At 42.1% G+C, this 115,343-nt stretch carries 93 protein-coding genes, 1 tRNA gene and 3 riboswitches (2 of these 97 only partly in view); of the genes, 56 read left to right on the forward strand and 38 right to left on the reverse strand.

Annotated features, from left to right (window positions below):
- The 10 genes from apbC to gcvP form a co-directional block, all read left to right on the forward strand.
- Positions 1-635, forward strand: the 3' portion of a protein-coding gene (apbC, locus tag HKX39_RS02000) for an iron-sulfur cluster carrier protein ApbC (RefSeq protein ID WP_171679631.1). Its footprint begins 457 nt before the window's first position; 635 of the gene's 1,092 nt are visible here — the last part of the coding sequence; the start codon falls outside the window, past its left edge; the stop codon is at positions 633-635.
- 32 nt (positions 636-667) lie between these two features.
- On the forward strand, positions 668-2,482 hold the full coding sequence (locus HKX39_RS02005; RefSeq protein ID WP_171679632.1) for an autotransporter assembly complex protein TamA: 1,815 nt from the start codon (positions 668-670) through the stop codon (positions 2,480-2,482).
- Positions 2,483-7,141 (forward strand): translocation/assembly module TamB domain-containing protein, encoded by a 4,659-nt coding sequence (locus HKX39_RS02010; protein WP_171679633.1) that lies wholly within the window; start codon positions 2,483-2,485, stop codon positions 7,139-7,141.
- A gap of 81 nt (positions 7,142-7,222) precedes the next feature.
- Positions 7,223-7,786 (forward strand): dCTP deaminase, encoded by a 564-nt coding sequence (gene dcd / locus HKX39_RS02015; protein ID WP_171679634.1) that lies wholly within the window; start codon positions 7,223-7,225, stop codon positions 7,784-7,786.
- Between the two features lie 52 nt (positions 7,787-7,838).
- Positions 7,839-10,100 (forward strand): arginine/lysine/ornithine decarboxylase, encoded by a 2,262-nt coding sequence (locus HKX39_RS02020; protein ID WP_171679635.1) that lies wholly within the window; start codon positions 7,839-7,841, stop codon positions 10,098-10,100.
- A gap of 98 nt (positions 10,101-10,198) precedes the next feature.
- Positions 10,199-11,416 carry a BaiN/RdsA family NAD(P)/FAD-dependent oxidoreductase gene (locus tag HKX39_RS02025; RefSeq protein ID WP_171679636.1) on the forward strand — a complete coding sequence of 406 codons (1,218 nt, stop codon included), beginning with the start codon at positions 10,199-10,201 and terminating at the stop codon, positions 11,414-11,416.
- 120 nt (positions 11,417-11,536) lie between these two features.
- Positions 11,537-12,418, forward strand: a complete 882-nt coding sequence (locus tag HKX39_RS02030) for a hypothetical protein (protein WP_171679637.1) — start codon at positions 11,537-11,539, stop codon at positions 12,416-12,418.
- 129 nt (positions 12,419-12,547) lie between these two features.
- Positions 12,548-12,637: riboswitch (glycine riboswitch) on the forward strand.
- A 10-nt stretch (positions 12,638-12,647) separates the two neighbouring features.
- Positions 12,648-12,729, forward strand: a riboswitch (glycine riboswitch).
- Positions 12,730-12,772: 43 nt separating this feature from the next.
- Positions 12,773-13,870, forward strand: a complete 1,098-nt coding sequence (gene gcvT, locus HKX39_RS02035; RefSeq protein WP_171679638.1) for a glycine cleavage system aminomethyltransferase GcvT — start codon at positions 12,773-12,775, stop codon at positions 13,868-13,870.
- 67 nt (positions 13,871-13,937) lie between these two features.
- On the forward strand, positions 13,938-14,309 hold the full coding sequence (gene gcvH, locus HKX39_RS02040) for a glycine cleavage system protein GcvH (protein WP_171679639.1): 372 nt from the start codon (positions 13,938-13,940) through the stop codon (positions 14,307-14,309).
- 29 nt (positions 14,310-14,338) lie between these two features.
- A complete protein-coding gene (gene gcvP / locus HKX39_RS02045) occupies positions 14,339-17,212 on the forward strand; it encodes an aminomethyl-transferring glycine dehydrogenase (RefSeq protein WP_171679640.1) in 2,874 nt (957 codons plus the stop codon).
- 133 nt (positions 17,213-17,345) lie between these two features.
- Here gcvP and HKX39_RS02050 read toward each other — a convergent pair whose 3' ends face one another.
- Complete coding sequence (locus tag HKX39_RS02050; protein ID WP_171679641.1) at positions 17,346-18,890, reverse strand: UbiD family decarboxylase; 1,545 nt, start codon at positions 18,888-18,890, stop codon at positions 17,346-17,348.
- An 8-nt stretch (positions 18,891-18,898) separates the two neighbouring features.
- Complete coding sequence (locus tag HKX39_RS02055) at positions 18,899-20,065, reverse strand: pyridoxal phosphate-dependent aminotransferase (RefSeq protein WP_171679642.1); 1,167 nt, start codon at positions 20,063-20,065, stop codon at positions 18,899-18,901.
- Positions 20,066-20,219: 154 nt separating this feature from the next.
- On the opposite strand from HKX39_RS02055, the gene HKX39_RS02060 reads away from it, so the two are divergent.
- From HKX39_RS02060 to HKX39_RS02070, 3 genes are all read left to right on the forward strand, one after another.
- The gene (locus HKX39_RS02060) at positions 20,220-21,137 is read left to right on the forward strand and encodes a hypothetical protein (protein WP_171679643.1); all 918 of its coding nucleotides are present in this window, start codon (positions 20,220-20,222) and stop codon (positions 21,135-21,137) included.
- Positions 21,138-21,239: 102 nt separating this feature from the next.
- Positions 21,240-23,531 (forward strand): NADP-dependent malic enzyme, encoded by a 2,292-nt coding sequence (locus tag HKX39_RS02065; RefSeq protein WP_171679892.1) that lies wholly within the window; start codon positions 21,240-21,242, stop codon positions 23,529-23,531.
- Positions 23,532-23,721: 190 nt separating this feature from the next.
- Positions 23,722-24,186 carry a barstar family protein gene (locus HKX39_RS02070; protein ID WP_171679644.1) on the forward strand — a complete coding sequence of 155 codons (465 nt, stop codon included), beginning with the start codon at positions 23,722-23,724 and terminating at the stop codon, positions 24,184-24,186.
- Positions 24,187-24,227: 41 nt separating this feature from the next.
- Here the strand turns inward: HKX39_RS02070 and HKX39_RS02075 are convergent, their stop codons facing one another.
- Positions 24,228-24,962, reverse strand: coding sequence for a 16S rRNA (uracil(1498)-N(3))-methyltransferase (locus HKX39_RS02075; RefSeq protein ID WP_171679645.1), 735 nt, complete (start codon positions 24,960-24,962; stop codon positions 24,228-24,230).
- Positions 24,963-25,038: 76 nt separating this feature from the next.
- On the opposite strand from HKX39_RS02075, the gene tkt reads away from it, so the two are divergent.
- The 11 genes from tkt (at position 25,039) to HKX39_RS02130 (ending at position 43,251) form a co-directional block, all read left to right on the forward strand.
- Positions 25,039-27,090 carry a transketolase gene (tkt, locus tag HKX39_RS02080; protein ID WP_171679646.1) on the forward strand — a complete coding sequence of 684 codons (2,052 nt, stop codon included), beginning with the start codon at positions 25,039-25,041 and terminating at the stop codon, positions 27,088-27,090.
- A 21-nt stretch (positions 27,091-27,111) separates the two neighbouring features.
- Entirely contained in the window at positions 27,112-28,122 is a 1,011-nt protein-coding gene (gap, locus tag HKX39_RS02085; protein ID WP_171679647.1) for a type I glyceraldehyde-3-phosphate dehydrogenase, read from the forward strand.
- Positions 28,123-28,251: 129 nt separating this feature from the next.
- Positions 28,252-29,445 (forward strand): phosphoglycerate kinase, encoded by a 1,194-nt coding sequence (locus HKX39_RS02090; RefSeq protein ID WP_171679648.1) that lies wholly within the window; start codon positions 28,252-28,254, stop codon positions 29,443-29,445.
- A gap of 73 nt (positions 29,446-29,518) precedes the next feature.
- Positions 29,519-35,074: an alpha-2-macroglobulin family protein gene (locus HKX39_RS02095; protein ID WP_171679649.1), complete on the forward strand. Its 5,556-nt coding sequence runs from the start codon at positions 29,519-29,521 to the stop codon at positions 35,072-35,074.
- Positions 35,075-35,111: 37 nt separating this feature from the next.
- Positions 35,112-37,298, forward strand: coding sequence for a penicillin-binding protein 1C (pbpC, locus tag HKX39_RS02100; protein ID WP_171679650.1), 2,187 nt, complete (start codon positions 35,112-35,114; stop codon positions 37,296-37,298).
- A 91-nt stretch (positions 37,299-37,389) separates the two neighbouring features.
- Positions 37,390-38,196: a carbon-nitrogen hydrolase family protein gene (locus HKX39_RS02105; protein ID WP_171679651.1), complete on the forward strand. Its 807-nt coding sequence runs from the start codon at positions 37,390-37,392 to the stop codon at positions 38,194-38,196.
- A 156-nt stretch (positions 38,197-38,352) separates the two neighbouring features.
- A complete protein-coding gene (fba, locus tag HKX39_RS02110) occupies positions 38,353-39,417 on the forward strand; it encodes a class II fructose-bisphosphate aldolase (protein ID WP_171679652.1) in 1,065 nt (354 codons plus the stop codon).
- A gap of 206 nt (positions 39,418-39,623) precedes the next feature.
- Positions 39,624-40,508, forward strand: coding sequence for a phosphoribosylaminoimidazolesuccinocarboxamide synthase (locus HKX39_RS02115; RefSeq protein WP_171679893.1), 885 nt, complete (start codon positions 39,624-39,626; stop codon positions 40,506-40,508).
- A gap of 39 nt (positions 40,509-40,547) precedes the next feature.
- Positions 40,548-41,042, forward strand: a complete 495-nt coding sequence (gene purE / locus HKX39_RS02120) for a 5-(carboxyamino)imidazole ribonucleotide mutase (protein ID WP_171679653.1) — start codon at positions 40,548-40,550, stop codon at positions 41,040-41,042.
- A gap of 1 nt (position 41,043) precedes the next feature.
- Entirely contained in the window at positions 41,044-42,219 is a 1,176-nt protein-coding gene (locus HKX39_RS02125; RefSeq protein WP_171679654.1) for a 5-(carboxyamino)imidazole ribonucleotide synthase, read from the forward strand.
- A gap of 3 nt (positions 42,220-42,222) precedes the next feature.
- Positions 42,223-43,251, forward strand: a complete 1,029-nt coding sequence (locus HKX39_RS02130) for an L-threonylcarbamoyladenylate synthase (RefSeq protein WP_171679655.1) — start codon at positions 42,223-42,225, stop codon at positions 43,249-43,251.
- Here the strand turns inward: HKX39_RS02130 and HKX39_RS02135 are convergent.
- Both HKX39_RS02135 and HKX39_RS02140 read right to left on the reverse strand, forming a co-directional pair.
- Positions 43,248-43,610 (reverse strand): TIGR02328 family protein, encoded by a 363-nt coding sequence (locus HKX39_RS02135; protein WP_171679656.1) that lies wholly within the window; start codon positions 43,608-43,610, stop codon positions 43,248-43,250. The two genes, HKX39_RS02130 and HKX39_RS02135, sit on opposite strands and share 4 nt — an antisense overlap.
- 1 nt (position 43,611) lies before the next feature.
- On the reverse strand, positions 43,612-44,199 hold the full coding sequence (locus HKX39_RS02140) for a TMEM165/GDT1 family protein (RefSeq protein ID WP_171679657.1): 588 nt from the start codon (positions 44,197-44,199) through the stop codon (positions 43,612-43,614).
- A gap of 91 nt (positions 44,200-44,290) precedes the next feature.
- Positions 44,291-44,385, reverse strand: a riboswitch (yybP-ykoY riboswitch).
- Positions 44,386-44,608: 223 nt separating this feature from the next.
- Here HKX39_RS02140 and HKX39_RS02145 point away from each other — a divergent pair.
- Complete coding sequence (locus tag HKX39_RS02145; protein WP_171679658.1) at positions 44,609-45,631, forward strand: cytochrome-c peroxidase; 1,023 nt, start codon at positions 44,609-44,611, stop codon at positions 45,629-45,631.
- A gap of 139 nt (positions 45,632-45,770) precedes the next feature.
- Here the strand turns inward: HKX39_RS02145 and HKX39_RS02150 are convergent, their stop codons facing one another.
- Complete coding sequence (locus HKX39_RS02150) at positions 45,771-47,261, reverse strand: CoA-acylating methylmalonate-semialdehyde dehydrogenase (RefSeq protein WP_171679659.1); 1,491 nt, start codon at positions 47,259-47,261, stop codon at positions 45,771-45,773.
- A 161-nt stretch (positions 47,262-47,422) separates the two neighbouring features.
- On the opposite strand from HKX39_RS02150, the gene HKX39_RS02155 reads away from it, so the two are divergent.
- Positions 47,423-48,337 carry a LysR family transcriptional regulator gene (locus HKX39_RS02155; RefSeq protein ID WP_171679660.1) on the forward strand — a complete coding sequence of 305 codons (915 nt, stop codon included), beginning with the start codon at positions 47,423-47,425 and terminating at the stop codon, positions 48,335-48,337.
- A 60-nt stretch (positions 48,338-48,397) separates the two neighbouring features.
- On the opposite strand, the gene purU is transcribed toward HKX39_RS02155, so the two are convergent.
- From purU to HKX39_RS02180, 5 genes are all read right to left on the reverse strand, one after another.
- Positions 48,398-49,243 (reverse strand): formyltetrahydrofolate deformylase, encoded by an 846-nt coding sequence (gene purU / locus HKX39_RS02160; RefSeq protein WP_171679661.1) that lies wholly within the window; start codon positions 49,241-49,243, stop codon positions 48,398-48,400.
- Complete coding sequence (locus HKX39_RS02165; protein ID WP_171679662.1) at positions 49,233-50,357, reverse strand: NAD(P)/FAD-dependent oxidoreductase; 1,125 nt, start codon at positions 50,355-50,357, stop codon at positions 49,233-49,235. The genes purU and HKX39_RS02165 overlap by 11 nt, the downstream gene beginning before the upstream one ends.
- Positions 50,344-50,871: a flavin reductase family protein gene (locus HKX39_RS02170; RefSeq protein ID WP_171679663.1), complete on the reverse strand. Its 528-nt coding sequence runs from the start codon at positions 50,869-50,871 to the stop codon at positions 50,344-50,346. Before HKX39_RS02170 ends, HKX39_RS02165 begins: the two co-directional genes overlap by 14 nt.
- A gap of 12 nt (positions 50,872-50,883) precedes the next feature.
- Positions 50,884-51,516: a pyridoxamine 5'-phosphate oxidase gene (gene pdxH / locus HKX39_RS02175; protein WP_171679664.1), complete on the reverse strand. Its 633-nt coding sequence runs from the start codon at positions 51,514-51,516 to the stop codon at positions 50,884-50,886.
- A 71-nt stretch (positions 51,517-51,587) separates the two neighbouring features.
- The gene (locus HKX39_RS02180; protein WP_257050357.1) at positions 51,588-52,232 is read right to left on the reverse strand and encodes a gamma-glutamylcyclotransferase; all 645 of its coding nucleotides are present in this window, start codon (positions 52,230-52,232) and stop codon (positions 51,588-51,590) included.
- A gap of 115 nt (positions 52,233-52,347) precedes the next feature.
- Between HKX39_RS02180 and HKX39_RS02185 the strand changes: the two genes are divergently transcribed.
- Positions 52,348-53,145 carry a tRNA threonylcarbamoyladenosine dehydratase gene (locus tag HKX39_RS02185; RefSeq protein WP_373566500.1) on the forward strand — a complete coding sequence of 266 codons (798 nt, stop codon included), beginning with the start codon at positions 52,348-52,350 and terminating at the stop codon, positions 53,143-53,145.
- A 127-nt stretch (positions 53,146-53,272) separates the two neighbouring features.
- Complete coding sequence (locus tag HKX39_RS02190) at positions 53,273-54,679, forward strand: Na+/H+ antiporter NhaC family protein (RefSeq protein WP_216605015.1); 1,407 nt, start codon at positions 53,273-53,275, stop codon at positions 54,677-54,679.
- Positions 54,680-54,749: 70 nt separating this feature from the next.
- Here HKX39_RS02190 and HKX39_RS02195 read toward each other — a convergent pair whose 3' ends face one another.
- Both HKX39_RS02195 and uvrA read right to left on the reverse strand, forming a co-directional pair.
- On the reverse strand, positions 54,750-56,510 hold the full coding sequence (locus tag HKX39_RS02195) for an SLC13 family permease (RefSeq protein ID WP_171679666.1): 1,761 nt from the start codon (positions 56,508-56,510) through the stop codon (positions 54,750-54,752).
- Between the two features lie 37 nt (positions 56,511-56,547).
- Entirely contained in the window at positions 56,548-62,184 is a 5,637-nt protein-coding gene (uvrA, locus tag HKX39_RS02200; protein WP_171679667.1) for an excinuclease ABC subunit UvrA, read from the reverse strand.
- Positions 62,185-62,250: 66 nt separating this feature from the next.
- On the opposite strand from uvrA, the gene pdxA reads away from it, so the two are divergent.
- From pdxA to HKX39_RS02220, 5 genes are all read left to right on the forward strand, one after another.
- On the forward strand, positions 62,251-63,255 hold the full coding sequence (pdxA, locus tag HKX39_RS02205; protein ID WP_246225967.1) for a 4-hydroxythreonine-4-phosphate dehydrogenase PdxA: 1,005 nt from the start codon (positions 62,251-62,253) through the stop codon (positions 63,253-63,255).
- Positions 63,256-63,383: 128 nt separating this feature from the next.
- Positions 63,384-63,512: a hypothetical protein gene (locus HKX39_RS10715; protein ID WP_257051013.1), complete on the forward strand. Its 129-nt coding sequence runs from the start codon at positions 63,384-63,386 to the stop codon at positions 63,510-63,512.
- A 124-nt stretch (positions 63,513-63,636) separates the two neighbouring features.
- A complete protein-coding gene (locus HKX39_RS02210; RefSeq protein ID WP_171679668.1) occupies positions 63,637-64,536 on the forward strand; it encodes a glycosyltransferase family 2 protein in 900 nt (299 codons plus the stop codon).
- A gap of 204 nt (positions 64,537-64,740) precedes the next feature.
- Positions 64,741-65,016: a type II toxin-antitoxin system RelE/ParE family toxin gene (locus HKX39_RS02215; protein ID WP_171679669.1), complete on the forward strand. Its 276-nt coding sequence runs from the start codon at positions 64,741-64,743 to the stop codon at positions 65,014-65,016.
- A gap of 12 nt (positions 65,017-65,028) precedes the next feature.
- On the forward strand, positions 65,029-65,325 hold the full coding sequence (locus HKX39_RS02220; RefSeq protein WP_171679670.1) for a HigA family addiction module antitoxin: 297 nt from the start codon (positions 65,029-65,031) through the stop codon (positions 65,323-65,325).
- A gap of 28 nt (positions 65,326-65,353) precedes the next feature.
- Here HKX39_RS02220 and HKX39_RS02225 read toward each other — a convergent pair whose 3' ends face one another.
- Positions 65,354-65,869 carry a hypothetical protein gene (locus HKX39_RS02225; protein WP_171679671.1) on the reverse strand — a complete coding sequence of 172 codons (516 nt, stop codon included), beginning with the start codon at positions 65,867-65,869 and terminating at the stop codon, positions 65,354-65,356.
- A 148-nt stretch (positions 65,870-66,017) separates the two neighbouring features.
- Between HKX39_RS02225 and ettA the strand changes: the two genes are divergently transcribed.
- A complete protein-coding gene (gene ettA / locus HKX39_RS02230) occupies positions 66,018-67,691 on the forward strand; it encodes an energy-dependent translational throttle protein EttA (protein ID WP_171679672.1) in 1,674 nt (557 codons plus the stop codon).
- Positions 67,692-67,799: 108 nt separating this feature from the next.
- The gene (locus HKX39_RS02235; RefSeq protein WP_171679673.1) at positions 67,800-68,006 is read left to right on the forward strand and encodes a glycine zipper 2TM domain-containing protein; all 207 of its coding nucleotides are present in this window, start codon (positions 67,800-67,802) and stop codon (positions 68,004-68,006) included.
- Between the two features lie 74 nt (positions 68,007-68,080).
- Here the strand turns inward: HKX39_RS02235 and HKX39_RS02240 are convergent, their stop codons facing one another.
- The 13 genes from HKX39_RS02240 to HKX39_RS02300 form a co-directional block, all read right to left on the reverse strand.
- Positions 68,081-69,475: an efflux transporter outer membrane subunit gene (locus HKX39_RS02240; protein ID WP_171679674.1), complete on the reverse strand. Its 1,395-nt coding sequence runs from the start codon at positions 69,473-69,475 to the stop codon at positions 68,081-68,083.
- 7 nt (positions 69,476-69,482) lie between these two features.
- On the reverse strand, positions 69,483-70,610 hold the full coding sequence (locus HKX39_RS02245; RefSeq protein ID WP_171679675.1) for an ABC transporter permease: 1,128 nt from the start codon (positions 70,608-70,610) through the stop codon (positions 69,483-69,485).
- A gap of 1 nt (position 70,611) precedes the next feature.
- On the reverse strand, positions 70,612-73,332 hold the full coding sequence (rbbA, locus tag HKX39_RS02250) for a ribosome-associated ATPase/putative transporter RbbA (protein WP_171679676.1): 2,721 nt from the start codon (positions 73,330-73,332) through the stop codon (positions 70,612-70,614).
- A gap of 5 nt (positions 73,333-73,337) precedes the next feature.
- Entirely contained in the window at positions 73,338-74,309 is a 972-nt protein-coding gene (locus HKX39_RS02255) for an HlyD family secretion protein (RefSeq protein WP_171679677.1), read from the reverse strand.
- Between the two features lie 209 nt (positions 74,310-74,518).
- Positions 74,519-74,797, reverse strand: a complete 279-nt coding sequence (minE, locus tag HKX39_RS02260; RefSeq protein ID WP_171679678.1) for a cell division topological specificity factor MinE — start codon at positions 74,795-74,797, stop codon at positions 74,519-74,521.
- A 3-nt stretch (positions 74,798-74,800) separates the two neighbouring features.
- On the reverse strand, positions 74,801-75,613 hold the full coding sequence (gene minD / locus HKX39_RS02265) for a septum site-determining protein MinD (RefSeq protein ID WP_171679679.1): 813 nt from the start codon (positions 75,611-75,613) through the stop codon (positions 74,801-74,803).
- A gap of 98 nt (positions 75,614-75,711) precedes the next feature.
- On the reverse strand, positions 75,712-76,509 hold the full coding sequence (minC, locus tag HKX39_RS02270; RefSeq protein ID WP_171679680.1) for a septum site-determining protein MinC: 798 nt from the start codon (positions 76,507-76,509) through the stop codon (positions 75,712-75,714).
- Entirely contained in the window at positions 76,510-78,270 is a 1,761-nt protein-coding gene (locus tag HKX39_RS02275) for a glutamine--tRNA ligase/YqeY domain fusion protein (protein WP_171679681.1), read from the reverse strand. It lies immediately after the preceding gene.
- 84 nt (positions 78,271-78,354) lie between these two features.
- The gene (locus tag HKX39_RS02280) at positions 78,355-79,917 is read right to left on the reverse strand and encodes an ATP-binding protein (RefSeq protein ID WP_246225969.1); all 1,563 of its coding nucleotides are present in this window, start codon (positions 79,915-79,917) and stop codon (positions 78,355-78,357) included.
- A 3-nt stretch (positions 79,918-79,920) separates the two neighbouring features.
- On the reverse strand, positions 79,921-80,628 hold the full coding sequence (locus tag HKX39_RS02285) for a response regulator (RefSeq protein WP_171679682.1): 708 nt from the start codon (positions 80,626-80,628) through the stop codon (positions 79,921-79,923).
- Between the two features lie 78 nt (positions 80,629-80,706).
- A complete protein-coding gene (locus tag HKX39_RS02290; protein ID WP_171679683.1) occupies positions 80,707-81,492 on the reverse strand; it encodes a hypothetical protein in 786 nt (261 codons plus the stop codon).
- Between the two features lie 20 nt (positions 81,493-81,512).
- On the reverse strand, positions 81,513-82,193 hold the full coding sequence (murU, locus tag HKX39_RS02295) for an N-acetylmuramate alpha-1-phosphate uridylyltransferase MurU (RefSeq protein ID WP_171679898.1): 681 nt from the start codon (positions 82,191-82,193) through the stop codon (positions 81,513-81,515).
- Complete coding sequence (locus tag HKX39_RS02300) at positions 82,193-83,233, reverse strand: aminoglycoside phosphotransferase family protein (RefSeq protein WP_171679684.1); 1,041 nt, start codon at positions 83,231-83,233, stop codon at positions 82,193-82,195. The genes murU and HKX39_RS02300 overlap by 1 nt, the downstream gene beginning before the upstream one ends.
- 124 nt (positions 83,234-83,357) lie before the next feature.
- Between HKX39_RS02300 and HKX39_RS02305 the strand changes: the two genes are divergently transcribed.
- The 3 genes from HKX39_RS02305 to rsmA are packed head-to-tail and all read left to right on the forward strand — an operon-like array spanning position 83,358 to position 88,027.
- Positions 83,358-85,766, forward strand: coding sequence for an LPS-assembly protein LptD (locus tag HKX39_RS02305; protein ID WP_343043405.1), 2,409 nt, complete (start codon positions 83,358-83,360; stop codon positions 85,764-85,766).
- A 3-nt stretch (positions 85,767-85,769) separates the two neighbouring features.
- Complete coding sequence (locus HKX39_RS02310; protein ID WP_171679685.1) at positions 85,770-87,251, forward strand: peptidylprolyl isomerase; 1,482 nt, start codon at positions 85,770-85,772, stop codon at positions 87,249-87,251.
- A 2-nt stretch (positions 87,252-87,253) separates the two neighbouring features.
- Positions 87,254-88,027 carry a 16S rRNA (adenine(1518)-N(6)/adenine(1519)-N(6))-dimethyltransferase RsmA gene (gene rsmA / locus HKX39_RS02315; RefSeq protein WP_171679686.1) on the forward strand — a complete coding sequence of 258 codons (774 nt, stop codon included), beginning with the start codon at positions 87,254-87,256 and terminating at the stop codon, positions 88,025-88,027.
- A gap of 91 nt (positions 88,028-88,118) precedes the next feature.
- Here the strand turns inward: rsmA and HKX39_RS02320 are convergent, their stop codons facing one another.
- The 8 genes from HKX39_RS02320 to glyQ form a co-directional block, all read right to left on the reverse strand.
- Positions 88,119-89,474 carry a GntP family permease gene (locus HKX39_RS02320; RefSeq protein ID WP_171679687.1) on the reverse strand — a complete coding sequence of 452 codons (1,356 nt, stop codon included), beginning with the start codon at positions 89,472-89,474 and terminating at the stop codon, positions 88,119-88,121.
- A gap of 94 nt (positions 89,475-89,568) precedes the next feature.
- Entirely contained in the window at positions 89,569-90,705 is a 1,137-nt protein-coding gene (locus HKX39_RS02325) for a glycerate kinase family protein (RefSeq protein WP_171679688.1), read from the reverse strand.
- Positions 90,706-90,728: 23 nt separating this feature from the next.
- Entirely contained in the window at positions 90,729-91,145 is a 417-nt protein-coding gene (gene gloA / locus HKX39_RS02330; protein WP_171679689.1) for a lactoylglutathione lyase, read from the reverse strand.
- 20 nt (positions 91,146-91,165) lie between these two features.
- Positions 91,166-91,900 carry a M48 family metallopeptidase gene (locus tag HKX39_RS02335; protein WP_171679690.1) on the reverse strand — a complete coding sequence of 245 codons (735 nt, stop codon included), beginning with the start codon at positions 91,898-91,900 and terminating at the stop codon, positions 91,166-91,168.
- Positions 91,881-92,615, reverse strand: coding sequence for a lysophospholipid acyltransferase family protein (locus tag HKX39_RS02340; protein WP_171679691.1), 735 nt, complete (start codon positions 92,613-92,615; stop codon positions 91,881-91,883). The genes HKX39_RS02335 and HKX39_RS02340 overlap by 20 nt, the downstream gene beginning before the upstream one ends.
- Before the next feature lie 7 nt (positions 92,616-92,622).
- Positions 92,623-93,162 (reverse strand): D-glycero-beta-D-manno-heptose 1,7-bisphosphate 7-phosphatase, encoded by a 540-nt coding sequence (gene gmhB, locus HKX39_RS02345; RefSeq protein ID WP_171679692.1) that lies wholly within the window; start codon positions 93,160-93,162, stop codon positions 92,623-92,625.
- Positions 93,159-95,291, reverse strand: a complete 2,133-nt coding sequence (gene glyS, locus HKX39_RS02350) for a glycine--tRNA ligase subunit beta (RefSeq protein ID WP_171679693.1) — start codon at positions 95,289-95,291, stop codon at positions 93,159-93,161. Before glyS ends, gmhB begins: the two co-directional genes overlap by 4 nt.
- A gap of 2 nt (positions 95,292-95,293) precedes the next feature.
- On the reverse strand, positions 95,294-96,193 hold the full coding sequence (gene glyQ, locus HKX39_RS02355) for a glycine--tRNA ligase subunit alpha (protein WP_171679694.1): 900 nt from the start codon (positions 96,191-96,193) through the stop codon (positions 95,294-95,296).
- Between the two features lie 237 nt (positions 96,194-96,430).
- Between glyQ and HKX39_RS02360 the strand changes: the two genes are divergently transcribed.
- From HKX39_RS02360 to HKX39_RS02425, 14 genes are all read left to right on the forward strand, one after another.
- A complete protein-coding gene (locus HKX39_RS02360; RefSeq protein WP_171679695.1) occupies positions 96,431-97,204 on the forward strand; it encodes a crotonase/enoyl-CoA hydratase family protein in 774 nt (257 codons plus the stop codon).
- Positions 97,205-97,322: 118 nt separating this feature from the next.
- Positions 97,323-98,837, forward strand: a complete 1,515-nt coding sequence (locus tag HKX39_RS02365; protein WP_171679696.1) for a fumarate hydratase — start codon at positions 97,323-97,325, stop codon at positions 98,835-98,837.
- 274 nt (positions 98,838-99,111) lie between these two features.
- The gene (locus tag HKX39_RS02370) at positions 99,112-100,710 is read left to right on the forward strand and encodes an ABC transporter substrate-binding protein (protein WP_171679697.1); all 1,599 of its coding nucleotides are present in this window, start codon (positions 99,112-99,114) and stop codon (positions 100,708-100,710) included.
- 117 nt (positions 100,711-100,827) lie between these two features.
- Positions 100,828-101,853 (forward strand): ABC transporter permease subunit, encoded by a 1,026-nt coding sequence (locus HKX39_RS02375; RefSeq protein ID WP_171679698.1) that lies wholly within the window; start codon positions 100,828-100,830, stop codon positions 101,851-101,853.
- A 9-nt stretch (positions 101,854-101,862) separates the two neighbouring features.
- Positions 101,863-102,774: an ABC transporter permease subunit gene (locus tag HKX39_RS02380; protein WP_216605017.1), complete on the forward strand. Its 912-nt coding sequence runs from the start codon at positions 101,863-101,865 to the stop codon at positions 102,772-102,774.
- 10 nt (positions 102,775-102,784) lie between these two features.
- Positions 102,785-103,765, forward strand: coding sequence for an ABC transporter ATP-binding protein (locus HKX39_RS02385; protein WP_171679700.1), 981 nt, complete (start codon positions 102,785-102,787; stop codon positions 103,763-103,765).
- The gene (locus HKX39_RS02390) at positions 103,758-104,729 is read left to right on the forward strand and encodes a peptide ABC transporter ATP-binding protein (protein ID WP_171679701.1); all 972 of its coding nucleotides are present in this window, start codon (positions 103,758-103,760) and stop codon (positions 104,727-104,729) included. Before HKX39_RS02385 ends, HKX39_RS02390 begins: the two co-directional genes overlap by 8 nt.
- A 468-nt stretch (positions 104,730-105,197) precedes the next feature.
- Positions 105,198-105,422, forward strand: a complete 225-nt coding sequence (locus HKX39_RS02395; protein ID WP_171679702.1) for an RNA-binding S4 domain-containing protein — start codon at positions 105,198-105,200, stop codon at positions 105,420-105,422.
- Positions 105,422-105,631 carry an oxidoreductase-like domain-containing protein gene (locus HKX39_RS02400; protein WP_171679703.1) on the forward strand — a complete coding sequence of 70 codons (210 nt, stop codon included), beginning with the start codon at positions 105,422-105,424 and terminating at the stop codon, positions 105,629-105,631. Before HKX39_RS02395 ends, HKX39_RS02400 begins: the two co-directional genes overlap by 1 nt.
- A complete protein-coding gene (locus HKX39_RS02405; protein WP_171679704.1) occupies positions 105,618-106,595 on the forward strand; it encodes an NAD(P)H-quinone oxidoreductase in 978 nt (325 codons plus the stop codon). Before HKX39_RS02400 ends, HKX39_RS02405 begins: the two co-directional genes overlap by 14 nt.
- Before the next feature lie 2 nt (positions 106,596-106,597).
- Positions 106,598-107,128: a GNAT family N-acetyltransferase gene (locus HKX39_RS02410; RefSeq protein WP_171679705.1), complete on the forward strand. Its 531-nt coding sequence runs from the start codon at positions 106,598-106,600 to the stop codon at positions 107,126-107,128.
- Between the two features lie 102 nt (positions 107,129-107,230).
- Positions 107,231-107,977 (forward strand): triose-phosphate isomerase, encoded by a 747-nt coding sequence (gene tpiA / locus HKX39_RS02415; RefSeq protein ID WP_171679706.1) that lies wholly within the window; start codon positions 107,231-107,233, stop codon positions 107,975-107,977.
- A 20-nt stretch (positions 107,978-107,997) separates the two neighbouring features.
- The gene (secG, locus tag HKX39_RS02420) at positions 107,998-108,465 is read left to right on the forward strand and encodes a preprotein translocase subunit SecG (protein WP_171679707.1); all 468 of its coding nucleotides are present in this window, start codon (positions 107,998-108,000) and stop codon (positions 108,463-108,465) included.
- Positions 108,466-108,508: 43 nt separating this feature from the next.
- Positions 108,509-108,593: transfer RNA gene (locus HKX39_RS02425), tRNA-Leu, on the forward strand.
- Between the two features lie 333 nt (positions 108,594-108,926).
- Here HKX39_RS02425 and HKX39_RS02430 read toward each other — a convergent pair.
- The 3 genes from HKX39_RS02430 to HKX39_RS02440 all read right to left on the reverse strand — a co-directional run bounded on the left by HKX39_RS02430 (position 108,927) and on the right by HKX39_RS02440 (position 113,040).
- Positions 108,927-110,768 carry a CocE/NonD family hydrolase gene (locus HKX39_RS02430; RefSeq protein ID WP_171679708.1) on the reverse strand — a complete coding sequence of 614 codons (1,842 nt, stop codon included), beginning with the start codon at positions 110,766-110,768 and terminating at the stop codon, positions 108,927-108,929.
- Between the two features lie 56 nt (positions 110,769-110,824).
- Positions 110,825-112,234, reverse strand: coding sequence for a YfcC family protein (locus tag HKX39_RS02435; protein ID WP_171679709.1), 1,410 nt, complete (start codon positions 112,232-112,234; stop codon positions 110,825-110,827).
- A gap of 71 nt (positions 112,235-112,305) precedes the next feature.
- Positions 112,306-113,040, reverse strand: coding sequence for an IclR family transcriptional regulator (locus HKX39_RS02440; protein ID WP_171679710.1), 735 nt, complete (start codon positions 113,038-113,040; stop codon positions 112,306-112,308).
- Between the two features lie 295 nt (positions 113,041-113,335).
- Between HKX39_RS02440 and HKX39_RS02445 the strand changes: the two genes are divergently transcribed.
- The 4 genes in view from HKX39_RS02445 to HKX39_RS02460 are tightly spaced (at most 30 nt apart) and all read left to right on the forward strand, a layout consistent with a single transcriptional unit that may run on beyond the window.
- Positions 113,336-113,695 carry an NADH-quinone oxidoreductase subunit A gene (locus tag HKX39_RS02445; protein WP_171679711.1) on the forward strand — a complete coding sequence of 120 codons (360 nt, stop codon included), beginning with the start codon at positions 113,336-113,338 and terminating at the stop codon, positions 113,693-113,695.
- 22 nt (positions 113,696-113,717) lie between these two features.
- The gene (locus tag HKX39_RS02450) at positions 113,718-114,197 is read left to right on the forward strand and encodes a NuoB/complex I 20 kDa subunit family protein (RefSeq protein ID WP_171679712.1); all 480 of its coding nucleotides are present in this window, start codon (positions 113,718-113,720) and stop codon (positions 114,195-114,197) included.
- A 30-nt stretch (positions 114,198-114,227) separates the two neighbouring features.
- Positions 114,228-114,836: an NADH-quinone oxidoreductase subunit C gene (locus HKX39_RS02455; RefSeq protein ID WP_171679713.1), complete on the forward strand. Its 609-nt coding sequence runs from the start codon at positions 114,228-114,230 to the stop codon at positions 114,834-114,836.
- 2 nt (positions 114,837-114,838) lie between these two features.
- Positions 114,839-115,343: the beginning of an NADH-quinone oxidoreductase subunit D gene (locus HKX39_RS02460; RefSeq protein ID WP_171679714.1), read on the forward strand. Its footprint extends 752 nt past the window's final position; only the first 505 of its 1,257 coding nucleotides appear in the window; its start codon is at positions 114,839-114,841; its stop codon lies beyond the right edge, outside the window.

Genomic DNA, 115,343 nt, shown 5'->3' on the forward strand with positions numbered 1-115,343 from the left:
AGCCAGAAATGGATAAAAACAATCATATGCTTCCACCTCAATCACATGGTGTTTGGGTTAATTCGTTTGGCTTTTTGATTGAAGAAAATCAAGCCGCGATTTGGCGAGGGCCTATGGTTGTTCAGGCAATGAATCAATTATTAAGCTTAACTGCTTGGCCTGATTTGGATTATTTAATTGTGGATATGCCACCGGGTACCGGAGATATCGCCTTAAGTTTGGCTCAAAAAGTCCCTGTTGTGGGAGCTGTCATTGTCACAACACCACAGGATATTGCTTTACTGGATGTACGTAAGGGAGCCAGTATGTTCCAGACGGTGAATGTCCCTATTTTAGGCGTTGTAGAGAATATGAGTGTGCATATTTGTTCTCATTGTGGACATGTAGAGCATATTTTTGGTGAGGACGGCGGTAAACAATTAGCGGAAAAGTTGGCGGTGAGTTATTTAGGTGGGTTGCCATTAACTATGTCTGTACGAGAGCAGTCCGATAGTGGAGTACCTATTGTTGCCAAATCGCCAGACAGCGAAGTTAGTGTGATTTATCAGCAAATGGCGCGCAAATTAATGTTAAATGTTTCTAATTTGCCAAAGGATATGGCACATAAGTTTCCTCCAATTGTGGTAAAACGTTAAAATTAAGGATTAAAAATAGTTTTAACGATTGCATGAAATCTTTTCTGAACTTATCGAGACTTGTATTTCTGTGCCTACTTTGCCCCAGTATTACATGGGCAGAGGAGCCGAAACCGAAAAACACCAAACCCGAGGTAGTGATTGACCCTAGCGGTTTAGCCCCCGACGTATTAACAGCTATCCAAAAAGGGATAGCGGCAGTTGTACGCCAAGCGGATGACCAAGATGGGGGGGAGGCTGAACGTATTCGCCGTAAAGGACATGATGCGGTTGTTTCTGCATTAGCGACTAAAGGATATTTTGATCCAGAGGTAACGCTAGAGGTTGGTGAGGATATTGGTGGAGATACATGGGATATTTCCATTGAGCCAGGTCAGATTTCTAAGGTTCACTCGGTCACGAATGTCTTCACCGGACGTATTTCGGATACTGAATTTGCTGAGCGTGTTAAGGAGTTACGAGAGTCTTGGGGATTGCCAGTAGGGAGAGATTTTATCAATGCGGATTGGAGTAGTGCAAAGACCAACCTTCTTGATAGAACGCAGGAGAAGGATTTTTTCTTGGCACGTATGATTCGCTCGCAAGCGGTCGTGAATCCCGAAAAAGCTGAGGTAGAAACGTTAACCTTAATTGATAGTGGGCCGAGTGTTACCCTAGGTGAGGTTGAGGTGATAGGTTTACGTCGCGTGCCTTTAAGTGTTATTACGCGTTATATTAAATATGAGCCAGGTATTCGCTATGACCAAGACCAGATTGATGAGTGGCAGGCCAAAATTCAGTCGACCAACTACTTTCGGGGTGTTTTTGTTAATGTCAAGACACCACCAGGCGAAGCGATTTATCAAGAAAAACAAGCGCAGCTTCCTTTATTGGTTAGAGTGACTGAAGCGCCAGCTCGTACGGTGACAGGATCATTGGGCGCAGACGATTCAGTGGGGGTGCGTGCCGAAGCTATGTATCGCCATCAGGTCGTTTGGGGCACTCCGCTCACCTTAGAAACAGGTGTGGGGGTAGACCTTAAAAGTCAACGTGCTTATTTAGACTTTTATTTCCCTCCTAATGAAAATGGCTCGGTGGATAGTTTTGGTCTAATGGCAAGACATTCCGATATCGAGAATGAGGAAGTTTACCGTGTAGGTATAGGCTGGCGACGTAAGCGAGAGTTTAAGTTAGACTCGTTGAGTAATGTTGAATATGAAAATAGTTGGGCACTAATGGCCAATTACGATTCAATTCGTCGTGATTTAGATGTTAATCAATCCAAGTTTGTATTACCATCGTTGGTAGCGACTTATGATATCTTACGTCGTGATGTCGATAATAAATATGATCCGCGATCAGGTAATCTGCTTGCCCTTGGTGTAGGGGTTGGTCAAAATTTAAAACAGAAGAAATCTTTCTCTCGAGCCGCTCTTCGCGGGCAAGTATGGTTCCCTGTGGGCAAGCGAGATATTATTACTTTACGTGCAGAGGTAGGTAAGGTTTGGGCAAGCAAAGATACGTTGTTTCCGGATGATTTTGGTTATCGTACTGGGGGAGCAAGAACAATTCGTGGCTATAAGTACTACGGAATTGGTCATCAAGTAGCGAGTGATACAGTAATTGGTACCAGAGCGTTAGCGGTCGCTAGTGCTGAATATATGCATTATTTTAATGATATGTTTGGTATGGGTGTTTTTGTTGATGTGGGTGATGCTGCTCCTTCGTTTAAAGAAATGAAAATGCGTGTAGGTTATGGGGTAGGTGCTTTGATTAAGACACCAGCAGGACCTTTAAATTTAGATATTGCTTACGGTCAAAAAGATAGAAAATTCCGTTTGCACTTTTCGCTAGGTATGGCTTTTTAAATGACGAAGTTTATGCGTTTTTCGACAATCCTAGGCAAAGCGTTGCTATGGATTTTGTTGTGCTTAGTTTTATTGTTGGTTTTTGTTTTCTCAACAAATTGGGGCACTCGATTATTATTAACCCAGATTTTGCCGGTAGTCGGGGTTAAGGCAGAGCATGTTCAAGGCTCTTTAATGAGTGGGCTACAGGCAGAGCATTTGTCGGTGAAAACGGCATCTGCTGAGGTTGCGGTTAAGGATTTGACGTTGGACATAGCATGGCGCCGTTTATTTGATAAAACGGTAGATGTGCAACAATTATCGGTGGGGGAACTACAGGTTAAATTACTCCCTGTTGAGCAAAGCGCTACTGTAAAAAGTGAAACCCCTTTTTCACTACCTGAATTACCGGTGGATATTTTGCTTGATAGTGTGAAGTTGGGCAAGTTTACCTTGACTCAAGCTGATGGCAGTGAGATGCCTATTGGTTTGGGTAATATTGAGTTAAGTGGTATTCAATGGACGGCAGATCAGGCAACTATCGATTTAAATGGCTTGGAGTTAGTGCATGACTTTTCAACGACGCAGTTAAATGGGTCATTGAAATTAGGTGAGTTGCGAAATGCGGATTTTCCGATAGAATTAGTGTTGCATACACGTAATGCAACCAATAATGCTTTATCCCCCTTATGTGTTAGCCCTGCTGTTAAAGAGGCATTAAAAAAAGATAGCCAAGCAGAGGTGGCATGCCACCTTGATTTAGATATTCGTGCGAATGGTAATTTGCGAGCCTTAGATGTCAGTATTACCGGTAAAGGAGATGATATTCGTACTGACGGTATAGCCAAAGTCAATCTTTTTGCACCGATTCCTTTGGAGAGTTTGCAGAGTACTTTACATATTGAAAATGGCTTGAATATTAAGGCTGATGTGCGGTCTGTGATGGTGGATGATAAAAATCAAAAATTAAATACCACTATTCAAATGCAACAATTGGACCTATCAGGATTTTTGCCTAAATCGCATATTGATGGTTCTTTGCAGTTAGAAGCACAAGCGAGTGGCTTGGAGCAATGGCAGTATGCGGATATCCGTTTAGATATTGCTAAGAGTAGTCGTTGGAATGGAGAAGTAGTACAAGGTAAGGCAAAGCTTGTCGCTGATGTAAATGATGTCTTTACGCCACGCGCTTTGGATGATGAGAGCACGGAACAACTAAAAGGTTGGGTATTAGAAGCATTGAAGCTGACTGCGACGGATGTTGAGTTTCAAGTAGGCGCCAATACGATTAAGATGCAGGGTACGCTAGGTCAACCAGAGGATAAACTAAACCTTGATGTGCGTCTGCCACAGATGAGTAAACTGTACCCCGCTATCGGTGAATCGGCACAGTTAAAAGGAGATATTAAAGGTTCTCTAGCCAAGCACCAGCTCAATTTAAGTGCTACTTATAAACCTGCCGAAGGTGAAGGCGTGGGCGTATCCACAATTCATCTTAATTTACGAGTGGATTCACAGTTAAAAAATATTTTACAAGCATTGCAGTGGCGAGCCAATGTTCAGTCCTTAGATGTTAAACATAGCGGTTATCATTTGCGTAATCAAGAGGAGCTATCTGTTTTAGTGGATACGGTAGCCCCATTAACATGGGAAGTGGGGCAATCATCGTTATTGTTAAGTCTACCAAATGGTCAAGAAACACGAATTTTGCATCAGCACTCTCAACAAAAAAATAATGACATCATGTCTGAGGGGCATGTTGAAAATCTGGCTTTAGAGAAAAGCCGTTATAACGCTAACTGGCGATTTACTAAAAACCCACAGATGACGGCTGAAATCAAATTGACACGTCAAGGCGAGGAAATGCTTGGGGTACAGACCAATCCTTTGGCCAATGTACGAAATTTATTATTGACATTAACGCCACATGAACAAAATGATATCTATAAGCTTTTACTTGTAGGTGACGGTGAATCGACTACGCTAAATGCAGATGCTGTATTAAATTTACAGGCACCATTGGTTTTAGATAATGCGGTCTTGGATATTGCCTTATCTGATGGTACGGTTTTAAAAGGTCACTCAAAGATAGGTAAAGATGAAACGAGCAAGAACCATATTATTGATGTCGATTTAACAACGAAAAAATTAGCATTGCATAAATGGACCCTAGGGATGATTCCCACAACAATCCTAAATGGCGATATCAAAGCAAAAATTAATCTTTCTGAAACCAAACAGTTATTAGACGCAGGTATTCAAGCAAACTTTAGTGATGATAGTGTATGGAATAAGCAGAAATTTGCCGGTAAAGTGGATGTAGTGCTGGTGCAGTCTGCGACATTAAATATACCGCAAGGACTACCATTTTATATGTTGGATCGAGCCAATATTGATTTAACTATCGGTAAAAATCGTATTTTTACACAGGGTGCTTTTGGTAAAGAGGGAGATAATCTCATACTGGATATTCAAGCCCCTAATTTTGCGGAAATTTATCCTACATTGACGGGTGGCGCTATCGCCAGAGGTAAGCTTTCTGGCGGTTTAGAAAAACATCTTGTTGATCTTGAGGCAAGTTATGCGACGAAGGGCGCATTGACAGATAAAAATCCAGAATTAATGCGAGCCAAAATTTTGGCGAATGGGGCATGGGGTAAGCAAAATAACCAACAAGAGGGCTGGTCAGGCAGTATTCAGACCTTAAGTGCGAAATATCAGGATTACTCAGTCGATCAGTCCCAGCCCTTAACTTTGCAAGTTATCCCTGTAGGTGAGGGAGGCTTACCTGAATGGAATGCAGGAGCATCGACACTAAATGTGACCTTGTTAGGGAAACATAAGGTCCACATCCAACAACAAGGAGCATCTGGAAAAAATGGTCAATGGAGCACGAAAGGGGCAATACATGGTTTTGTCGTTAATCGTGCTTTGTTAGATGAGCTGGATAAGCTGATTGGACAGTCATCACAAGAAACGCGCCGTGGTGGTGTGGTTGTTCGCGATCAGAATAGGACAGCAGTTGCGGATCTGGTTTTTGATATAGATTGGGATATTGGCTTTGATAAGGCATTAAAAGGGTCGGCTAATATTGTCAGAAAGTCGGGAGACTTTACTGTGCCTTTAGCCAAGCCCTTTACCTTAGGTTTGCAGAATTTAGCGTTACATGCTGTATTTGAGCCTAAAGGTGGAGATGCTAGTCAATTAAATGCCCAGTTATTATTTGATACGCAAAATAAGGGCAATGCTAAACTGACCCTAACCTCAGCTTTTAAAGGGCTTGTGCCTAATCTGAATGGAGGTACACAATTAAAGGCTGTTGGTGGGATTAAAGATATTGCTTGGGCATCCATTTTTACCGATGATCTTCTCACCTTAGGTGGCGCTGTTAATTTTGATGTGGATTTAAAATCAACATCAAATGGCCAATGGCAGTCTTCTGGTTTTGTTAATGGTCAGGAGTTGCGTATTGTGGAGGTGGAAAATGGTGTGCGTTTATTAAATGGTACATTAAAAGCCTCTTTTAATGATAATAGGGTGAGAATTGATACCTTATACTTCCCTTCAGTTATTCGAGTTGTTCCTAGCGAATGGCGTACTCGTCAATGGATAGAGGAAAATCCACCAGCCCAAAAGGGAAGTCTGCGTGTTGATGGTGAATGGGATTTAAATCAATCGAGAGGCTTTGTTAAAACGACGTTAGATCATTATCCCATTGTGCAACGAGCCGACCGTTTTGCGATGATGAGTGGAGATATTAATATTACGGCAGCTTTACCTAAGATTGATTTACAGGGTAAATTGACAGCCAATGCGGGTTGGGCAAGTATTGATATTAAAGATACCATTCCGAGTGTTGATGGCGATGTGATTGTGCTGAAACCGGGACAAACGACGATTGAAACACCTAAAAGTAACTCATCGAGTGATTTAAATATGAATCTAACGGTTGATTTAGGGCCTCGATTCTATTTGGTGGGTATGGGCTTGAACTCTGGTTTGGTAGGTGCGATTAATTTAGTCCAAGAGCAAGGTCGCCTAACGGCAGAGGGTCAGTTTAAAACGCGTGGTGGTGCCATTGAGGCCTATGGTCAGCGATTGCAAATTGCTAAGGGTGAAATCTCTTTTGGTGGAAATATTACCAATCCTACATTAGATATTGAGGCTGTGCGTCGAGGTACCGAGGTAGAGGCTGGGTTACGTGTGATTGGTACAGCAAAAAAACCTAAAATCACGCTGGTATCTTATCCTGAGGTCAGTGAGGTTGAAAAGCTTTCTTGGTTGATTATGGGGCGTGGGCCTGACAGTAGTGGTGCAGACTTGGCTTTATTATTTTCTGTCGGTAGCTCTTTAATTGGGGGAGAAGAACCCTTTTACCGTCGTATAGGTATTGATGAAATTGGGGTGCGTTCAGGCACAGTAGGTGATACGGATAATATTCTTCCAGAACGTACCGTTGCGGATAGTACGGCTTATCGTGGTTATGAAGAAGGTAATCAGCTGTTTTATGCAACGAAAAAATTTGGTGAAAAATGGCGGGTGAGTGTCGAACAGGCATTAGCGGGTAGTGGTACCGTAGTGCGTGGTAGCTATAAGCTCATGCGCTACATTACGACGGATTTAAAGGTAGGAACCGTAAATGGGATAGAGCTGTTATATAAACGCGTGTTTAAAGACTAAGTTTAGATAAATACTGCCATCTTGGAAATATACGTTAAAATAGCGATTTTGTGAAAAATTCTTTTTATAGAGAGCTTGATTATGAGCATTAAGAATGATCGTTGGATTCGTGAACAAGCAGCAAAAGGCATGATTGAACCTTTTGAGCCAGGTCAGGTTCGAAGTGTAAATGACCAAAAAATCGTCAGCTATGGTACGAGTAGTTACGGTTATGATGTTCGTTGTGCACGTGAATTTAAGATTTTTACGAATATTAATTCAACGATTGTGGATCCTAAGCGGTTTGATGAAAAATCCTTTATTGATTTTGAAGGGGATGTGTGTATCATTCCGCCTAACTCATTCGCATTGGCACGTACGGTAGAGTATTTCCGTATCCCTCGAGATGTTTTAACTATTTGTTTGGGTAAAAGTACCTACGCTCGCTGCGGTATTATCGTGAATGTCACCCCTTTAGAGCCTGAGTGGGAGGGACATGTGACATTAGAGTTCTCTAATACGACACCGCTACCCGCTAAGATTTATGCTAATGAGGGTTGCGCTCAGTTCCTATTTATTGGTGGCAATGAAGTTTGTGAGACATCATATAAGGACCGTGGTGGTAAGTACCAAGGTCAACAAGGTGTAACACTTCCGCGTACATAATTCACCATATATATTCCCATATTCTTACTCACGCATTCATTTGGAGTCACTTATGAAATTCCGTTTTCCAATTGTTATTATTGACGAAGACTACCGTGCAGATAGTGCCTCTGGTCTAGGTATTCGTGCCTTAGCGGATGCGATTGAGCAAGAAGGTGTTGAAGTGCTGGCTGTCACGAGTTACGGTGATTTAAGCTCGTTTGCTCAACAACAAAGTCGTGCGAGTGCATTTATTCTCTCTATTGATGATGAAGAGTTTGATGTGGATTCGCCAGAGGATGTAGCACAAGCCATTAAAAATCTGCGACAGTTTATTGGTGAGTTACGCTTCCGTAATGCAGATATCCCTATTTATCTTTATGGTGAGACACGTACATCGCAACATATCCCGAATGATATTCTGCGAGAGTTACACGGCTTCATTCATATGTTTGAAGATACGCCAGAATTTGTGGCTCGTCATATTATTCGTGAGGCTAAAAGTTATTTAGATTCTTTAGCACCGCCATTTTTCCGTGAATTGGTCAAGTATGCGCAAGACGGTTCTTATTCTTGGCATTGCCCCGGACACTCAGGTGGCGTAGCCTTCTTAAAAAGCCCTGTAGGTCAGATGTTTCATCAGTTCTTTGGTGAGAATATGTTGCGTGCAGACGTTTGTAATGCGGTAGAGGAATTAGGTCAGTTACTGGATCATACGGGTCCTGTAGCGGAGTCTGAGCGTAATGCAGCACGGATTTTCCATGCAGATCACTGTTATTTTGTGACTAATGGCACTTCAACATCTAATAAAATTGTTTGGCATGCTAACGTTGGTGCGGGTGATGTGGTATTAGTTGATCGTAACTGCCATAAGTCTATTCTGCATGCGATTACGATGATTGGTGCTATTCCTGTATTCTTACGTCCTACACGTAATAATTTGGGAATTATTGGGCCGATTCCCTTAGAAGAGTTTGAACCAGAGAATATTCGCAAGAAAATTGAGGCCAATCCTTTTGCACGTGAGGCTGTGGATAAGAATCCACGTATTTTGACGCTGACACAAAGTACGTATGACGGTGTGATTTATAACGTGGAGATGATTAAAGAAAAGCTCGGTAGTCTGGTGGATACTTTGCACTTTGATGAGGCTTGGATTCCTCACGCATCATTCCATGAGTTTTATCAAAATATGCATGCAATCGGCGAAGGTCGTCCACGTCATAAAGATTCGGTGGTTTTTGCGACGCATTCTACACATAAATTATTGGCAGGTATTTCTCAAGCCTCACAAATTATTGTGCAAGAGTCTGAAAATCGTAAGCTTGATCCCAATATTTTTAATGAAGCTTTCTTGATGCATACATCAACTTCACCACAATATGCCATTATTGCTTCGTGTGATGTGGCTGCTGCGATGATGGAGCCACCAGGGGGGACTGCCCTTGTAGAGGAAAGTATTCGTGAAGCGTTGGATTTCCGTCGAGCCATGCGTAAAGTCGCGTCTGAATATGGTCGTGATGATTGGTGGTTCAAGGTTTGGGGGCCAACTCGCTTGCCGGCTGAAGGTATTGGCACGCAACAAGATTGGTTCCTCGAATCGGATGAGGAATGGCATGGTTTTGGCCCACTAGCCGAAGGTTTTAATATGCTGGATCCAATTAAGGCGACGATTATTACGCCAGGATTGGATGTGACAGGTACCTTTGCAGAGCGAGGGATTCCTGCTTCTTTAGTGAGTAAATATCTTGCTGAACACGGTATCGTGGTAGAAAAAACAGGGCTTTACTCGTTCTTTATTATGTTTACGATTGGTATCACGAAAGGACGTTGGAATACCTTATTGACTTCATTGCAGCAATTTAAAGATGATTATGATCGTAATCAGCCGTTATGGCGTGTGATGCCAGATTTCTGTAAGGCATATCCGCAATATGAGCGTATGGGTTTAGCGGATTTATGTCAAATGGTCCATCAGGCATATCATGAGCATGATGTGGCGAGATTAACGACAGAGGTCTATCTGAGTGATATGGTACCAGCACTTAAGCCATCTGATGCCTTTAATCGTATGGCGCATCGTAAAGTGGAGCGTGTCGGTATTGACGATTTAGAAGGACGCGTGACAGGGGTGTTATTGACACCTTATCCACCGGGAATTCCTTTGCTCATCCCAGGTGAGCGTTTTAATAAAACCATTGTTCAATACTTACAGTTTGCCCGTAAGTTTAATAAGCAATTCCCAGGGTTTGAAACATTTATTCATGGTTTAGGATCAGAGACTTTGGCTGATGGTACGACACGTTTTTATGTGGACTGTTTAATTGATGAATAAGTTGTGATACTTGTTTATACGCTGACCCATTCTTTCAATGAACGGTTTTGTTGAGAGAATGGGTTTTGTTTTAGTCAAATCATGGATAGATAGAATAAATGAAAAAAGCGGATGTAATCATTATTGGCGCTGGTGCTGCCGGGATGTTATGTGCTGCCCGTACTGCGGAGCAAGGTTTAAGCGTTCGCTTAGTCGATCATGCAGATACACTCGCAGAGAAAATTCGTATCAGTGGTGGTGGTCGTTGTAACTTCACCAATATCGGTGCAACATGGGAGAACTATGTCTCTAAAAATCCACGCTTTGCACGTTATGCTTTGAGTAATTATACGCCACAGGATTTTCTCGCTTTAGTGGAAAAGTACGATATCGCTTGGCATGAAAAGCATCGAGGGCAGCTTTTTTGTGATGAAAGTAGTGAAGAGATTATTCAGTTGCTTTATCGTGAATGTCAGCGAGCAAAAGTAATTTGGCATAGACCTTGCACAGTAAAAGATGTTGAAAAACGAGAGGGATTATTTCATCTCAACACAACGGACGGTCTTTTACAAGCACCACATTTAGTCATCGCAACAGGAGGTATGGCGGCTCCTCCTATTGGGGCAACAGATTTTGGTTTAAGTATTGCAAGACAGTTTGGTCATAAAATCGTTGAGCCAAGACCTGCATTGGTACCTCTGATTTTTGATGGTATTTTATGGGAGTCTTATAAAGAGCTTGCGGGTATTTCGCTTGAGGCACGTATTGCTGACGGTGTAGGTAAGAAAGCTCAGTTTTTTATTGAAGATATTTTATTTACCCATAAAGGACTATCAGGTCCAGGGATTTTGCAAATATCTTCCTATTGGGATGGGCATTCACCACTTTATTTAGATCTATGTCCACATATCGATTTAGAGCGGGTGCTAATTGTCGACAAGCAAGGGAGTAAGCAACAATTACTAACGGTATTGTCTCAATATTTACCTAAACGATTAGCACAACACTTTATTCGTAAGAATCAGTTAAAAGAAGAGCAGAACTGGGCTGAGGTGCCCGATAAAGCATTGCGTCAACTAGCTTTGTCGATTAAAGAGTGGCAGATTCAGCCTAAAGGCACAGCAGGCTATAAAAAAGCAGAGGCAATGCGAGGTGGTGTGGATACAGCAGATTTAGATCAGAAGACGATGGAAAGCAAGAAAGTATCTGGGCTATACTTTATCGGAGAAGTGATGGACGTTACAGGCTGGTTGGGGGGTTATAACTTTCAATGGGCCTGGTCAAGTGCTATTGCCTGTGCTGAGTCTTTAACTGTAAGTAAATATGAGTATTTTTAGTTTTTTTGCCCATCGTTTGTTAAAATGTGTACAAGAGACGAGCATTAGGGACATGATTGATAGGATATGTGTTTAAGCTTGGCATTTTAGTATTTTGGTAAATATATGAAAGGAAGTGACATGATAAAAAAAATGCTATTAGCGACTTTGATGTTAATAGTGGGTGCTTCTGCTTTTGCGCAGACAGAGGATGAGTTGGTGTCAAAGTATCAGCAAGCACGAATAGCAGTAACTTATAAGGGTAGTGTGGGTGATTTAGCGCAACAGTTAGCTCAGCAACTGAGTATTCCTTACTATGCGATGCAACATCAGCCGACTGTTCAAATTCGTTTGAAACAAGATGATAGCAAGACAATTCAAGATTTATTGGATGAGATTAATCGTCAGTTAACACATCAAAAAATACGCTTTGATGTATTGGATGATAAGGTGGTGTTAGCTTTAACCTCTAAGGAAATTACGTCATTGGTAACTCCTCAATTTATTGGTCAAGTGATTTTTGCTGATGGGCAGAAACCTGTGAATAGTGAAGTTTCTCCTGTTAATGAGCTTAACCATATATCAACACCTGTGATTGATGGTGCAAAGGAAGTACAAGAGAGTACACTAGATAATAAGGCGATTGCGCCTGTTAAACAGGCTGTAGCAGAGCCTGAGATTCCTGCAGAAAAGGAGGAAGAAGCAAAAAAGTTAAAAGCCATCCTGGAAATGAGCCAGGATGAGAAATTGTTAGCACAATATGCCAAACGTAAACAACCATTATTTACTATAGAAGATAAAAAAGCGATTAAGTTAGATGCGGTTCGTAGCACAAAAATTAGTACTTTTTTAATTTTTGAAGAGGGTGTTGATGTGAGTCAATATAAAATTGAGGGCGATTTCCAAGATATGGCAAGGTTAGATAATGTTGTTGCCATTTTGCATCGTCAAAAGTCCCCACCTCGATCTTTTGCGATTATTACACCTGATGGTGTTAAGCAAACTATTCAACGTGCACCCTAATGTATTATTAGGCTATTGAACAATGCTGATTGAGAAGCAAAGTTTCCCTTATGGGAAACTTTGCTTTTTTATTTTTAGCAATAGTGGATGAGATAATAAGGAAAATAGATTAAAATACTCGTAATCTACGTATGGGATACAGGAGAGAGTGGCTATATAGCTACCACCGAAGGCGCAATGACCCAGAATCGCTCAGGTAAAAGGTACTGTAACTCATCGCTATCTTAGCAGTAGGTACTCTGGAGAGATCTGCATAGGCAGACGCCGAAGGTGATATTAAAACTCTCAGGCAAACGGACAGAGGGGTGAAGTGACTTTTTTAAATATAAAACCCATTTCTTTTAAGGGGACTTTATGTCATCAGCTTCACTAAACCGAACTGCTCTTTATCAGGCTCATCTTGACCTAGGTGCCAAAATGGTTGATTTTGGTGGTTGGGAAATGCCTATCTCTTATGGTTCTCAAATCGAAGAACACCATGCCGTACGCGCCAAGGCAGGTATGTTTGATGTTTCGCATATGTTAAATGTAGATGTCAAAGGTGCCGATGCTTATGCTTTTTTACGTAAACTCATTGCTAATGATGTGGCTAAGATTATCGGCACACCCGGTAAGGCACTTTACTCTTGTATGTTAAATGAGCAAGCCGGCATTGTGGATGATTTAATTGTATATTTCTTCTCAGAAACAGAGTGGCGTGTTGTCGTTAATGCGGGTACAGCGGAAAAAGATATCGCATGGATGAATAAGCAAGCCGCGGGTTTGAATGTGACAATCACTCCACGTCGTGATTTGTCGATGGTTGCCGTACAGGGGCCAAAAGCACGCGAAATCGTGTGGTCTGTGCGTCCACAATGGAAAGAAAAAACAGAGTCATTGACCCCTTTTGTGGCAGCCTTATTAGAAAATAATACCTTAGTGGCTCGTACTGGTTATACTGGCGAAGATGGTTTTGAAATTGTATTGCCGAGTGAGGACGTGGTGGCTTTTTGGAAAGATTTATCAGCAGCCGGTGTACAAGCGTGTGGTCTAGGTGCTCGTGACACTTTACGTCTAGAAGCGGGTATGAATCTTTATGGTCAAGATATGGATGAAACTATTCAACCATATCAAGCGGGTTTAGCATGGACCGTGAGCTTAAAAGATGAGAGCCGCGATTTCGTGGGGCGTTCTGTCTTAGAGACTGCACCAGTACGCAATGCGTTTTTAGGTATTAAGTTACTTGAGCGCGGTGTAATGCGTGCCCATATGAAAGTGCGTTCAGCTGCAGGTGAAGGTGAGATTAGTAGTGGTACGATGTCTCCTACGCTGGGTTTCTCTGTAGGCTTTGTGCGTATGCCAGAAGGTGCGCAAGCGGGTGAAAATGTTGAGGTGGAAATCCGTGGTAAATGGGTGCCTGCTGTCTTAACAAAACTACCATTTGTACGTAATGGCAAAGCATTAGTTGAATAAGTATTGAATTGTTTAATGTTTTAAATATGGCACGTGTGCAACGTGACCTTAATCTAAGGAGTTAAAAATGAGTTTACCTGAAGATCGCAAATATACAGCATCACATGAATGGGTTTTACAAGACGGTGATGTATTTAAAGTAGGTATTACATACAACGCACAAGACCAATTAGGTGACTTAGTATTCGTTGGTGATGCTAAAGTGGGAGAGTCATTAGCTGCAGGTGATACAGCAGCGGTTGTGGAATCAGTAAAAGCTGCTTCTGATATTTATGCACCTATCGCAGGTGAAATCGTTGAGTTCAACGAAGAGTTAGATGCTAATCCTGCATTAATTAACGAAGATCCGTATACTAACTGGATTTTTAAAATCAAACCAGCTAACCCAGCTGATGTTGATGGTTTATTAAGTGCGGCTGACTACGCAGCCCAAGCTTAATTACTCTTAAAAATATTTGGGAATTAAACATGTTGCACACTCATATTGAACAGACAGAAGAGTTTATTGGTCGTCATATTGGACCAAACGAAGCTGAACAAGCCCATATGCTGAAAGTGGTTGGTGCGGACTCTTTGGATGCTCTAGTCGAGCAGATTGTACCAGCGAATATTTTATTAAAAGATGGTTTAGACTTAGAAGCGCCTGCTAGTGAAGCGGATATTTTGGCGGAACTTCGTGAGATTGCTGAGAATAACCAAGTATTCCGTAGCTATATTGGTCAAGGTTATTATGGGACTTATACGCCTAATGTGATTTTACGTAATATTCTTGAAAATCCTGCTTGGTACACGGCGTATACGCCTTATCAACCCGAGATTTCACAAGGTCGTTTGGAAGCTTTATTGAATTACCAAACAATGATTACGGATTTGACAGGTCTAGACGTTGCTAATGCCTCTTTATTGGATGAGGGTACAGCAGCGGCAGAGGCAATGACTTTAGCACGTCGTAGCTCAAAATCTAAGAGCAATGTATTTTTTGTTTCAAAACACGTACATCCACAAACATGGGAAGTGGTGCGCACTCGTGCAGAGCCTTTAGGTTACGATGTCGTATTGGGTGATGAGGCCGATGGCTTACCAGAATGTTTTGGCGTGTTATTACAATACCCACATAGTTTAGGTACAGTAGCAAACTACGAAGCCCTTGCTGCAAAAGCACATGAACAAGGAGCCATCGTTATTGCGGCAGCTGATTTATTAGCATTGGCTCTCTATAAAGCTCCGGGCGAGTGGGGTGCAGATATTGCGATTGGTAGCGCACAGCGTTTTGGTGTGCCATTTGGCTTTGGTGGTCCACACGCTGGTTATATGGCATGTAAAGATGCTTTAAAACGTACTATGCCAGGTCGGTTAGTTGGTGTATCTGTTGATGCCCAAGGCAAAAAAGCCTTGCGTCTAGCCTTGCAAACTCGTGAGCAACATATTCGCCGCGAGAAGGCGACCTCTAATATTTGTACAGCACAGGTATTGTTGGCGGTGATGGCAAGTATGTACGCCGTTTACCATGGTGCGAAAGGTATTCGTAAGATTGCCGAGCGTGTTTATTCGAGTACCTTCTTATTGCGTCAGGCTTTAGTGAAATTAGGTGTGAAAGTACTCAACGACACCTATTTTGATACTTTGCAAATTGAATCAGAAAAAGCACCAGAGATTTTAGAAACAGCGCTTTCTTATGGTGTAAATCTACGCAATGTTAGTCCAACAAGCGTGGCAATTGCACTTGACGAAACCGTCACTTTATTTGATGTTCAAGACTTAGTGGACATCGTGGCAGAGGCGATTGGTCAAGAGACGATTGATATTAATGACCTAGCGGATGCAGCAGAAGATATCCAAGTTCCTGCTGATTTAGCACGTCAAAGTGAAATCCTAACGCACCCAGTATTCTCTAGCGTTAGCTCAGAGACAGATATGCTACGTTATTTGCGTGCTTTAGCAGATAAGGACCTGGCGTTAGATCGTACGATGATTCCATTAGGTTCGTGCACGATGAAGCTGAATGCGACAGCAGAGATGATTCCTGTGACATGGCCGCAATTTGCGAATATTCATCCATTTGCACCTGATGATCAAGCTACAGGTTATGAGATTTTATTCGAGCGCTTAAGTGAAGCCTTATGTGAAATCACTGGTTACGACGCATTTAGCTTACAGCCAAACTCTGGTGCTCAGGGTGAATACGCGGGCTTATTAGCGATTCGTGCTTATCATAAAGCCAATGGCCAAGAGCAACGTAATATTTGCTTAATTCCAGCCTCTGCTCATGGTACTAACCCTGCGTCAGCCGCATTAGCCGGTATGGAAGTGAAAGTTGTTGCTTCTGATGCTAATGGTAACGTAGATGTCGAGGATTTAAAAGCGAAATTAGCTGAAATTGGCGATCGTTTATCGGTATTTATGATTACTTACCCTTCAACACATGGTGTGTTTGAAGAGCGTATCGTTGAGATTTGTGATCTTATCCATGCTGCAGGTGGTCAAGTATACTTAGACGGCGCCAACATGAATGCATTGGTCGGTTTAGCTAAACCGGGTGTATTTGGTTCAGACGTTTCTCACTTGAATTTACATAAAACTTTCTGCATCCCTCATGGTGGTGGCGGTCCAGGTATGGGTCCTATCGGTGTGCGTTCACACCTAGCCCCTTATTTACCGGGTATTGTTGATGAGCAAGGTCGTATTGACGATGAGGATGCTGTGGGTCCAGTATCGGCAGCACCATTCGGTTCGGCAAGTATTTTACCGATTCCTTATGTGTATATTGCCTTGATGGGGGCTGAGGGCTTACGTAAAGCAACACAGATGGCATTATTAAATGCAAACTATATTGCGACACGTTTAGCACCTTATTATCCAATTCTGTATAGTGGTCGTAATGGTCGTGTAGCTCACGAATGTATCCTTGACTTACGTCCATTAAAAGAGACTTCTGGTGTAACTGTAGATGATGTGGCTAAGCGTTTAATTGACTTTGGTTTCCATGCGCCAACGATGAGTTTCCCGGTAGCGGGTACTTTGATGGTAGAACCGACAGAATCAGAAGGTTTGGCTGAGTTGGATCGCTTTATTGATGCGATGATTGCTATTCGTAAAGAGATTGAGCAAGTTGAAAAAGGCGAAGTGGATGCGAATGACAATGTATTGAAAAATGCACCTCATACAGCAGAAAGCTTATTGTCGGATGAGTGGTCTCACCCATATTCTCGTAAAGAGGCTGCTTATCCAGGCGGTATGGATCCATTGAAAAAATATTGGAGTCCAGTGGCTCGTGTGGATAATGCTTACGGTGACCGTAATCTTGTCTGCACATGTCCTCCGATTGAGGCGTATGAGTCTTAATCAAGGCGCGTGAGTTAGCCATAAATAAAGCCCCGATAAATGTTTATCGGGGCTTTTTACTTGTATAGAGAAACCGCCTCTTGTTAGTGGGTACTTAAATGTGTGAATCAGTCACAGAGACGGTTATGATTATTTAAAGACCTAGTTCTTGCCAAATACTATCGATACGAGATTTTGTCGTGTTATCCATTTCAATAGGACGCCCCCATTCACGATTGGTTTCACCAGCCCATTTATTGGTAGCATCCATACCCATTTTTCCGCCTAGACCAGAGATAGGAGAGGCAAAATCTAAATAGTCAATTGGAGTATTTTCAACCAACACAGTATCACGAACAGGATCCATGCGAGTGGTCATTGCCCAGACCACTTCTTTCCAGTCACGTGTATTAATATCGTCATCTACGACGACGATAAACTTGGTGTACATAAACTGTCGAAGAATGCTCCATACACCGAACATGACACGTTTAGCGTGACCGGCATATTGTTTCTTAATAGAGACGACAGCGAGGCGATAACTGCAACCCTCTGGAGGTAGATAGAAATCGACAATTTCAGGGAGTTGTTTACGCAATAAAGGGACAAAAACTTCATTAAGCGCAACGCCTAATACCGCAGGTTCATCAGGTGGTTTGCCTGTGTAGGTGCTATGGTAAATGGGGTTCTTGCGCATGGTGATACGCTCTACTGTAAAGACAGGAAACCAATCTTGTTCATTATAGTAGCCCGTATGATCACCGTAAGGGCCTTCTAATGCCATTTCGTAAGCAGTATTGCTTGGAGGTGTAACACCTTCGGGTACACGTGGTGTAATCGCATTGGGATGATTAGACGGTAAGATATGTCCTTCTAGTACAATCTCTGCAGAGGCGGGAACAGATAACTCATTACCAATGGATTTGACTAATTCAGTACGAGAACCACGTAGCAAGCCAGCAAATTGATATTCCGATAGGCTATCAGGTACAGGTGTCACCGCACCTAAAATGGTAGCAGGATCAGCCCCTAAGGCTACCGAGATAGGGAAAGGTTTACCAGGATTGGCGAGTGCAAAATCACGAAAATCCAAGGCACCACCACGATGAGATAGCCATCGCATAATCAGTTTGTTTTTGCCAATGAGTTGCTGGCGATAGATGCCTAGATTTTGGCGTTTGGCATTAGGTCCTTTTGTAATGACCAGTCCCCAAGTGATAAGCGGAGCAACATCACCCGGCCAACACTCTTGAATAGGTAGCATATTGAGATCAACTTGGTCTCCTTCTAAGACAATTTCTTGACAAGGTGCCGTGCGAACCATTTTGGGTTGCATATCCCAAAGCGCTGACTTTAGCATAGAAACCTTACCGAAGGCATCTTTAAGATTACGAGGAGGTTCAGGCTCTTTTAAGCTGGCTAAGAGTTCTCCCACATCTTTTAAGGCAGAAATATCCTCAGCACCCATACCCCATGCAACGCGATTCGGTGTACCAAAGAGATTAGTCAATACAGGCATACTGGCTTTTTGGCCATTGTGTTGTGCATTGGTGAAGAGTAAAGCTGGACCTTCTTTGCGTAAAACACGGTCGCTGATTTCAGTCATCTCTAAACGAGTTGATACAGGGAGGTCAATATGTTTGAAATCATTCTTTTGCTCGAGTTGAGCAATAAAATCACGTAAGTCTTTGTACTTCACGTTAAGTCCTATTTGATAGTCGGTAGGAATTTTTCTAAACGAGCAATCGCTTCTTTCAGGCGATCAATAGCCGTAGCATAGGAAATACGAATCATCTTATTTGCCCACGCAGGACCGAAATCTACTCCCGGTGTTACTGCAATACCTGCTTCGTTAAGTAAGCGATGACAGAAATCCATGCTATTGTCACTATAATGACTGATGTCGACATAGATATAAAATGCACCGTCAGGTTTTACAGGGACAGGTAGATTTAAACGAGCCAGTTCAGTCAGTAAATAATCCCGACGCTCTTTAAACGCTTGTTTACGTTCGCGATAAATTTGCATTGCTTCGTCAGAAAAACAAGCGATAGCAGCATGTTGTGCTAGTGTTGGTGCACAGATATTAAGACTAGAAGAAAGCTTTTCAATATGAGGGATAAAGTCTTTGGGGGCGATAATCCATCCCAAGCGCCAACCTGTCATATTAAAAAATTTGGAAAAACTATTGATAACAAGAATATCTTTATCAAGCGTTAAACCAGACTTTACCTCGCCTTCATAATTTAAGCCAAGATAAATTTCATCCAAAATCACAAAGCCATCTTTTGATTTAACAAAGTCGATGATTTTTCTTAACTCCTCTGGGGTAACAGAGGTGCCTGTGGGGTTGCTAGGGGACGCAATAAGAATACCGCGCGTATTGGCTCCCCAGTTGGCAGCAATTTTCTCTGCACTTAATTGAAAGCGTTCTTCAGGGCCACAAGGAATCAGTTTTGTTGTCGCACCAGAGCAAAGGATAAAGTTAAAATTGGCAGGATAGTAAGGATCTGGCATTAATAGCTCATCACCATGGTTGAGCAAGCTTAAGCAAGCTAACGATAATGCACCTGATGCACCTGTGGTGATGATGATTTGTTCATATGAAATGTTTGTTCCAAACTCTTTATTGTAGTAATCTGCTAGGCATATCCGTAATGGTGTAATACCGAGCGCAGGACTATAACCGCTTAAGCCCGCAGCAGAAGCCTTATTGAGTGTATCAACGACAATTTGTGGGGCAGTGAAGTCTGGTTCACCAATGCCTAAACTAATAATATCGCGCCCTTGTTCACGTAGTGTTTGGGCTTGTTTGGTGACTTCCATTGCTTGGAATGTTACCGCTTGTTCAATTCGTGCTGCCGGCTTTAACATAATTAAACTAGAAGAGTTAAGAAATAGTTAATAGAAGAAATCTTATAGCTAACATTTTAGACGCTCAGGATTAGCTTGTCAGTTTTTGTCAAATAAACTCAGTAAAATGACAGGCATGTCCATCAACCTCACCTTTGTTTGCTAGGATATTTTTATGGATCGCCGCTCATTTTTGCATTTTGGTCGTTCTGGGGTATTACCTAAAACACCATGGGAGGAGTTTTGTCATCGAGTGCAAAGAACGGTAAGTGGTCAGTTTCGAGATATTTCTGTGCCAGAAAATGGGGTGGGTACAGCAGAAATAGTCATAGAGCGACTTGAGGATATACAGCACTTATATGCTTTATGCAAATATTATGACGTTGCTATCGCTTTAGCAGGCTTCACACAAGCTGAGCTAGTTCATACACGCTCACTTTTGATTATCCATTTTTCGTCCACTTTAAATAAAATAGATGAAATGGGAGGGAACGCTTGTTTAGCACAACCTAGTGTAAAGGTAGGCACGCTCTTGGCAAAGGGGTATCAGCAGTTTGCTCGTGTGCCTAGGGATTGGTCTTTGTCTCAATGGTTCGCTAGTCCGCGTTATCATGATGTGCGTCCGTATCATAGTTTTTTATCTGGAGTTGAGCGTATTAGTGTCTTTTTTGCGGATGGAGAGCAAGCGGTTTTAGGTGGTTTTGGTGTGAATGACCGCTCTGCATTATCAGTACCTATTCTTAATCGTTGTATTCCTAATCTTTTTGAGCTTTTGCGAGAAGATGAGATGGAAAGGCAGTTGGAGGCGGATTATTGGCCTTATGCTTATCGGTTGGATTCACTACAAAAAAAATTAGTCGATATTAATATTGCTCGAGTATTTCAAGGGCATCAGGCTCGGTTGTTGTGGGTGCAGCAATTTGTGATTCGTAAAATTCCAGAGGATGTATTGTTGCTTGCTGAAGATATGGAGGAAATACCCGATACAAGTGCTATCCAACAGAGCTTGGAGCGAGTGAATCATCGCATTAAAGGTTTATTGGATGCTGAAGGTATTTTTCTTTACGATGATGAGGTTTTTGAGTCGGTTTAAAGGGTGTTGGTATGGAGATGTGTGAAAGCACACAATCTTAGAAAATTTTAGTATGATTGGAAATTATTAGTTTAAAGTTGTAAATCTTAGGAATAAAACATGATGAAAGAGTCTTTACGCCAAGCGGCCTTGGAATATCATAAAGCAGGTCGTCCCGGTAAAATTACGGTCATGCCGACAAAACAGCTATCTAATCAGCGAGATTTAGCGTTGGCGTATTCTCCTGGTGTAGCTGCCGCTTGTGAGGAGATTGTGGCAGACCCTGCAAATGCAGTTCAATATACGGCTCGTGGGAATTTAGTGGGTGTCATTACCAATGGTAGTGCCGTGCTAGGTCTCGGTAATATTGGCGCATTAGCTTCTAAGCCGGTAATGGAGGGTAAGGCTGTTTTATTCAAAAAATTCGCTGGTATTGATGTTTTTGATATTGAGATTAATGAATCTGACCCAGAGAAATTGGTGCAAATTATTGCTGGCCTGGAGCCAACGTTTGGTGGAATCAACTTAGAGGATATTAAGGCTCCTGAGTGTTTCTATGTCGAACGAGAGTTACGTAAACGCATGAATATTCCTGTGTTTCATGACGATCAACATGGAACAGCGATTTGTGTCACTGCAGCCTTTATTAATGGTTTAGGTGTTGTTGGCAAAGAAATTGATAAAGTGAAAGTTGTTGTATCAGGAGCAGGTGCAGCGGCATTGGCGTGTTTAGACCTGATGGTTGATATGGGTTTGCCGCTCGAAAATATCTGGGTATCGGATATCGAAGGGGTGGTCTATAAGGGTCGTACAACGCTTATGGATCCTGATAAAGAGCGCTTTGCTCAAGATACCGATAAGCGTACTTTGGCAGAGATTATTCCTGATGCTGATGTGTTTTTGGGTTTATCTGCAGGGAATGTATTAAAGCCAGACATGGTTAAGGAAATGGCATCGAACCCATTAATTCTTGCTTTAGCGAATCCTAATCCAGAAATCCTACCAGAAGATGCAAAAGCTGTTCGCGGAGATGTCGTGATGTCTACGGGGCGCTCAGATTATCCTAATCAGGTCAACAATGTACTTTGCTTCCCTTATATTTTCCGTGGTGCTTTAGATGTTGGTGCGACAACAATTACGCGTAATATGGAAAAAGCAGCGGTACATGCGATTTGTGCATTGGCAAAAGAAGAACAAAATGAAACGGTGGCCGCAGCTTACGGAACCAAATCCCTATCTTATGGTCCAGATTATTTTATTCCTAAACCATTTGACCCTCGCTTAATTGTACGTATTGCACCTGCTGTCGCTAAAGCGGCGATGGAAGAGGGTGTGGCTACTCGTCCTATCGAGGATTTAGAGGCGTATACCGAACAATTACAACAGTTTGTTTATCATTCTGGTTCATTTATGAAACCTCTATTTGGTATGGCACGTCGCTTTAAGAAAGAGGGGGGTAAATCACGTATAGTCTTTACTGAGGGTGAGGATGAACGTGTATTGCGTGCCGTCCAAGTCCTAATTGATGAGAAGGTGTGTACCCCTATTTTGGTGGGACGTCCAGAGGTATTACGTACGCGAATCCAGCGCTATGGTTTACGCTTTGATTTAGATGTGGACGTTGAAGTGGTTGATAGTGAGCATGATGAACGCTTTAACCGCTATTGGACAGCTTATTGGGAAATGATGCGTCGTCGTGGTGTGACCAAAGAGTTTGCTCGTCTAGAATTACGTCGTCGCTCTACGCTCATTGGTGCGTTAATGGTGAAATTCGAAGAAGCTGATGGTATGATTTGCGGTACGATTGGTCGCTATCTCAATCACTTAGAGCTTATTGATCAAGTGATTGGTAAGGCACCGGGCGCGAGCACTTATGCAGCAATGAACATTTTATTGACACAAGAGTCGATGATTGCTATTGCAGATACACATGTGAATGCACAACCTAATGCTGAGGAATTAGCCGATATTGCCATTATGGCAGCAGAAGAAATGCGTCATCTCATGCTGGATCCAAAGATTGCGTTTGTTTCGAGTTCAAACTATGGTACAGATTCGCCAGTTTCAGGCAAAACTATGCGCCAGGCATTAGAAATAGTACGTGATCGTGCACCTGATTTAGAAATTGACGGTGAAATGCATGTGGATACCGCACTAGACGAAAATTTACGTGCTAAGACCATGCCAGATAGTCCACTTAAAGGGGCGGCTAACTTACTCATTTGTCCTAATGTAGATGCGAGTAATATCGCCTATAACTTATTAAAAGTGAGTGCGGGTGGTAACGTAGCGGTAGGACCTTTCTTGTTGGGGATTAATGCACCAATTCATATCTTAACATCGAGCTCTACTGTTCGCCGTATTGTGAATATGGCGGCATTAGCGGTTGTGGATGCAAATTCAAGAAGAAAATAAGTATTGGACACTACTCAGCAAGGGCGTAAAATCCTTCGCTGAGTAACAATCAAGGTATTTTTCTTGACGAAATATTGAACGCAAGATACATTACTGCAAATAAAGAAAACATATAGGTCGAGTTTTGCTCGGCCTATATCATTGATATGCAGTTTCCAATATACGAAAGCGTAAAGGAAAAGGTGATGTAATGAGTAAAAAGAACGATATTGAACAAGCGTTATTAAAAGGTGGTGAATTACCCAAAGCGCTATTAAAACAAGAAGAAGATTTAAGCAAAGCGGCTAAGGTGCAAGGTTTAGCCGTATTTACAGCAGACTGTTCAAAAGCGAGAAATTTATCCGCTTTATTGCGAGCTTTTGCTAAAGCTGTCGATTATCCTGTCTTTTTTGGCAAAGACATTGATTCTTTATTGGACTGTCTTAAGGAAACATTAGCAGAGCAGAAACAGGGTTATCTGCTATTAGTCCATGAGATTCATTCAGGGGATCCAGACTTAAAAGAGGATGTTAATCTAGTCTTAGAAGTCTTACATGAGGCGGCAATGTATGCCCCAAAAGTGGGTAAAACAATTGCGTATTTAGTTAATCATGTGGGCAAACATCGCCCCCCTGAGCCAGGTAGAGGCCCGCAGGGTTATACGGATGTAGAGTAATCTGAAAGTGCTAACAATATATAAAATTGTTAGCACTTTTTTTATATCCATCCTAATATCGCGGCACTCGCACTACTCAAGGCTAATCCTGCGGTTTCCGTACGTAAGATACGTGAACCAAACTGGATTTTTATGGCGCCTTGTTTACTCATGAGTTCGACTTCTTTTTGAGACCAACCTCCTTCTGGTCCAATAAAAAAGCCAATATTATTCATTGTTGGGTGTTGGCGTAAATGTTCCGTCAGCGATAATTCACCGTCTGGATCAGCGACAAATAAGTCGGTGTCACCAGTAGTATTAAAGACATTTTTTAAGTGTTGAACCGGTAATAGCTCCATCAAGGTATTACGTCCGCTTTGTTCACAAGCAGATTGAATAATGGCTTGCCAATGTTGCTGACGCTTTTCTAAGCGAGCCCCTGATAGCTGTAAGACACTGCGCTCAGCGGCAACAGGAATAAAGCGATTGACACCTAACTCAACAGCTTTTTCGATAATCCAATCCATTTTGTCGCCTGAAGCAAGTGCTTGAATAAGGGTGATATTGCCACAGAGTTGTCGATTATCTTCGATAAAACAATCTATCTGCACTTGGGCTATGCCTTCATTAAAGTACAAAATACCTTGATATTCACCCCCATGACCATTAAAAAGAGCGATTTTTGTACCCTCTCTTAAGCGTAAGGAGCGTCCTGCATGATGAGCAGCCTCTTTGGGTAAGGTAATGAGAGTATTGTTTTCTAATGGGATAGGGCAGAAAAAACGAGGTAATGCCATAGTCAATGCAATATGAAAGAATAGAAATGTTAAAATTATACGTTGAAAATGGTTTGTCAGATCTCACAGGACTCAAATGAATACCGAATCAAATATTCAGCCTAGCGTTTTAGCGAATGCTATTCGTGCTTTATCAATGGATGCCGTTCAACAAGCAAACTCAGGTCACCCCGGTGCCCCAATGGGGATGGCGGAGATGGCCGTTGCGTTGTGGAAACGTCATCTACAACATAATCCAGCTAATCCGCAATGGTTTAACCGAGACCGTTTTGTGTTATCAAATGGTCATGGTTCTATGCTGATTTATGCTTTATTGCATTTGACAGGCTATGACTTGCCAATGAGTGAGTTAAAGAACTTCCGTCAATTGCATTCTAAAACACCAGGACATCCAGAGGTCGGTATTACCGCAGGGGTAGAAACGACAACAGGACCTTTAGGTCAAGGGGTTGCCAATGCCGTGGGTTTTGCTTTAGCCGAGGCCTTATTAGCGGCAGAATTTAACCGTGATGGACATGCCATCGTTGATCATTTTACTTATGCTTTTGCGGGTGACGGTTGTTTGATGGAAGGCGTATCGCATGAGGCCTTCTCATTAGCGGGTGCCTTGAAATTAAGTAAACTGATTGTTTTATATGATGATAATGGTATCTCTATTGACGGTCAGGTAGACCCTTGGTTTTCTGATGATACGCCCAAACGCTTTGAGGCATATGGTTGGAATGTGATTCGTGGAGTGGACGGTCATGATGTTGCTGCGGTAGATGCGGCGATTGCCGCCGCTAAGGCAAATGCGTTGGTGGCTGGCGCTGGTCCTACCTTGATTTGTTGTAAGACTGTTATTGGTAAGGGTGCGCCTAATATGGCGGGTACCGAGAAAGTCCATGGCTCACCATTGGGTGCAACAGAGATTGCGGCAACACGTGAGGCATTAGCTTGGACGGCTGCACCATTTGAAGTGCCTACAGATGTCGCTGCCGCATGGAATCATACAGCTAAAGGTGCTGAGCAAGAGGCTGCGTGGAATCAAGTCTGGTCAGCGTATCAAGCAGCCTACCCAGCGTTAGCTGCAGAATTTGCACGTCGCATGGCGGGTGAATTACCGGTTGATTTTTCAGATAAATTCCAAACTTACCTAAACGATACGATTGCTAAAGCAGAGACAGTAGCATCACGTAAAGCTTCGCAATTTGCTATCACGGCATTAGCAGAAATTCTTCCTGAGTTCTTAGGGGGGTCAGCAGACTTAACGGGTTCTAACTTTACCGATTGGAAGGGGGTTGCACCAGTTCGTGCTGCGGATCAAGGTATTCAGTTTGGTCGTCATATTAACTATGGTGTACGTGAGTTTGGTATGGCAGCGATTATGAATGGTATTGCTTTACATGGTGGTTTTTTACCATTCGGTGGCACATTCTTGACTTTCTCTGATTATTCTCGCAATGCGATTCGTATGGCAGCGTTGATGAAACAGCGCGTTGTGCATGTATTTACACATGACTCGATTGGTTTAGGCGAGGATGGACCAACCCATCAATCCATCGAGCATGCATGGAGTTTGCGTCTTATCCCTAATTTGGATGTATGGCGCCCTTGCGATACATATGAAACAGCGGTGGCTTGGCAGTCTGCTGTTACTCGTCCAGCTAGTCTAGGCATGAATGTGCAATCAGGTGGTCCGAGTGCCTTATTATTATCACGTCAGAATCTACCTTTTATAGCACGCGATGAGGCGACATTAGCTAATGTGGCTAAAGGTGGTTACGTATTGCGTGATGCGGCAGATGCTAAGGCTGCTATTATTGCAACAGGTTCTGAAGTCGAAGTAGCTTTAAAAGCGCAAGATTTATTAGCAGAGCAGGGTGTCGCCGTTCGTGTGGTTTCTATGCCAAGCACAAATGTGTTTGACCGTCAGTCTCGTGATTATCAAAATAGCGTATTACCAGTGAATTTACCAACCGTAGCGGTAGAAGCAGGTTGTTCTGGTGCGTGGTTTAAATATACGGGTCGTCAGGGTGCTGTTGTGGGTATTGACTCTTATGGTGAGTCTGCACCTGCTGGTGTGTTATTTAAGCATTTTGGTCTTACGCCAGACAATGTGGCTAAGACCGTAAAAGAGATTTTATAAATTTTATTTTAGGAGAATGCAATGACAATTCGTGTTGCAATTAATGGTTATGGCCGTATTGGTCGTATGGTGTTACGAGCTCACTATGAGTACGGTAAAAAGCATGATATTGAAATCGTTGCGATTAATGCCTCAGGTTCAGCAGAAACCAATGTGCACTTAACAAAATATGATACAACGCATGGACGTTTTAATGCGGATGTGTCTTTAGACGGTGATTATATGGTAGTAAATGGTGACCGTATTCGTCTATTTAGCACACGTGATCCATTAGAGTTACCATGGAAAGATTTAAATATTGATGTGGTATTGGAGTGTACTGGCGCATTTACGACAAAAGAAAAAGCAGGCTTACACTTACAAGCAGGTGCTAAGAAAGTGATTATTTCTGCACCGGGCGGTAAAGATGTTGATGCGACTGTGGTGTATGGCGTAAACCATGATGTATTAAAAGCTGAACATACGGTTATTTCTAATGCTTCTTGCACAACGAACTGTTTAGCACCATTAGTTAAACCATTACAAGACGCTATCGGTATTGAAAATGGTTTAATGACGACTATTCATGCGTATACGAATGACCAAGTATTAATCGATGTACGTCATAAAGATTTACGTCGTGCGCGTTCAGCAACGATGAATATGATTCCAACTAAGACAGGTGCAGCAGCAGCGGTGGGCTTAGTATTACCAGAGCTAAATGGTAAATTAGACGGTTATGCCGTCCGTGTACCAACAGTTAATGTTTCTATGGTTGATTTAACTTTCGTTGCGAAACGTGATACAACAATCGATGAAGTGAACCAAGTATTAAAAGCAGCGTCAGAAGGTTTCTTAAAAGGTATTTTGGCGTTTAATAGCGATCCATTGGTATCTATGGATTTTAACCATACACCAGTGTCAAGTACCTATGACTCTACTTTAACGAAAGTAAATGGTCGTTTAGTGAAAGTATCAGCTTGGTACGATAATGAGTGGGGCTTCTCTTGCCGTATGTTAGATACGACAGTGGCGCTTATGTCGGCTAAATAATTCATAAAGAGACTTGGCATATCGTAATATGCTTTTGAAAGTGTCGTCAGTTAGTGTTCAGTTGCAATAGCGAAGAGAGGATGAACTGGCGACATTTTTGTTAGGCATTTTTCTTGAGGAAATTTTTTGATGCTTAATGTAAAAACATTATCCAATTTAGCAAGTAACGGTGAATTAAAGGGTAAACGTGTTTTTATTCGTTCAGATTTAAATGTGCCGTTTAATGATCAGGGTGAGATTTCTGAGGATACGCGTATTCGTGCTTCTGTACCTGCAATTAAGCTGGCCTTAGAAGCAGGTGCTGCTGTTATGGTGACTTCACACTTGGGTCGTCCTACAGAGGGGGTATTAAATCCAGAAGACTCATTAGCTCCGGTGGCCAAACGCTTAAGCCAGTTACTCGGGTTTGAGGTAAAACTCATTCAGAATTGGGTTGATGGTGTTGATGTTAAGGCAGGTGAAGTTGTTTTACTTGAGAACTGCCGTGTGAATGCTGGTGAAAAGAAAAATAATGAAGAGCTAGCTAAGAAAATGGCAGCACTTTGTGATGTTTATGTCAATGACGCTTTTGGTACAGCACATCGTGCCGAAGCAACAACGCATGGTATTGCGAAGTTTGCTCCTGTTGCTTGCGCAGGCCCTTTGCTAGAGGCTGAGTTAACAGCATTAGGTCGTGCCTTACAAGAGCCTAAACGTCCTTTAGTGGCGATTGTTGGAGGCTCTAAAGTTTCTACAAAATTATCCATTCTACAATCATTAGCAACCAAGGTTGATCAGTTAGTGGTTGGTGGGGGTATTGCAAATACTTTTATGTTAGCTAAAGGGTTGAATATTGGTAAATCTTTGGCTGAACCAGATCAAGTAGAGCAAGCTAAAGCGGTTATCGACTTGATGGAACAACGTGGTGCAGGCGTTCCTATCCCTACCGATGTTGTGGTGGCTAAGGAATTTTCGGCGACAGCAACACCAACAGCGAAAAAAGCAACAGAGATTGCAGATGACGAAATGGTGTTTGATATTGGCGCCGAAACAGCACAAACATTAGCAGATATTATTGCTAAGGCGGGTACTATCGTATGGAATGGTCCAGTTGGCGTATTTGAGTTTGATAGCTTTGCCGCAGGCACCGAGAAAATTTCTCGCGCGATTGCCGATTCAGCGGCGTTCTCTATCGCTGGTGGTGGCGATACCTTGGCAGCGATTGCTAAATTTAATATTAGCGATAAAGTAGGCTATATCTCAACAGGTGGTGGTGCTTTCTTAGAGTTCTTAGAGGGTAAGGTGTTACCTGCTGTGGATATTTTAGAGCAGCGTAATCAATAATCCGAGCATGCACGCCACAAAACAGGTCAGACTTCTGACCTGTTTGTTTATCTTAAACGCCTAGGAGAGAGGGATGTTTAAAAAGTCTTTATTAAGTCTAAGTTTATTGAGTTTATTATCTACTTATGGTGTAGCACAGACTATCGCTGAAACGCCTACATTACGCTATGTGTATCCTTCTGATGGTGCACAGATTGATGAAGATGCGATTTTTGCCTTGGCATTTACTCAGCCTATTAATGCGACGTCTTTAGCGAATAAAGCGGTATGTATCATTGAAGGTATTGGAGAGCAAGTGCCTGTGCGTTTATTAGATAATAATGAAAAGACAGACTTATGGGAAGAACATCTTTCTTGGGTTGATGAGCATAAGGAAAATGTTGAGTTAGTTCAATGTTCTCGTGAATTACCGAGCGGTGCAAAAGTCTCTTTACAAATTTCGTCGGGTTTAGAAAATACTCAGGGGGTAGCAACGAGTAAAAACTTCTCTCAAAATTATGTGGTGCGCTCTCCCTTTACTGTGCAGTTTCAATGCGAACGAGTAAATCCTAAAGCTAATTGCTCTCCATTGGGTGATTTACGGTTGCAATTTAATAGTGCAATTGAATATATTCCAACTAAGGATAAGATTCGTGTATTGGTGGATGATGTTGCTGTTGTACCCTACCAAGAAGAAAATGAAAAGGATAACTTGGTATATAGCTTAGTATATAAAGGACCTTTTAAGCCAAATGCTAAGATTACAGTTAATGTCCAAGAGGGTATACAAGATGATACGCAACGTCCTTTAAGTAATGCGAGCAAATTTCCTATTCAGACACAATTTGATCATTACCCGCCTTTATTGAAATTTTCAACAGGTGATTTTGGCATTATTGAAAGTTATGCACATACTAAGGTAGGGAGTGATTTAAAAGAAAATCCTGCATTAGTTCCCTTAACCGTCCGTAATGTTGAAAAAGAATTAAAAATTGCTCAGCAATATCGAGCAGGACAAGTGGCACAAATACGTACACAAAACGATGCGCAAGTCAGAAAATGGTTGAGTCTTGTCCCTGTATTGGCAAATGCGCAATATAGCGAAAATAACTTACGTCGTATAGTGGATGGCCTACAGACGGAGTATCGCGCAAATGAGAAAGAGATTGACTCACGAAATTTTGCGGTGATTAGTCATTTACCAGAAACGACAAAGTTAACCTTACCTCATCTACAAACCTCTCAGAATGAGACTGAAGTTGTTGGTTTACCTGTAACGTCACCGGGATTTTATTTTTTTGAAGCAGAGTCACCAGTTTTAGGTGAACAACTGACAACAAATGCACAGCCTATGTATGTTCGTTCGACTGCCTTAGTCACCAATATGGCTGTGCATTTAAAAACGAGTGATACTGGTGCATTGGTATGGGTGACACGCTTAGATGATGCACAACCTATTCCTCATGCGAATATTCGTTTAAGTGCTTGTGATAATAAGGAAATTGCAATTGGTCAAACCGATGACAAGGGCGTGTTTCATTTTAAAGGTAAACTCCCAGAGCTGAAGAATTGTGCATATGATAAATATGCTTATATGGCAAGTGCAACCTTAGCAAAAGAACATCCAATGTCTTATGGGGTTGAGGACTATGCATTTGTTTTTAGTGATTGGGATAGTGGTATTCAACCGTGGCAGTTTAATGTATCGTCAGAGGGTTATTATGCCTCGTCTGATAAGCCTAATGCTTTATTGATTCATCCTGTATTAAGTCGTACGTTATTACGTGCAGGCGAAGTATTGAATATGAAACATATTATTCGCCAACAAACCCCACAAGGATTACAAACGCCGACTCAGGACGTAATATTGCCAAATCAGTTAGTGATTAATTTAGAGGCAATGGATGAGGAAATTGAACTGCCGTTAAATTGGAAGAAAGCCCCTAATGGTGGAATGTATGCGGATACACAATGGGAGGTTCCTAAGACGGCAAAAAATGGTGTTTATACGCTTGAATATCGTCATAGCACGGAAGAAGAAATTAATATTGCTAGTCCAACAGTGAGCTTTCAGGTAGAGGAGTTTAAGCTACCGTTCTTAACAGGAAGTATTCAAGTATCTGCCGAGCAACAAGAAAGCGGAATTTTAATTAATCCTCAACAAATGACCGCTGATATTCAGGTGAACTATATGGCGGGAGGTACAGCGGCTGAGTTGCCTATTGAGGTTTCTGCAGTATATTTGCCGAGTGAGTTCTCTGTACCCAGTCTAAACGATGTGGACTTTTCGGTGAGTGATATGGATAAAAGCCCGCGGAAGGTCTTTTTGGATAAGCAACGATTACAGCTCGATGCGAATGGTCATGCACGTTTAACGATTGAGAATATTCCAGCGATTCAGGGCAAAGCAGACTTATTGATTGAGGTTAGCTTTTTAGATCCTAATGGGCAGGTGCAGACAATTAGTCATATGGTGACAGCGATTCAAGCGCCTGTGATGGTAGGTGTTCGCAGTGCAAGCTATTTTGAACCTCATAAGGATTTTACTTTTGACGTACTTGCTGTGAATGCACTTGGTGAACCACAAGCGAATGAAAAAGTGACTGTACATGCTACGCGTGTGATAAATAATGTGGTGCGTCAGCGTCTAGTCGGTGGTTTTTATGCGGTTAAGTCGCATCAGGAAATGCAAGATTTAGGTGTATTGTGTCAAGGGGTGACTAATCAAGAGGGTATATTAAAATGTATCACTCAGATAAAAGAGACAGGGCGGTTAAATTTATCTGCGGCTCTTGAAAATCAAGAGCAAGTCTATGCTACCCGTGTACCATTATGGGTATTTAATGGAGCGAGTTGGTATACCGGTAATGATACAGACCGTGTAGATGTGGTATCAGATAAGAAGGCCTATCGTGCAGGAGAAGAAGCGGTTTTTGATGTACGGATTCCTTTTGCACAAGCAACCGCTTTAGTGAGTGTTGAACGAGAAGGTGTGATGGATTATCAAGTGGTTAACTTTGAGAAAAATAGTTCAACATTCAAATTAAAAGTTCAAGAAAATTGGTCCCCTAATGTGTATATCAGCGTATTATCCGTACGAGGACGTTTGCGTGGTGATGTTAATGACGCAGGATTGACGTGGCTAAAAGACGAAAGTCAAGCAGAAGGAGCCAGTATGCTAGTTGATTTGGCAAAACCTTCCTTCCGTTTCGGTGTGGCTAAAATTAAAGTCGATAATCCAGATACGCAATTGAATTTGTCACTCAATTTAGATAAATCAATTTATCAAGTAAGAGATACGGCGAAGTTACAGATTACAGGGAAACGAGCTAATGGGGATAAGGCGGCTAATGCAAGTGTGGCTGTGTTGGTGGTGGATAAAGCCTTATTAGAGTTGGCTCAGAATAAGACAACGGATTTATTAAGTGCGATGTGGCAAGAGCGTCCATGGCAAGTAGGGACAGCGACGGCTCAAGGTGAAGTCGTAGGGCGTCGTCACTATGGACGTAAGGCTGTGCCTGCGGGTGGTGGAGGTGGTTTAGCACCAACACGAGAGTTATTTGATGCCTTAGTATTTTGGAAATCAGATATTGTGCTAGATGCCAATGGTCAGGCTAATGTTGAATTTAAGTTAAATGATAGCATTACGCAGTTTGAAGTTGTGGCCATTGCGGATGACGGCTCATCAGCATTTGGTACACAAAAAGTAGAGTTGAGTAGTCGTCAAGACTTACAGATTATCTCTGGCTTACCAACATTAATTCGTGACACAGATAAATTTGAAGCTCAGCTAACTTTACGCAATGCCACAGAAAAAGACTTTGTTGTACTTGTTAAAGGTCAAGGGAAAAAAGGTCATCGTATAGTGGCTAATCTAGAAGAGAAGAAAGTAACGGCTTTGGCGGGGCGTTCTACACGTGTTAATTGGACAATTAATCCTATTCGCTTAAATGATACTGAAGGCAAGCAAGTGATTGATTGGGTATTTGAGGCGAAGGAACAAGCAGAATTAGGGGGTAAAATTGCCAGAGATAGATTGGCGATAAAACAGCAGTTAATCCCTTACGTGCCAGTGACTGTGCGTCAAACACAATTAGTTCAGGTTTCTGATACGCCTGTAAATTTAAGCGTGCAAGCACCTACACGTGCGATGACGGTGGAAAATAATATTCGAGGTGGTATTCAAGTGCAAATACAAAAGAGCTTGAGTGCAAGTCTAGATGGAGTTAAACGTTATTTCCAAGATTATCAATTTATGTGTTTTGAACAACAAGCTTCCGTGGCAATGGGCCTACAAAATCAATTGGCTTGGGATAAGCTTATGCAAGAAAGCCATAGCTATTTAGATGACTTTGGCTTGTTACGTTATTATCCAACAGCCCGTATTGGGGGTAGTCCTTTACTCAATGCTTATGTATTGGCTATTGCGGCAGATGCTCAGCGCTTAGGATGGTCATTTACATTACCGATACAGATACAAGAGAAATTATTAACTGGCTTAGAGCAAGTCGTACAAGGTAAAGTTAAACAGCAAGGTGATTGGATAGCGAGCCCCGATAAGACTGACTATCAGTTAAATCTCTTGGCAGCATTAGCACGTTATAAGCTCGTGACACCGAGGATGTTAGAGGCTTATCCATTAACGGAGAGTTATAGTGCATCAGCTTTGGTGAATCTCTATATTATTCATCGACAGTTAATGACTGAGCAACAAGCACAGAATTTAGCGACATTACGTCAGGCGCTATTAGCCAAAATGCTTAAGCAAGGTGATCGTTTGGTCTTTAAAGAGAGCGCCGCTTTAAATCAATTGTGGTGGCTAATGGAAGATAGCCATGCGGTGCATGCTAAGTTATTACTTGCGGTAGCGGATGATAAGACTTGGCAGCAAGATATTCCTTACCTTGTTCAAGGTTTACTGGGTGCGCAACAACGTGGACAATGGGGGATGACAACCAATAATCTATGGGGCACATTGGCTATTCATGCCTTTAGTCGTGAGTTTGAAAAAGTACCAGCCACAGGTGAGGTCAATATGACATTGAAAGGAGCTGGTTATGATACAGCGCAAGAGTGGAATGGTTTAAGTTTGAATCAAAAAATTATTGCGCCATGGTTAGATAAAAAATCAGCAGAGATGAGCTTGCAGTTAAAAGGTAAAGGGTCAGCTTGGGCAACCGTATCAACATTAGCGGCCGTAGAGCCAGTGGAAAATGTGTATGCGGGTTATCGTGTTGAGAAATTGATTGAGCCGGTCAGTCGACGTATCGCAGGTCAATGGTCTGTCGGTGATGTGTATCGAGTGAAATTAAAAATCACGGCAGATGCACCGATGACATGGGTAGCGGTGACCGATCCAATTCCAAGTGGAGCAACGATTTTAGGTAGTGGTTTAGGTCGTGATAGTGCGATTGCCGCGGTGAGTGATACGGAGTTTATGAGCGATACACCAAGTTTTATTGAACGTAAGTCGGACGTCTTCCGTGCTTATTATCGTGTGATGAATGCGGGTGAAACTCTATTGGAATACACCGTTCGTCTCAATGCTTTGGGTAAGTTTGCTTTACCTGCCACGCGTGTTGAAGGGATGTATGCACCAGCCGTATTTGGTGAGACCGTCAATAGCGATATTTGGGTAAAAGAGCCTTAAAAAGCTTGTGGCTAAATGACAATACACAATAGCGCAAATGATGAAGCAACGATTAAGTATTTTTTTAGGAATTGTTCTTGTTATTGCGCTGTTGTGCCGATGGGTGATAAGCACAATTACCTTACCCAGTTTTATTGAGATTAAGCAGCAGTCAGCCGCTTCTTACATTCAAATTCTGGCGAGAGACGGTACACCTTTAGAGCGTATTCGAGCAAATTTCAATCAACGACGGTTAGAGTGGACCGCACTTGAGCAGTTTTCATCTGCTATCCAAGAGATGATCTTGCGTTCAGAGGATAAGCGTTTTTATCAGCATAGTGGTGTAGATTGGCTGGCGTTAGGTAATGCTGTAGTTGGGCAAGTTCAAGGGGAAGCAACTCGAGGGGCGTCGACAATCAGTATGCAGGTAGTAGGGATGTTGGTTCCTGAGTTGCAGCGCCAGCAAGGTTCACGTCGCTATGCCCAGAAAATTCAGCAAATGTTTTATGCGATGGCCTTGGAGGGGCAGTGGTCTAAACAACAAATCCTTGAGGCTTATTTAAATCTTGTCCCTCTTAGAGGTGAGCTTGTTGGGATTCCTGCGGGTGCACAAGGTTTTTTTCAAAAATACCCAGAAGCACTGAATATGAGGGAGAGTGCTTTACTAGCTGCCATGTTGAGAGCACCTAACGCGGATGTGGATAAACTAGTACAGCGTAGTTGTGCTTTGATAAAACCCGATGGTTGCGAATATCTTGACCGATTTGTGAGTAATGCGGTTAAACAACGTCATAGTCAGTGGGTGGATAGTCCTACAGATGCCCCTCATTTGGCTAGGCGATTAATTAGTCAATATCGTGCTCAATATCTTCATATCCCAGAAAATCTTCCATCAACTATTGATGCCTCTTTGCAGCGTTTTGTACAAGAGAGAATACACTCTCGTTTAGTAGAGCTATTTGCTGAACGAGTCAGTGATGCGGCGGTTGTTGTTCTGGATAATAACAGTGGTGAAGTATTAGCCTATGTAGGGTCGTCAGGACAACTTTCTACGGCAATAGATGTTGATCATGCGAATGCCTTGAGACAGGCTGGATCTACATTAAAACCTTTTGTATATGCTTATGCATTCGATAAAAAAAGATTAACCGCGGCTTCTTTGCTCAATGATGATGTGTTAAGTTTACCTGTAGAGACGGGGCTATATATTCCACAAAATTATGACCGAGGTTTTAAAGGGTGGGTATCGGTGAGAACCGCTTTAGCTTCATCACTCAATATTCCGGCCGTACAGGCATTAACCATGTTAGATATTGAGGCTATGCGAGATGTCTTAGTGAGTTTGGGTTTGCCTCTTAATGAAACAGGTGAGTTTTATGGTTATAGCTTGGCCTTAGGAAGTGCAGACGTGACACTTCTGAGCCTCACTAATGCCTATCGTGCTCTGGCAAATGGAGGGCAATATCGTCCAGTAAGTTGGTTGCCAATAAAGAATACAGATTTATCTATAGATAATCAAAGTTCGGCAAGTGCTGTTAAGCAAGTATTAAGTCCGGAGAGTAGTTGGATTATTGGGGATATATTGTCAGATAGACAAGCACGTGCGTTAACCTTTGGTTTGGATAGTGCCTTGAGTACGCCTTTTTGGACAGCGGTGAAAACAGGGACAAGTAAGGATATGCGTGATAACTGGACGGTAGGATGGTCATCACACTATACCGTGGGTGTCTGGGTGGGTAATAGTGCAGGTGAAAGTATGCGTCATATTAGTGGGGTGTCAGGTGCAGCGCCTATTTGGCATGACATTATGCAATATCTACATCGAGAGTTACCTTCTATGCAAAAGGATAGACCGAGCGAGGTACTGGCACAACGCATTGATTATGAGCCTAGGGTAGAGCCTAGTCGTACGGAATATTTTTTAGATAAAACAGCGATGAAGACGATTCGCTTAGTAGGTAGTGATGTAGTCGATAGCGCTAGCTTTATCAGTGAACCGACGCAAGGGACTATTATTGCCCTAGATCCGGATATCCCTAAAGAGCGACAATTAGTGAAGTTTGAGGCCAAACAATTAAATCATCAGGTGGCAAATGATGTGTATTGGGTATTAAATGGAGAGACTTTAGGTGGGCAGAATCCTTTTTTTTGGCCTGCCCGAGTAGGGAGATATACCTTAAGTCTTTATCATAAGAATGGGAGAAAGTTAGATGAGATTCGTTTTCAGGTAAGAGGGATACGTTGAGGATAACAAGTTTGCTTAGCTGAAAATTGGTTAGGATTAAACGAGAGTTATTTATAATAAGTTTCATCATGATTTTAAAGGACAAAGACAAATGGCAAAGTTAGTAGTAGGAGTAGGTCAATTTCCTGCGAGCAATGATATCGAAGAAAATAAAAACTATATTCGCCAGTTAGTGAGTGAAGCGGCTCAGCAAGGCGTGAAGCTATTTACGCTCCCAGAAGCCGCCATGTGTTCGTTTGCTTCTGAATTGGAGGTGTTACGCCAAATGGCGAGTGAGCATACACCAGACTTTATTCAGTTTATGCAAACTTTAGCGACGCAATACCAAATGCATATTGTTGTAGGGGTATTGAGTATGAGCGATAGTGATAATGAGCAGCGTGTACAGAATCAGTTGTTAGTCATCAATAATAAAGGGGAAATCACGACACGCTACAATAAAATTCATGTTTATGATGCGTTTAAGTTTAAAGAGTCTGATAAAGTTAAACCAGCTGATTTATATGAAGATGGCTCTATGTTGGGTGTATTCAATATCGGTGAGTTTACCTTTGGCTTAATTAATTGTTATGACTTACGCTTCCCTGAGTTAGCGCGTGCGCTAATTAATCGTGGAGTTAATGTTTTAAGTGTGAGTGCAAACTGGATTCCTGGTCCTTATAAAGAAATGCATTGGGATTTATTGCTTCGTACGCGTGCGATTGAGAATACGGCATATGTATTAGCTAGTGGTCAAACAGCCCCTAAAGGTGTTGGCCAAAGCATGATTATTGATCCAATGGGATTTGTATTGGCAGGTTGTGGTGAGTCAGTAGGTATTCAAGTGCAAGAATTGGATAGTGAGCGTATTCAAAGTGTGAGAGAGCTCCTACCTTGCTTAGCAAATCGTCGCTTATAGTCAAAGTGTTTTAAGTATCCATTGTATTTTGATAGCGACAAAACTAAATAATTTTTACTATTTTTAATTTTGTTTTTATCGCAATTGTCATGAATAAGCTTTAAAATGGTAGGTTACTTAGACTGATTTTTAGATTATCCTTCAGGAGAAATATTTATGGCACTCGTGTCAATGCGCCAATTATTAGACCATGCCGCAGAGTTTGGCTACGGTTTACCTGCGTTTAACGTCAATAACCTTGAACAAGTTCAAGCGATTATGGAAGCAGCGAAAGAAACGAATAGCCCTGTGATTATGCAGGCGTCTGCTGGTGCGCGCAAGTATGCAGGTGAGGGATTCTTAAAGTATTTAATCCAAGCGGCAGTAGAGTCTTACCCAGAGATTCCAGTCGTCATGCACCAAGACCATGGTCAATCGCCAGCGATTTGTAAAGGCGCAATTGATTTGGGCTTTTCTAGTGTGATGATGGACGGCTCATTGATGGCTGATGGTAAGACGGTAGCTAGCTATGAGTATAACGTCGATGTCACCAAAGAAGTTGTTAAAATGGCTCACGCTTTAGGTATCTCTGTTGAGGGTGAGTTAGGGGTATTGGGCTCATTAGAGACCATGCAAGGTGATAAAGAAGATGGTCACGGTGCTGAAGGCACATTGACACGTGATCAATTATTGACTGACCCAGAGCAAGCAGCAGATTTTGTGCGTCAAACACAAGTAGATGCTTTAGCGATTGCGATTGGTACAAGCCATGGTGCGTATAAGTTTACGCGTAAACCAACAGGTGATATTCTTTCTATCCAACGTATCAAAGAAATCCATGCGCGTTTACCCAATACACATATCGTGATGCATGGTTCTTCTAGCGTACCACAAGAGTTACTCGAAGAAATCCGTCAATTCGGTGGTGATATGAAAGAAACGTATGGTGTGCCCGTAGAAGAAATTCAAGAGGCGATTAAATACGGCGTTCGTAAAGTGAACATCGATACAGATATCCGTCTTGCAATGACAGCGGCGGTACGTCGTTTCTTATTTGAAAATCCGTCTAAATTTGACCCTCGTGAGTTTAATAAACCAGCTCGTGAGGCGGCTAAGAAAGTGTGCATTGCACGCTATGAGGCGTTTGGTGCTGCAGGTCAAGCAAGCAAAATTAAGCCAGTGTCATTAGTGGATATGGCGGCTCGTTATGCTTCAGGTGCTTTAGCTCAGCAAGTGAAATAATTACAGAGTTATTCTCTAAGCGCTACAGAGATTGATTATAGCTCCTTAGATACTGAGTGTCTGAGGAGCTTTTTCTATGTATGGTCTAACGCTATGCGTCTAAGAGAAGATGGCGTTAATCTTTTCATTCAATGCTAGAGTTGGTGAGAGACTAGATATTTTCATAGTAAAATACTGCATCATTTCCAGCAATTCTAAAAGGTCAAATCGTGAGTACTTTACATCAATCTTCTCTTAAATCTTTACCTTTATTAGCCCGCGGAAAAGTGCGTGATATGTACGCTGTGGGTGATGATAAATTATTGATTATTGCAAGTGATCGTATTTCGGCATTTGATGTAATTTTAGACGATCCAATTCCGGGTAAAGGTCAGGTACTTACTGAATTGACAGAGTTCTGGCTCAAGAAATTAGCCCATATTATTCCTAACCATGAGACAGGTATCCGTCCAGAAGACGTGGTAGCACCTGATGAGGTTGATCAGGTTAAAGGTCGAGCAATGGTGGTTAAACGCCTAAAACCTGTCTTGGTAGAGGCAGTGGCTCGTGGCTATATTATTGGTTCTGGTTGGAAAGATTACCAAGCGACGGGTTCGGTATGTGGTGTTCAATTACCAGCGGGTTTAAAACAAGCAAGTAAATTGCCTAGCCCGATTTTTACGCCAGCAGCTAAAGCAGAGGTGGGTGCTCATGATGAGAACGTGAGTTTTGAACATGTAGTTAATGTAGTGGGTAAAGAATTAGCCGAACAAATCCGTGATGTGACCTTACGTTTGTATACAGAAGCCTCAGAATATGCTGCTACAAAAGGTATCATCATTGCGGATACTAAGTTTGAATTTGGTTTAGATGATAATGGCCAATTGCATCTCATGGATGAGGTGTTAACGCCTGATTCATCGCGTTTCTGGCCGGCGGATACATATGCAGAGGGGACAAGTCCTGCTTCATTTGATAAACAGTTTGTGCGTGATTGGTTAGAGACTCAAGTATGGGATAAAACGCCTCCAGCACCACGTTTACCGCAAGAAGTCGCAGAAAAAACAGCCGCAAAATATCGTGAAGCCTTAGAGCGCTTGCGTGGTGAATAGAGCTTTGTATAAAGAGTCTTTGACGAGATAGGAATTAAGATGAGTATTGCAAAAGTTGGCGTAATTATGGGGTCTTCAAGTGATTGGGACGTAATGCAAAACGCTGTTCGTATGCTGAAAGATTTTGGTGTGCCTTATGAAGCACAAGTGATTTCTGCTCACCGCATGCCACATGATATGGCTGAGTATGGTGCTCAAGCTTATGATAAGGGCATTCGCGCCATTATTGCTGGTGCAGGTGGTGCTGCTCATTTACCAGGGATGATGGCAGCATTAACAGAAGTGCCTGTGTTTGGTGTGCCAGTACCGTCACGCTATTTGCGCGGTGAAGACTCGCTACTTTCTATCGTGCAAATGCCTAAAGGGGTGCCCGTCGCTACATTTGCCATTGGCGAAGCAGGTGCAGCTAATGCGGCTTTACATGCGATAGCAACGTTGGCAATGCATGATGAGGACTTACGTCAACAGTTGATGGCTTTCCGTCAAAAGCAGACTGAAGCAGCACGTGCGATGCACTTACCCGAGGTTGAATAAGATGACAGTTCCTTATTCAATGGTATTACAGCCTGGTGCAACATTAGGAATGCTCGGTGGTGGTCAATTGGGGCGTATGTTTTGTCATGCAGCACAGAGTTTAGGTTATAAAGTTGTTGTGCTAGAACCCAGCTCAGCAAGCCCAGCGGGTAGTGTGGCTGAGCAAGAGGTTGTGGCTGCTTATGATGATGAAAACGGTTTAGCCGTTATGTTACAGCATACGCAAGCGGTGACTACGGAATTTGAGAATGTTCCTGCCGCCAGCCTTAAGTTTTTATCACATACCGCTCGTGTTAGCCCATCTGCGGCAGCAGTAGCCGTAGTACAAGACCGTATCGCCGAAAAGGCGTTTATTGCTTCTCAAGGTATTCCCGTTGCTCCTTATGCGGAGGTGCGTACGGTAGCTGACTTAGAGCAAGCGGATGAGACATTGTTCCCTGCCATTTTAAAAGCGGCACGTCTTGGTTATGACGGTAAAGGTCAAGCACGCGTGAAATCTCGTGTAGAGGCAATTGAGGCATTTAAGTCTTTTGGTGAAGTGGCGTGTGTATTAGAAAAAATGCTACCACTTAAGCAAGAAGTGTCTGTCGTCATGGCACGTGGTTTTGATGGTAGCACAGCGACCTTCCCATTGGGTGTTAATACCCATATTAATGGTATTTTATCGAGTTCTGTTGTGGGTATTGAGGCTATTGACCCTGCGATTGAAGAGGCTGCCAAAAATGCCGCTGTTAAGATTGCGACAGGATTAAACTACTTTGGTGTGATGTGTGTGGAGTTCTTTATCCTTGAAGATGATCACTTAGTGGCGAATGAAATCGCACCACGTCCACATAATAGCGGTCATTACACGATGAATGCATGTTTGAGTAGTCAGTTTGAGCAACAAGCTCGTGTATTAGCGGGTATGCCGCTAGGTTCGACGGAATTATTAGCACCAACGATTATGCTCAATATTCTTGGAGATAGCTGGTTCGCTCATGGTGATCAAGCACAAGAACCTGATTGGGCGAGTGTTTTAGCATTGCCGGGTGTACATTTGCATCTCTATGGTAAAGCAGAGGCGCGTAAAGGTCGTAAAATGGGTCATGTCAATATTGTGAATAAAGACCCAGCACTCGTGCTGCAATATGCACGTCAAGTGAGTGATATTCTCCATTTAGGGGCAAAAATATAATTTATGCGAATCAGTATTCAAGAAGCGGCTAAACGATTGGCGGAAGGGGATTTAGTTGCCTTTCCAACGGAAACAGTTTATGGTCTGGGTGCCGATGCAGAGAATCCAAGCGCTGTAGCGAAGATTTATCAAGCCAAAGGTCGTCCACAGAATCATCCTGTTATTGTCCATTTGGCACCGAATGCTGATTTATCTTATTGGGTGAGTGAGGTTCCAGTCGAGGCAAAGAAATTAATTGAACATTTTTGGCCCGGACCACTCACCTTGATTTTGCCTCGTGCTACTCATATTCCTGATGCGGTGAGTGGGGGACAAAGCAGTGTGGGTGTGCGTTGTCCATCGCATCCTGTGGCGCAAGCCTTATTGACAGCTTTTTCTGCACTTAAGCCTAATGGGCAAGGTGGTGTGGCAGCACCATCTGCCAATAAATTTGGTCAAGTATCACCAACGAGTGCAAGTCATGTTGTATCAGAGTTCCCAGCAGAAATTCAAGCGGGTGTGCTGTCAGTCCTAGAGGGGGATGATGCTGATATCGGTATTGAATCAACCATTATAGATCTTTCTCGTCTTAAAGAGGGGGTCGGTGCGGTGTTGCTACGTCCGGGCCATATTACACGTGGGCAGTTAGCTGAAGTATTAGGCTATGAACCAGCAAGTCCTGATAAGGCTGCGCCACGAGTGTCAGGTTCTTTAAAGGCACATTACGCACCTCGTACACCATTGCAGATGGTGCGTGAGGAAGAGTGCAAGCAACTAGTGTCACATATTCCTGCGGGTGAAAAATGGGTATTGATGGCATTTAAGGAAATGGTATCCCAAATCACATCGCAAGTGTCTACAACGGAGGTTGGCACACTAGAAATCTACGCGGTTTCATCAGACCCTGTCGCTTATGCCAGAGAAATTTATGGATTACTACGCCGTTTAGATGAGCAAGGTTACCAGCGAATTTGTGTGCAAGCTTTGCCGCAAGATGCTAACTGGGAGGCATTAAATGACCGTCTTCAGCGAGCAGCAGCGGCTTTTGTTTAAATTCGAATACCTTTGCCTTTTAAGTTTTCTTCACACTCTACCCAATAATGCTGATCATGTTCGGGATAAATAGGGGAGGTAAGAGTAACTTCTGATAATTCTGAATAAGCTGGTGTTGATTTTCCTCTGTAAAGCGGGTTGTACCAGAGTGGGTCAGGCTGATAACCACGGCGTCTCATTTCTTGCATCACTAGAAGATGGTATTGATAGAGTTTATAGGGAGAGTGAGTGAAGACATAGTTCACTGTCATATGAGGACGCCCCCAACCGCTGCCTCGTAAGGCAGCGCATTCGCGGTGCTGTCCTAGAAGTTGTTGCCGTGGTAAGCGTGGCAACATATGTTCATGCCATAATCTCATATCACATCAAAGACGAGAAAAACTGGTCTATTTTTAATAAGGTCAATATACCCATAACAGCAAAAATACAAGCAGAAATAGCATGGATAAGTTTGGGTGAAAAGCGTTTGGCAAATTTTTCACCTAGAAAGACTGCAGGCACATTTGCCAGTAGCATACCTAATGTCGTACCAATGACAACAAGAATGGCATCATCAAAACGGGCTGCCATGGCTACTGTTGCGATTTGTGTTTTGTCACCCATTTCGGCTAAGAAAAAGGTAATACAGGTGAGACCAAAGATACCCCAACGTGAAGAGGCTAAGCTGACATCGTCTTCATCAAGTTTGTCTGGAATTAACATCCAAATTGCCATGGCAATAAAGGATAGACCAAGCACCCAGCGAAGTACTTCAGGACTTAAAAATTGGCTTACCCACACGCCTACTGCACCAGCTAAGGCATGATTAAAAATTGTGGCAATAGTAATACCAAGGATAATAGGAAGTGGTTTTTTGAAGCGAGCAGCTAATAAGAAAGCCAAGAGTTGGGTCTTATCACCCATTTCGGCAAGAGCTACAATGCCTGTCGAGACGAGAAGTGCATTCATTTGGAATAAACCTTTAGCCGGACAGTAGATAGACGAATGACTACGCAAGTACTATCCGGCTAATAGCACCCGAGTAATCAAAGGTCTTGTCAAACTAGTGTACTAGTCGCCGGCGCCATAGCATTGTCTGCCAAGTGTGTTGACGCAAGCCTCAACAGTGAGAGACTACTCCCCAATGAAAGTAACAGCATTTTATAAGGGGATGGGGGTATCGTCAAGTATTCTCTATCGTTGAAGTTTGTGGTTGTCGATTTTTTGCCAAAAGCCATATTAATTTTTTATGGTTTTATCATTTTTATTGCTAAAAACTATGATTGTTTGATTTATCGCAAAACTTTGCTCATAAAAGGGAGGTAAACTTTAAATAACCATAAAGTAATGAAGGGTATTAACTCATAAGGAGAGAAAGATGAAAGTATCAGTAAAAGTTTTGGTGTCTTGTTTGGCTGCTTTATCAATGAGTACAGCCATGGCGCAAGCAAAAGAAGAGCGTTATAAACCGAATAATGAATTAATCGTTGCGATTGAGCCAGCAAAAGGGCAAAATCCTGCTGAGGTTGAGCTCGGTAAAAAGCTATTCTTTGACCCACGTCTTTCTCGTTCAGGGTTTATTTCTTGTAACTCCTGCCATAACTTATCGATGGGTGGTACAGACAATCTTAAAACCTCTATTGGTGATAAATGGTCACAAGGTCCAATTAATTCACCAACCGTATTGAACTCAAGTTTAAACTTTGTACAATTCTGGGATGGTCGTGCAGCAAATTTACAAGAGCAAGCAGGTGGTCCAATTGCCAATCCATTAGAAATGGCATTCACACATGATTTGGCAGTTGATATCTTAACGTCTATCCCTCAGTATCGTGAAGAGTTTAAGAAGACATTTAATGAGGACAAAATCACGATTGAACAAATCACTAAGGCTTTAGCCGCTTTTGAAGAAACATTGGTGACACCAAACTCTCGTTTTGATCAATGGTTAGGTGGTAAAGAAGATGCGATTACAGATCAAGAGTTGCGTGGTTACTTGCTCTTTAAAAATAGCGGTTGTGTGGCCTGTCATAATGGTGCTGCAGTAGGTGGTAATTCATTCCAAAAAATGGGTGTGGTTGAGCCATATGTTACTGACAATGAATCTGCGGGTCGTGCAGGTGTATCAGGTAAAGATGCCGATCGTATGCAATTCAAAGTGCCAACATTACGTAATGTGGAATTAACCTATCCGTACTTCCATGATGGCGCTGCGGCAACCTTGTCACAAGCAGTAGATACAATGGGACGTTTACAGTTAGGTCGTAAGTTCTCTGAAGAAGAAGTGAGCGATATCGTGGCATTCTTAAAGACATTAACAGGAGAACAACCAAGCTTCACTTTACCAATCTTACCTCCTTCAAGTGATGAGACACCTCGTGCTAATCCTTGGGCGAAATAAAGGTGTTTTAAAGTAGATAGAATGTAAATATAGTCCTATAAAGACTGTAAACAAAAAAGACCCTTCGTTGTTAAACGAAGGGTCTTTGTATTGCTTTAAATAGTGTTTATTTAAAGCATAATAATGTGTTTCAGTGATATTACTTCATCGAAATAGTCGTATTAACACCGCGCTCATGGTGAGACCAACGCGCTGTGATAGACTTGGTCTGTGTCCAGAATGCCATCGCTTGTTTACCATTAGGACCTAATACACCTAGTTTAGATCCACGAGAACCCGTGAAGCTAAACCATGCCACAGGAACTGGAATTGGGATGTTGATACCAATCTGACCTACATCAATATTATTTTGGAAGTAACGCGCATCGCCACCGTTTTGTGTAAAGATAGCAACACCATTACCATTTGGATTGGCATTAATAAACTCAACCGCTTCTTCAATAGTATCTACGCATACGATACATAGTACTGGACCAAAGATTTCTTCACGATAGATTTGCATATCGACTTTAACATTGTTAAAGATAGTAGGACCAATAAAGTTACCATTTTCGTAACCAGGGACAACGATATTGCTACCGTCAAGTAATAAATCTGCACCTTCTTCAACACCAGATTGGATAAGTCGACGAACACGCTCTTTGGCTTGCGGAGAAACAAGAGGACCTAGGTCGGCTTGACGGTCGGTGCCAACATTGACCTTGAGAAGTTTAGATTTTTCGACAAACTCATCAATCCATTCTTTAGACTTACCCACAAATACGGCAACAGAAGTTGCCATACAACGCTGACCTGCTGCGCCAAAAGCCGCGCCGACTAATTGATTAAGTGCTACTTCTTTGTCGGCATCTGGCATGATAACGCAGTGATTTTTTGCGCCCATCATAGCTTGACAGCGTTTACCGTGGTTAGATGAACGTTGGTAGATTTCTGTACCAACACGTGTTGAACCAATAAATGATACCGCTTGAATATCAGGATGTTCACATAAACGATTAGCGACCTCAGGGCCACCATGTACGACATTAAGTACGCCAGGAGGGAGACCCGCTTGGTGTGCAAGCTCGACTAAGAATAGTGAAGCACTTGGGTCTTGTTCTGATGGTTTTAAGACAAATGTATTACCTGCAGCAACCGCAAGTGGGAACATAAAGCAAGGTAACATTACGGGGAAGTTAAAGGCGGTGATACCTGCGCATACACCAAGAGGTTGGATTAAGGTGTAGACATCAATTCCTGTAGCCGCATTTTCAGCATATTCGCCGAGTTGTAAGCTCACAATAGAGCAAGCGTGTTCGATAACCTCTAATCCACGACCGACTTCACCCTCAGCATCGGGCAGAGTTTTACCGTGCTCAAGTGTAATCAGCTCTGCTAATTTTCCTGCATTCTCACGAACGAGTTGTTGGAATTTGAGCATGATGCGCATGCGCGCGCCTTGTCCTGTATTGCGCCATGTTTTATAAGCTTTTTTGGCACTAGCAATAGCTGCATCTACTTCAGAAATTTCACAAAAAGGTACTTGAGCAACAACTTCTTGGTTGGCTGGGTTTAAAACATCCACCCATTTTGATGTTTTAGATTGAACCTTTTCATTGTCAATGATGAGAGGAATGCGAGGTACGCTCATTTAAAAAGTCTCCTTATGATGAATGCTAGGGCTGACCCTAACACGTTATTTCTTACAAAAGTGTGAAATATTTAATACTGGATGTATAGTAGTTTGATGTGTATAAAAGTTAAATGCAATATAATAAATGCACATTAATTGTTTATTTATACACATAAAAAATGTTGAATTGGGATGACTTAAGATTCTTTCTGGAAGTGGCTAGAACTCAGCGAGTAAGCACGGCTGGCGTGCGTTTGGGGGTAGAGCATACTACGGTAGCGAGACGGATTAGACAGTTAGAAAATGAGTTAAATACGCTTTTATTTGAAAAATCGCGTAGTTCAGGTTTTACCCTAACTCAAGCGGGACTGGACCTTTTGCGCCATGTTGAAAAGATGGAAAGTCATCTTTTAAATGCGACTGAGGAGGTGAGTAGTTTAGGGGACTCATTAAGTGGTAATCTGAAAATTGCCGCCACAGAAGGGTTTGGTAGTTTTGTTTTGACACCTGTGGCCATGCATTTTCAAGATTTATATCCGGGGATTACCTTGGATGTGATGCCTTTTCAGCGGTTTGTGAGTCATAGTAAGCGGGAAACGGATATTGTTATCAGTATTGAACGTCCAGCACGAGGTCCTTATATAGGGAGTAAGTTGACGGATTATGCACTTAAGCTTTATGCAACACATGATTACTTAGATAAGTCCCCACCTTTGCAGAAGTTAGCTGATTTAATGCGTCATCGTTTTATTTCGTATATTGATGAAATGATTATTTCGGATCAATTGCGTTATGTCGACGATATTATGCCAAGGGATAAAATTGTTTTTCGGAGTAATAGTGTGGTTGCTCAGATGAGAGCCTGCCTACAAGGTAAAGCCATTGCGGTATTGCCTTGCTTTTTAGCAGAAAGTCAACCTTTATTGCGGAGTGTGTTGGACGATACTTATACGATTCAACGTAGTTTCTGGATGCATTATCATGAAGATTTAAAAAACCTTAAACGTATCGAAGTCTTTACCCAGTATATGAAGCAGGTGATGGAACAAAATAAACAATTTATGCTAGGTAAGGCAAAGCAGTTAAAAATTTAAAAGGTCGTTATGTTGTATTGCATAACGACCTTAAGGCACTTAAAAATTTCCGAGAGCGTATTAAGCAAAGACGACAGTTTTGTGTCCGTTTAATAAAATGCGGTGTTCAGCATGATTACGTACCGCACGAGAGAGTACGAGGGACTCAATATCGCTACCCACCTGTACAAGCTCATCGGCACTTAAACGATGGTCGACGGCTTCTACATCTTGCTCAATAATGGGACCTTCGTCTAAATCTGCTGTGACATAATGTGCCGTGGCACCGATAATTTTAACCCCACGAGCATGGGCTTGATGATAGGGTTTTGCCCCTTTGAAGCTAGGTAAAAAACTGTGATGAATATTAATGGCGCGTCCTTCTAGTGCTTGACATAGTTCATTAGAAAGAATTTGCATATAACGAGCAAGTACCACTAAATCAATTTTTAAATCATCCACTAATTGTAGAATTTGAGCTTCTTGTGCTTGTTTGGTTTCTGCATTTACAGGGAGATAATGGAAAGGAACTTTATAGCCATTGGCGAGTGCTTCGTGATCGCGATGATTAGAGGCAATCGCGACAATCTCAATGGGTAAGGCACCACTATAAGTACGGAAAAGCAAATCATTTAGACAATGCCCTTGTTTGCTAACCAAAATGAGTACACGCATTTTCTCTTTACTATCATGAACTTGCCATTGCATTTGGAATTTCTCAGCAATGGGGACAAAGCCCTCTCGAATGGTTTTTAAGTTGGTATTGCTGGTAAAGTGGATGCGTAAAAAAAACTGCTGGCTCTCAGGATCTCCAAATTGTTGTGAATCAATGATATTGCCATTAATATTTAATAAAAATCCAGATACAGCATGGACAATACCAGTACGGTCAGGACAAGAGAGGGTTAAAATTAAATCATTGCTCATTGTGAGAGACCTTTAATGCGTCATAAACATATTCAGCGATGGCTAAACAAGAGGTTAAACCGGGAGATTCTATCCCGAATAAATTAATAAGGTTGGGAATATGGTGTTCAGCTGGTGTACTAATACGGAAGTCTGCTGCTGGTTCGTATGGACGAGTAATTTTAGGGCGAATGCCGGTATAGCCTGGGTTTAATACACCATCAGGTAAGCCAGGCCAATATTGACGGACTGCTTCATAAAAATCGCTGCTTCGAGCAGGATTTAAGTAATAATCTACTTGCTCAATCCATTCAATATCGGGACCGAATTTGACTTGCCCACCTAAGTCTAGCGTCAGATGAATACCTAAACTGGTTTCATTAGGCATAGGATAGATTAATCGTGAAAAAGGGGATTTTCCGCTTAAGGTGAAGTAACAGCCTCTGCAATAATACGCATTGGGAACATATTGCTGGTCGAGTCCTTTAAAATTTTTGGCTAATAAAGGCGCATTTAGTCCAGCAGCATTAATAAGAATTTCGCAGCTCAGTTCAATCGCTTCTTCACCACCAAACTGACAATGGAATAAGCCGTCACGAATATCGACGGATAACAAAGGTGAATGAAAAACACATTGGGCACCATGGTTTTCGGCATCCCCCTGTAAGGCTAGCATTAAGCCATGACTATCAATAATCCCAGTCGAAGGAGAAAGTAAGGCGGCAACGCAATGTAGATTAGGTTCTAAGGTTTGCGCTTCTGCTGGTGAGAGTAATTGTAAATCATGTACGCCATTGGCCTCTGCTGTCTCTTTGATGTTATGGAGCTTGGCGAGTTGATTATCTTCTGTGGCGACAAGCAGTTTGCCTAGGCGTTGGTGTTCAATACCTTTTTCTTGGCAGTATTGATAGAGCATTTCTTTTCCAGAAACGCACAGTTTGGCTTTTAAGCTGCCAGGCGTATAGTATAGACCAGCATGAATGACTTCGGAGTTGCGAGAGCTAATGCCCGTTCCTATGGCTTCATTTTCTTCGACGATGAGAGTAGTGTAGCCTTGCATAGCCATTTTACGAGCAATGGCCAAGCCTACTACACCTGCACCGATGACGATGCATTGGATATCACTTTGTGTCATTTTTTTGAGGGGAATTAGGAGTTAAATCAAAAGTTCCTGCATGAAAGACAAGTGGCATATAGTCGCTATGAGAGCAACGCTCTACTTGCCCAATCATAATATGATGGTCACCTTCATGGTATTGGCTTTTGTTATAGCATTCAAAATACGCTGCTGTACAAAACTCGGCTAGTTTAGGAATGCCGAATTCGTTATAGCTAAAGTCAATATGAGAAAAACGTTCTTCTTGTGTACCGCGAGAAAATTCAAGCGCTAATAACATCTGTTCCGCCGTGAGAATATGAATGTTATAACGTTCAGCTTTTAAGAAGATATCAAGCAATGTTGATGTATTTTGTAAACTCCAAAGCACTAGAGGGGGATCCATCGAGACCGAGTTAAAAGAACTGATAGTGAGCCCTAGAGGTGCTTTGGTATGAGGGTCAATGGTAGTGACAATCGCTACCCCAGTCGCAAAGCGCCCTAAGGCCTGACGAAATTCATAAGAATCAAAATTAGCAATTCTCGCAGACATATCCTCTCCTGCTTAGGGCGACAAGCGACCCAGTTGCCATTGACCTGTAATATCGCGTGTAAATTTCAGGCGATCATGTAAACGAGAAGGACGTCCTTGCCAGAATTCAATCGTCTCAGGAATAACACGATAACCTCCCCAATGTGCTGGTTTGGGGATATCTTCCCCAAATTGTGCTTCATAGTCAGCATAACGTTGCTCAAGTATTTCGCGACTGATAGCTTGGCTTTGCAAGGATGCCCAAGCACCAATTTGGGAACCAATCGGACGTGATTTAAAGTATTCGGTAGATTCTGCTTCCGAGATTTTTTCGACACGTCCATTAATATGGACTTGGCGTTGTTGAACCATCCAAAAGAATAAAAGACTCACATAAGGGGTTGCTTCGATATCTTGACCTTTTGCCGATGTGTAATTGGTAAAGAAGACAAAACCTCTCTCATCAAAGTCTTTGAGTAAGCAAATGCGAGAGCTTGGCTTGCCATCAGCAGAAACGGTAGATACGGTCATGGCATTGGGTTCTAAACCGCCTTCTGCACGTGCTTGATCAAACCAAAGTTGGAATTGTGTAAATGGATTTGGATGGATATTGCTTTCTAGCAAAACATCTTTATCGTAGTTTTCTCGTAAATCAGCAATAGACATGGAACGACTCAATAGTTGTAAGAATTTGTATTAGTATACCGTAGTCGAGCCGTTCTGTCCTTGATTAAAACTTAGGCTAGTCGTTGTTTGATGAGATTACTGAGATACACAAGGTAATCGTCTTTAATACCTGCACGGGCTAAAGCATCTGATGTTTGGGTAACGTACTCGTGACAAGGACCATAGGTGCCTGCTGCATTGAGGACAATCTCAATGGTTTCTTCTTCGCTGAGTTCTCCTGTATAAGCATTGGTTCGCGTATCCATAACAAAAACAAGCGCTTTAATTATTCCTTCGGGGGTTTCGCAGGGTAGCCACATAGGTGTATAGGATTCTGAAGGCATTTCTCTGCGCCATAGTTTACGGAATTGACCGATGATATCCTCGTTAGGGATACGGTAGACGCGTCCCTCACATGTCCCCCCTTGTTTTAACCCAAACACTAAGCCGGGTTGCTCGGGAGTCCCTCTGTTGACACAAGACCATAAGCATAAGGCACGGCTATAACCAGTAAGGGTGGCATGACGAGACTCTTCAAAGGCAAATTCGGGTCGCCAGACGAGAGAGCCATAACCAAAAATCCAGATGTTTTTTTGTTCTTCAAGCTCATTGAGTGTTTTGAACATTGTTTCTTCTCGCTCTTCTTCGGTCCAAAGACGGAAGGTGCGAAGATGTTCTTGAGCTTTGCTTAATGCTGGGATGTTAAGTTTTGACACGGCAATAACAACAAAAGAGATACTTAATATATAAACAGATATATTGTTAATACGACTATAATAACGAAATTCTAGTCAAACTATGATAATGACATTATAGTGAATTCTTAAAATGATGGACAACACAACAGATTCAATCAGTCGCCGATTTAACAGTTTACAACGATTGTATGGGGAAAAAGCAACACAGCAACTCGCACAATCGCATGTTTTTATTGCAGGGATTGGTGGAGTAGGCTCTTGGGTGGCAGAAGCGTTAGCACGCTCAGGAGTAGGGCAGTTAACCTTAGCCGATTTGGATCATGTGGCGGAGTCGAATATCAATCGTCAAGTGCATGCGTTAGGTTCAACTGTCGGTATGGCAAAGATTGAGGCAATGGCAGCAAGAATTGCGGATATTAATCCAGAGTGTAAGCTGAATCTTATTGATGACTTTGTTGATGAGCAGAATATTGATTCATATTTAAAACAATATGCACCTCATGTATTATTAGATTGTACCGATCAAGTCAAAGCCAAAATTGCGATGTTATTGACAGCTAGGCAACATCATATTCCATTTTTTATGTGTGGTGGTGCTGGCGGTAAAACCGATGTATTTAGTTTGCGTTATAGTGATTTAGCTTTAGTGAAAAATGATAATTTACTCGGTCGTATTCGCCAAATTCTGCGTAAAGACCATGCTTATCCAAAAGGCTCGGACAATAAAGGTAGAGCTTTAAAAAAACCACCCAAAATGGGGGTTAATTGTATTTGGTATGAGCAGACGGCACAATTACCTGATTTATGGGTAAATCCTGACCAAGCACCACAGGGTTTGTCATGTGCAGGGTATGGTTCGAGTATGACAGTGACAGCAACAATGGGACTCGCCGTCGCTAATCTGACACTAGATACTTTATTAAAAGCGTAATAAGGAAAAGGGGCTTGCCAAGAGGTAAAGCCCCTTAATAGTTGTGGGCTATTTATAGCTGATATTTATGTTTATATAACGGGAGAAAATAAGGATGTTTTCCGCATATCGAGAGGACGTTTTTTTTATGAAAAAAGTCTTACCGGCATTGGTATTAATGGGTGTTGTGTATGCTGGCTTGCAGCTATTGTCCATTCCGATTAATGCAGTCGCCTTGGCAATTGTACTGATGGTGGCTTTTTGTTTATTAAAAATTCCAGTCGCGGTGGCTATTGTCATCGCCGCATTGCTAGGTGGCTTACATGCTGGGATGTCGTTTGATGCTGTATTAAAAGCATTGAACGATAATTTGCTAGGGGGAGCACAGGTGGGCATGACCTATATTATGGTGGGTGCCTTTGCCGTTGCTTTAGCGCGTAGTGGTATCTTAGAGTGGGTAGCTCAGAAAATTTCTGCTCGCTTAAATGTACAAGGACAAAAAGTACAAGCACAGATTAAATGGACTTTATTTGCTATTTTTATCGTAGCGTCCTTGATTTCTCAGAACTTAGTGCCTGTTCATATCGCCTTTATTCCTGTGTTAATTCCGCCTTTACTAGGGGTGATGAATAAACTACAGATTGACCGTCGTATGGTGGCATGTATTCTTGCGTGCTGCATTAGTGCAAGTTATCTATTGTTACCTTTTGGTTTTGGCGCAATTTATCTAAATGATATTTTGCTAGAAAATTTTAATAGTGTGGGTGCCGCAGCGGGTTTAGCAGGTACGGCAGATATGGCACCTAAAGCGATGTTCTGGCCAGTGATGGGTATTCTTGCGGGTATGCTATTTGCGATTTTTGTTTCTTATCGTAAACCTCGTATTTATAAAGATATTCCTTTGTCGAATCGAGATGAGGGGGCTCCTGTGGTGATTAAATGGCAGCAATTGCTATTTACTTTAGTGGCGATTGCTGCGACAGTATTGTGTCAAGTGCTATTTGATTCTTTATTCTTAGGTGCTTTATTAGGTTTTGTCATTTTGGGCTTTTCGGGGATTTATCGTTGGCAAGCGCAAGATGATGTTTTTACGCATGGTGTGCGTCTTATGGCGGAAATTGCCGTCATTATCACGATAGCCTCAGGTTTTGCTGGTGTATTAAATGCGACAGGCGAGATTGATTCACTCGTCGCCTCTGCAAAAGATCTATTCGGTGATAATAAGATGTTGGGTGTTTTTGTGATGCTGGCGATTGGTCTATTTATCACGATTGGTTTTGGGGACTCGTTTGCATCAGTACCGATTTTGGCGCCTGTTTATATTCCGCTAAGCCTTGCTTTAGGATTGTCTCCATTAGCGACGATGGCTATGCTAGGTGCTGCGGCGGCCTTGGGTGATGCAGGCTCACCAGCCTCGACGATTTCGCTAGGTGCAACTGCTGGGTTGAATGCTGATGGTCAGCACGATCATGTTAAGGATAGTGTTATCCCCGCATTTTTACATGCCAATATTGGTATGTTGTTATTTGCTTTTGTAGCGATTTTATATTTGTAATATTTCAATATAGATTGAGAAGGTCAGATGATTATTAATCAAGCTGACCTTTTTATGGAAGTAAATCAGGTTAAAAAGGCCAAAACATCGGAATAAATACAATACCCAGAACAAAGAAAATAATATTCAAGGGTAATCCTACTTTGATAAAGTCGGTGAACTTATAACCGCCAGCACCATAAACCATGGCATTGGTTTGATAACCTACTGGAGTGACAAAGCTGGTGGCAGCGGCAAATATAACGGCAATAACAAAAGGAGTAGGACTCGCCTCTAGAGACTGTGCGGTACTAATGGCAATAGGTGTCAGCAGTACAGCAGTACCAGCGTTACTCATAAACTCAGTTAGAATCATTGTCATGAGATATAAAATCGCTAATGCCATAACGGGGCCTAATACGGCAGCTTTAGCAATCGTATGATCAGCGATAAACTGGGCAGCACCACTATTGGTCATCGCAATGCCTAGTGGAAAGAGTCCAGCAAGCAAAATAATGACTCGCCAATCAATAACGTTGTAACTGTCTTCATCACCTAAGCAACCTGCTAGTGCCATAGCAACAGCACCGAGTAGAGACGTAATTACAATAGGCGCTATACCGATGGCCGAGGTAATAACGACAGTCGCCATAACTGCAATGGAGAAGTAGGCTCGCCAATTGCTCTTAGTGCGATAGCTAGTTTCTGAGAGCAAAATAAAATTGTGGTCACTTTTGAGTTGTTCGATGTCCTCTTTGGGGAGACTCATCAATAAAATATCGCCCACTTGAAAAGAGAGCGTACGCAAACGTTCGCGGATAATTTTTCCGCGACGTTGCATGCCCCATACCACCATATTGCGGTTCCACAGTCGATTGAGCAAGAACGTATTGCTATGTAACCAGTGAGAATTAGGGGCAATCATGACTTCTGCCACCATGAGCTCATCGTTTTTTTCTTGTTGGATATGATGTAATGCAGAACTATGGGTGAGTTTATATTTTTCTCTCAGCTCCATAAGCCCGTCAACTTCGCCTCTTACTAAGAGGATGTCGTTCTCTTGTAATAGTTGGTGAGAGGGTGTTGATAAACGTTCATTGCCACGAAGGACACTCAGAATATAAACATCATAGGTGTCGTTAAGAGCCAACTCATCGGCCATTTTTCCAATTAAAGGAGAGTCGGCAGAAATCTTAAGTTCACTCACATATTTGCCATGACCAATTTCCTCATTGCTCAAGCTAGAAGTATCTGGAAGTAGCCAGCGATTGAGCAGGAGTAGGTAGGCACATCCAATGACTAGAAAAATCAACCCTAGAGGGGTGAATTCAAACATTGAGAATCCGGGCAAGCCTTGTTGCTTTGCAATCGCATCAACTAAGAGATTGGTTGATGTCCCAATCAAAGTAGAAACCCCTGCCATTTGTGAAACATAAGATAGGGGGATAAGGGATTTCGAGGGGGATAAGCCTATATTATGTGATGCAGCAATGACAACGGGAATAAAGACAGCAACGACCGCCGTATTATTAACAAAGGGAGAGATAAGAGAGGTGATGATAAATAAGGTCAGCAAAAATAACCAAGGTGATTTAACACGAGAAAGTAACTCCCCCACGCTGTCTAATGCACCACTATTTTTTAGTCCTGTGGCTAGCACAAACATAGCTGCAATTGTAATGGTAGCTGAGTTGCTAAAGCCGCTAAGTGCTTCTTTAACATCAATCTGTCCTGATAAGGTGAGTAGTGTTAGTACGATAATAGCAACGGCATCAATACGGATTTTTTCTGTCGCAAAAAATACGACAGCCATCAAAACAATACTAAGCGTAATAATAATATCTATAGTCATTGTGCGCTCCCTATCATACGTGCATTATACTCATCTTTTAGTCTTTTTTTGTAGACATAAACTCCGCTAAAACGGCACCTGTATGCGAGCGTTTTTTCTGTTTAATGAGTTCTTCTGGACTGCCACTTGCGACTAATTGTCCGCCACCTGTGCCACCCTCAGGCCCCATATCCAGAATCCAGTCAGCCTCAGCCATCACATCAAGATTATGTTCAATGACGACTACGGTATTACCAGCATCGACCAAACGGTGGAGCACATGGATGAGTTTTTCAACATCAGCCATGGATAATCCTACGGTGGGTTCATCTAGCACATAGAGGGTATGAGGTAAACGAGAAGCACGCCCTGTTTTGATAACTCCTTCATCGAGGCGCGCTTTGACTAATTCAGAGACGAGTTTAATGCGTTGTGCCTCACCACCTGATAAGGTCGGAGAGGCTTGTCCTAGTGTCAGATAGCCTAGTCCGACATCTTGCATCAGTTGTAATGGTCGTAATACTTTAGGATGTGCAGCAAAATAAGGGATAGCATCATCCATTTCCATACGAAGAACATCACCGATGGATTGTTCTCTTAATTTAATGCTTAATGTTTCAGGGTTAAAGCGTGCGCCATGACAGGCCTCGCAAGGCACTTTCATATCAGGTAAGAAACTCATTTCTACCGTACGCATACCTTGTCCTTCGCAGACCGGACAGCGACCGGTTCCTGTATTAAAGGAGAATCGTGAAGCCGTCCAACCACGAATTTTGGCATCACGTGTTTGAGCAAACTGTTGGCGTACATCGTCCCAGAATCCAATATATGTCGCAGGACATGAGCGAGGTGTTTTGCCAATCGGTGTTTGATCGACCTCAAGGACTCGGTCGAGCTTTTCCCAACCTTCAATGGTTTGGCATCCTTGCCATTGTGGTTTGTCTTTGCTACCGACTATCTGTTTAAGATTGTGTAGGAGGACATCACGTGCAAGACTAGATTTTCCTGATCCTGATACCCCCGTAATTACACTTAACTTACCGAGAGGGATTTTTGCATCGACATCTTGTAAGTTATGTAGAGTGGCGCCTTTAATGCTTAACCAATCTTGTTCATTTGTGATGGCACGTCTTGCTTGCATAGGATGTTGAATAGGGTGAGCAAGGAATTTACCTGTAAGGGATTGAGGATTATTGATAATATCTTCATAACTTCCTTGAGCGACTACGGTACCACCGCGTACACCTGCCCCTGGTCCGATATCTATAATATGTTCAGCTTTACGGATTGTGTCTTCATCATGCTCAACAACAACTAAGGTATTACCATTTCCCTCTAGTTTGCTTAATGCATCTAATAAAATACGATTATCCCGAGGATGTAAGCCAATAGTTGGTTCGTCTAGAATATAACAGACACCTTGTAAGTTGGAGCCTAGTTGCGCAGCTAGGCGGATACGCTGAGCTTCACCGCCTGAAAGCGTCGGTGATGAACGGTCTAGGGTGAGGTAATTTAAACCGACCGATTGCATAAAGCTTAAACGACTCTTTATTTCTAAAAGAATATCGCGTGCAATTTCAGCTTCTCGTTTGCCTAGGCGAAGTTGGGTAAAAAAGTCTTGTGCCTCTTGGACAGACATGGCACTAATATCCGTAATAGATTTTTCTTCCCATTGAACAGCACGTGCAATAGGGTTTAAACGAGTGCTGGAGCAGCTTGTACATGTACCGAGATATTCACCGTCCTCTTCCTGATTTAGCCAGTTACTTTCTTCGCCTGTTTGTTCGGCGTCAAAGCCTGCAATGCTTAAACCTGTACCAAAGCAGCTAGGACACCAACCATGTTTCGAGTTATACGAAAATAAACGAGGGTCAGGTTCTGGGAAGCTAGTGCCACAACTAGGGCAAACACGTTTACTAGAGAAGTGGCGTTGAGTGACATTCTCTTGTTGATTAAGCTCTTTTTTCTTCTGCAAGTTTGGCAGAATGCTCATTACGCCTTGACCATGTTGAAGTGCTAATGCAATGCCATCCAGTAAGGTTTTTTCTTGTGATGCTGAAACTGTGGTATCCAATACGGACAATTCAATCGTATGTTCTTTATAACGATCTAGACGTGGCCAAGGATTGACAGGAATAAACTCACCATCTACACGTAATTGTGTATAGCCTGCTTTTTCTGCCCATTTCGCTAAGTCGGTGTAATAGCCCTTACGTGCCGTGACGAGTGGGGCAAGGAGGGCAATGCGTTCACCTTTATGTTCACGAAGAATTTGAGCAAAGATTTGTTCTTTACTGGAGGGAACAACAGGGACATGGCAGCAAGGACAATATTGTGTTCCCAACTTTACATAGAGTAGACGCAAGAAATGATGAATTTCGGTCATGGTACCGACGGTCGATTTACGCCCCCCTCGACTGGTTCTTTGCTCAATAGCAACCGTTGGAGCAATCCCATAAATCGCATCGACATCCGGTTTGCCAGCAGGTTGGACAACTGCACGTGCATAGGCATTAAGTGACTCTAGGTAGCGGCGCTGTCCTTCATTGAATAAAATATCAAAGGCGAGCGTAGATTTACCTGATCCGGATACTCCTGTAATGACACTAAATTTATTGTGTGGGATATTGACGGAGATATTTTTTAAATTATGCTCACGAGCATTTAAAATCTCAATCTGAGTAGGACGATTATGTTGCACTTGATAGTGCATTTCTTGTTCATTGATTGTCTGTGCTGACTCAATAATAATGTCCTTTTCATATTCACGAAGGGCTTGTCCTGTGAGTGATTGCTTGTGTTTCTTTAACTCATCAGGCGTACCTTCTGCTACGATATGACCACCACCATGACCACCTGATGGACCTAAATCAATAATCCAATCGGCAGCACGGATAACATCGAGATTATGCTCAATAATAATTAGAGAGTGTCCTGCTTCTAAGAGCTTACGGAAGGCACGCATTAGGCGAGCAACATCATCAAAATGTAGACCTGTTGTCGGCTCGTCAAATAGGAATAAATTACCTTTGTATGCAAGTGATTTGGCTTTATTGCCTAATTTAGCTGCCTCGACGAGGTGTCCTGCGAGTTTTAAGCGTTGCGCTTCACCACCAGAAAGTGTCGGTACAGGCTGTCCCAGACTCACATATTCTAAACCTACATCGACTAATGGTTGTAAGCTGGTTTTGACATCTTTAAGTCCTTTAAAGAAAGCGAGTGCTTCGCTGACAGTCATGGCTAGGACATCTGCAATATTAGCGGTTTTGCCGAGATGTTCGACTTCTACCTCTAATATTTCAGGTCTAAAACGTTTGCCATCACAATCAGGGCAACGTAGATAGACATCAGAGAGGAATTGCATTTCAACATGCTCAAAACCGGTGCCACTACATGTTGGACAACGACCGTCCCCACTATTAAAGCTAAAGGTGCCTGCTGTGTAGCCACGTTCACGCGATAAAGGCGCTTGCGCAAAAATCTTACGAATGGCATCAAATGCACCCACATAACTCGCAGGGTTAGAACGCGCTGTTTTGCCAATGGGGGTCTGGTCCACCATAATGACTTCAGCGATTTGCTCTGCACCTAATAAATGAGAATAAGCACCGGGTGCTTCAGTCGGTTTATTAAAATGTTTGAGAAGCGCAGGGTATAACACATCTTGAATTAAAGTGGATTTACCTGAACCTGAAACGCCCGTCAGACAAACAAAACGGTTAAGCGGGAAGGCGACATCAATGTTTTTTAGATTATGCTCTCGTGCGCCTTGTAGTAAAAGTTTTGGGGTATTTGGCAGCACCTTCATCGGTAAAGGTGCTTCGACACGCAAGCGACCACCGAGGTATTGACCTGTTAACGTAGGAGCGTGACGCAGTTGCGCTGGCGTACCGTCAAACACAATCTCACCACCACGCTCTCCTGGACCCGGACCAATATCCAAAATACGGTCAGCGGCGACCATGACTTGTGGGTCGTGTTCGACAACCACCAGGGTATTGCCAGCTTGACGTAAACGTTGCATCACACGAACAATTTGATTCATATCATGAGGATGAAGACCGATGGAAGGTTCATCTAGCACAAAGAGGGTATTGGTCAATGATGTACCGAGTGCTGTGGTGAGGTTGATACGTTGTACTTCACCACCAGATAAAGTGCGGCTTTGTCTGTCTAAACTGAGATAAGAAAGACCGACATCATTAAGGTAGTTTAGTCGCGTTTTAATCTCAGTCATTACGAGTTCGATAGCGGAGTCTTGACTGAAGTCTTCTTCTTGGAAAAAGCTTTTAACATCGCTCAAAGGTAAGCGCATCAAATCGTGAATAGCAAGACCGGGCAGTTGTTGTAGTTGGCTATCAGACCATTGCGTACCGACAGGCATAAATCGTTGATAGAGCGGATAGCGTTCGGCGGTCTGTTTGCCGATACGCCAGAGATTAGCATCGGATTTCAGACGAGAGCCATGACAGCTTTCGCATGGACGATAAGAGCGATATTTAGACAGCATGACACGGATGTGCATTTTGTAGGATTTGCTTTCTAAATAATCAAAGAAGCGAGCGGTACCATACCATTGAGTCTTCCAGCCTTGTCGAGTATCTTTAAATTCTGGGTCACCATGAATAATCCATTCGAGTTCCTTTTCAGAGAGTGATTTCCAAGGGACGTTTGTACGAATACCCGCTTTAGGTGCATACTTCATCAGTTCGTCTTGGCATTCTGCATAGGTTGGTGTTTGCCAAGGTTTAATGGCACCTTCAGCTAAGGTTTTATTTTCATCGGGTACCACTAAGCCATAATCAATGCCCATGGTACGACCAAAACCTCGACAGACTTCGCAAGCGCCTAGTGGTGAGTTAAATGAGAAAGTACTTGGTAATGCTTCAGCATAATTGATATCACAAGTCGCACAATGTAGGTGCTGACTGAAGTTCCATTGATAGGCATTTTCTCCTTCATCATTGAGGGCATAAACACGTAATTTACCTAGACCATACTTAAAAGCAGATTCAATCGCTTCGATAATGCGCTCTTTTTCTGCCTTGCTAAAGCGGAAACGGTCTTGTACAACATGCAAGGTACGGTAGCTTTCAGGTTCAGTCTTGCTTTTTTTCTTGCTTGGTTTAATGTCCTGTGTTTCTTCGGCGTGGATACGTGTAAAACCTTGTTGTTCTAGAAAGTGCTTAACTTCCTCTTCGCTATAGTTACTTGGCACTTGAATAGCAAAGGTAAGAATTAAACGAGGGTCATTGGCAGCTTGACTCAAGGCACCGAGTTGCTTATAAATCGTTTCACTATTATCTTTATGAACAGGTTCTGCGCATTGGCGACAGTGTAGGGTTGCGACACGTGCAAATAAAAGTTTCAAATGATCGTTTAATTCCGTCATGGTGCCGACGGAACTACGTGAATTACGCACAGGATTAGTCTGATCAATGGCAATCGCAGGGAGGATGCCTTCAATATGATCTACCTGCGGCTTATCCATACGGTCGAGGAATTGACGTGCATACGGTGAAAAAGTCTCGACATATTTACGTTGACCTTCTGCATAGAGGGTATCGAATGCTAGAGAGCTTTTGCCTGAACCTGATACCCCTGTCAGAACGGTAATTTCTCCGGTATTAAATGCAACATTTAAATTTTTTAGACTATTTTGCTTAGCGCCAAAAAGACGAATTTGTGAAGACATAGCGAGAAATAAAAGTAAAGTGCTAAACTGCTAAATTATCAGGCAGTTCGCTATAAAGGAAGTGATATGTATGCTAGTGATTGTAAACCCATTGGTATTACGATGGGGGATGCAGCAGGAATTGGTCCAGAATTAATTGTTAAACTTTTTAAAAAAGGACTTCCTGCACCAGTAGTCGTCTATGGTGATGTGTTTAGCTTACAACGGGCGGCTGATTTTTGCGGTTTTGGAGAATTGTCGATTGTTGAATGTGCGGATATAACAGAAGCATTAACTGTTGCTCCAGATGCTATCCCAGTAATCAATTGTGGTATGTATTTTGATGAAAATTTAGTATTGGGAGAGACTAGTGCGGCAGCTGGTGAGGGTAGTTTTCGCTTTTTAAATCAGGCTATTGATGATGCGATGACTGGTGAGATTGCTGCGATTGTGACGGCACCTTTGCATAAAGTGTCTCTAAAAAAAGCGGGGTATGATTTTCCTGGTCATACCGAAATTCTAGCGCATCGTGCAGGTGTTGAACATGTGGGGATGATGCTATTAAATGATGAATTACGAGTGATTCTGGTCACGATTCATGAGGCATTATCGGCAGTACCTGCTTTAATTACGCCTGAGAGAGAGAGCATCACTATTCGTTTAGCGGCACACGCCTGTCGTCAATTAGGTCTGGAAAATGGACGTATTGCGGTGGCAGGACTCAATCCTCATGCGGGAGAAGAGGGACGTTTTGGGCGGGAAGATGAGGACATTATTCGCCCAGTGATTGAGCAGTTGCGTGCTGAGGGGGTGAATGTGAGTGGTCCTTATCCAGGGGATACGATATTTATGCGAGCTCGCCGAGGAGAGTTTGATATGGTTGTGGCACAATATCACGATCAAGGATTGATTCCTGTGAAGTATCTTGGCGTTGATACGGGGGTGAATGTGACGGTAGGTCTGCCCTTTATCCGTACAAGTGTCGATCATGGAACGGCATTTGATATTGCTGGCAAGGGAATAGCCGATGAGTCGTCATTAAGAGAGGCGTTTTTGTTGGCGATGAAGATAGCCAATAAACGCTCGCTATGATGATTGGTAGCAAATACTTACCAACAAAAAACAACATTTTTTATTGAAAAATCAAAAAACTTCGCCCTTTTTATAAAAATAGGCTACACTAACGGATTAAATCCAAACTGCATATTCCGGAGAAAAACATGGCAGAAATCAAACGTAATCGCCGTAATACTCTAGAGCGCCGTTGCTTAAGCAAATCTTTCAAACGTTTGTTTGTAGGCTCTCCAAAGGGTACATTTAAAATGCTAGAAAAAGTTAAACGCGTATAATTCGGGTTTAACACTAGTTGTAACTATCCTTGTTTTTGCAAGCGTAGTTGGCAAAATTCCAAGCCGAGATTCAGTAGAGTCTTGGCTTTTGCTTTTTATACGATATATTTTGTCCTGAGGATTTATGAGTACTCTGCCTATCACGGTAATGACCCCTACCTATAATCGAGCGCATACCTTACCTCGAGTTTATGAGAGCTTACTTGCTCAGCATTTTCGTGATTTCGAATGGCTTATTGTGGACGATGGCTCCACAGATGATACCCGCGCTTTAGTAGAGGGTTGGCAAGCTGAGGCAAAACTGACGATTCGTTATCTATGGCAAACCAACCAGCATAAAAAAGCGGCGTTTAATCATGGCGTGCGAGAAGCACAAGGAGAATTATTGGTCGCACTAGATAGTGATGATACGATTTTGCCTGATGCCTTAGCGCATATGTGGACAACGTGGCAGCAGCTAGACAATCGTGAGCGATTTATTGGTATCACGGGATTATGTGCCAAACCCAATGGAGAAATTGTCGGTGATCCTTATCCTCAAGACGTGATGGATTTAAGTGCGATTGATATGTACTTTAAATATAAAGTCAGGGGTGAAAAGTTTGGTTGTTTAAATACGGCTGTGCTTAAGCAATTTCCTTTTCCTGAAAATATTCCTGGGTTTGTTCCTGAAAGTTTAGTGTGGCGTAAGATTGCACGAGCAGGTTATAACACCTTATTTATCAATCATGTCTATCGCACGTATTATGATAGTGATGATTCTCTATCACATGAGGGGCATACACAAGGTAATAAGCATGCCTTGGGATTATTATGGTTGGCTAAAGATATGGTCAATGATTGTATGCCATGGTTTAAATATCAGCCTAAAGAATTTATTAAAGCGGCGATTCGCTATAACCGATTTAAGCGCGTATTGGCTAAACAAGGACAGTGTGTTCCTGAATGGGGGCAGTTGACTGATTGGAAAGCGAAATTATTGGTGGCGTTAACAGCACCGATAGCGAGGGTGATGTATCGGTGAATAGTGAAAGGGATTTGATTTATGTTTAAATTAAATCCCTTTTTTTATTTGATAAATAGAGGGTTATGATAAAACAATAGGTAAATAGTATAAGAGGATTTTTTTGTTCTATCTCTCGTATTATGAGTCATTAACACGCACAATAATCATAGATTACCTTGATTAACTTTATTTTTTTGTGATTTAATAAATCACACTTAATCTATGATTAAAAGTTTTATTCATAAAGGTTTGGAGCGATTTTTTAGAACAGGTGATACATCTGGCATTAACAAGATGTATGCTTCCAAAATCGCAAGGGTCTTATCAGTATTAGATGAGTTATCTGATATCTCTCAGCTAAAGGGATTATGGCAATGCCATCGTTTAAAAGGGGATAGAGATACTGAATGGGCATTATCCATTTCTGGAAATTGGCGTATTACCTTTGAAATTAAAGAGGGGCACGTCTATATCGTGAATTATGAAGACTACCATTAGGAGTGATATTACATGCTAATGCATAATCCCCCACCACCGTGTGATATTCTTAGAGAGGATGTATTACCTGGGTTAAATATGACAGTCACGGAGTTTGCTCGACATCTGGGTTATTCGAGAGAGGCGATGAGCCGTACTTTACATGGTAGAACACCGATTACGGCTCAAATGGCATGGCGTTTGGAGCAAGCGGGGATTAGTACTGCGGAAATGTGGCTGAACTTACAAATGAAGTATGATTTGTGGCAGTTAAAATATCAAAAGAGTGATGTCAATATTCAACCCATCAAAATGTTAGAACTTGCTTAATATGTGCGGGTATTAAGCATATAAACCTTTAATGCCATACCTTTTTACCGAGATAAGTTCCTTGTTCTGGTGCCGAGGACTCTTCGTCTAAATCGTCATCATCAAAGTCACCATAGTCATCATTAAGGTCTTGGGCCTCCATCTCGGTAATGATATCGCTATCATCTAAACCAAAAGGCAGTAACATGGCCAAGTCTTCTGACCAATCAACTTCATCGCCTTGATAATCAATACGCGTAAAGCGTAATGGTGGTTCACCAATTTGGATACCCCATAGGAACTCACATTCGTAGACGCTTTGGTTAAAGTCTTCCATTAATGCGGATGCACCGATTAGGCGAGCAGATGGGCCGCCCATTTGCATAATGACCGCTTCTGCATCGACATCTTTACCGACTTCGAGTGGTGTGCCAAAGGCAATCCACTCATAGCCTTCTTCGGTAACATCAATTTCGGCGAGTACAGGCTTACCCATATAAGCGCTAAGTGCCTCAACGGTTTTGGCGAGTAGTTCAACTTCAGTAGATGAAAACGTTTGTGTCATTATGGGTCCTTCAAAGAGTATCAAATAAAAGGATGAGTTTGATGTCTGCCCAGTATCTGATTTTGCGATAACTTTCGCTCTATTGTAATGCAAAATCTTTTAAAATAGAGGTTAATGTTTTTAACGATTTAAATACTCATAGGTAGCTATGGCTCAATACGTTTTTACAATGAACCGTGTAGGCAAAATTGTTCCGCCTAAACGTCAAATTCTTCGTGATATTTCTTTATCGTTTTTCCCAGGTGCAAAGATTGGTGTACTAGGTTTAAATGGTTCAGGTAAATCAACTTTATTAAAAATTATGGCAGGTTTGGATAAGGAGATTGAAGGTGAAGCAGTCCCTATGCCCAATTTGCATATTGGGTATTTACCTCAAGAGCCTCAATTAAATCCAGAACATACGGTACGCCAAGCTGTAGAGCAAGGTTTAGGTGCGGTATTTGCGGCACGTCAGCGCTTAGAGCAGGTGTATATTGAGTATGCAGAACCTGATGCAGACTTTGATAAATTAGCTGCAGAACAAGCGGAGTTAGAGGCGATTATTGCGGCAGCGGCTTCTAGTGGTGCTGATGATATTGAACATCAGATGGAAGTGGCGGCTGATGCTTTACGTCTTCCTCCTTGGGATGCCATTGTGGGTCATTTATCAGGCGGTGAAAAGCGCCGTGTTGCTTTATGTGCTTTGCTCTTATCAAAGCCAGATATGTTGTTATTAGACGAGCCAACCAACCATTTAGATGCAGAAAGTGTGGATTGGTTAGAGCAGTTTTTACAGAAGTTCCCTGGCACGGTAGTGGCAGTAACGCATGACCGTTATTTCTTGGACAATGCAGCAGAATGGATTTTAGAGTTAGACCGTGGACACGGTATTCCTTGGAAAGGCAACTATAGTTCTTGGTTAGAGCAAAAAGAAAATCGTCTTCAACAAGAGGAAAACCAAGAGTCTGCACGTCAGCGTACGATTAAGAAAGAGCTTGAGTGGGTGCGTCAGAATCCTAAGGGTCGTCAGGCAAAATCTAAAGCACGTTTGGCACGTTTTGAAGAGCTTTCTTCTTATGAATATCAAAAACGTAATGAAACGCAAGAAATCTTTATTCCTGTAGCTGACCGCTTGGGTAATGAAGTGATTGAGTTCAAAAATGTGAGTAAGGCATTTGGTGATCGTCTGTTAATTGATGATCTAAGTTTTAAAGTGCCTGCGGGTGCTATTGTGGGGATTATCGGTCCTAACGGTGCGGGTAAATCAACGCTCTTCCGTATGATTACAGGTAAAGAGCAACCAGACTCGGGCGAGGTAATTATTGGTAAAACGGCTAATATTTCTTTTGTCGATCAATCTCGTGATGGCATGGAAAATGATAAGACCGTCTTTGACTATATTGCTAATGGTGCAGACTTACTCACGGTAGGTAAGTTTGAAATGCCTGCCCGTGCTTATTTAGGTCGTTTTAATTTCAAAGGCTCTGACCAGAATAAACAAGTGGGTTCTTTATCAGGTGGTGAACGTGGTCGTTTACATATGGCAAAAACACTCATCAAGGGTGGTAATGTGTTACTCCTTGACGAGCCATCAAATGACTTAGACGTAGAAACATTACGTGCGCTTGAGGATGCGTTATTGGAGTTCGCCGGTAGCATTATGGTCATTAGTCATGATCGTTGGTTCTTAGACCGCATTGCGACACATATTCTTGCATTTGAGGGAGATTCGCAAGTGGTCTTCTTTGATGGTAACTATCAAGAGTACGAAGCGGATAAGAAGCGTCGTTTGGGTGAAGAGGGTGTTCAACCTAAGCGTATTCGTTATAAGGCATTAAAATAAGCCTTTTCTCGTAATAAGGTGAAATAAACAAGCACAGAATAGGCTATATTCTGTGCTTTTTCTTTGGTAAGCTAGTTTTATCGCCTATGTTTTATTAAAGGAGTTTTTATGAAAACGATGACGAAAATGTTAGCTATTTCAGCATTGGTAGTCAGTTTAAGCGCTTGCGGTCATTTAAGTACTCGCGATAAAAGCACGATTGGTGGTGCAGCTATTGGTGGTGTAGCCGGAGCTGTAATCACTGGCGGTAGTGCCTTAGGTACTGTGGGTGGTGCAGCCGTTGGTGGTGTGATTGGTAACCAAGTCGGTAAATAAGTATTATTAGATGGAAACAAAAATGGTGGTTCAGTTAATCTGAACCACCATTGCTATTTGAGACAGATAAATTCTTACCAGCCTCCGCCAAGTGCTTTATACAGACTAATCATATTTTCATGTCGCTGTAGGCGAGCTTGGGTAAGTTCACGTTGTGTTGTTAATGAGTCCAGTTGAGCTTTTAATACCTCATCTAGTGTCTTGTGTCCGTGTTTAAATAGTTTATCGGCATTCTGTGCTTGTTGCTGTTGTTGTGATATTGTTTTTTCTAGTAAGCGTACTTTCTGCGCAAGACCGTCATTGAGTTGATAATGGCTTTCAACTTCTGCTAATGCTTTTAATAGTGCTTGATCATACTCAATAATACTAGCCTTTAAACGTGCGTTGGCAGCATCAATATTCGCTTGTATACGACCATTGGTAAAAATAGGGAGTTGCACACCAGCACTAACAATACTCGCTAGACCAGACACGCTTGATAAATCACTACTCAGTGATAGTCGACCACCTTGTCCTAAGAATTGGATATCAAAGCGAGGTAAGAGGTCTGCTTTGGCGCTAGCCAATTGTGCTGAGCGAGCTTTAATACCTAATGCATAGGCTCTGATATCAGGGCGTCTTTCCATTACTGTACCGGGCAACTGACCAGTAGGCGCAGGTGGGGCATACTGTAGCACCTTTAAGTTGGGGTGTAATATTGACGCTAAATTTTGAGGGTTTTTTCCGCTAAGTACTGCTATCTGGCGTGCTAAGCTATCTGCTTGTGTGATTAAATCACTCTGCTGTGCTTGCAAAGAAAGAATATTACTTTGGATTTGCTCAACTTCATAGCGAGTAACATGACCTGCATTAAAACGCCCTTGTAAGTAGCGGTGTAATTTATTTAAGACGGTTAGATTTTGGCTCAAAATGGCATGATATTGCCAGAGCGTATTAAATTGGAAGTAACTTTGCGCTAATTGGGCAACGATGGCGAGTTGTGTGGCATAGAGTTGTTCTTCTTTACTAAGCGCGGCGTACATAGCAGCATCTGCATCGCTTTGTTTTTTACCAAAAAAGTCGGGCTCCCAAGAGGCGCTAACTCCCACACCACCTGCGGAGAATGTGTTATAGCTATCACCTATGAGAGGAAGATCATTAGCTCGTGTGCGTGCTGCCCCAATATTGGCTCCTACCCCAATAGTAGGACCTTTATCGGCTGTGGCTAATTGTGCTGTGGATCTTGCTTCGGCTAAGTGTGTTTGTGCTAGTGCAATGTCTTTGTTGTAGCGTAATGCTTCCTCAATAAGCTGTGTGAGTTGAGAATCTTGCCAAAATGACCACCATTGGCGAATATCCTCACTTCCCATGGCATTTTTATTTTTCTCAAATTGAATAGGTAAATTGACCGAAGACTCAACAGGAATGGTGGTATTTGCACATGCAGTGAGTATGCTTGTCATGAGGATAGAGAAGAGAAATTTTTTCATAGAAATTTTATCCTTGTCGAGAAAGCATGGACTTAAATTGAAGAAGCGCAATGCTTAGAAAAAGGGCACCTGCAGCAAACATCTTAATCAGATGTGTATTCACAAGAGAAATATCCGCGTGTTTGAAGAGAACTTCCTGTGCAAAACTACTTAACACTGTTTGGGGAGAGAACTGGGTAAGCATTTGGATAATGGTAGGCATATTGTCAATAGGTGCGGCTGCACCAGATAGCATATACATAACGATATAGACAGGAATACACAATAGACCAAATTGAGGCATTGAGGGAGCTAAGATAGCTAATAAAATGCCTAAGGATGCCATTGAGAATAAAAAAGCGGCAATTCCCAACGCAAATAAAGGGAGTGAGCTCATACGAATAGGAACATCTAAACCGATATGTACGACAAAGTAAATAGAGAGTAATGCCACGGTAAGGATAATAATGCCATTAGCGATGATTTTTGCTAGGGCGATTTCACTTGAGCTTACAGGCATAACGAGAAGATGTTCAATCGTACCTCTTTCTCGCTCTCGAATAACGGCAGCCCCAGAGAGTAGGAGAGTGATTAAAGAAATGTTGCCGACTACTTGCATAGCCCCCATAAACCATTGACTGGAGTGGTTAGGATTATAAAGTACTTGAATAGCAGAACGAATAGGCCCTTCTTGTTGCGTGTTTTGGCGCATGAATTTTTGAATTTCACTTCCAAAGATGCGTTGAATGTATGCTGTACCAATCGCCGCTTGTGTCATTGCTGTGGCATCGACAAGTAATTGTATTTTAGGCGTATAACCCGTTAGTAAGTCTTTTTCATAATTAGCAGGAATATCCAGAACAAATGTGTATCTTCCCGTATCCATATGACGGTCAATTTCATCAATAGTGATATCGATAGGGGGTTTAAAATTGGGTGCTAATAAACTATCACGGAGTTGTTTAGATAAAGTGGATTGGTCATGATCGGCAATAGCAATTGCTGCATTTTTTAATTCAGTAGAGCTGGCAGATACAGACGTCCATACACCAAAAGTAAATATGTAAACAATTAAACCGAGCAATACAGGGTCACTAAATAGGCTACGAAACTCTTTAATGGTGAGGTGAAAGGTATTTTTTATCCAAAGCCACATATTATTTCTCCTGTTTCTTCAAAAGCAATGTGGCAGCACCAATAAAAATAATATAGAAAGAGCTGATGATAATATAGTTAAGGATAAAGTCTGTGATGCCTAAACCTTTTGTAAAAGCCCCTAGAGTGATTTTCTGGAACCATGTTGCAGGGAATGCATGACCAATATAAAAAAGCATACCATCTAAGGCAGAGGTAGGGTAGATTAAGCCAGCAAAATTAATCGTAGGGATAATGGATAAAATCGCGGTAGCAAAAATAGCGGCAATTTGTGATTGTAAAAAGCTAGACATGAGTAAACCAAAACCGGTAGAAGCACAAATCACACAAAAAGCTCCCAAACTAAGCGCCAAGAAAGACCCTTTTAGTGGAACCTGAAAAACAACAATAACGCAAAAGACAAGAAGTAGGTAGCTAACAAAAGATAGAGCAATATAGGGAAGCTGCTTACCTAGGAGAAATTGAAATGTACTTGCAGGAGCGCCATAAAGGTTCATAATTGAACCAATTTCTTTCTCTCGAACAACACCTAAAGCAGTCATCATGGCAGGAATAAGCATTAATGCCAGCATAATAATCCCAGGCGTAATAGCAAAAACACTACGAAAGTCTTGGTTGTAAACAAACCGAGCCTCAACAGGCATTGGCGTATTTAGAATAAAACCTTGTTTAGCTAAGAACTGATGGGTATATTCCGCTATGACACCTTGTACAGAACCGCTCAAGTTCTCCGCTTGTGAAGGGTAAGAACCATCAATAAAGAAGGCAACTTCGGGTTGCTTTTGTTGTAAGAGTTTTTCGCCAAATCGTTCAGGAATTTCAATGATAAGTTTGACATCTCCTCTTTGTAAGAGTCGTTGAGCCTCTTCTATAGAATAGATATTTCCTTTATCTATAAAATAATGTGATCCTTGAAAGTGCTCAATGAGTGTGCGACTTTCCGAAGAATTATCATGGTCTAAAACGGCAAATTTTGAAGGATTTAAATCAAAAGAAATGCTGGCTCCCATGGCCAATAACATAATTAAAGGACCACCAATGGCGAAAAATAAGCGAATATTATCGCGTAAAAGCTCTTTAGCTTCTCGAGTGGCAAATGCCCACGTCGTAGAAAACCATCCCCAGATAGAAGAAGTTTTATTTTTTGACTCAAAAGAAGATTGATGAGGAGCAGAAATTTCCGTTGCTTCTTCTGGAATCCGGTTGTCTTCTGCCTCTTCTAGGTAGCGGATAAATGCCTCTTCAAGTGTTGAGGTGCTTTTTTGCTGCCGTAGCTCTTCAGGTGTACCAACAGCAAGGACGCGCCCCGCATGCATAAAGGATATTCGGTCGCAACGTTGTGCCTCATTCATAAAATGTGTAGAGACAAAGATGGTGATTTTATCTTCTCTCGATAGCTTAATAAGGTATTCCCAGAAACTATCGCGTGCGGCAGGGTCAACACCTGAGGTGGGTTCATCTAGGATAAGAACTTCAGGTTTATGTAAACAGGCGGCAGCTAATTGTAGCCGTTGTCGAATGCCTAGAGGAAGAGAGGCAGGCGTTTTGTGAGCAATGTCACTTAACTCAAACTGTGCCATGATATCTGCAATAGCTTGTTTTTTATTTGAAATCTGATACAGTTTTGCGTGCAAATCTAGATTCTGATAAACCGTTAATTCTTCATACAAGGAAAAGGCTTGTGACATATAGCCTACACGTTTACGGGTAGAAATATCACTCGCATTGATGGGTTGCCCTAACAAGGTAGCCTGTCCTTCTGAGGCATCTAATAGCCCCGTTAGCATTTTCATGGTGGTAGACTTGCCACAACCATTAGAGCCTAGAAAGCCAAAAATCTCGCCCTTTGGAATTTCAAAAGAAACATTATTGACAGCCACAAAATCACCAAAGCGTTTAGTGAGTCCTTCGGCTTTCATTGCTAAAGGGGCATTAGGGTCAATTTCTAGGGGAGGAATTTTTAATCCATCAATAGCCCCCCGTTTATCCTCAGGGAGTAGGCGAAGATAAGCTTCTTCAAGATTTTTGCTTTGTGTTTTAGCTATCACTTCCTGAGTGGCTTCATCGGCAATTAAGTTACCGTCATCCATCGCCAATAAATATTCAAAATGCTCGGCTTCATCAATATAGGCGGTAGAAACCATAACCGTCATATCGGGGTTTTCTTGTCGCAACTCATCGACTAATGTCCAGAATTGACGGCGAGATAATGGGTCTACACCTGTGGTGGGCTCATCTAGAATTAATAATTCTGGGTCATGAATCAAAGCACAGCATAGACTCAGTTTTTGTTTCATGCCTCCTGAGAGTTTACCTGCTGGACGGTGATGAAAAGACCAAAGACCAGTAGCACGTAATAAGCGTTCGATGCGTTGTTGACGGTCGCGCTTGCTTAGACCGTAGAGACGTCCATGAAAGTCGATATTTTCATAAATCGATAGCGTGGGGTAGAGATTTTTTCCCAGACCTTGTGGCATAAACGCAAGTTGGTGGGTCAATTGATCGCGAAGATTTTTGTCCGTGATATCTTTGTCTAGTACATTGACTTGACCTTGTTGAACGATTTTGATGCCAGCAATTAAGGATAATAAGGTGGATTTACCTACACCGTCAGGACCAATAAGCCCTACAGTACGACCTTTGGGTATTTGGAAAGAAACATCTTTTAATGCTTGTGTTTTTCCATAAAAATGGCTCAGATGTGCGACACGAACGGCGTGCATATCATTTACTCTTTGGGAAGTTTAATAGATAACTCATCTGGCCAAGCGATATTCTGATCATATTTAACATAGCCTAATGCTGTCATCCCACCTTTAAAGAGATTAGGGTAACGATTAATAATCTCTACAGGGATCGCAAGTTTTACCTTAAACATGAGTTTTGTTCGTTCTTCTTGTGTTTCTACTGATTTTGGTGTGAATTGTGCATCTGAGGCAATAAATTGGATAGTGGCAGGGAAAATCGCATCAATTCCTTCAATTTGAATACGCCCCTCATCACCGATTTTTAAGGGATTAGATTGCTGAGAGGGTAAGAAAATATTGAGATACACATCTTGCGTATCTAATAAACTCATGACTTTTCCGCCAGCGGGGATGACTGTTCCTAATTCTGCTATTTTGTATTCAACACGTCCAGCAGTAGGCGCTTTAATAGCAAGATCATCATACATATCTTCTATTTGGGTAAGTTGTGCATCGGCTTGTTCAATATGGCTCTGTGTTTCTGCCACCGCTGCCGCTGTGGCATTGACTTTGGCAAGTGTTGCTGCATATTGAGTTTGGTAACGAGCCAGTTCTGTGCTGGAGATTAAGTTATCTCGGCGTAATTTAGTGGCATTATTAAGTTCTAACTGGGCAAGTTTGAGTTGTTGTTGAGCAGCTTCTTGCTCAGCCTTAACACGTCCAACAGCTTCGCGAGCTTGTTGTTGTTGTGCTTTTACTTGCTGGATTTGAGCATCTACTTGTGAAGTTGATAGGCGAACTAGCGTTTCTCCTTGAGAAACATCATCACCTTCTTTGACTAAAATCTCCTGCACTCGACCTGCATAGAGTGTTGCAACGTCTAGTCGATTCAGATTAATACGTCCATTTACTTTAGCGATACCCTCATAAGAATTTTTTTGTAAGGTAAAATTTTGCCAAACACCTAGACCAATCAGTGCAATCACAACGAGGATAATAATGAATTTTTTCATAAACGTCAGGAGATAAGTATTTGATAATTAAGCTTGTTATTTTATAAAAAGGGAGGATGACTGGCAACCCGCAATTATCAATAATTGCTTATTTATCATCTAGGGTTACGATAAAGCTTGTAGCGAATAGCTTATGTTAGGTAGATTTGAAAAGAAAAGGCTGGCAAAATTTTCATGCTTGTCAGCCTTTGATAGAAAGTATAATTGGCTTATTTTATGCGAGCTGCTGCCATTTCTTCGGCAGACATTTCGATTTTGACTTCTAGCACTTCCAGAGAGTCTTGTTTATCTAAATTGACTTTGATATCGTCTGGATTGACCTTAATATACTTAGAAATAACTTCAATTAACTCACGCTGTAATTGAGGGAGAAAGTCTGCTGTCGCGCTATCCATCTCACGATCGCGGACAAGAATCAGTTTTAAACGATCCTTGGCAACTTCATTACTTTTCTTTTTCTCACCTAATAAAAACTTTAAGAAAGACATCACTTATCCCCCAAAGAGCTTCTTGAAGAAACCTGGTTTGACATACTCCGTAAAGCGCATAGGTAATTCTTTACCTAAATAACGTTCAACAATGTCAGCGTACGCTTGCGCAACCTCAGTTTCTGTATTATGGATTGCAGGAATACCCATATTAGATGCTTGTAATACGTCTTGGGATTCAGGCGTTACACCGATGAGATTAATGTGTAGGATATCGTTGATATCTTGGATAGATAACATTTCGCCATCTTCTACACGTTTTGGATTATAGCGAGTAATTACTAAATAGGTTTTTACCGGTTCTAATCCCTCTTGTGCGCGTTTTGTCTTGGCTTGTAAGATACCTAAAATACGGTCAGAGTCACGAACAGATGACACTTCTGGGTTAGTGACAACCAAAGCATCATCGGCAAAATGAAGAGCCATTAATGCACCTGTTTCGATACCAGCAGGTGAGTCACAAACAATATACTCAAATCCCATTTCTTTGAGCTCATTGATAACACGTTCAACACCTTCTAGGGTAAGGGCGTCTTTGTCGCGTGTCTGTGATGCAGGTAAAATGTAAAGATTTTCTAGATTTTTATCTTTAATCAAGGCTTGGTTAAGAGAAGCTTCTTTTTGAATAACATTTACGAAATCATAAACAACACGGCGCTCACAACCCATAATAAGGTCAAGATTACGAAGACCGACATCAAAGTCAATCACCGCTGTTTTATGACCTTTCATCGCTAAGCCAGAAGCAAAGCTAGCACTTGTTGTGGTTTTACCTACACCACCTTTACCTGAAGTAACAACAATAACGCGAGACATAGAGATATTTCCTCTGATTAAAACTATTTCTTAATCTTAACGTAAAATGAGAGCAGAAGTTAAGAAAAAGAAAGGCGTTGAATAAGTATTTATAAAAATTAAGATTTAATGGAATCAAAAGTTAAGGTTTCATTTTTGAGACTGACCATAACGGTTTTCTTAAGTGCTTCGGGAGTCGCTTCACCGTCAAATAGGCGATAAATCCCCGCAATCGCAACTAGTTGAGGGTCTAAATAGGTTGTAAAAATACGTGCAGCACTATCACCTTTTGCGCCAGCAATGGCACGCCCTAATAAGTGACCATAAACGTGAATATTGCCATCAGCGATAACCTCTGCTCCATGACCAACATTTCCAACGATGATTAAATCTCCGCCTGCGGCATAAATACGCTCACCAGAACGTAATTGACGATCCATTAGCATAGTTGGTGCTACACCTGCAGTAATCGTTGCTTGAATTGGGGCATCTTTAATGATGGTTTTTGCTGTTTGTATTACTGGTTCGTTAGGTGCTTTTGCAGGGGCTACTGTTTTGGTGACAGGTGTTGCAGTAGGCGGTTTTTGAGTTGTAGGTACGGGTGTAGCGGCTGTTTTACCTAAATCAATATGTTCAAAACCATCAGCGAGTACCGTAGGTAGTAAGCGGGCATTAGCATAAATACCGAGAACATTCAGTTGATACTCCTCTAGGACAGCCGCGAGTTTTTTCCAAGGGAGTGGTTGAACAATTCCATAAGCGTCAATAATGATAGATTCACCCGTAAAGAAGTCTTTAGCTTCTTCCATTTTTTTGCGAATCGTTTTGGTAATGCCACTAAAGTCAGTCGTTTTAAGAATTAAACGCAATTTACCATTGGTGTGTTTAATCTCTAGAATATGTGCGTCACTCATCATTTATACCCAAGAGTCACGTAAGGTTACGCTACGATTAATAATAGGTTGTTCTGGTGTGGAATCTTTATCAGCAATAAAGTAGCCTAGACGTTCGAATTGCCATTGATTGCCCGGCATCACATCAATTCCTGGCTCTAACCAAGCATTAACGACTTGTAGAGAGTTTGGATTAAGTGAGGCTAAGAAGTCTTTATCACCACTATCAGGGAATTCATCGGTAAATAGACGATCGTATAAATTCACGGTAGCAGGAATCGCATATTTAGTACTCACCCATGTGATATTGCCTTTGACTTTGACACTATCAGAACCCGGTGTACCACTCTTGGTATCAGGGATATATTCAACGTGAACTTCGGTGACTTCACCTTGCTCATTCTTTACAAAACCTGTACAACGGACAACATAAGCATATTTTAGGCGTACAGTATTGCCTGGGAAGAGACGGAAGTATTTCTTTGGTGGGTCTTCGCGGAAATCATCACGTTCAATCCATAGCTCTCGCGTCAAGGGGAATTCACGTTTGCCAGCGTCTGGATTATGAGGGTTGATAGGGGCAAAGCATGCCTCCTCATAATCTTCTGGTAAATTAGTGATGACTAGTTTAATAGGGTCAAGTACGGCCACAGCACGATTGGCTACAGGGTCTAAATCATCACGTAAAGCTTGTTCTAGAACACTATAGTCAATGACTGAGTCTGCTTTGGAAACGCCTAAGCGATCAATAAATAAGCGTAGAGCTGATGGCGTATAACCACGACGGCGTAAACCAACAATGGTTGGCATGCGAGGGTCATCCCAGCCACTCACAAAACCGTCTTGTACAAGCTTAAGTAATTTACGTTTGCTGGTTACAATATGCTTCATCTTCAGACGAGCAAATTCGTATTGCTTGGGGAGTGGATCTTTAAAGAAACCTAGCTCGCGAAGTTTGTCTAGTAGCCAATCGTAGAAAGGGCGTTGGTCTTCAAATTCTAATGTACAAATACTGTGCGTAATCCCTTCTAATGCATCTTCAATGGGGTGAGCATAGGTATACATAGGGTAAATTGGCCAAGCATCGCCTGTACGATGGTGTGTCGCATGACGAATACGATAGATAATTGGGTCGCGTAAATTGATATTAGGCGATTGCATATTAATTTTGGCACGTAACGCCATACTACCATTAGGGTGTTTACCTTCACGCATTTCTTGGAAGCGTTGTAATGATTCCTCAATAGGACGATTACGCCAAGGTGAGTCTTTGCCTAGCTCTTTGAAGTTACCACGCATTTGAGCAATTTCTTCCGGAGACTGCTCATCGACATAGGCATCCCCATTTTTAATGAGAGCTTGTGCAAACTCATACATATAGTCGAAGTAGTCACTAGCAAAATAGAGATTGCAATAGTCTTTTTCTTTGTTTTCCCAATCAAAACCGAGCCATTTCACACTGTCTTTAATGGTATCAACGTATTCTTGGTCTTCTTTTTCGGGGTTGGTATCATCAAAACGTAAGTGACACAGACCGCCATAGTCTTTGGCTAGACTAAAGTTGAGAATGATGCTTTTTGCATGACCAATGTGAAGATAACCGTTAGGTTCGGGCGGAAAACGCGTGCGAATACGTGCTGTATCTTTTGGGGCTTGTTCGTGAATAGCTGCAGGACCTGGCGTGCCAGCCCAACGTTTGCCTTGGAAACGCTCTGCACTTAAATCGTTTTCAATAATCGTACGTAAAAAATTAGAAACAGGAGTTTCTGTAGGATGGTTTGTCATTCTATTAATAAAGCAAATACGAGTTAACTGCACATAATTTGTGCCTAAAGTGACATTATAGTATATTGCAGAAAACTCGTCTGATTATGCTTTGTTTGTTGTGATTAAAGGTAGGTAAATATCCACTTTTAGACCGCCGCTACTACTTTCACCGAGTTCTAATGTGCCTTGGTGAGCATGGACAATGGTATCGACTAGGGCAAGACCTAAACCCACACTACCTGTTTTTGTGCGAGCAGAGTCTAAGCGAGAGAAGGCGCGAAGTGCTTCTTCACGACGCTCAGGAGGAATGCCACAACCATGATCGCTAACACTGATGAGGGCGGTTTCACCTGCTTTTTTGAGTGAAATCTCTACTGGTGGCTTACCATGCTTTAAGGCATTGCTAATTAAGTTGTCTAGTAAGCGTCCTAATGCTAGGGTATCGGCCGATATTTGTAAGGACTCTGAGGTTTTTTCTGTCAAGACGATATCGCTACTGGCATCTCCCCATGCATTGGCACGTTCATCAATCCATTGGTTGAGGTTGAGGGATTGGAAGTTGTAGCGCCCAGGGTCTGATCCACGCACATAAGAAATAAATTGTTCAATGATGTTTTGCATTTCTTGCACATCATTGCTCATCCCTTGCTTTAACATTTCATCATCGGTCATTGCAAGGCGTAATCGCATGCGAGCTAATGGGCCTTTTAAATCGTGAGGCAAGCCTGCTAATAAGGTTTGTTGAACTGTCTTGGCTTGCTCTAATGAATTAAGCATGGCATTAAAGCGTTGTCCCAGGACTTTGGTTTCGTAAGGTCCAGCGGGAACAACCTTGGCATGAATACCTTTAGCTAATTTATCAGCAGATTGACTGAGACGAAGTAGGGGTGTTGTAATACGCCATGCAAAATATCCTGCACCCATAAGTAAGAGTGAGGTAAGTGCAATCCAGGCAATCAGAAAAATTCCGGCCTCGGCTGGCTCAATCTTGTCCAAAGGAATAATGAGCCACTCTTTAATAACGGTATTATTAAACGGGTTGAACTCTGGCAATAAGGATAAATACATTAACGGAGTATTATTGCGCTGAGTTAAGCCGATACGAGTCCCATCGTCTAATGTTTGATTGACACGAACAATGAGTTTTTGTAAGTCATCACGAACAAGGGGGGAGTCTAATAAATCAGTTTTTTCCGAAGCCTCTACTTGACGAACAAACTCTTCTTTAGGGAGGCGAGGAATATTGCGCTCTTGTAAATTTGGAAAAATTTGATGAAGCAGTGGCGGAGGAGGTGGACGATTTGATGATGGCAACGGTAATGAATGTCCCGGCGCTCTATCCTGTGGAAAAATATTGCTATAACGGTATTTTTGGGAAAAACGAGGATTTTGGGGAAGCTGTCGAGTCCATAACGACCATTTTCCATGCGATGCTTTGGCAATAAACTCTGCGCGATGTTCGGGTGGTAATAAATTAACAGCAGAACGGATGATTTGAATTGTGGTGGTAATGTGATCTGCCACGACTTCTTCTAAAAATCTTTCTTTTAAGAAATTGCCAGCGTACAAAACCGCACCCTGAACAAGGACGATGGTGCCAAACATCATCAATAAAATCTGGGTGCGGATACTTAAAGAAATATTTTTAAGCCGGTGCAATTTCATTCGTTAAGCATTGGGGGAAAAACGATAACCAATGCCCCATACGGTCTGAATCCAGCGAGGGTCTTTGGGGTCATCCTCTAATGCTCGACGTAAGCGCAAGATGGCGATATCGATAGCACGATCATTGCGTTCACCTTCGTCATCATCACGAGCAAGAGCCAGTAAACGTTCACGAGAAAGTGGTTTGCTAGGATTTTTAACAAATGCTTCTAAAAGATTAATTTCGCCACCTGTCAGCTTAACAACCTCATTGTTTTTAAATAATTGGCGTTTGGCAGGATCAAATGTAAAGGGTCCAAAGTGAATTGGTACTTCCTTGATAAGGCTAGAAGGACCTTTTTTGCGACGTAAAACAGTTTCGATGCGCGCTAATAATTCACGAGGGTCAAATGGTTTGCCAATATAGTCATCAGCGCCAGATTCTAAGCCAATAATGCGGTCAGCTGTTTCGTCACGCCCAGTCAATAAGATGATAGGAATATCTTCGTTGTGGGCACGTAAGTTACGGCACGCTTCAACACCGTCACCACTAGGTAACATACGGTCTAGCACAATTAAGTCTGGACTGAATTTAGTGATGCGTTGGAAAAGATCATTACAATCATCAACTAGCAAGGTATCGTAACCGTGACGGTTAAGATATTGAGCAAGTAGTTGACGTAAGTCTGGGTCGTCATCCACGACCATAATTTTAGTAAGTGGTTTATTCATAGTGAGAATATGATAACAGAGAGAAAATGAATCGTGGTTGTTAAGAAATCGGCTGAAATTTATTTAAAAAATGAACAGTTATTGTGTAGGCTGTGCAGGAGTTGGGGTAACAGTAAAGCTACGCGAGCCTAGAACTTTACGGGTTTGCGTATTAATAACTTTAACCTCAACACTTTGTGGTGTGAGAGTAGGTTTGCTTAGAGCAACTTGACCTTGTAGGCGAACATACTCGTTGGCAGTAATATTAATGGATTGTAATTGGTCAAAGCCACGGTTGCCGTTTTTGTATTGCCCTATCGTGATAATTTCTACACGTGCGGGTACATTGGCGGCGTTGATGTCCGATTTTGTGAGAATCAATTCATAACTTAATTGACCGATACTGCCTTGGAAATTGCCTACTCGAATACCTACAGGATTATTTTGTGGATCTGGGGGGATGTTTTTAAGCACCTCTACCATATTTAAGTTGGCATTACCTTCTTGAATAGGGGTAATAGGGTTTAATGTGGGGTCATTATTAACAGTTTGTTCAGTAGAGGGTGTGTTTGTGGCGACCACAGGTTGAAGCTGTTTAACCAAATCTTTTGTTTGATTAAGGTTTAATTGGGCTTCTGAAAGTTGTTGTTGTAAGGCGCTTTTTTCCTGATTAAGTTCGCTAATGGTTGTTTGAAGCTTATTCGCTTCTTCGACACTTAGGCGAGGAGGGCCATAGTTGGTTTGTAAAAACCATAAACCACCGCTGCCTGTAATAATACCAGCTAAAAACGTAATTAACCAGCGAGGCATACGACGATTGCGACGACCGCTGTTGCCGTATACAGAAGGGTGAAATACAACTTGTTTTCGAGATGAACCAAACATAAAAAACCTTTTAATCCTAATTATTTAAGTTGAGCGTCAAGCGCTTTTAAACGTTCTTGTGTCCCTACATCGGTCCATTGGCCAGTATGTTGAGTACCTAATACGGCATTTTTTTGCATGGCTAAACGTAGTAAGGGAGCTAGCTTTGCAATGGTTTGTTTTCCAATGCCTGAAAATAAGCTGGGGTGATAAACACCAATTCCTGCAAATGTAAGTTTATTATTCCCCTCTGAGGTGAGTCTACCATTTGAGGTAAGATGAAAATCACCATTAGGGTTGTGTGCTGGGTTATTAACCATCAGTAACCAAGCCTGCTCCTTGCCTTGCTCTAGTTGTGTGACTTTGGACATTGCGTTGATAGGATTCCAGTCACACCATACGTCACCATTCATAACAAGAAAAGGTGATTTACCTAGTAAATCAATAGCATTGGCGATACCACCAGCCGTTTCTAATCCATTTTCTTCAGGAGAGTAGCGAATATCTACCCCAAATTGTGAGCCATCACCAAGTATTTCCGGGAATTTATGTCCCAACCAAGCATAGTTAATCACAATATCCGTAATGCCAACACTCGCTAGGCGTTCGATATGCCAAACAATAAGAGGCTTTCCACCTACTTCTAATAGAGGCTTAGGAAGAGTATCAGTGAGTGGACGCATACGTTCGCCACGTCCAGCAGCTAAAATCATGGCCTGAATCAAAATGTATACCCCACTTTTGTATCAATATTATCAAGACGATCCAAAATATTGAGTAAAGGTTTGAAAGCAATATAGCGATTAGCGACTTGACGAACATATCCATTAACACGTGGCATATGGTCAAGATAGTGTTTTTTATTGTCGCGGATGGCTAAACGAGCAAATACGCCGAGAATGCGTAGATTGCGTTGTAAGCCCATATATTCATAATCGACATGGAAATCAGCAAAATCTGCTGGTACAGGGAGGTTGGCGGCACGTGCCATTTCCCAATATCGAATAGCCCAATCTAGTTGTTGAGGCTCTTCCCATGTGGTGCGTGCATCCATAACTAATGAGACAACATCATAAGAAATGGGGCCTAAGACAGCATCTTGGAAATCGATAACGCCAGGGTTTTTGCCGTGGAGGGTAGGATTGCAAAGCATTAAATTGGGTGAGTGATAATCACGGTGAACAAAGACTTTGGCTTGCTTATCATTATGTTGAACGAGTAGCTCAAAGATGGCATCTAGTTGAGTTTTCTCTTTATCTGATAAAGTCGTTTGATGATATTGTTGCACATACCACTCATTAAAAAGACCTAATTCGGTGAGTAGACGTGGTTTATCATAAATAGGTAAGCCTGTGGTGTCGGCTTTTTGCATATCGACCATTGCAGCGAGAGCGTCACGGTAAATGCTTTGTAATTCTTGATCGCTAATCTCTGACTGTAGGCGTTGATAATAAGTCAGATTACCTAGGTCATTGAGGATTAAAAAGCCTTTTTCTAAGTCTTGTTCGAGAATGTGAGGGGTATTAAGACCAACGGAGCTAAGACGTTGAGCAATATCAATAAAAGGTTTGCAGTCTTCGTGTGCTGGCGGTGCGTCCATAATAATCAGTGTTCCATCATGTGTATCGATGCGGAAGTAACGTCTGAAGCTAGCATCACTAGAAGCAGGGCGAAGAGTATCAAGTTTTAACTGGTAGTTATTTTGGAGAGAGTGTAACCAGTTTTTTAGTAAATCAAGGCGAACGTCGAGATGGGTAGACATAAAACTACTTTATAATGGGATATTAAATTGAACCAAACGTATATTTTAGACATTAAAAATCATTTTGTCTGGGTAGCAAAATAAATTTTTTAGTTTTTAAAACATTTCTAAGTGGATAGCTGTTGTGCGAAAGATTTTAGGTTTTTCTTTGTGTTTATTGATTCCTGCCGTAGAAGCACAGACGAATAATATCGTGTTGAGAGGTATTCAAACACAGGATTCACTTCGTTTACAAGAAAGCCCTCTTCTAACCGTTTCATCAGCGGCTAAAGATCAGATAACTACGTTTACAGATAGTGCTGATATTAAAATTTCAGATGACAATAATCGTGTTGTATTAACGGGTGGTGCACAGATTCGACGGTCGGATGCTATTCTAAAAGGCGATAAAATTACCTATGACCGACGGACAGGAGAAGTTGAAGCAATTGGGAATACGCGCCTATTGCGTAATGGCTCTGTGGTGCGTGGACCAGGGCTTAAGTACAATATAAACAAGCAGACAGGAGTGATGAGCTCACCTATTTATAAGATGGCCGAGGGTGGTTCTGGTGAGGCGGATTACGCTGAGATTGTTGATAACAATCATATGCGTTTGGGTAATGCCATTTATTCCGCATGTAATTGTGATAATAAGTTTTGGTATATTCAGTCCGATAAGGTCGATTTATATAATGATGAAAATGAAGGGATAGCAGAAGACGGTACGCTTTATATCAAGGGGGTGCCTGTGTTATGGTCACCTTATTTTTCGTTCCCTATTAAAAAAGAGAAAAAAACAGGGTGGTTATTTCCGACATTCACGACAACGTCCAGTGCTGGCTTTGGTGTGTCTGTTCCTTACTTTATTAACTTAGCCCCTAATTATGACTTAACTTTAGTCCCTCAGGCATATAGCAAGCGAGGCGTAATGTTGGGAGCTGAGTTTCGTTATTTGCAACCTGGTTATAGTGGACAACTAAGTGGTTCTTTTATGCCTAAAGACTCAAAGTTGGATATCAAACGTTGGTCAATGAATTGGGCACATCGTCAGGGTTTAGGAGAATTTGCTGGATTTAAATTTGGATTAAATATTGGGATTCAAGCGGCTTCAGATAATGATTATTACCGTGACTTTAGTGATGCCCTAAGTACGAAGTCAGATCGTACATATCTTTCTAAGAATGCGAGTATTACCTTTAGCGGTTATAAATATTGGTCAGGTTATTTATCTTGGCAAAAATACCAAGGCCTACATGACTTTTCTGGTGCAACTCCGATTTATTACTATCAATACGAACGAGAGCCAGAATTGATGATTCGAGGTGCTCGTTATGATTGGTTTGGTTTTGATGTGAGCACACAAAATACCTATACACGATTTACTTTCCCGACAAATAAAACGCGTTATCCAACGAGAAACGGTGTACAACGTTGGGATGGTGAGCGTATGGCTTCCTATACGCAGGTGAGCTACCCCATTGTCCGTGCTGGATGGTATGTGACGCCTAAAGTTGGTTTGCATATGTCGCATTACAATACTAATTGGTATAAGCAATATACGAATAGCCGTACCGGATTAGGTGTGTTCCGTAGTCAAGCAGGCACACAGTACGATAATTTATCGCGAATTGTCCCTATTTATTCTGTAGATGCAGGTATGACGTTTGAACGTGAGACGACATTATTTGGTAAACCTCGTTTGCAGACGTTAGAGCCTCGTCTTTATTACGTTTACATCCCTTATCGTCATCAAGAGGATTTCCCAATATACGATACGGCACCAGCTCAGTTTAATATGGGAACAGCATTTTCAGAAAACCGCTATGCGGGGGGGTGGGATCGCATTAATGACGCGAATCAAATTACGCTAGGGTTAACTTCGCGTTGGTTGGATGCCGAAACAGGTAATGAACGCATGGTAGCTCAAATTGCACAGAGATTTTATTTTGAAAAACCAAAGGTGGCTTTGCTTAATGAGCGGGTTGGTAAAGAGCACCGTTCAGAGTTTCTGGGTAATTTGTCTGTTGCTATGACGGATAAACTAAATACTGAGGTCGGTATTCAATTGGATACTTATAATCGAAAAGTAGCTCAGACATACACTTCTATTCGTTGGTTTCCTAAGAGGTTGACGTCTCTATCACTCACCTATCGTTATCAACGAGATCCGTTTTACTATAATGAGAGTAATCAGCTTTATGGTTATCAGTTACAAGGTAAAAATAATATTAGTGTAGCGGGGCAATGGCCAATTACAGAGAGGATTTATGTGGTGGGGCGTCATGACTATTCAATCAAAGATCGTCGCTCTACACAGTCTATTGTGGGGATGGAATATAAGGGCAATTGCTGTTGGACAAGTCGCATTGTGTTTCAGCGTTATGCGGTTTCTACCCAAAAAACGAATACGTCTTTATTTTTTCAGTTAGAATTAAGTGGTTTAGGAGCTGTGGGTTCTGATCCAATGGAATTGCTTCGTGATAGTATCCCGGGGTATCAATCTGTCAAAGACCCTCAAACAACTCAATCTCCTTTTGAAAGGTATGAATAAAAAATGCAACACTCAAAAAAATGGTTAAAAATTGCTTTGGTCGCATTGCCTGGTCTAGTATTGACATTACCAGAGGCAGAGGCACAAAAAGTATCAACAACTAAAAAGCAGCAAACACAGGGGAGTTTTGCTGATGGTATCGCAGCGATTGTGAATACTGATGTAATTACACAAAAAGAAGTAAATAGTCGTATGTCGACTATGCGTGTATCAGGAAATCCTCAGTCACAAGAGGCTGTCTTATCAACCTTGATTGATGAGCATTTAATGAATGAACAAGCGAACTTGTTTGGCATTCGTATTACTCCTGATCGTGTTCAGCAAGCATTGATAGGAATTGCTGCTGAAAATGGCATGACCTTAGCACAGTTACAAGCGGCTGCTAAACAACACGGCATAAACTGGGATGATTATACGGCCAATATTTCTCAACAAATTCGTATGGATGAGCTACGTACACGAGTTGTACAGTCTCGTGTGCATGTGAGTGAGTTTGATGTGGATGCTTTCCTTCGTCAGCACCCAACAGGCATGTACCCAGAGTATAAACAAGCGATTAAATATGAACCTCGTTATGAGAAACGTGAGGTAGTTGAGCGTAGTTTTGACCCTAAAGCAATTGCATTCCAACATATTTTTGTTCGAGTACCTGATAATTCTTCTCCAGAGGTGGTGGAGGCTGCACGTAAAAAAGCCAATGAAGCTTTAGCTAAACTTCGCCGAGGACAGAGTTTTGAGAGTGTAGCAAGACAGTATTCTGAGGGGCCTGAGGCGCAAAATGGCGGTAACTTAGGTATTCGCATGAACGAGGATTGGCCTGTATTGTTTATGAGTATGACTAAAAAGGTTCAAGATGGTTCTACGACAGGGGTTTTTAAAGCACCGAATGGTTTTCATATCCTAAAAGTTGTTGAGCGTCGAGGGGTAATTAATGAGCGTCGTAAAGTAGTGAGTGTACGCCTGCCTGATCCTCCTCAACCTCAATTATCACCACGCGAGCTAGCGGCTCGTCATAATGGACCAGTAGAAGTGACAGAATCTCATGTTCGTCATATTTTAGTACGTACTACGCCTGTATTCTCTGATGCACAAGCTAAAGCGCGTATTGATGAGATTTACCAACGTCTACAATCGGGTGAGCCGTTCGCTGATGTTGCATTGAAATACTCACAAGATGCCTCAGCTCCATTAGGAGGCGATATTGGGTGGTTAGCACCAGGTCAAGCAGACCCAGCTTTTGAGCAAGCTACCTTTGCTTTACAACCTGGTCAGGTGAGTGGTCCTGTGCGTAGTCAATTTGGTTGGCATATTATTGAAGTTCTTGATCGCCGTACCGAAGATAAGCAAGCACAAATTCGTCGTGATTTAGCGCGTGAGACTTTGTATCAAGAACAAGGCGAGAATATCTTACAGGATTGGTTACGTCAATTGCGTACACAAGCCTATATCGATAATCGCATTACTGGCGAAAAGACAATCCGTTAATAATGGCTCAACATAAAGCACGTAAACGCTTTGGTCAGAATTTTTTAACTGACCAAAGCATTCCTGAGGCGATTGTTCGCGCTATTCATCCAGAGTCCTCGGATACTATCGTTGAGATTGGTCCGGGACTTTCTGCCTTGACTAACCCTCTATTGGAGAGGGTTGATCATTTACGTGTGGTGGAAATTGACCGTGATTTAGCGGCTCGATTACGTCATCACTATAGTCCAAAGCGACTTACCGTGATTGAGGCAGATGCGTTAACAGTCGATTTCAGTCAATTTGGACAGGGTGTACGTATTGTTGGTAATCTACCTTACAATATTTCTAGCCCCTTATTATTCCATTTAATGGAATCAGCGGATTATGTCCGTGATCAGCATTTTATGCTACAAAAAGAAGTCATTGATCGCATGGTGGCTAAACCGGGTGATAGTGACTACGGTCGTTTGTCGGTGATGTTGCAGACGCGTTATAAGATGTATTCCTTATTTGATGTACCACCAGAGTGTTTTGACCCTCCACCTAAAGTGATGTCTTCGGTGGTGCGGATGATTCCTTTGGGGGCAGATAGACCAGTCGCTCAAGACCCTGTCATGTTTGCTCGTCTTGTTACGCAAGCCTTTGCCCAGCGCCGTAAAATGCTGAGAGGCTCACTAAAAGATTGGCAAATTAATTGGCAAGCACTAGGCATTCCTGAAACCGCTCGTGCAGAAGAACTAAGTGTGATGGACTTTATTCGAATGTCGGATTTTTGTAGTCAGCAAAAATCATAAGACAACGTAATTCAGACTTTCTAATAGTGCAAATCCCCGCATTGAGCGGGGATTGTTCTTTCTATATAAGTATCTAGGTACTAGTGCAGGCTTATAGGAATACTAGGCTTAAAATCCAAACAGTGATGATACCAGCAATACCTTGTGTTAGTGTGGCGACTGTTTGAGCCTTATAAGCAGTAGCTACTTTCATGCGGCTAAATTGACTCACGACCCAGAAGAAGCTGTCATTAGCGTGAGATACTGTCATACCACCAGCACCGATAGCCATTACTGTTAATACACGACCCATATCAGAGTCTAAACCTAATTGTGGAAGCATAGGAGCAACGAGTGCAGAAGTGGCTACAAGTGCAACAGTTGTCGAACCTTGTGCTGTTTTAAGTGCTGCTGCTACGATAAATGGCATAAAGATACCGACACCTAAGCTAGATAATGTTTGACCGAGATAGTCACCAAGAGGTGTAGCTTTTAAAATGGCGCCAAATGAACCACCTGCCCCCGTAATGAGTAGGATGGGTGCGGCAAGTACGATACCTTCGACAACTACTTTATTAAACTCATCCGCTTTGCTGCTGCCTTTTAATAGACCTAAAGCGGCAATTAAACCGGCTAATAGGGCGACAACAGGTTGTCCAAAGAAAGCCAGCACTTGTGCAACAGTACCTGTGCCTAATGGTTTGCTTGGGAAGGCAACAATTGTGCCTAAGCAGATTAAAGCGATAGGCAGAATAATGGGTAAGAAAGCGGCTGTTGCAGAAGGGAGTTGACCGTAGCTTTTACGAAGTTCTTCTGTTTTAGCTAATTGATCAGAGTGAATTTCTGGGAGTAGTTCAATGTCTTGTTTTAAGAAACGATTCGCCCACCATAAACCAGCCATAGCGGTTACAAAGGCAACAAAAAGACCGACTAAAATAACAAGGCCTAAATTACTCTCTAAACCTAGATTCGCTGCTGCTGCGATAGGGCCTGGTGTCGGTGGAACAAAGGTATGAGTAGCATAAAGACCTGTTGCTAACGCCACGCTCATGGCCACTAGAGAGACTTTCATCTGTTTAGCGAGTGCTTCTTTTAATGAGTTAAGAATAATGTAACCAGAGTCACAAAAAACAGGAATAGATACAAGATAACCGATGATAGAAATGGTAAGCGTAGGGAAACGTTTACCCATGACTTTAATCACGGTTTCAGCTAAGGTAATGGCAGCGCCTGTGCGCTCTAAAATAACACCAATAATGGTACCTATTGCAATAACCAAACCAATACCGCCCAGAATACCACCAAAACCAGTAGCGATATGCTTGACGATTTCATTGCTAGGGACTTGATAGGCAAAACCACCAATAAAGGCAGCACCAAGTAAGGCGAGGAATGGATGAAGTTTTAGCTTAGTCGTTGCCAATACAATAAAGGCAATGAGCAGTGCTAGTATTAACACGAGTGTCATAGTAAGCTCTCCCTGTAAAGAGTAATGTTTTAAGTATTAAATAAAATATAAATCGAAAATTCTATTCAAGCAATAGAGGAAAATGCGGATAAGCTTATACTACCTTACTCATCCATAGCCGGATTAAATCATTGGTTTTTTGTCGAAGTAAAGGAGCACATTGTTGCATCGATTCTTGTAATGTTAATGGTCCACTACTGATACTAAAGGCGGCGGTTAAGCCTTGAGAGTACAAATCTTGATAATGTCCATGTACGGCACCACCTAAGGCAATCAGGGGTTTTTTATACTGTTGACTGAGGGAAGCAATACCGGCGATTGTTTTTCCTTGGAGGGTTTGAGCATCAATACAGCCCTCACCCGTAATCACTAAATCAGCTTCTTGGATATGTTTGGCAAGTTGTGAGTATTCGGCAATGACATCAATACCTGGTTTGAATTGTGCATTTAAAAAGGCTAAAGCAGCAAATCCTAGACCACCAGCAGCACCTGATCCTGCAGCTTGGCTATAATCTTTTTGTACGCATGTAGCTACCAGTTCTGCATAGCGTTGATGATGGGTATTTAATTCGATAACTTGTTCTGGGGTAGCACCTTTTTGAGGACCAAAAATATGAGAAGCACCTTGTGGGCCATATAAGGGATTACGTACATCTGAGGCAAGAATAATCTCTAAAGATTGTAGTCGTTTATCTAAAGAGGAAATATCAATGTGATGAATGTCTGCAAAGACTTTTGGGGTTGGTTGGTCAATCAGCTGAGCATTTTTATCATAGAATTTGACTCCCAAGGCATTCACCATACCTAGGCCAGCATCGTTTGTAGCTGAGCCCCCTAAACCTAAAATGAGACGCTTTATTGGATAGTTAAGGGCTTCTTTAATAAGAAGACCCACACCATAGGTGGAGGAGGCATAGATATCACGGTTTGCTTTGGGAATTTGCTCTAGACCTGCAGCAGATGCCATTTCGATAACGGCAGTGTCTTCTTCAATCAAAGCCCATTGGGCGGTAATCTCTTGTCCTAGTGCATTGACTGTCGTGTGTTCGATTAAACGACTATTAGTACTTTGAGCAATAGCGGCGACAGTCCCTTCGCCCCCGTCAGCCATAGGGATACAGTAGATGGTGGCATCAGGGACTGCATCCAGAATGCCTTGTTTAATAGCAATCGCAGCATCTGCGGCAGAAAGACTTTCTTTAAAAGAATCGGGAGCAACAACAATAATCATAGGACAAGAGAGCGTAGTATTTATTAATCGTGTAAGCCTTTACCAGTCGCATTCATATCTTTGCGCTCGATAAATTCAATTTTATAACCATCAGGGTCTTCTACAAAGGCAATCACTGTGGTACCGCCTTTGACCGGGCCTGCTTCTCGAGTCACTTTGCCACCTGCTTTTTTGACAGCTTCACAAGCAGCATAAGCATCAGGAACTCCGATAGCGATATGACCATAGGCAGTACCCAAGTCATAGCTTTCTACCCCATAGTTATAGGTCAATTCAAGTTCGGCTTGTTCTGGATTTGCTGCAAAACCTAGAAAAGCTAAGTCGTATTTGTACTCTGGATTAGAGGAGGTGCGTAGTAATTTCATCCCTAATACTTTGGTATAAAATTCAATTGAACGTTCAAGATTACCAACGCGAAGCATCGTGTGTAAAAATTGCATAGTCATCCTTTTAGATAGGTTTAGGTCAGAGTATGTAAACTTTGTTGCTTAATCGCTTTTTTATGTGGTTCATAATTAGGCATAATAGTAGCGACTTCTTGCCAGAAAGCTTTACTGTGATTCATATGTTTTAGATGGGCTAACTCATGAGCAATAACATAGTCAATCTGCTCGGGGGATAGATGGATCAAACGCCAGTTTAAACCAATAACACCTCGGCTATTACATTGCCCCCAACTTTGTAGTGCGTTACTCAATCGGAAGGCATGAGGTTTGCGACCAGTGGTCTGATAAAACCATGCTAAGCGATGTTCGAACCATTGATAAGCTTGTCGTTTTAACCAGAATTCACAGGAGTCTTGAATACTTACACCGTGATGCGGGTAGATGATATTATCGACTAAGAGGATATCACCATCTTGAGGTGCATTCACCTCCCCCAAAAAAAGAGGGGTGTCATGCGTAAAATGCTGTTTTAGCTCAATAGTACGACCGAGATAACGAATGGTTTTGCCTAGTTCCCAATGATTTAAGGAAGGAGGGCGAGAGGCCTCTATTTCCGCTAGTTTATTGATAAACCATTTGGCAAATTGACGAAGATAGCGTTCGGCCGTACTAATAGGCTCGCTGAGATTGGCATGCACAACGACCCCATCGTAGCCCACTTTAACCTTAAAGCGTACGCGACGGATACGTTTTAAGGTGTAGTTAATGGTGCCGTGCGTTGTGCGAACACTATGATAACTGGTCTGCATATATTTCAGGATTGAGTATACGCATTTCGGCTTCAATCCAGTCTTCCACACGTTGGTTGAGTTCTTCAGGACTTAATCCTTCGGGAGAAATAACAGGACCGATAGAAACGGTGATTAAACCCGGTTTTTTTAGGAAGGCTTGACGTGGCCAACACATACCTGCATTTAAGGCAACAGGTACGACAGGGCATTGTGCATGGACGGCAAGACGAGCACCACCGAGTTTATAGCGTCCTTTTTGACCCACAGGTATACGAGTTCCTTCTGGAAAAATGACGATATTACGATCTTCTTGTAGTCGTTGCGTACCTTTTTCCATGACTTGTAGCATGGAGTCTCTACCAGCACTGCGATCGATAGCAATTTGTTGAACGCTTGCTAATCCCCAGCCAAAGAAGGGAATATAGTGCAGTTCTTTTTTATGGACATAAGTAAGACTTCGTTTGAACATTAATGGGAAGAAAATGGTTTCCCATGCGGATTGATGTTTTGCGAGATAGAGAGTGGCCTGATCGGGAATGTTTTCTGTACCCTTTACTTGATACCGAACACCACAGATGACTTTGAGGCCATCAATAATTAAGCGATTCCAAATAGTGATGAATTTCCAGCGCCAAGTTAAGGGGAAAATAATAAGAAAGCCAGAAAGAATACCAAAAATAATGGTGAAAATACCGAGATAAATCGCAAAGATGGTAGAGCGAATGTAAATCATAGAGGGATTACTCCTCAAGAAGTTTTTCAACGACTTCTGATAAATTAGAACTCATGAGTGTACCAGCAGGGAGATTGCCATTTGCTAAGGTTTTTTGACCATTACCAGTAAGTACTAGCCATGTTTTAAAACCCGCAGAAGTGGCGGCCTGTAAATCACGTAAGCTATCACCAACAGCAAAAAACTGTTGGGAATCAGTAATGCCATAACGTTTTTTTATTTCGTTAAATATGCCTGGTAAGGGTTTACGACAATCACACTGTTCATCGGGGTGGTGAGGGCAGATAAAAAAAGCATCAATACTCGCGCCAAGTGCTTTGAGTTGAGATTGAAGTTTTTTGTGCATTGCGTTGAGGTCGTGGATAGTAAACAGTCCGCGACCTAAACCTGATTGATTGGTCGCTACAACGACTTTATAACCCGCATGATAGAGCTGAGCGATTGCCTCAATACTTCCCGGTAAGGCAATCCACTCATCCGCATTTTTAACGAATTCGGCACTTTCGTGATTGATTACGCCGTCTCGATCTAAAATGATTAACTTCATTGAGCGAGTTTCGATAAGTCAGCAACCAAGTTCATCGTTGCATGTAGTTTATTTAAAAGTGCTAAACGATTTTGACGCACTGCAGGGTCTTCTGCCATTACCATCACATCGTTAAAGAACGTATCGACAGCATCCCGTGTTTTTGCCACACTTTGTAAAGCTTGCGTAAACTCTGCTTGAGCAAAATGTGTTTGTGCAACTGGTGCAACCTCGTCAATGACTTTTGCTAATGTGATTTCTGCAGCATCTGTCAGTTTTGTGTTATCAACGGTTCCGACGTCGCCTTCGACTTTCTTCAATAAATTACCAATGCGTTTATTGGCAGCAGCAAGACTGCTCGCTTCAGGTAATGTACTAAAGTGACTTACTGCATTCACGCGAGCGGCTACTTCATCTAAATCTGGATTTAGTGCCAAAACAGCATCGACCACAAAACGGTCATTGTTTGTTTGTAATTGATGGCGTAAGCGTTCAAAAATAAAGTCTTGGACTTCAGTTGCTGTTGCTTGGTTAATCTCGATGTTTTCTTTGCTAAATAAGCTTTGTGCAAATTTGAGTAAATCAATGAGTTTGAGTTTGTCTGCACGGTTAAAGACTTGTGCTTGCTGAAGTGCATCAAATGCACTAATAATGCCAAGTGCAGCACGGCGTAGAGCATAAGGATCACGTTCGCCTGTCGGTAATAAGCCAATTCCCCAAATGCCGACAAGCGTTTCAATACGCTCTGCAATAAAGAGGGCAACGCTAGTGAGGTTATCTTCTGATACGGGCTTGTCAAAGCGAACAAGATATTGGTCTGCAATTGCCTGAGCTACAGAAGGGTGCTCGCCATCGCCTTTTGCATAATAAGCACCAATAATGCCTTGCAATTCAGGGAACTCGCCGACCATATTAGAGGTAAGATCAGCTTTTGCTAAGAAAGCGGCACGATCTGCTTGTTCACTATTAGCACCGAGTTTTTCTGCAATATAGCGAGCTAAAGCACGGACACGTTCGACACGCGCAAGCTGAGTACCTAATTTATTGTGGTAGACAATAGTACCCAATTGATCTACTCGACTTGCTAATGTTTGTTTGCGGTCTGTATTAAAGAAGAACTCAGCATCAGCCAAACGAGGGCGTACAACACGTTCATTACCCTCGATAATATTGTGAGGGTCTTGTACTTGCATATTGCTGACAATGAGGAAGCGATGGCTAAGTTTGCCTGTATTCTTATCGAAAAGAGGGAAGTACTTTTGGTTTAAACGCATGGTGAGAATTAAGCACTCTTGCGGTACAGCTAAGAACTTCTCTTCAAATTGACCCACATAAATGGTTGGATGCTCTACTAAAGAAGTGACTTCTTCTAGTAAATCTTCAACAGCAGGCTCATTGCCAATGCTTAAATTCAGTTCTTCTGCTTTTTGTGTTAGCGCTTGGCGAATCATTTGCAAACGCTCATCGTACGAGGCAATGACCATACCTTCTTGAGCAAGTTGTGTTGCATAGCTAGAGGCATTATCTAAATCAAAAGAGACTTTGCCCATAAAGCGATGCCCATGCGTTGTTTTGCTAGAGTCAAGACCTAAAGCGGTCACGGGAATTACATCACTACCATAAAGAGCAACTAAACCATGTGCAGGGCGAACAAACTTGACCGTTGTCTTACCGTCTGCCAGTTGATAACGCATAACCTTAGGAATTGGTAGGTTTTCAATAGCTTTATCCACAACACTTTGTAAGTGCTGAACAAGTTGAACGCCAGCGGCTTTCCCCTTAGCGACAAGATAATCTTGTTTACCGTCAGACTCTATTTGTAAGTCAGCTACCGATAAGTGTTCTAGCCCTTTGCTTGCTAACTTCTTGAGTAAAGCTGGTGTAGCAGCACCATTGGCATCTAAACCGACTTTGACCGGCATAAGTTTTTCGGCAAAGTCTTGTTCAGGAGCCTGTGCTAGCACATTTTCTACACAAACAGCAAGGCGACGAGGTGTAGCAAAACTTTGGAACGCCGTACCAGCTGTGATTAGGTTAACCTTAGTAAGGTCACCAACAATACTTTGTGCGAATGCCTCACCTAAGCGACGTAGTGCTTTTGGCGGTAATTCTTCAGTAAATAATTCAATCAATAAAGGTTTTGTGGTCATGATTATTTTGCCTCCGCTAACATAGGGAAGCCCAGTCTTTCACGAGAATCGTAGTAGCATTGAGCAACAGCACGCGATAGATTACGGATGCGACCGATATAAGTCGCACGTTCAGTTACACTAATCGCATTGCGAGCATCTAATAAGTTAAAAGTATGTGCAGCTTTTAGGACTTGTTCATAAGCGGGTAGAGCTAATGGATTTTCGAGTTCCATTAGACGTTTGGCTTGTGCTTCGTAGTCATTAAAGTGAGCGAATAGCACATCAATATCCGCATATTCAAAGTTGTATGTGGACTGCTCCACTTCGTTTTGGTGGAACACATCGCGATAGTAAATTTTGTCACCATTAGGACGAATTGTCCAAACGAGGTCATAAACACTTTCAACATTTTGGAGGTACATGGCGATACGTTCTAAACCATAGGTGATTTCGCCTGTTGTAGCAGAACAATCCAAACCGCCAACTTGTTGGAAATAGGTAAATTGCGTGACCTCCATACCATTTAACCAGACTTCCCAGCCTAGCCCCCAAGCACCTAGTGTTGGGTTTTCCCAGTCGTCTTCGACAAAACGGATATCATGCTCCTCCGGATTGATACCTAACGCTTTTAATGAACCAATATACAAATCAAGGATATTAGGAGGGGCTGGCTTTAAAACCACCTGATATTGATAGTAATGCTGTAAACGGTTTGGATTTTCACCATAACGACCGTCTTTAGGGCGACGTGATGGTTGTACATATGCCGCAAACCAAGGTTCAGGACCAATCGCTCTTAAAAAGGTAGCTGTGTGAGAAGTGCCAGCACCAACTTCCATATCATAAGGCTGTAATAAGGCGCAACCTTGTTCACCCCAATAGTTTTGTAATGTGAGAATAATTTGCTGAAAGGTAAGCATATAAAGTTACTCAGACGTAAAAATAAAATAATGCTTAATTCTAGCATGTAGGTTACAAATATTGCATAAGAATACAGAGGGGCGCATATTAATAGTAAATAGGGTGTATTAAGGTTTATCTGTATTTACAAGTTCGATAGAATTTTTTACATTGTTAGAAAAAATGATGATATTGCAAGGAAAAGGCTTAGTCTTTCTTGCAAATGTAGAAAACCTTATTCAAGAAAAGGAGTCATAATGACAACGGAACCATTAGTTATTTCTGAAAAGATTGGTCGCGTGTTAGTAATCACTATTAACCGCCCAGAATCACGTAATGCATTGACGTATGATACCTCTTTTGCTTTAGCAGATGCGATTGATGAACTGGATCGAAATCCTGATTTATCGTTAGCGATTCTACGTGGACAGGGCGAGCATTTTTGTGCAGGAATGGATTTAAAAGAGTTTGCTAAGACACAACGTCGTGCAGTGGTTCCAGGTCGTGGTTTAGGTGGTTTATGTGAGGCACAACCTAAGAAGCCTTTAATCGCTGCTGTTGAGGGGTATGCTTTGGCAGGTGGTTTTGAATTGGTCTTGGCATGTGATTTGATTGTAGCATCTAATACCGCTAAATTTGGTTTGCCAGAAGCTAAACGTGGTTTAGTTCCTGGGTCTGGCGGTATGTTGCGTTTACCACAACGTGTACCGTATCACATCGCCATGGAGTTATTGTTGACAGGGGATATGTTAGATGCAAATCGTGCGCACCAATTAGGCTTGATTAATGAATTGGTAGAGCCAGGCAAAGCGTTGGATGCAGCATTGGCACTAGCACAACGTATCGCAGCTAATGGTCCACTATCACTTAAAGTGATTAAACAGGTGGTGATGGAGTCGCAAGGCTGGTCACCAGAAGATATGTTTGCACTTCAGCAACCACGTATGGCGCATATCTTTACTTCTCATGATGCTAAAGAGGGAGCGACAGCCTTTGCAGAAAAGCGAGCACCCGTTTGGAAAGGTGAATAAGTGAAGGATTTTTTATAAAGCGAATATTATTTTCTCTCTTGTAAAGTAGCCGAGCTCCCAATAAATGCAGTATGATGTAGGCAATCTATTTTATTACTGAATTTATTGGGAGTTTTTTATGGCAGTCGTCATCAAAGAAGCCGATTTAGTGCAATCAATTGCCGATGCGGTGCAATTTATTAGTTATTATCATCCACAGGACTATATTCAACATTTGGCACGTGCGTATGAGCGTGAGCAAAGTCCTGCAGCAAAAGATGCTATTGCACAAATCCTAACAAACTCTCGTATGTGCGCTGAAGGACATCGTCCTATTTGCCAAGATACAGGTATCGTCAATGTATTCTTAAAAATCGGTATGGATGTGAAGCTCGAGCTTAGCAAAACATTGCAAGAAGCCTGTGATGAAGGTGTTCGTCGTGGTTATCTTGATCCTGATAATAAACTGCGCGCCTCTGTATTAGCTGATCCGATTTTTGAACGTAAAAATACGAGAGATAATACGCCTTGTATCGTATCAGTAGAACTTGTTCCGGGTAATACGATTGATGTTCAAGTTGCTGCAAAAGGTGGTGGTTCTGAGAATAAAACGAAATTTGCTATGCTAAACCCTAGCGATAATATTGTGGATTGGGTATTAAAAACGGTTCCTCAAATGGGGGCGGGTTGGTGTCCTCCAGGGATGTTAGGCATTGGTATCGGTGGTACAGCTGAAAAAGCGATGTTAATGGCGAAGCAAGCCTTAATGGAAGATATCGATATGTATGAGTTGCTTGCGAGAGGTCCTCAAAATAAACTCGAAGAATTACGTATCGAGCTGTATGAAAAAGTGAATGCCTTAGGGATTGGTGCGCAGGGTCTAGGAGGTTTAACGACTGTATTGGACGTTAAAATTAATACCTTCCCAACGCATGCAGCCTCTAAACCCATCGCGATGATTCCAAACTGTGCAGCTACGCGTCATGTGCACTTTGTGTTAGACGGTAGTGGTGTGGCTGAGTTACCTGTTCCTTCTTTGGATGCTTGGCCAGATGTGCATTGGGCGCCTGACTATAATAAATCTACTCAAGTGAATTTAGATACCTTAACAAAAGAAGAGGTGGCTAGCTGGAAACCAGGTCAAACATTATTATTAAACGGTAAGATGCTAACTGGTCGTGATGCGGCACACAAACGAATTCAAGATATGTTAGCGAAAGGTGAAAAACTCCCTGTCGATTTTACAAATCGAGTGATTTATTATGTTGGTCCAGTTGATCCGGTGCGTGACGAAGTGGTGGGGCCTGCAGGTCCAACAACAGCGACGCGAATGGATAAATTTACCGATATGATGTTGGCTAATACAGGTCTGATTGCCATGATTGGTAAAGCAGAGCGTGGACCGGCTGCGATTGAATCTATTCAAAAGCATAAATCTGCTTACTTGATGGCAGTAGGTGGCTCGGCGTACCTTGTATCTAAAGCTATTCGTAATGCTAAAGTAGTTGGTTTCGAAGATCTTGGTATGGAAGCGATTTATGAGTTCGAGGTAAAAGATATGCCGGTGACTGTAGCAGTGGATGCTTCAGGTACTTCTGTACATACCACAGGTCCAGCCGAATGGAAAATTAAGATTGAGAATCTTAAAAAATAGTACATTTTTACAGTGATGCTATAACGAGGAGGGTGAGCCGAGGAAGGTTTACCCTTTTTAATCGTCGAATGTTATTTTCCAAAGTCAAGAAAAAAATAAAATGTGAACAAAATAAAAGCAGTTTTTGCAAGATGGTAATATGTTTGCACCAAGTTGATGATTTTTTGATAATAGGGAAAATACCAGTTGCCGAAATCGCTTATAACAGGTTATAAATTTGGTATTGCTTTAAATTTAAATATAAGCTAACTCATTTAACAGAAGGAAAGGATTTATGAAAACTTCTAATAAGATTCTATTAGGCGCTTTGATGTCTGCTTTTGCGGGTATTGCATCTGCTAATGGCGGTACTTTAGTTTACTGTTCTGAGGGTAGTCCAGCAGGCTTTGACTCTGCACAATATACAGCGGGTACAGACTTTGATGCGAGTGCAAACAATGTAATGAATCCGTTGGTTCAGTTCCCTCGTGGCGGTACAAAAGCAGAGCCTGCATTAGCAGAGCGTTTTGATGTATCTGATGACGGTTTAACGTACACTTTCCATCTTCGTAAAGGTGTGAAGTGGCACACTACGAGCTACTTCAAGCCTACACGTGAGTTTAATGCAGATGATGTAATCTTTACATTCGATCGTCTAGGCAATAAAGAGAATGCTTTTAATAAGGCTTACCCAGTAGAGTTTCCGTATTTTAGCGATATGGGCTTGGATAAGAATATTAAATCTGTCGAAAAAGTTGATGACTATACAGTCAAAATTACGTTAAATACGACGGATGCATCATTTACACAGACATTAGCGATGCCGATTGGTTCTATTTACTCTAAAGAGTATGCAGACAAATTACTGGCAGACGGTAAAGCGGAGTTAATTAATCAACAACCTGTTGGTACAGGTCCATTCATTTTCCAACGCTACCAAAAAGATGCTTCTATTCGTTATAAAGCAAACAAAGACTACTGGGACAAAAATGATATGCCTTTAGTAGACAATCTCGTGTTTGCTATTACGAAAGATGGTTCAGTACGTTATCAAAAAGTGAAAGCGGGAGAATGTAATATCATGTCATTCCCATTGCCTGCTGACATTGAGAAAATGAAAAAAGATGATTCTATCAATGTATTAAGCAATCCAGGCTTTAATGTTGGTTTCATTTACTACAACACAGAAAAAGAGCCGTTTAAAAACCCAGATGTTCGTGTCGCTTTAGACTATGCAATGAACAAAGACGCTATCATTGAGGCGGTTTATGGTGGTCAAGGTCAACGTGCACCTAACCCAGTTCCTCCAACACAATGGTCATTCAATGAGAAAATCAAAGCGCGTGAACACAATATTGAAAAAGCCAAGGAGTTATTGGCAAAAGCGGGTTATCCTAATGGTTTTGAAACCACCTTGTGGACATTGCCAGTACAACGCCCATACAATCCAAATGGTCGCTTAATGGGTGAGTTAGTACAAGCTGACTGGGCTAAAGTTGGTGTTAAAGTTAATCTAATGACATACGAATGGGGTGAGTACCTCAAGCGTGCGAAATCAGGTGAACATGATACTGTCATGGTAGGTTGGACAGGTGATAATGGTGACCCAGATAACTGGTTAGGTAACCTATTTGGTTGTGGTGCTGTCGGTGGTTCTAACTACTCTCGTTTCTGCTATGAGCCATTCCAAAAACTTATTACTGAAGCTCGTCAATTAAGCGATGTTGCAGAACGTACTAAGTTATATGAGCAAGCGCAAGAGATTTTCTATGAGCAAACGCCAGGCTCACCAATTGGTACTTCTATTGTGAATGTGCCAACAACAAAAAATGTTAAAGGCTTTAAAATCAGCCCATTTGGTGCATTCCAGTTTACTGGTGTTAGCGTTAAATAATTCATTTTTTATTGAGTAACCTTGAAAGAGTGACATCATCAGGTGTCACTCTTTTGTTGTTTTGTCTAATAGTTGAGTTTTTTTCTCAACTTTAAGCCGTGCAGACGGGATAATAATATGTTTCTATTTCTGCTTAAACGAATTCTTGTGTTAATACCGACCTTTTTTGGTATTACCTTGCTGACATTTTTATTAATTCATGCCATTCCGGGTGACCCGGTCTTGATTATGTTGGGTGAGCGTTCCAATGACCCAGCAGTTTATGCAAGTATGATGGCAAGATTAGGCTTGGATCAGCCTTTATATGTACAGTATTTTAACTATCTGGGGAACTTACTCTCGGGGGATTTGGGTAAATCTTTCGTGACGAGTCGTAATGTTTGGGATGAGTTTATTTCCTTATTTCCTGCGACATTAGAGTTAGGTGTTTCAGCCCTATTGTTTGGCACTTTCTTTGGTATTTTGCTTGGAGTGTTGGCAGCAGTTAAGCGTGGCTCTGTTTTTGATCATGGTGTAATGGGATTATCACTGACGGGTTATTCGATGCCAATTTTCTGGTGGGGTTTGATGCTTATTATGCTATTCTCAAATATGTTGGGATGGACACCAGTTTCAGGGCGAATTAGTCTTTTATATGATATTGAACCTCATACAGGCTTTATGCTGATTGATGCTTGGATGGCAGAGGCAGCAGATGATTTCAATAAAGGAGCGTTTTTAGATGCGATTCATCACTTGATTCTACCGACTATTGTATTGGGGACTATCCCATTGGCAGTGATTTCTCGTATGACGCGTTCCTCTATGTTAGAAGTAATGGGTGAGGACTATGTGCGTACTGCACGTGCTAAAGGTTTATCTCCACGTCGCGTGATTTTCGTACACACATTACGTAATGCTTTGATTGCGGTGGTGACGGTGATTGGTTTGCAAATCGGTAGCTTAGTGGGGGGTGCTGTACTCACGGAGACAATTTTTTCTTGGCCTGGTATTGGTAAGTGGTTGGTAGACTCGATTTTCCGTCGTGATTATCCTGTGGTTCAAAATGGTTTATTGCTCATTGCAGCTATGATTATTATTGTCAATTTATTGGTTGATGTGGTTTACGGTATTGTGAATCCACGTATTCGCCACTCTCGTTAAGGAAGTATGATGACAAACGTGGTTACACCAACAGAAAATACCGTTGTGGTAAGTTACCCCTCACCACTCAAAGAGTTTATTACCCACTTTATGCGTAATAAGGGTGCGGTTATTGGTTTGGTCTTTTTATCGGTTATGGTACTGGCAGCGATTTTTGCGCCATATCTTGCCCCGCATAGCCCAATTGAGCAATACCGTGAACATATGTTGCAACCACCGGCTTGGCAAGAGGGTGGTTCTATGCAATTTATTCTCGGCACAGATGAAGCGGGTCGCGATATTTTATCGAGAATCATTCATGGTGGGCGCTTATCGTTATTTATTGGTATTAGTGCTGTTATTTTGACTTTAATCCCAGGGATTATTTTAGGTTTACTGGCAGGTTTTTATCCTAAATTCTTAGGTCAAGTTATTATGCGTTTTGCAGATATTATGATGGCATTACCGTCAGTATTATTGGCGATTGCGATTATGGCGATTTTAGGTCCTGGTATTCTCAATGCGATGATTGCGATTGCTGTGGTGGGCTTGCCTGCGTATATTCGTCTGGTACGCGGTTCAGTGATGACGGAGTTGAGCAAGGACTATGTGGTGGCTTCGCGTGTATCGGGGGCTGGTATTTGGCGTTTGATGTTTATAGCAGTATTACCTAACTGTATGGCGCCTATTATTGTACAAGCAACATTAGGATTTTCATCAGCAATTCTTGATATTGCTGCCTTAGGTTTTCTCGGGTTAGGCGTGCAACCTCCTGCTCCAGAGTGGGGTACGATGCTAGCGACAGCGCGTGAATATATTACTCGTGCTTGGTGGGTAGTGACATTCCCTGGTTTGACCATTTTATTGACGGTGTTAGCGATTAACTTGATGGGTGATGGGTTGCGTGACGCGCTTGATCCAAAACTTAAACAAGCAGCATAGAGGTAATGGAATGAGTTTATTAGAAATTGAAAATCTATCCGTACGTTTTGGTACAGAAGAAAAGCCTTTCTATGCCGTCGATCGTTTAAGTGTCAAGGTCGAAAAAGGGGAGATTTTAGGGATTGTAGGTGAGTCTGGTTCTGGTAAGTCTGTCACCATGATGGCTTTGATGGGTTTATTAGCTGGTCAAGGTAAAATCACCGCAGATAAATTGATGTTTGACGGTAAAGATATGTTGAATATCTCACCTAAAGAACGCCGTAAAATTATCGGTAAAGATATATCGATGATTTTTCAAGACCCTATGACAGCTCTCAATCCGAGCTTTACGGTAGGTTTCCAAATTGAAGAAGTATTAAAGCTTCATATTGGTTTAAAGGGTAAAGCACTTCGCGAACGGGCTATTGAATTGATGAAGATTGTAGAGATTCCAGAGCCAGAGTCACGCTTAAATGCTTATCCTCATCAATTATCAGGCGGTATGAGTCAGCGTGTTGCGATTGCGATGGCGATTGCTTGTGAGCCTAAATTACTGATTGCGGATGAACCAACAACTGCATTGGATGTGACGATTCAGGCACAAATTATGGATTTATTAGTCAATCTCCAAAAAGAAAAGAATATGGCTTTAATCATGATTACGCATGATTTAGCGGTGGTGACTGAGGTAGCTCATAAGGTTTGTGTGATGTATGCAGGTCAAGAAATTGAGCTGGGTAAGATTCCAGAAATTTTCTATCATCCAGCGCATCCTTACACTGAGGCATTACTATCGTCTATTCCAGAATCAAGCCATGGTGAGGCAAGGCTGCGAACTTTACCAGGCATTGTACCGGGGCAATATGATCGCCCTAAAGGATGCTTATTATCTCCGCGTTGTCCTTATGTTGAGGATAGCTGTCGTCAGGGGCGTATTGAGTTAGATCATTATCAAGATCGTTCGGTACGTTGTTTAAAACCATTAATTGCGTTGGAGAAAGCACATGGCTAAAGTATTGAGTGTGCGTGATTTAGCGCGTCACTATGATGTATCAAGAGGTTTTTTAAAACCTAAAGCAACTGTAAAAGCCTTAAACGGTATTACGTTTGAGTTAGAAGAAGGTAAAACATTAGCAATTGTAGGTGAGTCAGGGTCTGGTAAATCTACGTTGGCACGCCAATTGACCTTAATCGAAGAGCCTAGTGCTGGTAAAGTATTTTTAGGTGGTGTAGAGGTTAATCACAAAGATAAAGCGCAGATTAAATCTTTGCGTAGTAAAGTGCAAATGGTATTCCAAAACCCTTATGGTTCTTTAAATCCACGCCGTAAGATTGGTGATCAATTATCAGAGCCGCTGGTGATTAATACCAAATTAAGTGCTGCTGAACGTAAGCAAAAAGTCGATGAAATGATGAAAATCGTTGGCTTGCGTCCAGAGCATTATTATCGTTATCCACATATGTTCTCAGGTGGTCAGCGTCAGCGTATTGCTATTGCGCGTGCGATGATTTTAAACCCAGAAATTGTCATTGCTGATGAACCAACCTCTGCGCTAGACGTATCGATTCAGGCACAAGTATTGAACTTGTTCATGGATTTACAAGATAAGTTAAAAACAGCTTATGTCTTTATTTCGCATAACTTGGCAGTGGTAGAGCATGTGGCAGATGATGTCTTGGTCATGTATTTGGGTAAAGCGGTAGAGCTGAGTGAAAAATCTAAACTCTACGAGAAACCCTTACATCCTTATACACAAGCTTTATTGTCGGCGACACCGTCTATTCGACCAGAAGAAAAACGTTTTAAAACGATTAAGATTAAAGGTGAGTTGCCTTCACCTATTAATCCTCCTCCAGGATGTTCGTTCCATAAACGTTGTCCTCATGCAGTAGAGCGTTGCTCTAAGGAAGAGCCATTATTACGTGAGGTGGATGGTCGTCAAGTGGCGTGTCACTTGGCTGAGCAGTTTGTGTAAGCGATTAATCGTCTTTGTAGCAGAACTTGAGTATTGATAACAGACCACACTGCAGACAGTTCACTCTTGCTATGTATTGTCCTCACTACAGAACTTGCGTATTCGCTCGGACAGGCAAAGTGCTTCGCTATCGCTCGCCGTTTGCAAACTCGCTCGGTACATCAAGTTCTCTTCGTGAGGACTGCCATTAGCTAGCACTGTCATCCAAGCCAGTCTGCCGGAGAGCATAACCGCTTGTTAGCATGTTTACCCAAGTACTCAAGGTTTGCGGAGACATTTCGATGCACAAAGTGAGTTAGGCGAGCGCCAGCGAGGCTCTGTTCGAGCGACTGCGCGGAACGTGTAGCGAACCTGATGATTAAGTTAGCAATTAATGACAAGCGACTGACAAAACCTGTAAGCAGATTGATTTATATACAGTGTTTATCTTTCGCGTGTACAATAGTTCTTTGAATTAAAGGAACAACTATGTCCACACAAACTGTAAAATTTTCCCTAGGACACCATGAATTCATCGCCTTATGTGATTTATTAAAACTCACTGGCGTGGTGGATAGTGGTGGCCAAGCGAAGGTTCTCATCAACGAAGGCTATGTTTTGCGTAATGGCGAAGTCGAAACGCGCAAAACCGCCAAAATCCGAGCCGATGAGCAAATTGAGCTGGATGGAATACTTATTCAGGTAAGTGCATAATGGGTGACGACGATAAGAAACCGATTTTTTCCAGTATGACTGAAGAGTTACAACCACCCAAATATCCAGAGAGCTGGGAGTGCTGTGGTAGTGATTGTGGCGATGCTTGCGTCTATACGATTTATGCGAGAGAAAAAGAGGAATACGATCGTCAAGTGAAATTATTAAAAAATCTTTTTGATGGAGATACAGATAATGCGAGCGATTGAAATTAGCCAACCGGGAGGTCCAGAAGTATTGACGATTGTGGAGCGTGAAATACCTGTTCCCAAAGCAGGGGAAGTACTGATTAAAGTAAAAGCAGCTGGCATCAATCGTCCTGATGTTTTTCAACGACAAGGCTCTTATCCTCCACCAGCAGGTGCTTCTGATTTGCCAGGGCTTGAAGTAGCGGGTGAAATTGTAGCAGGCGATGTAAGTGGTACAGATTTCAAAATTGGTGATCAGGTATGTGCCTTAACGCCTGGTGGTGGTTATGCAGAGTATTGCATCGCTCCAGCTGGTAATTGTTTACCTATTCCGACAGGCTTATCTTTGGTAGAGGCAGCGACTTTACCAGAAACTTATTTTACAGTTTGGACCAATGTGTTTGATCGAGGCAGTTTAAAAGGAGATGAAACATTATTAGTTCATGGTGGAGCTTCTGGTATTGGTACCACAGCAATTTTGTTGGCTCGTGCATTTGGTCATAAAGTTTTTGCGACGGTGGGCTCGGATGACCGTGTATCAGCGGTAGAGGCGTTAGGAGCCACAAAAGGCATTAATTATAAAACCCAAGATTTTGTTCAAGAAATCAAAGCATTAACAGATGGCAAGGGCGTGGATGTGATTTTAGATATGGTTGCGGGCGATTATATTAACCGCAATCTAGAGTCTTTAGCTGATGATGGTAGAGCAGTTATTATTGCTCAGTTGGGTGGTAGTAGAGCTACGATTAATAGCGGTATGCTAATGCGTCGTCGTTTGACGATTACAGGATCGACTTTACGCCCTCGTTCGACAGAGTTTAAAACAGAAATTGCTCGTAATTTAGAACAAAAGGTTTGGCCTTTATTCGCTGAAGGTAAGTTAAAACCTGTGGTGTATGCACAATTTCCGTTTGAGGAAGTACAAAAAGCCCATGCGATGATGGACGCGGGTGAGCAAATCGGTAAGATTGTTTTAACGTTTTAACTATGCAAGGTGATGTTCAACAATCGCTGACTATTCGTCCTGCTCAAGAGGGGGATGTGGCGGCGATTTGTGCTTTACAAAAGCAGTGTTATAGTGAAGCCTTTCATGAAAATGAAATAGCCTTTCTATCCAAAATAAATGGGGCTAAAGGGCTTTGTTGGGTGGCTGAGAATCAAGGTCAGTTATTGGCTTATCTTATGAGCGTGCCTGTTAAAACACCCTATATTCCTTGCTTAAATATGGAAAACTATCAGCAGCCAGACGGAGCGGATATGCTGTATTTACATGATATGGCTATTGTTCCACACGCAAGGGGGCTAGGATTAAAGCGTCGTTTACTCGATAAAGTATTGGCACATGCTCAACAAGCGCATTTTCGACAAGCGATATTAATTGCAGTCCAAAATTCTGTGCCTATTTGGGAAAAAGAAGGGTTTAGTATCGTAGACGCGAGTGTCTTAGAGTTAGCGGAGGTGCTGCAAAGTTATGGTTCTGATGCTAAGTTAATGTCAAAGACTTTATTCTCCATATAAGTTGTTTAAAAATACCAACATAATCAAATCTAATGACAAATTTCGTATATTCATTTTATAATAGTTGGTTAAATTTTAATTGGCTACAAGGGCGATAAATTTATGCGCACACGTTTAGTAATGGGTAATTGGAAGATGAATGGCGATTTGCAAGCAAATCAAGCCTTATTGTCGACTATTGTCCGTACAGTACAGGCGGAACCATCTATTTATCAAAAAGGTCAAATTGTTGTCTGTCCACCATTTCCTTATCTTGCTCAGGCGGCTCAGTCATTGGTAGATTCTTCCGTTGAGCTGGGTGCACAGGATGTGAGTGTTGCAACTTCTGGTGCTTATACAGGAGAAGTCTCTGCTAGTATGCTTAAAGACTTTGCTTGCCAATGGGTGATTGTAGGTCACTCAGAGCGTCGAGCTTATCATGGTGAGTCTAGTGAAGTTGTAGCTGAAAAAGCAAAGGTAGCGATGACTAACGGTCTAACGCCTGTGGTTTGTGTGGGCGAGTCATTATCTGAGCGTGAGGCTGGGCGTACTTTAGCGATTATTGATGAGCAATTGAAACCAGTACTTGCTTTAGGAAGTGCTGTTTTGGCAAAATTGGTGATTGCTTATGAGCCTGTATGGGCGATTGGCACAGGTTTGACAGCAACGCCAGAGCAAGCGCAAGAGGTTCATGCTTTTATTCGTGGGCAATTGACGGCAGCTGGTGTGGGTCATGTACAGATTTTATATGGCGGTAGTGTAAAAGCGAATAATGCAAAAAGTCTATTTGCAATGCCTGATATTGATGGGGCGTTGGTGGGTGGTGCTGCATTAAATGCAGAAGAGTTTTTAGCGATTGCCGCTGCTTAATATTTTTATTCGGAGTTTTTATGTCGGCGTATTTATTTCCTTTATTGATTGCTTTGCAAGTTATTTCTGCATTGACAATCATTGGTTTGGTGCTTTTACAACAAGGTAAAGGTGCTGATATGGGTTCATCTTTTGGTGGGGGCTCTGCGGGTAGTTTATTTGGTTCTGCGGGTTCAGCGAATTTCTTTTCTCGCATGACAAAATGGGCTGCGATTGTATTTTTTGCGTGTACATTAGGTCTTGCATTTGTAGGTGCAGATGCGTATCGTCAGGCAGCACCAACTGAGAGTGGTAGTGTGATGGAGGGCTTTGCGCCAGTACCTACTGCGCCAGCAACAGCGCCGACAACAAGTACGGCACCGGCAGCTGATGCTTCGGTTCCAAGTGCGCCTGTTGTTGCGCCGACAACACCTGCGGTAGAACCAGCGCCTGCTGTTGATGCAACGCCTACGACTCCTGCAGCAGAAACAAAACCTGCGGCACAATAATTCACTATACTTTTTTTAAAAGGTAAGCTATAATTCTTTTTTTGCTCACGTGGTGGAATTGGTAGACACGCTATCTTGAGGGGGTAGTGGCGAGAGCTGTGCGAGTTCGAGTCTCGCCGTGAGCACCATCAAAATCCTTAAAATCCCTTAAAAATCATAGAAATAAAAATTCCCTTTATAGAAAAGGGAATTTTGAGGGAAGTATGTATTTATTCAGTCCTGAACTTGGGATTCTAACACAACATTTCCCCATCCCTGAGATACCCTTAATCTTTCCACTAGTCGGTCAGCATCTGCTGCCACCGCTTGATATCTTCTAAGCGCTTCTTCGAGTACGATCCCACCTTTTGAAGGGGCGACATCAATTCCTCTGGTGGATGGGGTAACGCAAGCAATAAAAAGACCAGCCACATTTGTTTTATGGGCTGGTCTTTTGTTTTTAAGCACGGAATAGTACTTAATTATACATTTGGCAATACATCAATTTCTAATACTGATGCGTGAATACCACCGACATGGACATTATTGGTCGCAATTTGTTTTTTGCGTGCTTGTCCTTCTGGTTCACCACTATTGGGATTGCAATCAAAGTGAGGGAAGTTACTGCCAGCAATATCTAGGCGTAAGCGATGTCCTGCTTTGAAGGTATTGCATGTCTCAAAAGGTTCAATCGTAATTTCGACGACTTTGCCTTTTTCTAACCACTTGGCTTCTGTCCAACTCTCACGATAACGTGCTCTGAAAATACCGTCGGTGATGTTCATCGCATAGCCTTGTGGATAGTCATCACTGGGCGGGTAAACATCGACAAGTTTTGCGGTGAAGTCAGTATCAGGAGCATCACTATCTACCCATAGCTTAATTTTTACTTTACCAGCAACGACTAGATCTTCTTGAAGAGGTTCCGTTTGGAAAACTAGAATGTCTGCGCGAGCGGCAAGAGGCATATTAGTGCCATCCGTACCAAAGAAATCGGGAGACTCACGTTGATCAAAAGCACCACCAGCAAAAACAGGAAGTCCTGATGTAACTGAACCGCCAATTGTCGGAACGGGGTGACGAGGATCAGATTGGAAACATAGGGTGGCTTCTTTTGCTGACTTGCGACTTAATGACATATCGTGTTGCAAGAACCATTGTTGGGTGGATGTGTCAGCTAATGGCCAGCTATCACCATGTACCCAATGACCACCATGTTCAATACGGCCATCTTCGTTGCGTTTGCCACTTCCCCCGCCCATGATAAAGAGTGATACAGTACCTTTGGGTGTATCGGCTGGGGTGTTGGATTTAAGATGTGTATTGAACCATTCTAAGCGACAAGATAACCAGTCTTTATCAATGTGTTGATCAAAAGCGGCCTCATCACCAAACTCAGCATTACCACTATACGTAATATTACGATCACCATGCAACCATGGTCCCATAATTAGGCGTTGTGGTGCTTGACGACCTTCTGCTCTAAAAGCGTTAAAGTTTGATAGAGTTGTTGGCACATAAGCGTCATACCAACTCGACATGAATAATACGGGAATATCAGGTAGGGTAGCGTAATATCCTTCAGCATAAATGCCGAGTTGTTTCCAATAATCGGTAAAGAACCCTTCTTGCCATTGTTCGAATAAATAGTTTTCATATTCGGGGTGATGGCGTAAAGGAGAATGGCCTGGTTGCCAAGGCATTTTTGCAAACCAATCACGAATATTTTCTTCGGATAGGGCGGTTTTAATCTGAGGATTTTCTTTTGCTAAAGGACTGAGAGCAGCTTGTTTAAAAGCCCATGTGGCTTGCTTTAATTCAAAAGCACCGCCTTGACGAGCGCCGCAACGGAAAGCATTGTGAAAACCACCAGAGTCTAAAACCATAGTTTTTAAGCCTGGAGGATTTAGGCAGGCAACTGCCATTTGCGTATGTGCAGCATAGGATAAGCCCATGCTACCAATACTACCGTTGCACCAAGGTTGCGCTAAAATCCAAGCATATGTATCAAAACCATCTTCGCCTTCGCGCGTGTATTTAATAAACTCACCTTCTGAACGATAACGTCCACGGCAGTCTTGGAAAATAACGACAAATCCTTGCTGACAAAAGGTTTTAGCCATTTCTTCTCGGCTAATTTTATGTCCATCACGATTGATTTCTGAGCGAGAGAATGCGCTTTTATTATAAGGTGTTCGTTCGATGATAACGGGCCAAGATTGCTGTCCATCGTTTGGAAGGTAAATATCCGTCGCTAGACGTACACCATCGCGCATACTGACCATTTGATTAGCGAGTAATGTATATGATGTGTTTGTTGTCATATTTTAAAGAGGGCTACTATTTGGGTAGTAGCCCTTTAAATCAAATAAGGGATGAATTAGTAACCGATGCTAACAGCAACAGTTAATAGAATGATAGCAGCAATGGCGAGTAAAATAATCAAAGGCCATACATAGCGAGCCCATTGACCCCAACCAATTTGTGCTGTGGCTAAGAAGATTAATAGACCACTTGATGTTGGTGTGATTACATTCGTTAAACCATTACCCATTAAGAATGCAAGGATAGTGGTTTGAGGTGATACTCCCGATAATTGACCGACTGGTCCCATGATTGGCATAGTTACTGCAGCTTGACCCGATGTTGATGGAATAGCGATGTCTAAGATGAGTTGAGAGATAAACATGCTGTATGTGGCAACATAAGGGCTAGACTCACCTACTAAAGATACAAGGTAGTAAATGATGGTATCAAGCACTTTACCTTTATCAAGTACAATGGCAACTGCAGTCGCTAGACCAATTAATACCGCAGCGATTAATACTTTTTTCATGCCTGAAACAAAAGCATCGGCTGCCTCTCCTGGACTAAAGCGCGCAATAGCTGCAAATACAATGCTTAAGAACATATAGTAAGCAGAGAGCGAGCTGCTTTTCCATTTCCAAGTGTGAGAAGCGTAAACCAGGAAGATAATACCAGCCACGAGAACCAAAATCATCGCAAAGTGTTGACCAGAAAGTGGTTTGCTATCGAATTCAATTTTTTGTGTTGATACGCCATTCGCAATTTCTTGACGTACGCGCCACATAAGGAAGGCGATACATAGCCCCATCATGACGAAGTAAGTGGCAACGCGCATACTTAAACCACTGAACACAGGTAGACCTAATAGTGGTTGAGCGACTGAAAGTGCATAGGGATTAGTAATAGAAGCAAGATAACCGACTTTCACAGCTAAAGTAACAATCGCTAAGCCTAGAATGGAGCTAAAACCTAAACGGGTAGTTAGGGCGATTACCATAGGGATAACTAAAAGATATTCTTTGGCTAACCCCATGAAGGTACTGCCAGCTGAGAAAATTAACATCAATACGGGAATGAGGATATAAATATTTCCTTTGGTGAGTCCGAGTGCTCGTTCTAGGCCTGCTTCAATCGCACCGCTTTTATTCAAGATACCAAACATCCCGCCGATAAAAAGTACCATAAAAATGAGTCCGCTTTGTTTAGCAATACCTTCAGGTACGGCTTGTAGCATATCGGCGATACCAGCAGGTGCAGCTTGACCTTTTGGTGTTTCTACAAGACCAGAGGCAACGATATTGGCAGCTTCAATAGGTTTTTCAATTTGAGCATAACTACCGGGAACAACGAGTTTGCCATCACGTTGATATTGACCGGATGGAAGAAAGAACGTTAGAAGTGTCGCAATGATTACGATGAGTAGCATAATAATCACGGGATTATTCAACGAGCTTTTTTTCTTTTCTGCTGTGGCTTCTGCCATGATACTCTCCTGAGTAAAGATTGATTTATAAGATAGATAAAAAGTTTGGGGTAAATGATTTGTGATATAGATTAAATAGGTATCCCACCAAGACGTATAAAAAGAGTGTCTCTAGCGGCTACAAGACGATTGAGAATAAGTTGGATTCGCTCCTGTGGCATACGACTAATGGGGGCGCTTAAGCTTAAACAGGCAATGCATTGTTTTTGTGCGTCGTAGAGAGGAATGGCGACAGCGCAGACTCCCTCAGTTAAGTCGCCATTAGATACGTAGAAACCCTGGTGTTGAATTTGCTGTATTTTGTCTTGTAGGAGTAGCGTTTGCTCTGCTGAGAGGTTGCTAAAGAACTTATCTTGCGTAGATGCTGATGCAAACGCTAAAAGAATTTTTCCTGCAGCACCAGCGCCCAAAGGGCGACGATTGCCTGCCTCGCTACGTACTTGTAATGGTTGTGAAGAAACGCGACGCCACACCTGAACAATTTCTAAGTTTTCTCGAATGCGGATTTGTAGATTTTCATTAAACTCGGTAACAAGAGGTTCAATAATGGACTCGGCAATATTGAGCCAATTGGATTGTGATTTTGCGATATGACCTAGTGTCAGCAATTGATGGCCTAATTGGTATGAGCTATCGTCATTTTGAATGACAAAATGATGTTCGGCCAAGGTACAGAGCATACGGTAAGCACGTGATTTATTGAGTCCGCTAAGACGCGATAGTTCACTTAAGCCAGTGCAAGGATTATCTGCGACGACTTGTAGTAAATGAAGTGCTTGAGATAGGCTGTCAATTTTAGTTGTCATGTTTGGTTTTCCTATTAAACCGATAGTTTATTTAATAAACCGATTAAGTCTATTTTAATAAAGAATGTAAAGAAATAGAAATATTTTTTTGAGAATCCTAGGGTAAATACTAGGTGTCGTCAGATGGCAAATGAAAAAAATTGTATTATTGCTACATGTTTTGTAACAGAATAAAATAAAAAACTGAAATTTATCGAAATTATTTTTTAGGAATTTCAAAATTTCTTAGCTAAAGTGGTACAATCTACAAGTTTAAACTTTATCTTTATCCCTTAAATTTTAGGCGGCGCTAAACATGAATGTTGCTGAATATTTACCAGTGTTACTGTTTATCCTTGTGGCCACAGGGTTAGGCTGTTTTTTATTGTTTGCAGGGTCGTTCTTAGGTCCTCGCAAACCAGGTGGCGAAAAGGATTCTCCTTATGAGTGCGGTTTTGAAGCTTTCGAAGACGCACGTATGCGTTTTGATGTGCGTTACTACCTAGTGGCTATTCTTTTTATCCTTTTTGATTTGGAATTGGCATTTTTATTTCCATGGGCAATTGCTAATGGTCATGTCGGTATCGTTGGCTTTGCGACGGCGATGTTATTCCTTGTGATTTTGACTGCTGGTTTTATTTACGAGTGGAAAAAAGGTGCGTTGGACTGGGATTAATCTTTTCTAAGTGAAGCAAATTATGGAAGAACAATTAAGTAACAAAGGTTTTCTCGTCACTAGCACGGATGCCGTGATGAACTGGGTTAAGACTGGTTCTATGTGGCCGATGACGTTTGGTTTGGCCTGTTGTGCAGTTGAGATGATGCATGCAGGTGCGGCACGTTATGACTTGGACCAATTTGGTATTATTTTCCGTCCTAGTCCACGTCAGTCAGATGTGATGATTGTAGCTGGGACATTGTGCAATAAGATGGCGCCTGCATTGCGCAAGGTTTATGATCAGATGGCAGAGCCTCGTTGGGTGGTTTCAATGGGTTCCTGTGCTAATGGTGGTGGTTATTATCACTACTCTTATTCGGTTGTTCGTGGCTGTGATCGCGTTGTGCCAGTTGATATTTATGTGCCGGGCTGTCCGCCGACAGCGGAAGCGCTGGTTTATGGTTTGTTGCAATTGCAAAATAAAATTCGTCGTACTAATACAATTGCTCGAGAAGCATAGTATTAGAGGGCTTACTTATACGGTATCAATATGACGCGTTTAGAAACTCTTAAAAAAAATCTGCTTGAGCGCCTAGGGGACACATTCCCTATGGTTGAGCAGTGTGGTGAAATCACCTTAGAAATTCCTGCCGAACAGTGGGTAAAAGTCTGTACTAGTTTACGCGATGATCCGCTGCTGGCGTTTGATGTCGCGGTTGATTTGGCAGGTGTGGACTATTCCACTTATGGCTTACCAGGTAATGGTCCTAAAGTGCCTTTTTCGGGGCGCTTTGCTGCAGTAGTTCATCTATTGTCGGTTAAACATAACTGGCGTTTACGTGTGCGTACGTTTGCGCAAAATGACGATATGCCTATATTGCCAACATTATTTGAGGTATGGCCAAGTTTAGGTTGGTTCGAGCGAGAAGCTTTTGATATGTTTGGTATTATCTTTGAAGGGCATCCAGATTTACGTCGTATCCTCACCGATTATGGCTTTATTGGGCATCCTTTCCGTAAAGACTTCCCCTTATCGGGTTATGTTGAAATGCGCTATGACGAAGAAACTCAGCGCGTTGTTTATCAACCAGTTACTATCGAGCCTCGAGAGATTACTCCGCGCGTTATTCGTGAAGAAGGCTATGGAGCGGGGCGTTAATTATGTCAGATATTAAAAGCTATACCCTTAACTTCGGTCCTCAGCACCCTGCAGCGCATGGTGTGTTACGTTTGATTCTTGAATTAAATGGTGAGGTGATTCAGCGCGCTGATCCTCATATTGGTTTATTACACCGTGGTACTGAGAAATTAGCAGAGCATAAAACTTTCTTACAAGCATTACCTTATATGGATCGTTTGGATTACGTATCTATGTTAAGCAATGAGCATGCTTACGTAATGGCAATTGAGCGCCTAATGGGTATCGAAGTGCCATTGCGTGCGCAGTATATTCGTGTGATGTTTGATGAGATTACGCGTATTCTTAATCACTTGATGAGTGTGGGTACGCATGCGCTTGACGTGGGTGCGATGGCAGTGATGTTATATGCATTCCGTGAGCGTGAGGATTTAATGGACTGTTATGAGGCGGTATCTGGCGCACGTATGCATGCAGCTTACTATCGTCCGGGTGGCGTATATCGTGATTTGCCTGATACGATGCCTA

The organism is Pelistega suis (assembly GCF_013133795.1).
GTDB lineage: Bacteria > Pseudomonadota > Gammaproteobacteria > Burkholderiales > Burkholderiaceae_B > Taylorella > Taylorella suis.

Coding starts and splice junctions, on each gene's coding strand:
- HKX39_RS02020 (WP_171679635.1), top strand. CDS start 7,839: ATGAAATTCCGTTTTCCAATTGTTATTATTGACGAAGACTACCGTGCA.
- ettA (WP_171679672.1), top strand. CDS start 66,018: ATGGCTCAATACGTTTTTACAATGAACCGTGTAGGCAAAATTGTTCCG.
- HKX39_RS02010 (WP_171679633.1), top strand. CDS start 2,483: ATGACGAAGTTTATGCGTTTTTCGACAATCCTAGGCAAAGCGTTGCTA.
- HKX39_RS02030 (WP_171679637.1), top strand. CDS start 11,537: ATGATAAAAAAAATGCTATTAGCGACTTTGATGTTAATAGTGGGTGCT.
- glyS (WP_171679693.1), bottom strand. CDS start 95,291: ATGACCACAAAACCTTTATTGATTGAATTATTTACTGAAGAATTACCG.
- HKX39_RS02145 (WP_171679658.1), top strand. CDS start 44,609: ATGAAAGTATCAGTAAAAGTTTTGGTGTCTTGTTTGGCTGCTTTATCA.
- HKX39_RS02075 (WP_171679645.1), bottom strand. CDS start 24,962: ATGGCATTACCTCGTTTTTTCTGCCCTATCCCATTAGAAAACAATACT.
- HKX39_RS02240 (WP_171679674.1), bottom strand. CDS start 69,475: ATGAAAAAATTTCTCTTCTCTATCCTCATGACAAGCATACTCACTGCA.
- pbpC (WP_171679650.1), top strand. CDS start 35,112: ATGATGAAGCAACGATTAAGTATTTTTTTAGGAATTGTTCTTGTTATT.
- HKX39_RS02335 (WP_171679690.1), bottom strand. CDS start 91,900: ATGCAGACCAGTTATCATAGTGTTCGCACAACGCACGGCACCATTAAC.
- minD (WP_171679679.1), bottom strand. CDS start 75,613: ATGTCTCGCGTTATTGTTGTTACTTCAGGTAAAGGTGGTGTAGGTAAA.
- HKX39_RS02405 (WP_171679704.1), top strand. CDS start 105,618: ATGCGAGCGATTGAAATTAGCCAACCGGGAGGTCCAGAAGTATTGACG.
- gloA (WP_171679689.1), bottom strand. CDS start 91,145: ATGCAATTTTTACACACGATGCTTCGCGTTGGTAATCTTGAACGTTCA.
- rsmA (WP_171679686.1), top strand. CDS start 87,254: ATGGCTCAACATAAAGCACGTAAACGCTTTGGTCAGAATTTTTTAACT.
- HKX39_RS02190 (WP_216605015.1), top strand. CDS start 53,273: ATGAAAAAAGTCTTACCGGCATTGGTATTAATGGGTGTTGTGTATGCT.
- HKX39_RS02235 (WP_171679673.1), top strand. CDS start 67,800: ATGAAAACGATGACGAAAATGTTAGCTATTTCAGCATTGGTAGTCAGT.
- HKX39_RS02065 (WP_171679892.1), top strand. CDS start 21,240: ATGAAAGAGTCTTTACGCCAAGCGGCCTTGGAATATCATAAAGCAGGT.
- glyQ (WP_171679694.1), bottom strand. CDS start 96,193: ATGCTTACCTTTCAGCAAATTATTCTCACATTACAAAACTATTGGGGT.
- gap (WP_171679647.1), top strand. CDS start 27,112: ATGACAATTCGTGTTGCAATTAATGGTTATGGCCGTATTGGTCGTATG.
- HKX39_RS02290 (WP_171679683.1), bottom strand. CDS start 81,492: ATGTTTGGTTCATCTCGAAAACAAGTTGTATTTCACCCTTCTGTATAC.
- HKX39_RS02220 (WP_171679670.1), top strand. CDS start 65,029: ATGCTAATGCATAATCCCCCACCACCGTGTGATATTCTTAGAGAGGAT.
- tkt (WP_171679646.1), top strand. CDS start 25,039: ATGAATACCGAATCAAATATTCAGCCTAGCGTTTTAGCGAATGCTATT.
- minE (WP_171679678.1), bottom strand. CDS start 74,797: ATGTCTTTCTTAAAGTTTTTATTAGGTGAGAAAAAGAAAAGTAATGAA.
- purE (WP_171679653.1), top strand. CDS start 40,548: ATGAGTATTGCAAAAGTTGGCGTAATTATGGGGTCTTCAAGTGATTGG.
- HKX39_RS02310 (WP_171679685.1), top strand. CDS start 85,770: ATGCAACACTCAAAAAAATGGTTAAAAATTGCTTTGGTCGCATTGCCT.
- gcvP (WP_171679640.1), top strand. CDS start 14,339: ATGTTGCACACTCATATTGAACAGACAGAAGAGTTTATTGGTCGTCAT.
- HKX39_RS02005 (WP_171679632.1), top strand. CDS start 668: ATGAAATCTTTTCTGAACTTATCGAGACTTGTATTTCTGTGCCTACTT.
- HKX39_RS02055 (WP_171679642.1), bottom strand. CDS start 20,065: ATGTTAAAGCCGGCAGCACGAATTGAACAAGCGGTAACATTCCAAGCA.
- gcvT (WP_171679638.1), top strand. CDS start 12,773: ATGTCATCAGCTTCACTAAACCGAACTGCTCTTTATCAGGCTCATCTT.
- tpiA (WP_171679706.1), top strand. CDS start 107,231: ATGCGCACACGTTTAGTAATGGGTAATTGGAAGATGAATGGCGATTTG.
- HKX39_RS02375 (WP_171679698.1), top strand. CDS start 100,828: ATGTTTCTATTTCTGCTTAAACGAATTCTTGTGTTAATACCGACCTTT.
- HKX39_RS02410 (WP_171679705.1), top strand. CDS start 106,598: ATGCAAGGTGATGTTCAACAATCGCTGACTATTCGTCCTGCTCAAGAG.
- HKX39_RS02255 (WP_171679677.1), bottom strand. CDS start 74,309: ATGAAAAAATTCATTATTATCCTCGTTGTGATTGCACTGATTGGTCTA.
- HKX39_RS02185 (WP_373566500.1), top strand. CDS start 52,348: ATGGACAACACAACAGATTCAATCAGTCGCCGATTTAACAGTTTACAA.
- HKX39_RS02325 (WP_171679688.1), bottom strand. CDS start 90,705: ATGATTATTGTTGTTGCTCCCGATTCTTTTAAAGAAAGTCTTTCTGCC.
- HKX39_RS02165 (WP_171679662.1), bottom strand. CDS start 50,357: ATGACACAAAGTGATATCCAATGCATCGTCATCGGTGCAGGTGTAGTA.
- HKX39_RS02385 (WP_171679700.1), top strand. CDS start 102,785: ATGAGTTTATTAGAAATTGAAAATCTATCCGTACGTTTTGGTACAGAA.
- HKX39_RS02095 (WP_171679649.1), top strand. CDS start 29,519: ATGTTTAAAAAGTCTTTATTAAGTCTAAGTTTATTGAGTTTATTATCT.
- HKX39_RS02090 (WP_171679648.1), top strand. CDS start 28,252: ATGCTTAATGTAAAAACATTATCCAATTTAGCAAGTAACGGTGAATTA.
- rbbA (WP_171679676.1), bottom strand. CDS start 73,332: ATGCACGCCGTTCGTGTCGCACATCTGAGCCATTTTTATGGAAAAACA.
- HKX39_RS02360 (WP_171679695.1), top strand. CDS start 96,431: ATGACAACGGAACCATTAGTTATTTCTGAAAAGATTGGTCGCGTGTTA.
- HKX39_RS02340 (WP_171679691.1), bottom strand. CDS start 92,615: ATGATTTACATTCGCTCTACCATCTTTGCGATTTATCTCGGTATTTTC.
- HKX39_RS10715 (WP_257051013.1), top strand. CDS start 63,384: ATGGCAGAAATCAAACGTAATCGCCGTAATACTCTAGAGCGCCGTTGC.
- pdxA (WP_246225967.1), top strand. CDS start 62,251: ATGTATGCTAGTGATTGTAAACCCATTGGTATTACGATGGGGGATGCA.
- HKX39_RS02380 (WP_216605017.1), top strand. CDS start 101,863: ATGACAAACGTGGTTACACCAACAGAAAATACCGTTGTGGTAAGTTAC.
- HKX39_RS02195 (WP_171679666.1), bottom strand. CDS start 56,510: ATGACTATAGATATTATTATTACGCTTAGTATTGTTTTGATGGCTGTC.
- secG (WP_171679707.1), top strand. CDS start 107,998: ATGTCGGCGTATTTATTTCCTTTATTGATTGCTTTGCAAGTTATTTCT.
- HKX39_RS02210 (WP_171679668.1), top strand. CDS start 63,637: ATGAGTACTCTGCCTATCACGGTAATGACCCCTACCTATAATCGAGCG.
- HKX39_RS02060 (WP_171679643.1), top strand. CDS start 20,220: ATGGATCGCCGCTCATTTTTGCATTTTGGTCGTTCTGGGGTATTACCT.
- HKX39_RS02300 (WP_171679684.1), bottom strand. CDS start 83,233: ATGTCTACCCATCTCGACGTTCGCCTTGATTTACTAAAAAACTGGTTA.
- HKX39_RS02155 (WP_171679660.1), top strand. CDS start 47,423: ATGTTGAATTGGGATGACTTAAGATTCTTTCTGGAAGTGGCTAGAACT.
- HKX39_RS02275 (WP_171679681.1), bottom strand. CDS start 78,270: ATGACAAACCATCCTACAGAAACTCCTGTTTCTAATTTTTTACGTACG.
- dcd (WP_171679634.1), top strand. CDS start 7,223: ATGAGCATTAAGAATGATCGTTGGATTCGTGAACAAGCAGCAAAAGGC.
- HKX39_RS02395 (WP_171679702.1), top strand. CDS start 105,198: ATGTCCACACAAACTGTAAAATTTTCCCTAGGACACCATGAATTCATC.
- HKX39_RS02365 (WP_171679696.1), top strand. CDS start 97,323: ATGGCAGTCGTCATCAAAGAAGCCGATTTAGTGCAATCAATTGCCGAT.
- HKX39_RS02285 (WP_171679682.1), bottom strand. CDS start 80,628: ATGAATAAACCACTTACTAAAATTATGGTCGTGGATGACGACCCAGAC.
- HKX39_RS02225 (WP_171679671.1), bottom strand. CDS start 65,869: ATGACACAAACGTTTTCATCTACTGAAGTTGAACTACTCGCCAAAACC.
- HKX39_RS02070 (WP_171679644.1), top strand. CDS start 23,722: ATGAGTAAAAAGAACGATATTGAACAAGCGTTATTAAAAGGTGGTGAA.
- HKX39_RS02125 (WP_171679654.1), top strand. CDS start 41,044: ATGACAGTTCCTTATTCAATGGTATTACAGCCTGGTGCAACATTAGGA.
- HKX39_RS02440 (WP_171679710.1), bottom strand. CDS start 113,040: ATGACAACTAAAATTGACAGCCTATCTCAAGCACTTCATTTACTACAA.
- HKX39_RS02455 (WP_171679713.1), top strand. CDS start 114,228: ATGACGCGTTTAGAAACTCTTAAAAAAAATCTGCTTGAGCGCCTAGGG.
- HKX39_RS02445 (WP_171679711.1), top strand. CDS start 113,336: ATGAATGTTGCTGAATATTTACCAGTGTTACTGTTTATCCTTGTGGCC.
- HKX39_RS02245 (WP_171679675.1), bottom strand. CDS start 70,610: ATGTGGCTTTGGATAAAAAATACCTTTCACCTCACCATTAAAGAGTTT.
- HKX39_RS02430 (WP_171679708.1), bottom strand. CDS start 110,768: ATGACAACAAACACATCATATACATTACTCGCTAATCAAATGGTCAGT.
- HKX39_RS02215 (WP_171679669.1), top strand. CDS start 64,741: ATGATTAAAAGTTTTATTCATAAAGGTTTGGAGCGATTTTTTAGAACA.
- HKX39_RS02170 (WP_171679663.1), bottom strand. CDS start 50,871: ATGTCTGCGAGAATTGCTAATTTTGATTCTTATGAATTTCGTCAGGCC.
- minC (WP_171679680.1), bottom strand. CDS start 76,509: ATGATGAGTGACGCACATATTCTAGAGATTAAACACACCAATGGTAAA.
- HKX39_RS02025 (WP_171679636.1), top strand. CDS start 10,199: ATGAAAAAAGCGGATGTAATCATTATTGGCGCTGGTGCTGCCGGGATG.
- HKX39_RS02400 (WP_171679703.1), top strand. CDS start 105,422: ATGGGTGACGACGATAAGAAACCGATTTTTTCCAGTATGACTGAAGAG.
- HKX39_RS02280 (WP_246225969.1), bottom strand. CDS start 79,917: ATGAAATTGCACCGGCTTAAAAATATTTCTTTAAGTATCCGCACCCAG.
- HKX39_RS02130 (WP_171679655.1), top strand. CDS start 42,223: ATGCGAATCAGTATTCAAGAAGCGGCTAAACGATTGGCGGAAGGGGAT.
- HKX39_RS02450 (WP_171679712.1), top strand. CDS start 113,718: ATGGAAGAACAATTAAGTAACAAAGGTTTTCTCGTCACTAGCACGGAT.
- pdxH (WP_171679664.1), bottom strand. CDS start 51,516: ATGTCTATTGCTGATTTACGAGAAAACTACGATAAAGATGTTTTGCTA.
- HKX39_RS02370 (WP_171679697.1), top strand. CDS start 99,112: ATGAAAACTTCTAATAAGATTCTATTAGGCGCTTTGATGTCTGCTTTT.
- HKX39_RS02320 (WP_171679687.1), bottom strand. CDS start 89,474: ATGACACTCGTGTTAATACTAGCACTGCTCATTGCCTTTATTGTATTG.
- HKX39_RS02435 (WP_171679709.1), bottom strand. CDS start 112,234: ATGGCAGAAGCCACAGCAGAAAAGAAAAAAAGCTCGTTGAATAATCCC.
- HKX39_RS02135 (WP_171679656.1), bottom strand. CDS start 43,610: ATGAGATTATGGCATGAACATATGTTGCCACGCTTACCACGGCAACAA.
- HKX39_RS02390 (WP_171679701.1), top strand. CDS start 103,758: ATGGCTAAAGTATTGAGTGTGCGTGATTTAGCGCGTCACTATGATGTA.
- uvrA (WP_171679667.1), bottom strand. CDS start 62,184: ATGTCTTCACAAATTCGTCTTTTTGGCGCTAAGCAAAATAGTCTAAAA.
- purU (WP_171679661.1), bottom strand. CDS start 49,243: ATGAGCAATGATTTAATTTTAACCCTCTCTTGTCCTGACCGTACTGGT.
- HKX39_RS02140 (WP_171679657.1), bottom strand. CDS start 44,199: ATGAATGCACTTCTCGTCTCGACAGGCATTGTAGCTCTTGCCGAAATG.
- gmhB (WP_171679692.1), bottom strand. CDS start 93,162: ATGAAGTTAATCATTTTAGATCGAGACGGCGTAATCAATCACGAAAGT.
- HKX39_RS02105 (WP_171679651.1), top strand. CDS start 37,390: ATGGCAAAGTTAGTAGTAGGAGTAGGTCAATTTCCTGCGAGCAATGAT.
- HKX39_RS02150 (WP_171679659.1), bottom strand. CDS start 47,261: ATGAGCGTACCTCGCATTCCTCTCATCATTGACAATGAAAAGGTTCAA.
- gcvH (WP_171679639.1), top strand. CDS start 13,938: ATGAGTTTACCTGAAGATCGCAAATATACAGCATCACATGAATGGGTT.
- fba (WP_171679652.1), top strand. CDS start 38,353: ATGGCACTCGTGTCAATGCGCCAATTATTAGACCATGCCGCAGAGTTT.